Annotated in this window: 112 protein-coding genes (2 of these 112 cut by a window edge); 81 read left to right on the top strand and 31 right to left on the bottom strand. The window is 41.8% G+C overall.

Annotated elements, in window-relative coordinates:
* From scpA to AC4EG4_RS07115, 4 genes are all read left to right on the top strand, one after another.
* Positions 1–1,458: the 3' portion of a methylmalonyl-CoA mutase gene (gene scpA / locus AC4EG4_RS07130; protein ID WP_490987397.1), read on the top strand. It extends 690 nt beyond the left edge of the window; only the last 1,458 of its 2,148 coding nucleotides appear in the window; its start codon lies off the left edge, out of view; it ends in the stop codon at positions 1,456–1,458.
* On the top strand, positions 1,458–2,525 hold the full coding sequence (gene meaB / locus AC4EG4_RS07125) for a methylmalonyl Co-A mutase-associated GTPase MeaB (protein WP_490978583.1): 1,068 nt from the start codon (positions 1,458–1,460) through the stop codon (positions 2,523–2,525). Before scpA ends, meaB begins: the two co-directional genes overlap by 1 nt.
* A 65-nt stretch (positions 2,526–2,590) precedes the next feature.
* Positions 2,591–3,031: a BrxA/BrxB family bacilliredoxin gene (locus tag AC4EG4_RS07120; RefSeq protein ID WP_490978582.1), complete on the top strand. Its 441-nt coding sequence runs from the start codon at positions 2,591–2,593 to the stop codon at positions 3,029–3,031.
* A 54-nt stretch (positions 3,032–3,085) separates the two neighbouring features.
* Positions 3,086–4,078 (top strand): aromatic acid exporter family protein, encoded by a 993-nt coding sequence (locus tag AC4EG4_RS07115; RefSeq protein WP_490978581.1) that lies wholly within the window; start codon positions 3,086–3,088, stop codon positions 4,076–4,078.
* 352 nt (positions 4,079–4,430) lie between these two features.
* Here the strand turns inward: AC4EG4_RS07115 and prli42 are convergent, their stop codons facing one another.
* Entirely contained in the window at positions 4,431–4,526 is a 96-nt protein-coding gene (gene prli42, locus AC4EG4_RS07110) for a stressosome-associated protein Prli42 (protein WP_490978580.1), read from the bottom strand.
* Positions 4,527–4,692: 166 nt separating this feature from the next.
* On the opposite strand from prli42, the gene mce reads away from it, so the two are divergent.
* The 5 genes from mce (at position 4,693) to rnz (ending at position 10,085) form a co-directional block, all read left to right on the top strand.
* Complete coding sequence (mce, locus tag AC4EG4_RS07105) at positions 4,693–5,091, top strand: methylmalonyl-CoA epimerase (RefSeq protein WP_490987396.1); 399 nt, start codon at positions 4,693–4,695, stop codon at positions 5,089–5,091.
* Positions 5,092–5,106: 15 nt separating this feature from the next.
* Positions 5,107–6,648: an acyl-CoA carboxylase subunit beta gene (locus tag AC4EG4_RS07100; RefSeq protein WP_490978578.1), complete on the top strand. Its 1,542-nt coding sequence runs from the start codon at positions 5,107–5,109 to the stop codon at positions 6,646–6,648.
* A gap of 20 nt (positions 6,649–6,668) precedes the next feature.
* A complete protein-coding gene (locus AC4EG4_RS07095; RefSeq protein WP_490978577.1) occupies positions 6,669–7,787 on the top strand; it encodes a M20/M25/M40 family metallo-hydrolase in 1,119 nt (372 codons plus the stop codon).
* Between the two features lie 89 nt (positions 7,788–7,876).
* On the top strand, positions 7,877–9,118 hold the full coding sequence (locus AC4EG4_RS07090; RefSeq protein ID WP_490987395.1) for a DNA polymerase IV: 1,242 nt from the start codon (positions 7,877–7,879) through the stop codon (positions 9,116–9,118).
* Between the two features lie 7 nt (positions 9,119–9,125).
* Positions 9,126–10,085 (top strand): ribonuclease Z, encoded by a 960-nt coding sequence (rnz, locus tag AC4EG4_RS07085; RefSeq protein WP_490987394.1) that lies wholly within the window; start codon positions 9,126–9,128, stop codon positions 10,083–10,085.
* A 388-nt stretch (positions 10,086–10,473) separates the two neighbouring features.
* Here the strand turns inward: rnz and namA are convergent, their stop codons facing one another.
* Both namA and proC read right to left on the bottom strand, forming a co-directional pair.
* Positions 10,474–11,490: an NADPH dehydrogenase NamA gene (gene namA, locus AC4EG4_RS07080; RefSeq protein WP_490987393.1), complete on the bottom strand. Its 1,017-nt coding sequence runs from the start codon at positions 11,488–11,490 to the stop codon at positions 10,474–10,476.
* Positions 11,491–11,537: 47 nt separating this feature from the next.
* The gene (gene proC, locus AC4EG4_RS07075; RefSeq protein WP_490978573.1) at positions 11,538–12,347 is read right to left on the bottom strand and encodes a pyrroline-5-carboxylate reductase; all 810 of its coding nucleotides are present in this window, start codon (positions 12,345–12,347) and stop codon (positions 11,538–11,540) included.
* A 368-nt stretch (positions 12,348–12,715) separates the two neighbouring features.
* Here proC and AC4EG4_RS07070 point away from each other — a divergent pair, with 368 nt between their 5' ends.
* The 9 genes from AC4EG4_RS07070 to AC4EG4_RS07030 all read left to right on the top strand — a co-directional run bounded on the left by AC4EG4_RS07070 (position 12,716) and on the right by AC4EG4_RS07030 (position 22,865).
* Entirely contained in the window at positions 12,716–13,663 is a 948-nt protein-coding gene (locus AC4EG4_RS07070; RefSeq protein WP_490987392.1) for an MBL fold metallo-hydrolase, read from the top strand.
* 99 nt (positions 13,664–13,762) lie between these two features.
* On the top strand, positions 13,763–14,323 hold the full coding sequence (locus AC4EG4_RS07065) for a DUF3221 domain-containing protein (protein WP_490987391.1): 561 nt from the start codon (positions 13,763–13,765) through the stop codon (positions 14,321–14,323).
* A 132-nt stretch (positions 14,324–14,455) separates the two neighbouring features.
* On the top strand, positions 14,456–15,691 hold the full coding sequence (locus tag AC4EG4_RS07060) for an argininosuccinate synthase (RefSeq protein ID WP_490978954.1): 1,236 nt from the start codon (positions 14,456–14,458) through the stop codon (positions 15,689–15,691).
* Positions 15,688–17,061: an argininosuccinate lyase gene (gene argH, locus AC4EG4_RS07055; RefSeq protein WP_490978570.1), complete on the top strand. Its 1,374-nt coding sequence runs from the start codon at positions 15,688–15,690 to the stop codon at positions 17,059–17,061. The genes AC4EG4_RS07060 and argH overlap by 4 nt, the downstream gene beginning before the upstream one ends.
* Positions 17,062–17,441: 380 nt before the next feature.
* Complete coding sequence (locus AC4EG4_RS07050) at positions 17,442–19,196, top strand: ABC transporter ATP-binding protein (RefSeq protein WP_490987390.1); 1,755 nt, start codon at positions 17,442–17,444, stop codon at positions 19,194–19,196.
* A complete protein-coding gene (locus tag AC4EG4_RS07045; RefSeq protein WP_490987389.1) occupies positions 19,196–20,980 on the top strand; it encodes an ABC transporter ATP-binding protein in 1,785 nt (594 codons plus the stop codon). The genes AC4EG4_RS07050 and AC4EG4_RS07045 overlap by 1 nt, the downstream gene beginning before the upstream one ends.
* A 334-nt stretch (positions 20,981–21,314) precedes the next feature.
* Positions 21,315–22,025 carry a cytochrome c biogenesis CcdA family protein gene (locus AC4EG4_RS07040; RefSeq protein ID WP_490978567.1) on the top strand — a complete coding sequence of 237 codons (711 nt, stop codon included), beginning with the start codon at positions 21,315–21,317 and terminating at the stop codon, positions 22,023–22,025.
* A gap of 23 nt (positions 22,026–22,048) precedes the next feature.
* Positions 22,049–22,372, top strand: a complete 324-nt coding sequence (locus tag AC4EG4_RS07035; protein ID WP_490987388.1) for a thioredoxin family protein — start codon at positions 22,049–22,051, stop codon at positions 22,370–22,372.
* Positions 22,365–22,865 (top strand): CcdC family protein, encoded by a 501-nt coding sequence (locus tag AC4EG4_RS07030; RefSeq protein ID WP_490987387.1) that lies wholly within the window; start codon positions 22,365–22,367, stop codon positions 22,863–22,865. The genes AC4EG4_RS07035 and AC4EG4_RS07030 overlap by 8 nt, the downstream gene beginning before the upstream one ends.
* A 14-nt stretch (positions 22,866–22,879) precedes the next feature.
* Here the strand turns inward: AC4EG4_RS07030 and AC4EG4_RS07025 are convergent, their stop codons facing one another.
* Positions 22,880–23,314, bottom strand: coding sequence for a DUF2621 domain-containing protein (locus AC4EG4_RS07025; protein ID WP_142827912.1), 435 nt, complete (start codon positions 23,312–23,314; stop codon positions 22,880–22,882).
* A 119-nt stretch (positions 23,315–23,433) separates the two neighbouring features.
* Between AC4EG4_RS07025 and AC4EG4_RS07020 the strand changes: the two genes are divergently transcribed.
* The 4 genes from AC4EG4_RS07020 to AC4EG4_RS07005 all read left to right on the top strand — a co-directional run bounded on the left by AC4EG4_RS07020 (position 23,434) and on the right by AC4EG4_RS07005 (position 24,731).
* Positions 23,434–23,652 carry a DUF1659 domain-containing protein gene (locus AC4EG4_RS07020; RefSeq protein WP_490978564.1) on the top strand — a complete coding sequence of 73 codons (219 nt, stop codon included), beginning with the start codon at positions 23,434–23,436 and terminating at the stop codon, positions 23,650–23,652.
* A gap of 22 nt (positions 23,653–23,674) precedes the next feature.
* A complete protein-coding gene (locus AC4EG4_RS07015) occupies positions 23,675–23,890 on the top strand; it encodes a DUF2922 domain-containing protein (RefSeq protein WP_490978563.1) in 216 nt (71 codons plus the stop codon).
* A 54-nt stretch (positions 23,891–23,944) separates the two neighbouring features.
* Complete coding sequence (locus tag AC4EG4_RS07010; RefSeq protein ID WP_142827916.1) at positions 23,945–24,073, top strand: YvrJ family protein; 129 nt, start codon at positions 23,945–23,947, stop codon at positions 24,071–24,073.
* 94 nt (positions 24,074–24,167) lie between these two features.
* Positions 24,168–24,731 (top strand): SCO family protein, encoded by a 564-nt coding sequence (locus AC4EG4_RS07005; RefSeq protein WP_490987386.1) that lies wholly within the window; start codon positions 24,168–24,170, stop codon positions 24,729–24,731.
* Positions 24,732–24,739: 8 nt separating this feature from the next.
* Here the strand turns inward: AC4EG4_RS07005 and mscL are convergent, their stop codons facing one another.
* Positions 24,740–25,129 (bottom strand): large conductance mechanosensitive channel protein MscL, encoded by a 390-nt coding sequence (gene mscL / locus AC4EG4_RS07000; protein WP_490978561.1) that lies wholly within the window; start codon positions 25,127–25,129, stop codon positions 24,740–24,742.
* A 158-nt stretch (positions 25,130–25,287) separates the two neighbouring features.
* On the opposite strand from mscL, the gene AC4EG4_RS06995 reads away from it, so the two are divergent.
* Positions 25,288–25,923: a lytic transglycosylase domain-containing protein gene (locus tag AC4EG4_RS06995; RefSeq protein WP_490987385.1), complete on the top strand. Its 636-nt coding sequence runs from the start codon at positions 25,288–25,290 to the stop codon at positions 25,921–25,923.
* Between the two features lie 42 nt (positions 25,924–25,965).
* Here the strand turns inward: AC4EG4_RS06995 and AC4EG4_RS06990 are convergent, their stop codons facing one another.
* The 3 genes from AC4EG4_RS06990 to AC4EG4_RS06980 form a co-directional block, all read right to left on the bottom strand.
* Entirely contained in the window at positions 25,966–26,226 is a 261-nt protein-coding gene (locus AC4EG4_RS06990) for a GlsB/YeaQ/YmgE family stress response membrane protein (protein WP_490978559.1), read from the bottom strand.
* Between the two features lie 89 nt (positions 26,227–26,315).
* Positions 26,316–26,858, bottom strand: coding sequence for a cysteine hydrolase family protein (locus AC4EG4_RS06985; RefSeq protein WP_490987384.1), 543 nt, complete (start codon positions 26,856–26,858; stop codon positions 26,316–26,318).
* Positions 26,859–27,130: 272 nt separating this feature from the next.
* A complete protein-coding gene (locus AC4EG4_RS06980; RefSeq protein WP_490978557.1) occupies positions 27,131–27,991 on the bottom strand; it encodes a tyrosine-type recombinase/integrase in 861 nt (286 codons plus the stop codon).
* Positions 27,992–28,210: 219 nt separating this feature from the next.
* Between AC4EG4_RS06980 and AC4EG4_RS06975 the strand changes: the two genes are divergently transcribed.
* From AC4EG4_RS06975 to AC4EG4_RS06960, 4 genes are all read left to right on the top strand, one after another.
* On the top strand, positions 28,211–28,702 hold the full coding sequence (locus tag AC4EG4_RS06975) for a DinB family protein (protein ID WP_490978556.1): 492 nt from the start codon (positions 28,211–28,213) through the stop codon (positions 28,700–28,702).
* A 141-nt stretch (positions 28,703–28,843) separates the two neighbouring features.
* Positions 28,844–31,558, top strand: coding sequence for an aconitate hydratase AcnA (gene acnA, locus AC4EG4_RS06970; protein WP_490987383.1), 2,715 nt, complete (start codon positions 28,844–28,846; stop codon positions 31,556–31,558).
* A gap of 290 nt (positions 31,559–31,848) precedes the next feature.
* Positions 31,849–32,289: an acyl-CoA thioesterase gene (locus AC4EG4_RS06965; RefSeq protein WP_490978554.1), complete on the top strand. Its 441-nt coding sequence runs from the start codon at positions 31,849–31,851 to the stop codon at positions 32,287–32,289.
* Entirely contained in the window at positions 32,273–32,581 is a 309-nt protein-coding gene (locus AC4EG4_RS06960) for a hypothetical protein (RefSeq protein ID WP_490978553.1), read from the top strand. The genes AC4EG4_RS06965 and AC4EG4_RS06960 overlap by 17 nt, the downstream gene beginning before the upstream one ends.
* Positions 32,582–32,596: 15 nt before the next feature.
* On the opposite strand, the gene AC4EG4_RS06955 is transcribed toward AC4EG4_RS06960, so the two are convergent.
* Together AC4EG4_RS06955 and plsY are read right to left on the bottom strand one after the other, a co-directional pair.
* Positions 32,597–32,887: a HesB/YadR/YfhF family protein gene (locus AC4EG4_RS06955; protein ID WP_490978552.1), complete on the bottom strand. Its 291-nt coding sequence runs from the start codon at positions 32,885–32,887 to the stop codon at positions 32,597–32,599.
* Between the two features lie 22 nt (positions 32,888–32,909).
* Positions 32,910–33,500, bottom strand: a complete 591-nt coding sequence (gene plsY / locus AC4EG4_RS06950; RefSeq protein ID WP_490978551.1) for a glycerol-3-phosphate 1-O-acyltransferase PlsY — start codon at positions 33,498–33,500, stop codon at positions 32,910–32,912.
* A 131-nt stretch (positions 33,501–33,631) separates the two neighbouring features.
* Between plsY and AC4EG4_RS06945 the strand changes: the two genes are divergently transcribed.
* The 5 genes from AC4EG4_RS06945 (at position 33,632) to AC4EG4_RS06925 (ending at position 40,839) form a co-directional block, all read left to right on the top strand.
* On the top strand, positions 33,632–34,045 hold the full coding sequence (locus AC4EG4_RS06945; RefSeq protein WP_490978953.1) for a CoA-binding protein: 414 nt from the start codon (positions 33,632–33,634) through the stop codon (positions 34,043–34,045).
* Positions 34,046–34,163: 118 nt separating this feature from the next.
* Positions 34,164–36,134 (top strand): DNA topoisomerase IV subunit B, encoded by a 1,971-nt coding sequence (gene parE / locus AC4EG4_RS06940; protein WP_490978550.1) that lies wholly within the window; start codon positions 34,164–34,166, stop codon positions 36,132–36,134.
* Entirely contained in the window at positions 36,131–38,557 is a 2,427-nt protein-coding gene (gene parC / locus AC4EG4_RS06935) for a DNA topoisomerase IV subunit A (protein ID WP_490987382.1), read from the top strand. The genes parE and parC overlap by 4 nt, the downstream gene beginning before the upstream one ends.
* Before the next feature lie 277 nt (positions 38,558–38,834).
* Positions 38,835–40,127: a threonine ammonia-lyase IlvA gene (gene ilvA / locus AC4EG4_RS06930; protein WP_490987381.1), complete on the top strand. Its 1,293-nt coding sequence runs from the start codon at positions 38,835–38,837 to the stop codon at positions 40,125–40,127.
* Between the two features lie 148 nt (positions 40,128–40,275).
* Positions 40,276–40,839 carry a DNA-3-methyladenine glycosylase I gene (locus AC4EG4_RS06925; protein ID WP_490987380.1) on the top strand — a complete coding sequence of 188 codons (564 nt, stop codon included), beginning with the start codon at positions 40,276–40,278 and terminating at the stop codon, positions 40,837–40,839.
* Between the two features lie 120 nt (positions 40,840–40,959).
* Here the strand turns inward: AC4EG4_RS06925 and AC4EG4_RS06920 are convergent, their stop codons facing one another.
* A complete protein-coding gene (locus AC4EG4_RS06920; protein WP_490987379.1) occupies positions 40,960–41,388 on the bottom strand; it encodes a hypothetical protein in 429 nt (142 codons plus the stop codon).
* 312 nt (positions 41,389–41,700) lie between these two features.
* On the opposite strand from AC4EG4_RS06920, the gene AC4EG4_RS06915 reads away from it, so the two are divergent.
* Positions 41,701–43,656, top strand: coding sequence for a fructose-1,6-bisphosphatase (locus AC4EG4_RS06915; RefSeq protein ID WP_490987378.1), 1,956 nt, complete (start codon positions 41,701–41,703; stop codon positions 43,654–43,656).
* A 148-nt stretch (positions 43,657–43,804) separates the two neighbouring features.
* Here the strand turns inward: AC4EG4_RS06915 and AC4EG4_RS06910 are convergent, their stop codons facing one another.
* The 4 genes from AC4EG4_RS06910 to AC4EG4_RS06895 all read right to left on the bottom strand — a co-directional run bounded on the left by AC4EG4_RS06910 (position 43,805) and on the right by AC4EG4_RS06895 (position 46,161).
* The gene (locus AC4EG4_RS06910) at positions 43,805–44,236 is read right to left on the bottom strand and encodes a 2'-5' RNA ligase family protein (RefSeq protein ID WP_490987377.1); all 432 of its coding nucleotides are present in this window, start codon (positions 44,234–44,236) and stop codon (positions 43,805–43,807) included.
* A 317-nt stretch (positions 44,237–44,553) separates the two neighbouring features.
* Positions 44,554–45,045, bottom strand: coding sequence for a DMT family transporter (locus AC4EG4_RS06905; protein WP_490987376.1), 492 nt, complete (start codon positions 45,043–45,045; stop codon positions 44,554–44,556).
* A 13-nt stretch (positions 45,046–45,058) separates the two neighbouring features.
* Positions 45,059–45,724 carry a Crp/Fnr family transcriptional regulator gene (locus AC4EG4_RS06900; protein ID WP_490987375.1) on the bottom strand — a complete coding sequence of 222 codons (666 nt, stop codon included), beginning with the start codon at positions 45,722–45,724 and terminating at the stop codon, positions 45,059–45,061.
* Between the two features lie 11 nt (positions 45,725–45,735).
* Positions 45,736–46,161, bottom strand: coding sequence for a DMT family transporter (locus AC4EG4_RS06895; RefSeq protein WP_490987374.1), 426 nt, complete (start codon positions 46,159–46,161; stop codon positions 45,736–45,738).
* Positions 46,162–46,527: 366 nt separating this feature from the next.
* Between AC4EG4_RS06895 and AC4EG4_RS06890 the strand changes: the two genes are divergently transcribed.
* The 3 genes from AC4EG4_RS06890 to AC4EG4_RS06880 all read left to right on the top strand — a co-directional run bounded on the left by AC4EG4_RS06890 (position 46,528) and on the right by AC4EG4_RS06880 (position 49,645).
* Complete coding sequence (locus AC4EG4_RS06890) at positions 46,528–48,582, top strand: GAF domain-containing sensor histidine kinase (RefSeq protein WP_490987373.1); 2,055 nt, start codon at positions 46,528–46,530, stop codon at positions 48,580–48,582.
* Positions 48,583–48,676: 94 nt separating this feature from the next.
* Entirely contained in the window at positions 48,677–49,177 is a 501-nt protein-coding gene (locus AC4EG4_RS06885; protein WP_490987372.1) for an NUDIX hydrolase, read from the top strand.
* 27 nt (positions 49,178–49,204) lie between these two features.
* Positions 49,205–49,645, top strand: coding sequence for an NUDIX hydrolase (locus AC4EG4_RS06880; protein WP_490987371.1), 441 nt, complete (start codon positions 49,205–49,207; stop codon positions 49,643–49,645).
* Between the two features lie 76 nt (positions 49,646–49,721).
* On the opposite strand, the gene AC4EG4_RS06875 is transcribed toward AC4EG4_RS06880, so the two are convergent.
* Positions 49,722–50,171 carry a DUF305 domain-containing protein gene (locus AC4EG4_RS06875; RefSeq protein WP_490987370.1) on the bottom strand — a complete coding sequence of 150 codons (450 nt, stop codon included), beginning with the start codon at positions 50,169–50,171 and terminating at the stop codon, positions 49,722–49,724.
* Between the two features lie 221 nt (positions 50,172–50,392).
* Here AC4EG4_RS06875 and AC4EG4_RS06870 point away from each other — a divergent pair, with 221 nt between their 5' ends.
* From AC4EG4_RS06870 to AC4EG4_RS06860, 3 genes are read left to right on the top strand one after another with little or no spacing between them, the layout of a single operon-like run.
* Positions 50,393–51,253: an aminoglycoside phosphotransferase family protein gene (locus tag AC4EG4_RS06870; protein WP_490978536.1), complete on the top strand. Its 861-nt coding sequence runs from the start codon at positions 50,393–50,395 to the stop codon at positions 51,251–51,253.
* A gap of 45 nt (positions 51,254–51,298) precedes the next feature.
* Positions 51,299–52,174, top strand: a complete 876-nt coding sequence (locus AC4EG4_RS06865) for a DMT family transporter (protein WP_490987369.1) — start codon at positions 51,299–51,301, stop codon at positions 52,172–52,174.
* Positions 52,175–52,213: 39 nt separating this feature from the next.
* Positions 52,214–52,771 (top strand): GNAT family N-acetyltransferase, encoded by a 558-nt coding sequence (locus AC4EG4_RS06860; protein ID WP_490987513.1) that lies wholly within the window; start codon positions 52,214–52,216, stop codon positions 52,769–52,771.
* A 112-nt stretch (positions 52,772–52,883) separates the two neighbouring features.
* Here the strand turns inward: AC4EG4_RS06860 and AC4EG4_RS06855 are convergent, their stop codons facing one another.
* Both AC4EG4_RS06855 and AC4EG4_RS06850 read right to left on the bottom strand, forming a co-directional pair.
* Entirely contained in the window at positions 52,884–53,789 is a 906-nt protein-coding gene (locus AC4EG4_RS06855; protein WP_490978534.1) for an S-layer homology domain-containing protein, read from the bottom strand.
* A 207-nt stretch (positions 53,790–53,996) separates the two neighbouring features.
* A complete protein-coding gene (locus tag AC4EG4_RS06850) occupies positions 53,997–55,034 on the bottom strand; it encodes a YeiH family protein (protein ID WP_490987368.1) in 1,038 nt (345 codons plus the stop codon).
* Between the two features lie 107 nt (positions 55,035–55,141).
* Here AC4EG4_RS06850 and AC4EG4_RS06845 point away from each other — a divergent pair, with 107 nt between their 5' ends.
* On the top strand, positions 55,142–56,041 hold the full coding sequence (locus tag AC4EG4_RS06845; RefSeq protein WP_490987367.1) for a LysR family transcriptional regulator: 900 nt from the start codon (positions 55,142–55,144) through the stop codon (positions 56,039–56,041).
* A gap of 55 nt (positions 56,042–56,096) precedes the next feature.
* Here AC4EG4_RS06845 and AC4EG4_RS06840 read toward each other — a convergent pair whose 3' ends face one another.
* Together AC4EG4_RS06840 and AC4EG4_RS06835 are read right to left on the bottom strand one after the other, a co-directional pair.
* Positions 56,097–57,005, bottom strand: coding sequence for an ABC transporter ATP-binding protein (locus AC4EG4_RS06840; RefSeq protein WP_490987366.1), 909 nt, complete (start codon positions 57,003–57,005; stop codon positions 56,097–56,099).
* The gene (locus AC4EG4_RS06835) at positions 57,005–57,694 is read right to left on the bottom strand and encodes a hypothetical protein (RefSeq protein ID WP_490987365.1); all 690 of its coding nucleotides are present in this window, start codon (positions 57,692–57,694) and stop codon (positions 57,005–57,007) included. Before AC4EG4_RS06835 ends, AC4EG4_RS06840 begins: the two co-directional genes overlap by 1 nt.
* A 175-nt stretch (positions 57,695–57,869) precedes the next feature.
* Here AC4EG4_RS06835 and AC4EG4_RS06830 point away from each other — a divergent pair, with 175 nt between their 5' ends.
* The 5 genes from AC4EG4_RS06830 to AC4EG4_RS06810 all read left to right on the top strand — a co-directional run bounded on the left by AC4EG4_RS06830 (position 57,870) and on the right by AC4EG4_RS06810 (position 62,157).
* Complete coding sequence (locus tag AC4EG4_RS06830) at positions 57,870–58,586, top strand: response regulator transcription factor (RefSeq protein WP_490987364.1); 717 nt, start codon at positions 57,870–57,872, stop codon at positions 58,584–58,586.
* The gene (locus AC4EG4_RS06825) at positions 58,573–60,285 is read left to right on the top strand and encodes a sensor histidine kinase (protein ID WP_490987363.1); all 1,713 of its coding nucleotides are present in this window, start codon (positions 58,573–58,575) and stop codon (positions 60,283–60,285) included. Before AC4EG4_RS06830 ends, AC4EG4_RS06825 begins: the two co-directional genes overlap by 14 nt.
* A gap of 247 nt (positions 60,286–60,532) precedes the next feature.
* Complete coding sequence (locus AC4EG4_RS06820) at positions 60,533–60,814, top strand: hypothetical protein (RefSeq protein WP_490987362.1); 282 nt, start codon at positions 60,533–60,535, stop codon at positions 60,812–60,814.
* Between the two features lie 98 nt (positions 60,815–60,912).
* Positions 60,913–61,380: a hypothetical protein gene (locus tag AC4EG4_RS06815; protein ID WP_490987361.1), complete on the top strand. Its 468-nt coding sequence runs from the start codon at positions 60,913–60,915 to the stop codon at positions 61,378–61,380.
* 363 nt (positions 61,381–61,743) lie between these two features.
* The gene (locus AC4EG4_RS06810) at positions 61,744–62,157 is read left to right on the top strand and encodes a hypothetical protein (protein ID WP_490987360.1); all 414 of its coding nucleotides are present in this window, start codon (positions 61,744–61,746) and stop codon (positions 62,155–62,157) included.
* Between the two features lie 388 nt (positions 62,158–62,545).
* Here AC4EG4_RS06810 and AC4EG4_RS06805 read toward each other — a convergent pair whose 3' ends face one another.
* Positions 62,546–62,839, bottom strand: a complete 294-nt coding sequence (locus AC4EG4_RS06805) for a methyltransferase domain-containing protein (protein ID WP_490987359.1) — start codon at positions 62,837–62,839, stop codon at positions 62,546–62,548.
* A 72-nt stretch (positions 62,840–62,911) separates the two neighbouring features.
* Here AC4EG4_RS06805 and AC4EG4_RS06800 point away from each other — a divergent pair, with 72 nt between their 5' ends.
* From AC4EG4_RS06800 to AC4EG4_RS06780, 5 genes are all read left to right on the top strand, one after another.
* Positions 62,912–63,388 (top strand): CPBP family glutamic-type intramembrane protease, encoded by a 477-nt coding sequence (locus AC4EG4_RS06800; RefSeq protein ID WP_490987358.1) that lies wholly within the window; start codon positions 62,912–62,914, stop codon positions 63,386–63,388.
* Positions 63,389–63,881: 493 nt separating this feature from the next.
* The gene (locus tag AC4EG4_RS06795; RefSeq protein WP_490978522.1) at positions 63,882–64,436 is read left to right on the top strand and encodes a TetR/AcrR family transcriptional regulator; all 555 of its coding nucleotides are present in this window, start codon (positions 63,882–63,884) and stop codon (positions 64,434–64,436) included.
* A 105-nt stretch (positions 64,437–64,541) separates the two neighbouring features.
* Positions 64,542–65,879, top strand: a complete 1,338-nt coding sequence (locus tag AC4EG4_RS06790; protein WP_490987357.1) for an MATE family efflux transporter — start codon at positions 64,542–64,544, stop codon at positions 65,877–65,879.
* A gap of 410 nt (positions 65,880–66,289) precedes the next feature.
* On the top strand, positions 66,290–67,648 hold the full coding sequence (locus AC4EG4_RS06785; RefSeq protein WP_490987356.1) for a right-handed parallel beta-helix repeat-containing protein: 1,359 nt from the start codon (positions 66,290–66,292) through the stop codon (positions 67,646–67,648).
* Between the two features lie 50 nt (positions 67,649–67,698).
* Positions 67,699–68,592 (top strand): alpha/beta hydrolase, encoded by an 894-nt coding sequence (locus AC4EG4_RS06780; RefSeq protein ID WP_490987355.1) that lies wholly within the window; start codon positions 67,699–67,701, stop codon positions 68,590–68,592.
* A 1,068-nt stretch (positions 68,593–69,660) separates the two neighbouring features.
* Here the strand turns inward: AC4EG4_RS06780 and AC4EG4_RS06775 are convergent.
* A complete protein-coding gene (locus tag AC4EG4_RS06775) occupies positions 69,661–70,911 on the bottom strand; it encodes an MFS transporter (RefSeq protein WP_490987354.1) in 1,251 nt (416 codons plus the stop codon).
* Between the two features lie 21 nt (positions 70,912–70,932).
* Positions 70,933–71,523, bottom strand: a complete 591-nt coding sequence (locus AC4EG4_RS06770; protein ID WP_490987353.1) for an ArsR/SmtB family transcription factor — start codon at positions 71,521–71,523, stop codon at positions 70,933–70,935.
* Between the two features lie 380 nt (positions 71,524–71,903).
* Here AC4EG4_RS06770 and AC4EG4_RS06765 point away from each other — a divergent pair, with 380 nt between their 5' ends.
* Positions 71,904–72,353, top strand: a complete 450-nt coding sequence (locus AC4EG4_RS06765) for a PH domain-containing protein (protein WP_490987352.1) — start codon at positions 71,904–71,906, stop codon at positions 72,351–72,353.
* Positions 72,354–72,580: 227 nt separating this feature from the next.
* On the opposite strand, the gene AC4EG4_RS06760 is transcribed toward AC4EG4_RS06765, so the two are convergent.
* On the bottom strand, positions 72,581–72,982 hold the full coding sequence (locus AC4EG4_RS06760; protein ID WP_490978514.1) for a hypothetical protein: 402 nt from the start codon (positions 72,980–72,982) through the stop codon (positions 72,581–72,583).
* 238 nt (positions 72,983–73,220) lie between these two features.
* On the opposite strand from AC4EG4_RS06760, the gene AC4EG4_RS06755 reads away from it, so the two are divergent.
* The 5 genes from AC4EG4_RS06755 (at position 73,221) to AC4EG4_RS06735 (ending at position 79,330) form a co-directional block, all read left to right on the top strand.
* A complete protein-coding gene (locus tag AC4EG4_RS06755) occupies positions 73,221–74,216 on the top strand; it encodes an SMI1/KNR4 family protein (RefSeq protein ID WP_490987351.1) in 996 nt (331 codons plus the stop codon).
* A gap of 12 nt (positions 74,217–74,228) precedes the next feature.
* Complete coding sequence (locus tag AC4EG4_RS06750; protein WP_490978512.1) at positions 74,229–74,696, top strand: hypothetical protein; 468 nt, start codon at positions 74,229–74,231, stop codon at positions 74,694–74,696.
* Between the two features lie 14 nt (positions 74,697–74,710).
* A complete protein-coding gene (locus AC4EG4_RS06745) occupies positions 74,711–75,196 on the top strand; it encodes a hypothetical protein (RefSeq protein WP_490987350.1) in 486 nt (161 codons plus the stop codon).
* A gap of 925 nt (positions 75,197–76,121) precedes the next feature.
* Entirely contained in the window at positions 76,122–77,975 is a 1,854-nt protein-coding gene (locus AC4EG4_RS06740) for an EAL domain-containing protein (RefSeq protein WP_490978510.1), read from the top strand.
* A gap of 98 nt (positions 77,976–78,073) precedes the next feature.
* Complete coding sequence (locus tag AC4EG4_RS06735; RefSeq protein ID WP_490978509.1) at positions 78,074–79,330, top strand: GGDEF domain-containing protein; 1,257 nt, start codon at positions 78,074–78,076, stop codon at positions 79,328–79,330.
* A 293-nt stretch (positions 79,331–79,623) separates the two neighbouring features.
* Here the strand turns inward: AC4EG4_RS06735 and AC4EG4_RS06730 are convergent, their stop codons facing one another.
* From AC4EG4_RS06730 to AC4EG4_RS06720, 3 genes are all read right to left on the bottom strand, one after another.
* Positions 79,624–81,645, bottom strand: coding sequence for a putative bifunctional diguanylate cyclase/phosphodiesterase (locus tag AC4EG4_RS06730; protein ID WP_490987349.1), 2,022 nt, complete (start codon positions 81,643–81,645; stop codon positions 79,624–79,626).
* 152 nt (positions 81,646–81,797) lie between these two features.
* Positions 81,798–83,555: a sensor domain-containing protein gene (locus tag AC4EG4_RS06725; RefSeq protein ID WP_490987348.1), complete on the bottom strand. Its 1,758-nt coding sequence runs from the start codon at positions 83,553–83,555 to the stop codon at positions 81,798–81,800.
* Between the two features lie 426 nt (positions 83,556–83,981).
* Positions 83,982–84,467, bottom strand: coding sequence for a hypothetical protein (locus AC4EG4_RS06720; protein ID WP_490987347.1), 486 nt, complete (start codon positions 84,465–84,467; stop codon positions 83,982–83,984).
* A 582-nt stretch (positions 84,468–85,049) separates the two neighbouring features.
* Between AC4EG4_RS06720 and AC4EG4_RS06715 the strand changes: the two genes are divergently transcribed.
* The 5 genes from AC4EG4_RS06715 (at position 85,050) to AC4EG4_RS06695 (ending at position 91,112) form a co-directional block, all read left to right on the top strand.
* Complete coding sequence (locus tag AC4EG4_RS06715; protein ID WP_490987346.1) at positions 85,050–85,733, top strand: response regulator transcription factor; 684 nt, start codon at positions 85,050–85,052, stop codon at positions 85,731–85,733.
* A 2-nt stretch (positions 85,734–85,735) separates the two neighbouring features.
* On the top strand, positions 85,736–86,740 hold the full coding sequence (locus AC4EG4_RS06710) for a sensor histidine kinase (protein WP_490987345.1): 1,005 nt from the start codon (positions 85,736–85,738) through the stop codon (positions 86,738–86,740).
* Between the two features lie 119 nt (positions 86,741–86,859).
* Entirely contained in the window at positions 86,860–87,543 is a 684-nt protein-coding gene (locus tag AC4EG4_RS06705) for an ABC transporter ATP-binding protein (protein WP_490978503.1), read from the top strand.
* The gene (locus AC4EG4_RS06700) at positions 87,540–90,119 is read left to right on the top strand and encodes an ABC transporter permease (protein ID WP_490987344.1); all 2,580 of its coding nucleotides are present in this window, start codon (positions 87,540–87,542) and stop codon (positions 90,117–90,119) included. Before AC4EG4_RS06705 ends, AC4EG4_RS06700 begins: the two co-directional genes overlap by 4 nt.
* A gap of 492 nt (positions 90,120–90,611) precedes the next feature.
* Entirely contained in the window at positions 90,612–91,112 is a 501-nt protein-coding gene (locus AC4EG4_RS06695; RefSeq protein WP_490987512.1) for a site-2 protease family protein, read from the top strand.
* A 197-nt stretch (positions 91,113–91,309) separates the two neighbouring features.
* Here AC4EG4_RS06695 and AC4EG4_RS06690 read toward each other — a convergent pair whose 3' ends face one another.
* Positions 91,310–91,525, bottom strand: a complete 216-nt coding sequence (locus AC4EG4_RS06690) for a hypothetical protein (RefSeq protein ID WP_490987343.1) — start codon at positions 91,523–91,525, stop codon at positions 91,310–91,312.
* A gap of 508 nt (positions 91,526–92,033) precedes the next feature.
* Here AC4EG4_RS06690 and AC4EG4_RS06685 point away from each other — a divergent pair.
* From AC4EG4_RS06685 to cls, 7 genes are all read left to right on the top strand, one after another.
* Complete coding sequence (locus AC4EG4_RS06685; protein WP_490987342.1) at positions 92,034–93,173, top strand: PstS family phosphate ABC transporter substrate-binding protein; 1,140 nt, start codon at positions 92,034–92,036, stop codon at positions 93,171–93,173.
* A gap of 723 nt (positions 93,174–93,896) precedes the next feature.
* On the top strand, positions 93,897–94,475 hold the full coding sequence (locus AC4EG4_RS06680) for an alpha/beta hydrolase (protein ID WP_490987341.1): 579 nt from the start codon (positions 93,897–93,899) through the stop codon (positions 94,473–94,475).
* 449 nt (positions 94,476–94,924) lie between these two features.
* Positions 94,925–95,392: a DUF4279 domain-containing protein gene (locus AC4EG4_RS06675; RefSeq protein WP_490987340.1), complete on the top strand. Its 468-nt coding sequence runs from the start codon at positions 94,925–94,927 to the stop codon at positions 95,390–95,392.
* Positions 95,393–95,466: 74 nt separating this feature from the next.
* Positions 95,467–95,910 (top strand): hypothetical protein, encoded by a 444-nt coding sequence (locus AC4EG4_RS06670; RefSeq protein ID WP_490987339.1) that lies wholly within the window; start codon positions 95,467–95,469, stop codon positions 95,908–95,910.
* Between the two features lie 599 nt (positions 95,911–96,509).
* Positions 96,510–96,890: a hypothetical protein gene (locus AC4EG4_RS06665; RefSeq protein WP_490987338.1), complete on the top strand. Its 381-nt coding sequence runs from the start codon at positions 96,510–96,512 to the stop codon at positions 96,888–96,890.
* 100 nt (positions 96,891–96,990) lie between these two features.
* Positions 96,991–97,269, top strand: a complete 279-nt coding sequence (locus tag AC4EG4_RS06660; RefSeq protein WP_490987337.1) for a hypothetical protein — start codon at positions 96,991–96,993, stop codon at positions 97,267–97,269.
* A 122-nt stretch (positions 97,270–97,391) separates the two neighbouring features.
* Positions 97,392–98,846: a cardiolipin synthase gene (gene cls, locus AC4EG4_RS06655; protein WP_490987336.1), complete on the top strand. Its 1,455-nt coding sequence runs from the start codon at positions 97,392–97,394 to the stop codon at positions 98,844–98,846.
* Positions 98,847–99,127: 281 nt separating this feature from the next.
* Here the strand turns inward: cls and AC4EG4_RS06650 are convergent, their stop codons facing one another.
* Entirely contained in the window at positions 99,128–99,322 is a 195-nt protein-coding gene (locus AC4EG4_RS06650) for a DUF4177 domain-containing protein (protein WP_490987335.1), read from the bottom strand.
* Positions 99,323–99,465: 143 nt separating this feature from the next.
* On the opposite strand from AC4EG4_RS06650, the gene AC4EG4_RS06645 reads away from it, so the two are divergent.
* The 4 genes from AC4EG4_RS06645 to AC4EG4_RS06630 all read left to right on the top strand — a co-directional run bounded on the left by AC4EG4_RS06645 (position 99,466) and on the right by AC4EG4_RS06630 (position 101,825).
* On the top strand, positions 99,466–100,008 hold the full coding sequence (locus tag AC4EG4_RS06645) for a barstar family protein (protein WP_490987334.1): 543 nt from the start codon (positions 99,466–99,468) through the stop codon (positions 100,006–100,008).
* A 36-nt stretch (positions 100,009–100,044) separates the two neighbouring features.
* Entirely contained in the window at positions 100,045–100,476 is a 432-nt protein-coding gene (locus AC4EG4_RS06640) for a hypothetical protein (RefSeq protein WP_490987333.1), read from the top strand.
* A gap of 56 nt (positions 100,477–100,532) precedes the next feature.
* Complete coding sequence (gene lepB, locus AC4EG4_RS06635; RefSeq protein ID WP_490987332.1) at positions 100,533–101,231, top strand: signal peptidase I; 699 nt, start codon at positions 100,533–100,535, stop codon at positions 101,229–101,231.
* 63 nt (positions 101,232–101,294) lie between these two features.
* Complete coding sequence (locus AC4EG4_RS06630) at positions 101,295–101,825, top strand: GNAT family N-acetyltransferase (RefSeq protein ID WP_490987331.1); 531 nt, start codon at positions 101,295–101,297, stop codon at positions 101,823–101,825.
* A 38-nt stretch (positions 101,826–101,863) separates the two neighbouring features.
* Here the strand turns inward: AC4EG4_RS06630 and AC4EG4_RS06625 are convergent, their stop codons facing one another.
* Complete coding sequence (locus AC4EG4_RS06625) at positions 101,864–102,436, bottom strand: histidine phosphatase family protein (protein WP_490987330.1); 573 nt, start codon at positions 102,434–102,436, stop codon at positions 101,864–101,866.
* A gap of 64 nt (positions 102,437–102,500) precedes the next feature.
* On the opposite strand from AC4EG4_RS06625, the gene AC4EG4_RS06620 reads away from it, so the two are divergent.
* The 5 genes from AC4EG4_RS06620 to sdhB all read left to right on the top strand — a co-directional run bounded on the left by AC4EG4_RS06620 (position 102,501) and on the right by sdhB (position 110,489).
* Positions 102,501–102,920 carry a hypothetical protein gene (locus tag AC4EG4_RS06620; RefSeq protein WP_490987329.1) on the top strand — a complete coding sequence of 140 codons (420 nt, stop codon included), beginning with the start codon at positions 102,501–102,503 and terminating at the stop codon, positions 102,918–102,920.
* A gap of 18 nt (positions 102,921–102,938) precedes the next feature.
* Positions 102,939–107,834, top strand: a complete 4,896-nt coding sequence (locus AC4EG4_RS06615; RefSeq protein ID WP_490987328.1) for a DUF4132 domain-containing protein — start codon at positions 102,939–102,941, stop codon at positions 107,832–107,834.
* Between the two features lie 406 nt (positions 107,835–108,240).
* On the top strand, positions 108,241–108,903 hold the full coding sequence (locus tag AC4EG4_RS06610; RefSeq protein ID WP_490987511.1) for a Crp/Fnr family transcriptional regulator: 663 nt from the start codon (positions 108,241–108,243) through the stop codon (positions 108,901–108,903).
* A gap of 146 nt (positions 108,904–109,049) precedes the next feature.
* Positions 109,050–109,457, top strand: a complete 408-nt coding sequence (locus tag AC4EG4_RS06605; RefSeq protein ID WP_490987327.1) for a hypothetical protein — start codon at positions 109,050–109,052, stop codon at positions 109,455–109,457.
* Positions 109,458–109,718: 261 nt separating this feature from the next.
* Positions 109,719–110,489 (top strand): succinate dehydrogenase iron-sulfur subunit, encoded by a 771-nt coding sequence (gene sdhB, locus AC4EG4_RS06600; RefSeq protein ID WP_490987326.1) that lies wholly within the window; start codon positions 109,719–109,721, stop codon positions 110,487–110,489.
* A gap of 121 nt (positions 110,490–110,610) precedes the next feature.
* Here sdhB and AC4EG4_RS06595 read toward each other — a convergent pair whose 3' ends face one another.
* The gene (locus tag AC4EG4_RS06595) at positions 110,611–110,820 is read right to left on the bottom strand and encodes a heavy-metal-associated domain-containing protein (protein WP_490987325.1); all 210 of its coding nucleotides are present in this window, start codon (positions 110,818–110,820) and stop codon (positions 110,611–110,613) included.
* Between the two features lie 294 nt (positions 110,821–111,114).
* Between AC4EG4_RS06595 and AC4EG4_RS06590 the strand changes: the two genes are divergently transcribed.
* The 4 genes from AC4EG4_RS06590 to AC4EG4_RS06575 all read left to right on the top strand — a co-directional run.
* Complete coding sequence (locus AC4EG4_RS06590; protein ID WP_490987324.1) at positions 111,115–113,010, top strand: heavy metal translocating P-type ATPase; 1,896 nt, start codon at positions 111,115–111,117, stop codon at positions 113,008–113,010.
* Positions 113,011–113,133: 123 nt separating this feature from the next.
* A complete protein-coding gene (locus AC4EG4_RS06585; RefSeq protein WP_490987323.1) occupies positions 113,134–113,625 on the top strand; it encodes a Dps family protein in 492 nt (163 codons plus the stop codon).
* A 248-nt stretch (positions 113,626–113,873) separates the two neighbouring features.
* Positions 113,874–114,923: a 2,3-butanediol dehydrogenase gene (locus tag AC4EG4_RS06580; RefSeq protein WP_490987322.1), complete on the top strand. Its 1,050-nt coding sequence runs from the start codon at positions 113,874–113,876 to the stop codon at positions 114,921–114,923.
* Between the two features lie 324 nt (positions 114,924–115,247).
* A protein-coding gene (locus tag AC4EG4_RS06575) for a cupin domain-containing protein (protein WP_490987321.1) crosses the window boundary here: on the top strand, positions 115,248–115,343 show its 5' end (the start). The gene runs 219 nt beyond the window's last position; only the first 96 of its 315 coding nucleotides appear in the window; the start codon lies at positions 115,248–115,250; its stop codon lies beyond the right edge, outside the window.

Here is a 115,343-nt window from a genome sequence, read left to right as displayed (position 1 = left end):
CACATTCAGGAAGCGGGAGCGACCGCGGATCTTGAATTGGCGTATACGCTTGCTGATGGACTGGAGTATGTTCGCACAGGACTCGCCGCAGGCATTGATATCGACCATTTTGCGCCTCGTTTGTCCTTTTTCTGGGGCATTGGCATGAACTATTTTATGGAAGTGGCAAAAATGCGTGCTGGGCGTGAAATTTGGGCGAAAATGATGAAAAGCTTCGATCCGAAAAATGATAAAGCTTTAGCGCTGCGTACGCATTCTCAAACATCGGGCTGGAGTTTGACCGAACAGGATCCGTTTAACAATGTGACCCGGACTTTGATCGAAGCAAATGCAGCAGCTATGGGCCATACTCAGTCGCTCCATACCAATGCGCTGGATGAAGCAATTGCCTTGCCAACCGATTTTTCTGCACGGATTGCGCGCAATACCCAGTTGTTCCTTCAAGAGGAAACCATGATGACCAATGTGATCGATCCGTGGGGTGGTTCGTATTATGTGGAATCGCTAACCAAGGAATTGATGGAAAAGGCATGGGATTTGATTGAGGAAGTGGAAGAATTGGGGGGCATGGCTAAAGCCATCGAAACCGGCTTGCCGAAAATGCGCATCGAAGAAGCAGCTGCGAAAAAGCAGGCACAAATCGATTCCAACGAAGAAGTAATCATTGGGGTCAACCGCTACCGGCTTGAGCAGGAAGATCCAATCGACATCCTGAATATCGACAATACAATGGTTCGCAAAACGCAAATCGAACGATTGGATCGCATGAAAGCCGATCGCGACAGCGAAAAAGTGGCAGCGGCCCTGGAAGCTTTGGCAGCAGCCGCGAAAACTGGCGAGGACAATATATTGGCTTGTGCAATCGAAGCGGCGCGGCACCGAGCATCACTTGGTGAAATTTCTGACGCAATTGAGCAAGCATCCGGAAGACATAAGGCGGTGATTCGTTCCGTGAGCGGAGTCTACAGTTCAAACTTCTCCAACCAGCAGGAAATGGAAATTGTTAAAGAGATGACGGAAGACTTTATTGAAAATGAAGGACGCCGTCCGCGTATCCTAATCGCCAAAATGGGGCAGGATGGACATGACCGCGGAGCCAAAGTGATTGCTACAGCGTTTGCCGATTTGGGCTTTGACGTTGATATCGGGCCATTGTTCCAAACACCGGCAGAAACGGCTCAGCAGGCTGCTGAAAATGACGTCCATGTAATCGGGGTTAGTTCTCTAGCAGCAGGGCATATGACCTTAGTCCCAGACCTTAAGGCGGAACTTGTAAAAATTGGCCGCGAAGATATTTTGATCGTAGTCGGCGGTGTTATTCCGGCTCAAGATTACGAATTCCTCCGCAACAATGGAGCCAGTGCAATCTTTGGACCAGGAACCGTCATTCCGGTGGCTGCACAAAAAGTGATCGAAGAAATCTATGTGCGCCTCGGGTACGAGGAAGTGGCAGACTGATGAGCCGCGAAAAAAATTCACGGCGCGTCATGGAAGGGGTTCTTGAAACCCATGATGGCATGAAAGCTTTGCCACGGAAACGATTTAAAAAACCGCTAGCCGAAACCTTGGATATTCAAGCCCTCGCAGACGGAGTCCGGAGCGGATCGCGCCTGTACCTTGGAAAAGCAATCACCTTGCTTGAAAGTTCCAATCCGGAACATAAACAAAGCGGCCAAGAATTGCTGAACCATTTGCTTCCCTTTACTGGAAACAGCGTCCGCATCGGCATTACTGGTGTTCCCGGAGCAGGCAAAAGCACCTTTATTGAAACCTTCGGGGAGATGCTGACTGGACTAGGACACCGGGTTGCCGTTCTGGCAATTGATCCGAGTTCGTCACTCACCGGCGGCAGCATTCTCGGGGACAAAACCCGGATGGAAGAGCTCGCCCGCAATCCAAAAGCCTTTATCCGTCCATCGCCCACTGCTGGAACGCTCGGCGGTGTCCACAAAAAGACGCGCGAAACAATGCTGCTGTGTGAAGCGGCAGGATACGATGTAGTCTTAGTGGAAACCGTTGGCGTCGGCCAAAGTGAAACACTGGTGCGGGGCATGGTGGACATGTTCTTGTTGTTGGTCCTAACAGGTGCAGGGGACGAGCTGCAAGGCATGAAAAAAGGGATATTGGAGCTGGCAGATGCTATTCTGGTCCACAAGGCGGATGGAGACAATGCACGGCTGGCGAAAAAGACGGTTGCCGAATACAAGCAAATGCTGCATTTTCTGCAGCCGGCAACAGAAGGCTGGACAACCCGGCCGCTTGCGGTTTCCTCGCTTGAAAATACTGCCATTCCAGCTGTTTGGGAAGTCGTCGAGGAATTTGAAGCTGAGGCAAAAAGCAATGGCTATTGGAAAAAAAGGCGGCAGAAACAAACACAAGACTGGTTTCGTTCGATGATCACAGATGAGCTGCATAGCCGCTTTTTTGATGATGCGGAGCGCCGCCAATTGGTCAAAGAGCTCGAAAAGCAAGTGTTGGAAGATCGATTAACTGTCGCACAGGCAATCACACGCCTTTTTGAGTAAGCTTTTTTGCAAGTCGGTTGAACACCTGCTATGATTAGATGAGCAATGATAAGGAGTGATAGTTGATGAGCATGGATTTTAATTTCCTAATGAATGATATTGCCACACAAGCCCGCCAGGAATTGATTGATGGTGGATATACACAGCTTGAAACAGCTGATGCAGTAAATGAAGCATTTTCACAAAAAGGCACAAGCCTTGTTATGGTCAACTCGGTATGTGGATGTGCAGGCGGCATTGCACGCCCAGCAGCTTTGCATTCGATCCATTACGACAAACGCCCGGATAACTTGTTTACGGTTTTTGCAGGACAGGACAAAGAAGCAACTGCCCAAGCACGCGCAATTTTCGGTGACGACCACTTGCCATCTTCTCCATCGTTCGTCTTTTTAAAAGACGGAAAAATGGTTGATGAAATCGGCCGCCATGAAATTGAAGGCCACGACCCAATGTCTGTAATTACACATATTCAAGCAATCTTTGAACAGCATTGCGACGAAGTATAAGATTGAATGCCTCTTTTGGGGGCATTTTTTTCATGCCAAAATATGGAGGGGACAATGAAGCTGAATTTAAAGCCTTTTTCAATTGGGTATCGAACAATGAAAACCGCGTTGGGGGTATCGATTGCAATTTATCTCGCGCAATTGCTGCAGCTCGACTATTATGTATCTGCTGGTATTTTGACGATCCTTTGTATACAACCAACTAAGAAAAAATCGATTCGGGCTGCTTTTTCCCGGTTTATCGCCAGTTTGATTGCCATCTTATATGCATTGATCTTTTTTGAAGGAATCGCTTATCACCCGATTATCATCGGCGTCCTCATTGTCCTCTTTATTCCATTATTGGTGACGCTGCGGTTCCAAGATGGATTTGTCTCAAGTTCCGTAATCTTGATGCACCTTTACGATGCCAAAAACTTGAATTTTGATTTGTTGGTTAATGAATTGGCGTTAATGCTGATCGGATTTGGTACCGCGCTGGCAGTCAATATGTACATGCCAAGCATTGAAAAAAAACTGGCAAACTATCGCTATGAAATTGAAAATTTATATGCATCCATATTTCGCGAAATCGTTGTCTATTTGCGTGAAGGCGAATCTGCCTGGACCGGCAAAGAACTGATGGAAGCCCGAAAACTGCTGGAGAGTGCCAAAGCATTGGCGTACCAGGACGTTGAAAATCACATTACACGTCACGAAAACAAGTACTATCATTATTTTGAAATGCGTGAGCAGCAACTCGAGATTATCGAGCGGATTTTGCCAAAAATCACTGCGCTGCCTGTAATTGTAGACCAGACAGAACTGGTGGCTGATTTCCTCGAAGATTTGTCAGAGCACGTCCATTCCGGCAATACCGCGTACCGCTATATATCAAAACTGGACAAAGTCAAAGAAAACTTTGCCGCCTTGCCGCTGCCCGATCACCACGAAAAGTTCCTAGCCATGGCCGAACTCTACCAAGTCATTCACGAAATGGAATCCTATTTGGAGATCAAGCAATCGTACAAAGGCTTTAGCACAAGAAAAGCGGAAGCGCCCGTGTAGCTCTGCCGGGCATAAGACAGACCGGCGATGTGGCGTATCTTTGCCACAAAGCTGGGATGGCTTATGACCCAAAGAGCTGGGCGTTGGAGTCTGGACAATAAAGAAAAGCGGAAACGCCCGTGTAGATTCGACGGGCATAAGATGCTCTGGCGAAGCGGCATTTTTTCAGCCGCACAGCCAGAGTGACTTATGACCCTAGAATCTGGGCGTTGGAGCTGGACAATAAAGAAAAGCGGAAGCGGCCGTGTAGCTCTGTTGGGCATAAGACAGACCAGCAATACACTGGTTAGACTAAAAATATCCTGAAACAAAAAACAGCAAGAGCTCTAAGCTCTTGCTGTTTTTAAATTCATTAAATTACAAAGCTCAAGCCCATCATTAAACTTGATAGAAGCATGATGACGATCATCGCGTATACGATAAACTTGCGGAAAGCCGCATTTCTCATTAGTGGTAAACTCCTTTGTCAATCAGATCTTTGTTCAAAGCATATCATATTTCAACGTGGAGTTGAAGAGACACGTTGTCTGTTTTCCAAATATTCGCTAACAGCTAGAGTTTTCGACAGTGAATCTGTACAATAAGAGGGAAGTCAAAAAAGGAAGTGAAAAGGGATGAAGAAAGTAGACCATATCGGAATCGCTGTACGGGATTTGGAGGAGGTCCTTCCTTATTATACGGATACACTCGGGCTCCCGCTGATGCAAATCGAAGAAGTGGCGTCGCAGAAAGTACGCGTCGCATTTATTGATGCTGGTAATGTGAAACTCGAATTGCTGGAACCGATGGATGATGAAAGCGCCATCTTTAAGTTTCTGGAGAAAAAAGGTGAGGGCATTCATCACATTGCGTTTGGAGTGGAAAACATCGAACAGCGAATGGAAGAGCTGCGTAATAATGGTGTGCGTTTGTTAAGCGACAAGCCAAACCCAGGTGCCGGCGGAGCAATGGTGGCATTTTTGCATCCAAAATCTTCAAACGGGGTATTATACGAAATTTGTGAAAAAGAATGATTAGGGAGTGGGAAAATGGATATTTACGAAAGAATCAATGAGCTGTATGACCGGAAGCGTGAGATTGAACTGGGCGGCGGCGAAGAACGCATTGCTAAGCAGCACGACAAAGGCAAACTGACAGCACGTGAACGCATTGATTTATTGCTCGATGAAGGCTCTTTTGTTGAATTGAGTCCTTTCGTCGAACATCGCACGACAGATTTTGGCATGGCAAAAGGTCCTGGGGAAGGAGTCGTAACCGGATATGGCAAAGTAAACGGCAGACCCATTTACTTGTTTTCGCAGGATTTTACCGTTTTTGGCGGAGCTCTCGGTGAAATGCATGCTAAAAAAATTGCCAACGTTATGGACTTGGCGGCGCGAAACGGTGCACCGTTCATCGGTCTGAATGATTCGGGCGGCGCCCGCATCCAAGAAGGCGTTCTGTCACTCGATGGCTATGGCCAAATTTTCTACCGCAATTCCATTTATTCAGGCGTCATTCCACAAATTTCAGTCATTATGGGGCCTTCTGCAGGCGGAGCAGTTTATTCGCCGGCTATAACAGACTTTGTCTTTATGGTCGACAAGACTAGCCAAATGTTTATTACCGGACCAAAAGTGATCGAAACTGTTACAGGTGAAAAAATTTCCTCTGAGGATCTTGGAGGATCGAGAGTACATACAGCCATTAGCGGCAATGCCCATTTCCGCGGCGAGTCAGAGCAAAAAGTACTGGAAATGGTCCGTCAATTAATTAGCTATTTGCCGCAAAACAATACCGAAATGCCGCCGCGTCTTGAAAGCGGCGAAGAAGACGATTACCGTCCGGATTTGGCTGACGTTGTGCCTTATGAAGCAATCCGTCCATATGACGTGCGAAAAGTGGTCGAGCAAGTGGTCGACAGGGCCAGCTTTATGGAAGTGCAGCCGGAGTTTGCCCGCAATATTGTGATTGGACTTGCCCGCATTAAAGGCGAAACAGTGGGTCTTGTCTGCAACCAGCCAAAAGTTATGGCAGGCGGCCTTGATATTGACTCTTCCGATAAAGCAGCGCGTTTTATCCGGTTCTGCGATTCGTTCAATATTCCATTGATCACGTTTGAAGACGTTACCGGCTTTTTCCCTGGGATCAAGCAGGAACACGGCGGCATCATTCGCCACGGTGCGAAAATATTGTATGCCTATTCGGAAGCGACTGTTCCAAAAATGACGGTTATCCTCAGAAAAGCATACGGAGGAGCCTACGTGGCGCTTAATTCCAAATCAATCGGTGCCGACTTGGTGTATTCGTGGCCAAATGCAGAAATTGCGGTAATGGGGCCTAATGGCGCTGCCAATATTATTTTTGCCCGTGAAATCGCAGCAAGCGATAATCCAGAAGAAACCCGTGCAGCGAAAATTGAAGAATACCGCGTGAAATTCGCCAATCCTTATGTTGCAGCTGCACAGGGCATGGTCGATGACGTTATCGATCCGCGCGAAACGCGCATTAAACTGATTCAGGCATTGGACATGATGCGCAATAAAAAAGATACACGGCCAGCCAAAAAACACGGCAATATGCCGCTGTAAGAACAGAAGAGGTGCTTTGAATGAATAATGAAAGACTGATAAACGAATTTCTCGAATTGCTCCAAATTGATTCTGAAACCAAGCACGAAGGCGAAATCGCCGCAATTCTCCAAACTAAACTGGAGGCAATGGGCTTTCATGTCGCAATCGATGAATCCGCGGCAGTTACCGGCCACGGTGCAGGCAATATTATCGCTACGCTTCGCGGCACGCTGAGCGAAGTTCCGGCTATTTATTTTACGGTCCACATGGATACAGTTACGCCAGGCGTCGGCGTCAAGCCTGAAATTCGCGACGGCTATGTCTACTCGGATGGCACGACGATTTTGGGAGCAGATGACAAAGCGGGAATTGCGGCATTGTTTGAAATGATTCGTGTGCTTCAGGAGCAGCAAGTGGAACACGGTGATATTCAATTGGTCATTACAGCCGGAGAAGAAAGTGGTTTGGTTGGCGCGAAGGAGCTGGACTCGTCTCTATTGATTGCCAAATACGGCTATGCGGTCGACAGCGACGGCAAAGTCGGCGGCATTGTCACAGCAGCCCCGAATCAGGCGAAATTGTGGACGACCATTCATGGAAAAACGGCTCATGCAGGTGTAGCGCCGGAAAAAGGCGTTTCCGCCATTACCATAGCGGCGAAAGCCATCGCAAAAATGACGCTTGGACGCATTGACGAAGAAACAACGGCCAATATCGGCCGTTTTGAAGGCGGTCGAGCGACGAATATTGTCTGTGATGAAGTCAATATTTTGTCAGAAGCGCGTTCAATCAGTGAAGATAAACTGGCAGATCAAACCACGCATATGGAGTCAGTGTTTGAACAGATGGCAGAAAAAATGGGTGGCCGTGCCGAGACGGAAGTTAAGCTGATGTACCCGGGATTCCATTTTGATGATATGGATCCAGTGGTGGAAATTGCACAAAAAGCAGCGGCTAAAATTGGTCGGCCGTCACCCATTTTGACAAGCGGGGGCGGCAGCGATGCCAATATTTTCAACGGCTTTGGCATTCCAACTGTCAACCTCTGTGTCGGGTATGAAGAAATTCATACGAAAAACGAACGCATGCCGATTGAAGAACTCGAAAAGCTGACTGAATTGCTGGTTGAAATCGTCAAAGAATCCACACAAAATTAAATAATGAACGTTGCGGGAGAGAGGGAACAGGATGTATGTTCCCTCTTTTTTTGATACACTGAAAGAAAACGGAAAGAAGAGCGATTTTCATGGCCAGCCGAATCATCTTCCATATTGATATGAACAGTTTTTATGCATCTGTCGAGCAATCGCATAATCCAGAGCTCAAAGGCAAAGCCATCGCCATCGCGGGAAATCCCAAAGAGCGTAGGGGCATTATTGTCACTTGCTCTTATGAAGCCCGTGCACATGGCATTTACACCACCATGCAAGTGCATGAAGCCAAGCGGAAATACCCAGATCTTCTGCTCCTGCCGCCAAACTTTGAACGCTACCGGGCAGCCTCAAAAGCAATGTTTGATATTTTGCGTTCCTACACGGAAATGGTCGAACCGGTATCGATTGATGAAGGCTATGTCGATGTCACGGAATTGGCTGAACAGCGGCATGCATTGGAAATTGCGGACGAAATTCAGCAGCGCCTGCTTGCTGAATTGGATCTTCCCTGTTCGATCGGCATTGCGCCCAATAAGTTTTTGGCCAAAACCGCTTCTGATATGAAAAAGCCGCTCGGCATCACCGTTTTGCGAAAACGTGATATTAAAGCCATGCTGTGGCCAAAACCGGTCATCGAAATGCACGGAATTGGCGACAGTACGGCAGCCCGGCTGAAAAGCTTAAAGATTGAAACCATTGGGGAGCTGGCTACAGCGAATGAAGGACTGGTCAAAGAAAAAATGGGGAAAAACGGTATTCGTCTGCAAGCTCGGGCAAACGGTGTTGATAATCGGCCAGTGGATCCGGATTCAATCTACGACACCAAAAGTGTTGGTACATCAACAACATTGCCAGTTGATGAAACGGATGAACAAAAGCTCAAGGCTCTGTTTCGTCAGCTTAGTGAAAAAGTGGCCAATCGTTTGGAAGCAAAAGAACTAGCCGGTCCTACAGTCAGCATCCAGACGCGCAGCTCGGATTGGAAAAACAGGACCCGCAGCATCACGCTGAACAACACCGTCTGGAAAGCAGATGATATTCACCGGAACGCCTGGCAGTTGTTCACTAAGCATTGGAACGGAGAGCCTCTCCGGCTGATTGGTGTCACCGTGTCAAATGTCGCTGATAAAGGCGACATGACAGAACAATTGTCGATCTTTAATTTCCAGGAGCATGTTCGTGAAGAGCCAATCCTCAATTTGATGTCACAACTGGAGAACCGATTTGGCAAAAGCGTTTTGACAAGGGGTACAAAAATCAAAAAAACAAATTATGATTCAAAAACAAGTTTCAGCAAAGATTTCTTGGATGATCATGATCACGAAAGAAAGTAGGGAAAGCATGCAATTATTATTTTTAGGCACCGGTGCCGGAATGCCTTCAAAACAACGCAATACTTCTGCACTGGTGCTGAAGTTGCTTGAAGAACGGGGAACCGTTTGGTTGTTCGATTGCGGGGAAGCGACACAGCATCAAATTCTTCACACGACTGTAAAGCCCCGAAAAATTGAAAAGATTTTTATCACTCACCTGCATGGCGATCATATATTTGGCCTGCCTGGGTTGCTTGGCTCTCGCTCTTTTCAGGGAGGCGATGAGGCATTGGATATCTATGGTCCGGCGGGAATTAAAGAATACATTGAAATGACATTGTCCTTAAGCCGTACCCACCTGACTTATCCGATAGTGTTTCATGAGCTCTCGGAAGGCCTGCTGTTTGAAGACGAATTGATGACGGTGGAAACCCGTTTGCTGAATCATGTCATTCCATCTTACGGCTATCGCATTACCCAAAAGCCATTGCCGCCGAAACTTCTAGTCAATAAGGCGCTGGCACTTGGCGTCCCGAAAGGCCCGCTGCTGGCGAAGTTGAAAAACGGAGAAGATGTGGAAGTCGCTGCTGGGCAGTGGGTTCGAAGCCAGGATGTGACAGAACCTGAAGAACCCGGATTTATCGTCACAATTTTAGGGGACACCCGTTTTTGCGAAGCAGCTGTAGAGCTGGGCCGCGGGGCAGATGTTTTGGTCCACGAAGCAACGTTTGATGGAACTTCTAAAAAAATGGCTGGGGAATACGGCCATTCAACTGTTTACGATGCCGCCGAAACAGCTCGTTTGGCTGGTGCTGATACGTTAATCATGAACCACATCAGCGCTCGTTTTTTGCCGGAAGATGACAAGCTGCTGCTGAAGCAAATGAAGGAAATTCATCCGCGTGGTTGGATTGCACACGATTTTGCCGAATTCGACTGGGTACAGCACGATAAAAAAATCAGGAAAAAACAGGTAAGCCGTCCCTAAAAGATGGCTTTTTTTAGTAAATGCAAAAATTATTTATGGAAATAATAGAACACACGTTCCTTTTGTGATAAAATAAAGTTACAGCTGTATGAGGGCGGTTTGGCCATTCCCCAGGAAAGGGGGTGGTAACATGACCATCACAGAATCTTTCGGTCTCGTTTTTACGAGCATCGGGTTAACGATCAGCGCTTTGACACTCGTCGTTTCCATGATTTTGGTCATAAACAAAAAAAAATAACCGTCCCATGTGGCGTGGAATGACGGTTATTTTTTAAGCCTGTATTCCAGCCAACCGCTCTCGTGGCGGCATACAGCTGGCCGAATGCTCACGCATTCGGTTTTTTACGTTATCTTTAGTATACTAAATCTGAATTATTTTGCAACCGCCTTATACCCAACCGCGCTCATAGGGCACAGGGGCCGTAATGTCGGCCTTTAGCTCTTTGGCAGCAGTGTATGCCCAATAAGGATCGCGAAGCAGTTCACGGGCAAGGAAGACCATATCTGCACGATTGTTTTGAAGAATTTCTTCTGCCTGCAATGCGCTGGTGATCAAACCAACTGCCCCAGTTGCTATGGGAGTGTGCGTTTTGATGGTTTCCGCAAAAGGCACCTGATAGCCAGGATAAACAGAAATTCTTGCAGGTACAACCGCACCAGAACTGACATCAATCAAATCGACGCCTTGCTGCTTCATCCATTGGCACATTTCTACGTAATCTTCAGGCGTCATGCCGCCTTCACTGTAATCGTGTGCGGAAATTCGGACAAACAGCGGGCCATTCCATACTTCATTGACGGCATCAATGACTTGCCCTAAAAGCCGGTAGCGGTTCTGTGCATTGCCGCCGTACTCGTCAGTGCGTTTGTTGGTTAACGGAGAGAGAAATTGATTAATTAAATAGCCGTGAGCTGCATGTAGTTCAATTACATCAAAACCGGCTTTCTTTGAACGGGTAGCCCCGTGTTTAAAAGCTTGGATTGTTTCTTCAATGTCCGCTGCAGACATTTCCTTAGGTGTTTTGTAACTTTCATCAAAGGCAATGGCACTTGCCGAATAGATCTCGCCATCGATTGTTGCCTTTCGTCCAGCATGGGCCAATTGAATCCCTGTTTTGGCTCCATTTTGTTTCATTAAACGGACGATCTCTGCCTGGCCATCAATATGGCTGTCTTCCCAAATGCCGAGATCTCTGGCTGAAATACGGCCCTCTGGCTGGACGGCAGTTGCTTCAGTTATAATTAGGCCGACGCCTCCAACCGCTCGAGTCGGATAATGGATACGGTGCCAGTCCATAACTTGGCCGTCTTCCTGATCACTTTGATACATGCACATCGGTGCCATGACGATGCGGTTTTTAAAACTGGTTTGTTTGATCTCGTAAGGTTCAAATAACTTCGCCATTCAACATCCTCCTTATAGGTATACACTTACAAAGTATACAGAAGAATTTATTTAAATTCTTTTCCAAGCTCTTTTGATCGTTCAGAAGCTCGTGTTACGCATTCGCCAATCGTTTCTTTAAAATGATTGTCTGCTAATGATTTCAGGCCTGCTGCAGTCGTTCCGTTCGGGCTCGTAACTTTCTGGCGCAGTTCAGCAAAATCTTCCTGCTGCAACATTTCAGCTGCTCCAGCAAAGGTTTGGCGGACAAGCTTTTTGGCATCTGCATTGGACAGGCCATTCGCTACGGCTGCTTCGGTCATTGCTTCCGCAAAATAATAAATATATGCCGGACCGCTGCCGGCAACGCCCGTAACAGCATGCAATTGTTCTTCCTCTACGACTGTTACGCTGCCGATTGAAGACAGCAAATCACGCAAATCGTGCTGCTGTTCTTTTGTTACGTGCTTGCTCCAAGCCACGCCTGTTGCGGACTTGCCAATTTTAGCCGATGTGTTTGGCATGGCCCGCGCTACTGGGAAGTTTCCTACATGCTTTTGAATTGTTTCGATAGAAACACCAGCTGCAACAGATAAGATGACGGTATTGCCAGTCAGCTTGTCTTTAATACCGCTTAGTGCAGCCTCCACATCTTTCGGCTTCATTGCCAGCAAGATAAAATGAGCATCTTTCAGCTCTGTTTTTTCTGCGCAAACAATATGAACACCATATTCGTCGCTTAAAAATTCCAAGCGGTCCTGATCAGACCGGTTCATGACCGATATTTCCTCCGGTTTCATAATTCGTTTATTGATCCAGCCATGAATCATGGACTCTGCCATCGATCCCGCACCTACACATACGATTTTCATGTTCATCACTCTCTTTCTTCAAATTAAAAAGCGCAATCATCCCTGTTTTTACAAGGACGAAAACGCTTTGCTTCCGCGGTACCACCTAAGTTTGCCATTAAGACACCACTCGATATCCATAACGCGGACAAACGGCCGTGTTTTCACGGCAGCTAAAAAAGAAGGTTCCACAAAGGAGAGGGGGTGCGCATTTCAGCAATAGCGACACTCTCTAAACACCGTCACTCCGTGTACTGGCCTTTTATCTTCGCTCACATATGTTATTGAATTATAGAGGATATCTCTATCTCTTGTCAAATGCCATTAAGGAGTGACGACATCCTGTTTTACCTGTATGATTGATGAATAGTGATTCAGTTAGAGGAGATGGTAGCTTGACTTTACATAAGATTATTATTCCAACGCCTTTTGCGGTTGGAGACGTCAATTCTTATTTATTAAAAGGGGATGTGCTGACGTTAATTGATGCTGGGCCTAAAACTCCGGAAGCTTGGTTGGCTATACAGGCAGGGCTTAAGGATGCTGGCGTGGAACCGGGAGATATTGAGCAAGTTGTGCTGACCCATCATCACCCGGATCACGCGGGGTGGGTAGATGGTTTTGAACATGCGAAATTGTATGGTCATCCATATAACGATCCATGGCTGCGCCGCGATCAAGCTTTTTTTGAAAATCATGATGCTTTTTATATGGAAAGGCTAAAAGAAGAAGGGGTGCCGGGGGATCTGGAATTTTGGGTCAAAAAAATGAAACGTCCCTTAAACTTGATGGGCAGCCGTCCGTTGGATATGGCCATTAATGAAGGCGACACTTTACCGGGCTATCCGGAATGGCAGGTTCTTGAAACACTTGGACATGCGCAGAGCCATCTGTCTTTTTGGAACAAAGAAACCGGGGAAATGATTGGCGGCGATCATGTGATTGCCAAAGTATCGTCCAACCCATTGATTGAACCCCCGCTTGATCCAGCACAAGGGCGTCCAAAGTCTCTTCTCCAATACAACGCGTCTCTCAGTCGGCTGCTGACCATGCCCATTGATGTCATTTACAGCGGACATGGGGAGGAAGTGCGCAATGTCCATGAACTGATTACTTCCCGTTTGGCCAAACAGCATCAACGTGCAATGAAAGCATATGGAATAATTGGTGAGGGGCAGTATACCGTATATGAACTGACAAAAGAGTTGTTTTCCCATGCCTACGAAAAAGAATTGGGATTGACTTTGTCTGAAACGATTGGCCAGATTGATTACTTGCTGGAAGAAGGTTTAATTACAGAGCGTTTAGGAACTGACGGCGTCTTCTACTATAATAAGGTGTAAACTTTAGGCTGATAATTGCAACTGCTTTGTACAACAGGTAAAATTATCTCGTCAGTGTTTTAACACACCACGAATATACAGGAAAAGGATTGGGTAACTTTGAAAAAATGGAGTTTATTTTTAGCCAGCGTGTTATTGCTTGCCGCATGTTCAAACGAAGAAGCCGAACCGACTGAACCAGAAGAGGCGGAAGAACCAGAATTGGCAGTAGAACAGCAAGGGATGACTGAAGAAGGATTTATTACACAAGTCAGCGGAGAAGATATTTTGGTCAACAGCATTTATTTCAGCATTCCGGAAGATGTCAATGTTCAGTTCAACGACGGTGCAGAAACAACGGATGGGGAAATTCGTGACATCCGAACAGGGATGAAAGTCAGCATGGATTACCAGGGGCCGCTTGCTGAATCTTTCCCTATGCAAGGAGAAGCAGAAACCATTACGATTTTGACAGATGAAGAATCTGTCAAACAGTCGGATGCACTTGAAGCGTTTATCAATCAAGAGCAATTGTCAAGACTGATCATGATGGGGCAGCCTATCGTTCGCGACAATGAAATTGGATTTTTGTTCAGCAATATGGAAACGGGCGACGTGTCTGAAGTTCGGATCGATCTGGATACGCATGAATATACAATTGGTGGAGAACCAAGTGAATAAAAAATGAGAAAGCGGCTCTGGCCGCTTTTTTTCATGAAAATTTCTGATTGTATCTCTTGCACTTGATAAAAATCCATGATATAGTTTGTATATTCATTTCAAACATTGCATAAAAATACATTGGAGGTTTTCATATTGAATAAAAAGATTGTACTCGCATACTCAGGTGGATTAGATACATCGGTGGCCATTCCGTGGCTGAAAGGACAAGGCTACGACGTCGTCGCTGTTTGCCTGGATATCGGGGAAGGCAAAGATTTAGATTTTATTAAACAAAAAGCGCTGCAAGTTGGAGCGGTTGAAAGTTACATGATTGATGCAAGAGACGAATTTGCAGAAGAATACGCGTTGATTTCATTGCAAGCCCATACGCTTTACGAGGGCAAATATCCATTGGTATCTGCTTTATCTCGTCCATTAATTTCAAAAAAATTGGTTGAAATTGCAGAAGCAACGGGTTCTACTGCTGTGGCACACGGCTGCACAGGAAAAGGCAACGATCAGGTCCGTTTTGAAGTTTCCATTAAATCATTAAACCCGAATCTTGAAGTGGTCGCGCCGGTGCGTGCTTGGGCTTGGTCACGTGACGAAGAAATTGCATATGCCAAAGAGCATAACATTCCGATTCCCGTCAATTTGGACAGCCCGTTCTCCATCGACCAAAACTTATGGGGCCGTGCCAACGAGTGTGGCGTATTAGAAGATCCTTGGGCAACGCCGCCTGAAGAAGCGTATGACATCACTTCTTCGTTGGAAAACACACCGAACACACCGGATATTGTTGAAATTGAATTCGTCAACGGTGTTCCGACGCAATTAAATGGTGTATCGTACTCATTCTCTAAACTTATTCTTGAACTCAACGAAATCGCCGGCAAACATGGTGTGGGAAGAATTGACCATATTGAAAACAGACTGGTCGGCATCAAATCCCGTGAAATTTACGAAGCTCCTGCCGCAATGACTTTGATTGCAGCGCACAAAGAGCTGGAAGACATCACGTTAGTAAAAGAAATGGCTCATTTCAAACCGGTTATTGAAAAGAAAATGACCGAATTAATTTATGAAGGTCTTTGGTTTTCTCCATTGCGCATCGCATTGGAAGCATTCCTGAAAGAAACACAAACCTTTGTCAACGGAACAGTTCGTGTCAAACTGTTTAAAGGACATGCGATTATTGAAGGGCGTAAGTCACCAAACTCACTTTACAGTGAGCAATTGGCAACTTATTCTACAGACGATACATTCAATCACGAATCTGCGGTTGGCTTTATCGAACTTTGGGGCCTTCCGACAGTTGTTAATGCCATGGTCAACAAAAAAGAAGTGGCAGTTCCTGAAGATTTGAAAGAGAAGGTGAAATCATGACCAAACTGTGGGGCGGCCGTTTTCAAAAATCGGCCGAGCAGTGGGTCGATGAGTTCGGTGCTTCAATTTCCTACGATCAAAAATTAGTAATGGAGGATCTGGAAGGCAGCACAGCGCATGTAAAAATGCTGGCCGCCTGCCAGATTCTTTCTGAAGAAGATGGCGCATTGATCTTGTCCGGTCTTGAAACGCTGAAACAAAAAGCGCAGAACGGCGATTTGGAATACAGTGTATCGAACGAAGACATCCACTTAAACTTGGAAAAACATTTAATCGATGAAATTGGTCCGGTTGGCGGCAAACTGCACACAGCCAGAAGCCGAAATGACCAAGTGGCTACAGACATGCATTTGTATTTGAAAAACCGCGTCCAAGAAATTATTGAAGCCATTACGGCTTTCCAGGATGCCATCGTGACTCAAGCAGAAGCCCATGTGGAAACGATTGTTCCAGGCTATACGCATCTTCAGCGTGCGCAGCCAATTTCATTCGGGCATCATTTGATGACTTATTTTTGGATGCTTCAACGCGACAAGGAACGGTTGACAGAATCGCTGAAACGCATTGATATTTCTCCGCTTGGCGCGGGGGCAATGTCAGGAACAACTTTCCCAATCGACCGTGAAATGTCCGCTGAGTTATTAGGCTTTTCAAGCGTTTACCAAAACAGTTTGGATGCTGTCAGTGATCGTGACTTTATTCTTGAATTTCTCAGCAATTCCTCCATGCTGATGATGCATCTGTCGCGTTTTGCTGAGGAAATCATCCTTTGGTCGAGCGAAGAGTTCCGTTTTATCGAACTCGATGATACCTTCTCGACAGGATCAAGCATCATGCCACAAAAGAAAAATCCGGATATGGCGGAATTAATCCGCGGCAAAACCGGACGCGTATACGGCAACTTGTTTGGTTTGCTGACGACGCTAAAAGGCCTGCCGCTTGCTTACAACAAAGACATGCAAGAAGACAAGGAAGGCATGTTTGACACTGTCCACACGTTAATGGGCTCATTGCCGATTTTCGAAGGCATGATCCGTACCATGACGGTTCGTACCGATTCCATGGAAAAAGCGGTGCATTCCGATTTCTCCAATGCGACGGAGTTGGCTGATTATTTAGCTGCTAAAGGCATGCCGTTCCGTGAAGCGCATGATGTGACCGGCAAACTGGTGTTTACGTGCATTCAGCGCGGCTATTTCTTAAAAGACTTGCCGCTCACTGATCTCCAGCAAGCGAGTCCACTGATCGATGAAGACATTTACACTACCTTAATGCCGAGAACGGCAGTAGAGCGAAGAAACTCACTGGGCGGCACAGGTTTTGAACAAGTACATCATCAATTGGGACTTGCCAAGCAACTCATCGGGTAAAAAGTCCATATGATAAAGCCGTAGGCGGTTGGTACCCGCGTTCGGTCGATAAAAGCCAATTTTCCTCTTCCCCTATGGAAAATTGGCTTTTATTTTTTTGTCTTTTTCCAGAATAGGACCGCTATTTTTTTCGGAAAAGCACCTGGTCTGTCCGCAAGACTGATTTATTTTGCAAATCGAAATATTCTCTTTCCAATAGTTGACAAGTTTTGCTAAAATAAAGAGAATCTTTCTTCGGTAAGGATTGTGCCTATCCAGTCTTCTGATTGCAAACGGTGCTCCAAGCGCTTGGAGCTGCGAATCGCTTGGATTGATGGCGATTTTTCACCTTGCACGAAAAGCAAAGCATACAAACATCAAACGGCAAGGAGTCAAAGAATATGCGTGTATTTTGGGAGTTGGGTTGGTTTTTTAAAGAACGCAAAAAGCAATACTTGCTTGGAATTTTCATGTTGCTGATTGTCGCATTTTTGGGTGTTTTGCCCCCGCGAATTATTGGATTTGTGGTCGATCGCATCAGCCAGGGAACTTTGACACCGGAATACTTGCTTCAGTGGCTGGGAATTTTGGCGGCGGCAGCAATTGTGATGTATGTGTTGAGGTATGCATGGCGGCTGATGATTTTCGGCTCATCTATTTTGCTGGCACGAAATTTGCGTGAGCGGCTGTTTCAGCATTTTACGCAAATGTCCCACGCCTTTTATCAAAAACGGCGCGTAGGCGATTTGATGGCACACGCCACGAATGATTTGCAGGCAGTCCAGCAAACAGCTGGTGCCGGGGTATTGACACTGGTCGATTCGATTGCGACAGGCGGCTTCGTCATTGCTGCAATGGCTATCACGATTGATTGGAAGTTGACCTTGATTGTCCTGCTGCCCATGCCGTTGATGGCTTATATGACAAATTACTATGGCAAACTAATGCACAAGCGCTTCCACGGAGCGCAACAGGCATTTTCTGGGTTGAACGACAAGACACAGGAAAGCATTTCAGGGATGAAAGTCATTAAAACCTTTGGACAGGAGCAACAAGATATTGAAGATTTCACCAAGATGTCGGAACGGGTTGTCGCTGAAAACATTCGGGTAGCGCGGGTTGATTCCCTATTTGACCCGACGATTTCGGCGATTATCGGTATTTGCTATTTCCTGACCATCAGCTTCGGCTCTTATTTTGTTGTCAACGGAGATATGACCATCGGCGATTTGGTTGCTTTTACGGCCTATCTTGGCTTGTTGGTATGGCCTATGCTGGCATTCGGCTGGCTGTTCAATATTGTGGAGCGTGGACGCGCGTCTTATGACCGTATCCGTTTGCTGCTGGCAGAACCGATTGACATCGACGACCGGAAAGATGCCATCGATGAGGATCCAGCGGGTGATTTGATTGTTTTGCTGAAACGCTTTCAATTTACTGGAGACCAGCGGGCAGCGCTCAAAGATGTTTACTTTACGGTGAAGCGCGGCGAAACGCTCGGGATAGTGGGCAAGACAGGTTCCGGGAAATCCGCGATTCTCCGTTTGCTGCTGCGTGAATTTGATAACTACGAGGGATCCATTTTTTTTGGAAGCTATTCGATAGACCGGTACAAAAAGCAGCGGTTGCGTCAGGCAATTGGCTATGTGCCTCAAGACCATTTCTTGTTTTCCACAAGCATTGCTGGCAATATCGCATTTGCACGTCCAGATGCCGGCTTGGAAGAAGTTCAGCAAGCAGCTGCACTTGCCTATATTCATGAGGACATTGTCAATTTCACAGATGGTTATGCCACCATGGTCGGCGAACGCGGCGTGTCATTGTCAGGGGGACAAAAGCAGCGCATTTCCATTGCCCGGGCATTAATGACCAAGCCCGAATTGCTGATTTTGGATGACTCGTTGTCTGCTGTAGATGCTAAAACAGAAGAAGCGATTCTGAGAGCTTTGAAAAAAACGCGTACCGGAAAAACGACCATCATTACCTCTCATCGGTTGAGCGCTATCCAACATGCCCACCAAATTTTGGTGATGGACAATGGCACGGTGGCTGAAATCGGTTCACACGAAGAATTGATGAAGAAAAAAGGACGCTATTATGAAATGTATGAACTTCAGCAATTGGAAGCGCTCGTCGAACAGGGAGGTGAGGTGTAATGCTGGCAAAAAAAACTGAAAAACAGCAGGAATTGACTGGGCATGATCAATGGATTGTCTTTAAACGATTATTGAAATACTTAATGCCGCATAAAAAGATGCTGGTGTTGGCTATGGCATTGTTGATTTTGACAGTGCTGGGCGATGTGCTTGGTCCGTTGCTTATAAAAATATTCATAGATGACTATTTAACGCCTGGCAGTTTTCCTACAGGTCCGGTGGTCGGTTTAGCATTTGCCTATTTGTTTATCCAAACTTCCAATGTTGTCATCAGTTATTTTCAATTGCTGAAGTTTCAAGAAGCTGCTTTAAAGATTATCCAGCAGCTAAGAATTGATGTTTTCACAAAAGTTCAAGGGCTCGGCATGCGCTATTTTGACCAAACACCAGCAGGCGGCATTGTGTCACGTGTCACCAATGACACAGAAGCCATCAAAGAAATGTTTGTTACCGTACTGATTGGTTTTATTCAAAGTGCATTTCTGGTTGTTGGAGTTTACATCGCCATGTTTTTCTTGAATTTCCGCTTGGCGCTGATTACGTTGATCCTGTTGCCGATTCTTGGCTGGATCATTTATTTGTACCGTAAATACAGCTCGGTCTTTTACCAGGATTTGCGGGAGCGTCTGGGACAATTAAATGCCAAGCTTTCCGAATCTGTCCAAGGGATGGGCATGATCCAGGCATTCGGCCAAGAAACACGCCTGAAAGATGAATTTAACAAGATCAATGACAAGCATTGGCAAGCTGGAAAGCGCAACATCAAAATCGATGGCTTGCTGCTGCGGCCTGCAATCGATCTTGTCTACGCTTTGGCATTGATTATGTTGTTGAGTTATTTTGGCATTACTTCATTTTCGAATACGGTAGAAGTTGGCGTCATTTATGCATTTGTGACGTATATTGATCGATTTTTTGAACCGATCAATCAAGTGATGCAGCGTTTATCTATTTTTCAACAAGCCATTGTCGCTGCATCCCGGGTTTTTCAACTATTGGATGAACCTGAAAAAACGCCACAGCAGTCTAATTCATTGGCGAAGGTTGAAGAAGGAAAAATTGAATTTCGTGATGTCAGTTTTTCATATGATGGCCAAACGGACGTGCTAAAAAATATTTCGTTTACTGCTTGGCCTGGGCAGACGGTCGCATTGGTGGGGCATACGGGAAGCGGTAAAAGTTCCATTATCAATTTGCTGATGCGCTTTTATGAGTTCAACAAAGGAGAAATACTGATCGATGGTGTGTCGGTGAAAGAGTATGAAGCAGCTGAGCTCCGAAGCAAGATGGGGCTTGTACTGCAAGATCCATTCCTGTTTTATGGCACGATTGAAAGCAATATTCGTCTTTTTGATCAAACCATTCCGGAAAAAGTGGTTCGCGAAGCAGCAGAATTTGTGCAAGCTCACCGCTTTATCGAAGCATTGCCGGAAGGCTACAACCAAAAAGTAACTGAGCGTGGATCGACGTTTTCAAGCGGTCAGCGTCAGTTGGTGGCTTTTGCAAGAACCATGGCAACCGATCCAAAGATTCTGGTGTTGGATGAAGCGACGGCCAATATTGATACGGAAACGGAAATAGGCATCCAGTCGAGCCTTGAGCGCATGCGTCTCGGCCGAACGACCATTGCCATCGCGCACAGACTCAGCACCATTCAGGAAGCAGAATTGATTTTGGTACTCCACCACGGAGAAATTGTAGAGCGGGGCTCGCACCAACAATTGCTTCAGCAACAAGGTTTGTACCATAAAATGTACTTGCTGCAAAATGGCATCGTTCAATAAGGAAAAGAACAGCTTAGGCTGTTCTTTTTTATGTGAAAATAGAATCGGATAGATAAAATGCTTGTAAAAAATTTCAATGTAACAAACTACAAAAGGATATATTAAAAAAGTTCAAAACCAGAAACAAGAAGAAATACATCTAAAAAGATAAATAGCAAATAAGAAACACGAAATTCGCTTTTTGAATAGAGAGTGTTGAAGGAGTAGCAGAGACAAATTAATACTGGATGCTTTCATCCCAGTGCATTTGTCCACAAAGATTTCACAGACATAGGGGCGGTGTTTCATGTGAAAATTTGGTAAGATGGGGAGAGTACAGGAAGGAGAATTACCAGTGGCATCAGATATAAATCTATTTTTGGCTTTTGGAGCCGGTTTTTTGAGTTTTATTTCGCCATGTACGCTACCTTTGTATCCCGCATTTTTATCTTATATAACAGGTATGACCATGGATGAAATTAAAAATGATAAAAAAGTTATGCAACGACGTGGCATGTTCCATACACTGTTTTTCTTATTAGGTTTTTCAACCATTTTTATTGCACTCGGATTTAGTACATCTTTTTTCTACGAATGGTTTATTCGCTATGATGAACTGATCCGTCAAGTAGGTGCAATTTTTATTGTCTTGTTCGGTTTGATGATCGTTGGTGTTTTTACGCCGAAGTTCCTCATGCAGGACCGTAAATTTTCGTTTAAAAATCGTCCGTCCGGCTTTTTGGGTACATTTGTTATCGGTTTGGCTTTCGCAGCTGGCTGGACACCTTGTACTGGCCCGATAACTGCAGCAATTTATGCCCTTGCAGCGGCCAATCCAGGTTCGGGCATTTGGTATATGTTGGCGTACGTTCTCGGCTTTGCAATTCCATTTTTTGTCCTGTCATTTTTCGTGGCACGTATGGGTTGGCTGCGCAAGCACAATCAAAAAATTATGAAGGCTGGCGGCTATGTTATGATTGGAGTCGGCATCCTGTTGTTTTTTGATGGCATGACCTATATAATCCGTGTCCTGAGCCCATTCTTTGGTGATTTCCAAGGATTTTAAATTGACTTGAAGCAGGTGACAAAATGGAAACCATTTCTAAGATAGAAGAATACCAATCAAAAATTGGTCAAGAGCAGTCGTTTCTGCTTTTTGTAAAAACCGATAATTGCTCAGTCTGTGAAGGGTTGCGTCCTCAGGTCGAAGCTTTTGAAGCGGATTACAAGCTGCTATTTTACTTAGTAAATGCTGCAGAAATATCGGAGTTGGCAGGGCAGCTGATGCTTTTTACAGCACCTGTTGTCCTGTTGTTCCGGCAAGGCAAAGAAATTCACCGCTTTGCGCGGTTTGTGCCGATCGAAGAATTGCGCCGCAGATTGGATAGTTTGGAGGGGAGTTTACATGTTTGATCAAATTCCCGCTGAAGTTTATCTAGTCGTTTCAACTATCGGTGCGTTCGTGATGGGTTTGTTGGCCATGATTGTCCGATCAAAATCTGCTAAAAAGCCAGCTTCGGTCAAAAAGATTATTTTGCCGCCATTTTTTATGTCGACCGGCGCCTTAATGTTTATTTTTCCTTTTTTTCGAGTTGCCCCTTTGCAGATTTTCGAGGCGCTGGCCGTTGGTATCCTGTTTTCAACAGTATTAATCTGGACTTCCAAATTCGAAGTCCGCAATGGCGACATTTATTTAAAACAATCTAAAGCATTTGTCTTTATCTTATTCGGTCTGTTGCTGGTGCGTGTTCTCGCCAAAGTGGTCTTAAGTTCGAGCATTGACATCGGTGAGTTGGCAGGCATGTTTTGGATCTTAGCATTTGGCATGCTTTGGCCATGGCGTCTTTCCATGTTGTGGCAATACAAAAAAATTGCAGCAAAAGATAAAAGCGCGATTCCCACATAAGGGAATCGCGCTTTTTACTGTTCAAAATACTGTTCGTACGGGCGGACATCGATTTCCATTTCCGCCAATTTCTTTCTCAAAAATTTATGATCGCGTTTTGGCGTTGCTAAAATATACCCTCGAATGATGTGTTCCAGTTTCATCTTTTTGACTTTTTCTTCAAGCATAACCTGGCCAATTCTTCCGGCAATTTTCTGTTTCGCTACCGGACGGAATAAGTCAGGAACCGGCTGCACCAACTCGTTTAACATGGCTTTTTCTTCATCGCCCCATAAATGGATGGTTTTGTCGACATAATATTCTTCCCAGTTTAAATCTGAAAGGCCATCTTCTTTCGGCATAGACTTCAGGAACTTTCTGAACATGAAATATCCCCCAATGGCGAAAAGCCCCACCAGCACGACTACCCAAAATAGGATAAACCATAAAAACCAGCCACTCAGTTCCATATTGTTTCACCTCGTTTTTCCATTACTTCTATTATAGAAGGGTTTGAAAAGAAATTCATTAAAAATGTATCTCTTTTTTCCATCTGTGTCTATATAGCGAATGAAAGGAGGTGAGAAACATGGCCTTTAGTGATTTTAAGAATGCCAGCATTCGGTGCACATACGACAATGGCTTGGATGCCAGCGGCAAAGTAAAGAGAAAAGTTAAATCGTACCAAAACGTCAAAGAAACTGCAGCAGCAGATGAAATCTTCGAAACCGCTGCTATTTTGACGAATCTCGGAACCAAAACATTGATGGATGTTGAAAAACAATCTGCAATGACGATTTACCAATAATTCATTTAAGGAGGAATAACGAATGGCGAAAACATTGGAGCTCATATTCACGACAATCGCAGGGAAAGACGTCACATTAAGCGTGGACGAACCGCGTGACAATGTCACAGAGGCGGAATTGCTGGCAGGAATGCAGTCTATTATTGCGCAGAACGTTTTCGAAGTAGAAGGTTCACCACTTGGTACGGCGAAAGGTGCACGAATTGTCGAGCGAAATATTGTGGAGTACGAAGTATAAGCAAGAAGCTCTCCTGATTCGGGAGAGCTTTTTCTTTAGAAAGAGGTGAAAACAATGGCAGAGTGGATGCAATGGATTCAGGAACTGGGTTTCCCCATTTTTGTGTCTTTTTATTTGATGCATCGTGTGGAAACAAAGTTGGTCGCTATTCATGACGCATTGCTTACGTTAAAGCTGTCCTGACTTCACAAAATCGTGACAATGGCGGTTTATCATGTATTGTGCAGTTTCTTCACTTTCGCTATGATAAGAAGGATGAAAGAGTGGAGGCAATCTCATGCGATTTTTTTATTTATCCGTGCTGCTAAGTCTTGTCCTGTTTTTAGGAGCATGCGGCAGTTCTTCAATAGAAGATTTTTCTTATACCGATCACCGGGGAGAGCCGGTATCTTTAGAAGATTTAAAAGGAACGCCATGGCTCGCAACTTTTGTTTTTACAAATTGCGAAACGGTTTGTCCGCCGATGACATTCAATTTAAGCGGAATCCAGGAAGAGCTCGAAGCTGAGGGCTTAGAAGATTACAAGATTGTGGCCTTCAGTGTGGATCCAACGATCGATACGCCGGAAACCATGCAGGAATATTTAGCGCAATATTCGGTTCCGGATGAATCCAAATGGCATTTGCTTACGGGCTATACGCAGCCGGAGATATCGGAATTTGCGAAAGACAATTTTAATTCTTTTGTACGGGACGATCCGGAGAGTGACCAGGTCATTCATGGAACCGCCTTTTACTTAGTGGATCAAGACGGAGTAGTTGTGAATAATTACGACGGTTTTGAAAATGTGCCGGTTGAAGATATAAAAAACGATTTGCGCGAATTAATTGAAGAAATGTAAAAAACCGGTCATAGACCGGTTTTTTCTTTGCCTAAAAGATCTCTGATTTCGATAAGGATTTCCTGAGTTTTATCCAAAACTTCTGGTTCTTCTTCGGCAGGCACGTCTTTTTTTCGTTTTATATTGGTGAAAATGCGGATAACTAGGAAGATCGAGAAAGCAATGATGAAAAAGTCGATAATCGACTGTATAAATAGTCCGTAATTCAACACCACATTATTGAACGTATAGCTCCAATTTGCGACACTGATTCCTCCGACCAATACTCCGATTAAAGGCATAATAATGTCCTGAACTAACGAAGTTACTATTTTTCCAAAAGCTGTTCCAATCACAACCGCCACCGCAAGGTCAATGACGTTTCCTTTTAAAGCAAATTTTTTAAAATCTTCCCACATATGTTTCACCTCCTGCATTTAAAGCTTAATTTTATCAGAAGCCTCCTGAATAATACAGGTGACTGCAAAATTTTAGCAAAGCGACCGATCTGCGGCGAACCGGCAACGACGAAGAAGATATGCTACACTGAAACAAATGACAATTTAGGTGTGAAAAAATGAAAAAGAAGATACCCAAAAAATACAAGCGCCAATTAGGCTGTCTCGTACTGTTGGTGCCAGCGGCGATTGTCGCTGCAACACTCGGTGCGATTGTTTACATGTTGTTTAATTCGGCAGTGGTTGTAGATACGCTCAAGGAAGCCCCGAGCCGCATCATTGAAATGGATGTGCCGGAAGAAAACATTCCTCTTTATCAAGAAGCAGCAGATGCTTACAGCATTCCGTGGACCTTGCTGGCAGCACACCACCGGATTGAAACCAGGTTTTCCACAATGGATCCGTTGTTGTCGCCAGTCGGGGCAGAAGGGCACCTTCAGTTTATGCCCTGTACCTTTGTCGGTTGGAGCCATCCCACATGTTCAGGAAAAGGGCAAGGCAAAATTAGCGAAGAAGACAAAACCAATCTTGACGTGATTGCTTACTACGGGGGCTATGGAGTGGATGGAAATGGGGACGGCATTGCGGATCCTTATAATCTCACAGATTCCTTGTACAGCGCAGCCAATTACTTGTCGCAGAATGGCGCAGCAGAAGGCGATTTAGAAAACGCCATTTTCCAATACAACCATAGCGAAGAATATGTCGCGGATGTGCTTCATTACTACAATATGTACGAAGAAGAATACAATTAAACGCAAAAAAAGAGAGTGGACAATTGTCCACTCTTCTTTTAATTAAGATCTGCTTTTTTTGCGCATAGATCCCATGATTAAGCTAAGTACGAATACGAAGATTAAGGCACCAATTAATGCTGGGATAATAGCTACGTCCCAAATAACTGGACCTAGATCTCCAAGAATTAATCCACCTAACCAAGCACCAACAATACCTGCGATGATGTTACCGATAATGCCGCCCGGTACGTCTTTACCTAAAATCATTCCAGCGATCCATCCGATGATACCGCCCATGATAAGGAATAAAATAAATCCCATTTTTTCCAGCTCCTTTAGAATAATGTATAATTGCTACACTCTAGGTATAACCGGATTCAGGACATTTGAAACATAAAAAGTAAAAAAGATTATAAAACTTGTGCGCCCAAGGTTGTAGAAAAGTGGCGCAAAGCCCATTCGTGCCCGGCTGGATCGAAGCTGGCGACACCATTTTCATGAACAAAAATTTTATATCCTTTGTTGTAAGCATCCACTGCTGTGTGCAATACACATATGTCTGTACAGACCCCAACCAGATGAATTTCTTCTATATTGCGCTCTTGCAGCAGCAACTCCAGATTGGTGCCGGCAAATGCGCTGTATCTTGTTTTGTCCATCCAGATGATGCGGTCTGCATTGGCTTTATAGACGTCTGCCAAGCGGCCATATAATTCTCGCCCAGCAGTTCCTTCTATATTGTGCGGAGGAAAGAGTTTGGCTTCCGGATGGAATGCATTGGTTTTGTCATGCAAATCAACCGGCATAATGACAAGTTCTTTTTCTGTCAAGAAATCCTCCGTCAGCTGGCATATTGTTTCTTCAATAGCCTGTCCGGGCTTTCCACAGGTTAAAGCACCCTCGTCTGCTACAAAATCCACCGTATAATCGACAACCAATAATGCCTTTTTCATCTTATCCTCTCCAATCTTTTTCATTAATTATAAACCAAAAGCCATCAAAAGAAACAAAGCTTGCCACAAACTTTAGTTTTCAGTATAATCAGACTACAAAGAGGGAAGGGGTGGTCCTGATGCAATACGAAAATGTTGAAAAGCTAAATCGGCAGGCAACAATCTTTGTTGTTGTGCATACTTTGCTTATTTTAAATTTTGCTTTGGATTTCGGTTTCTTCCTATGATCGTATACAAAAATAACCTATCCCAACATCGTGGGATAGGTTATTTTAATGTGTGCCCCGTTTTAAGCGGACCAAGGAATCCTTGAGAATTCGGGATGCAGAGTCAAGTGAAACACCTAATATTTCCTGAATCTCCTCCAGGTTTTTATGTTCTACTGAATAAAGATAATACACATAAGCAAAACGAATATCGCCCGAGCGCATCGGCATGCCGACAAAAGAGGAAAGTGCCTCTGTATAGTCGGATAACGAACCCATCTGAAACATCGTATATTCATTTTTTACTTTAGATGACAAGAGATAAGGCGTTCCACGGAAAACCGCACGTTCGATCCCATCGAGCATAACGGAAATCTCTTTGTCGGTGAATTCGAGAATACACTGGTAGCCATCCTTTTTTTCAACGGCCAACCTCAATTTTCCGCTGCGGTCATCAAAATTGTCAATATCGATTGTTACCATATCGCGGAGGCGAAGTCCGCGCAAGTAAAGAATATAAAGAATCTTGGCATTCAAGGATAACTGATCTGCTTCAAGTACGGCATCCTTTTTCTTTAGCAAATCCTCGTAGTCCAAGTAGATATCGGATGGCGTCAAATCCAGTTTTCTGCTGAATTTAAATTTGGGCATGAAATCATTTGGAATGCGCCCGATCTGCCACATATAATCGAACCATCTTCTAATATAAATCAGCTTACGGTTTAAGGTGCTGTCTTTGATGCCGGACTCATGCTGATCCATCAAAAACTGTTGAATGTCAGAGGGGCGAATATCATGCGGTTCGACCGGTTTTTTATACGTATGCCTAAGAAAAGCGAAAAGCGAGCGGATTAATTGGACTTCATGGACGACCGTATTGGGACTAATGCCGTTGTCCAGCCGAAATTTCTCGTAACCATAAGGCATTCTGCGTCACCTCTTCTTCAGGGATTTCCTTAATTATACCATTCATTCATGCAAATAGAACGTGTTTTCCCTTATGCAGCGCGGCTTCAGCTTGACTGCTGATTTTTTGGTAATAGGCAATATCTATAAAAACAGAGCTGTTCAAATGTATATAATTCATTCAGATTAGGGTATGTTAATAAAGATAGGCAAACAGATGAAACGAAGGTGGAACCCATTATGTTTAAAGAAGACAATGCAAAAATCAGAAACCAGGTTCTTCAGGCAGTGGAGGGGATGACTGATGAAAAACTAAACCAAAAACCATCACCAGAAGAATGGTCACCTATGCAGATTTTAGATCACATGCAACTTATGGAAAACACAGTTGCAAAAGGCGTATCCTACGAGTTAACAAAAGAAACAAGCGAAAAAGCCATGAAAAAGCCAATCGCATTGACTGTCAGCCGTTCGTTCAAAGTAAAAGCGCCAAAGCATGTCAAACCGACCGAAGAATTTGTCACGCTCGAGGAAATGAAAAAACGGTTAAATGCATCGCATAATTTCCTGTATGAAGTATATGCACAGGCAAACTCAGAGCGGCTTCACGAGAAATCAATGGCTCATCCGGTGTTTGGCAAATTGCCGCTGGTCCAGTGGTTTCCATTTGTTGGCCTTCATGAAAAACGGCATTTCAAGCAATTGGAAGAAACCTTAAGCAAACTCGATTGATTTAAAAGAAAGTCATTCGAAAAACTTATCACATTATATAATTTTAATGTAATTTACTTATGCTCATGCTTTCGGTATGATGGAAGAGGAGAAAAGCGCTGTCACGAGCCTTTTCAGAAGATTCAAAGGAGGAACACACACATGGCAAAGAGCAGTTTGCACAACAGCCGCACTTCTTTTGAGCTAAATGGCAAAACGTATAACTATTATCGTTTGGCTGCATTAGAAGAAGCAGGGATCGCTAAAGTATCACGCCTTCCTTATTCAGTAAAAGTTCTATTAGAATCTGTATTGCGTCAGCACGACGGATACGTTATCAAAGACGAGCACGTTGAAGAATTAGCAAAATGGGGCAAAGATGCCAACAAAGAAGCAGAAGTTCCATTCAAGCCTTCACGCGTTATTCTTCAGGATTTCACGGGTGTACCCGTAGTCGTTGATTTGGCTGCACTTCGTTCAGCAATGGCTGAAATGGGTGGAGACCCGAACAAAATCAACCCTGAAATTCCAGTGGATCTTGTAATTGACCACTCGGTTCAAGTTGATAACTACGGCACACAAGATGCACTTCGCATCAACATGGAGCTTGAGTTTGACCGCAATGCGGAGCGTTACCAGTTCCTTAGCTGGGCTCAAAAAGCTTATGACAACTACCGTGCAGTTCCACCAGCAACAGGTATTGTTCACCAAGTCAACCTTGAGTACTTAGCAAATGTTGTCCATGCAGTTGAAAATGCTGATGGCACATTTGAAACATTCCCTGATACATTGGTCGGAACAGATTCACATACGACAATGATCAACGGAATCGGCGTTCTTGGATGGGGTGTTGGCGGCATTGAAGCGGAAGCTGGCATGCTTGGACAGCCTTCTTACTTCCCAATTCCGGAAGTTATCGGCGTGAAAATGACTGGCGAACTTCCAAACGGCGCGACTGCGACTGATTTGGCGTTAAAAGTCACTCAAACTTTGCGTAAAAAAGGCGTAGTTGGCAAATTCGTTGAGTTCTTCGGACCTGGCGTTACCACATTGCCGCTTGCTGACCGTGCAACAATTGCCAACATGGCTCCAGAATACGGCGCAACTTGCGGATTCTTCCCAGTTGATGAAGAAGCGCTTGATTATATGCGTTTAACTGCACGTGATGCAGAACAAATCGCTGTAACGAAAAAGTATTTGCAGGAAAACGACATGTTCTTCAAAGTTGAAAACGAAGATCCAATCTACACAGACCTTGTCGAAATCGATCTTTCTGAGATTGAGCCAAACCTTGCTGGACCAAAACGTCCACAGGATTTGATTCCGTTGTCTCAAATGAAGCCTGAGTTCAACAAAGCTGTAACAGGCGAAGAAGGACCACACGGCTTTGCACTTGATGCAGCTGAAATTGCTAAAACAGCAACAGTCAACTTCAAAAACGGCAAAACGGCCGAAATGAAAACTGGTGCACTGGCAATTGCAGCCATCACATCTTGTACAAACACTTCTAACCCATACGTAATGCTTGGTGCTGGACTAGTAGCGAAAAAAGCAGTTGAAAAAGGATTGACTCCTCCTGCTTACGTGAAAACTTCATTGGCTCCAGGTTCGAAAGTTGTTACAGGCTACTTGAACGATTCAGGCTTGTTAGACTATATGAACCAAATTGGCTTTAACTTGGTCGGCTACGGCTGTACTACATGTATCGGTAACTCAGGTCCATTGCTTCCTGAAATCGAAGAAGCGATTTTGGACAATGATTTGCTGGTTTCATCTGTATTGTCAGGTAACCGTAACTTTGAGGGACGCATCCATCCGCTTGTAAAAGCGAACTACTTGGCTTCTCCAATGCTGGTTGTTGCTTATGCACTTGCTGGAACAGTGGACATCGACTTCGCAGTTGAACCAATCGGTACAGACAAAGAAGGCAAAGACGTATTCTTTAAAGACATCTGGCCTTCAACTGAAGAAATCAAAAAAGTAGTTAAAGACACGGTTACTCCAGAATTGTTCCGTAAAGAGTACGAGCATGTATTCAACGAGAACGAAGCTTGGAATGCAATCGAAACTAACGACGATTCATTGTATGAGTTTGATGCGTCATCAACTTATATTCAAAACCCGCCGTTCTTTGAAGGTCTTTCAAAAGAACCGGCTCCAATCCAGCCATTAGCTGGCCTTCGTGTCGTTGCAAAATTTGCAGATTCGATCACGACTGACCACATTTCACCAGCTGGTGCGATCGGCAAAGATACACCAGCAGGCTTGTACCTTCGTGCAAACGGCGTCGAGCCGCGTAATTTCAACTCTTACGGATCTCGTCGTGGTAACCACGAAGTCATGATGCGCGGAACATTCGCCAACATTCGTATCCGTAACCAAGTAGCTCCAGGAACAACTGGCGGTTACACCACTTACTGGCCAACGGGCGAAACAATGGCAATTTACGATGCAGCCATGAAATATCAGGAACAGGGCACAGGACTTGTGGTCTTAACTGGTAAAGATTACGGCATGGGCTCTTCACGCGACTGGGCGGCTAAAGGGACATTCCTTCTTGGCATCAAAACAGTCATCGCTGAAAGCTATGAGCGTATTCACCGCTCAAACCTTGTGATGATGGGCGTTCTGCCATTGCAGTTCGTGAACGGCGAAAGTGCAGATTCACTTGGCTTGACTGGACACGAAACCATCAGCGTCAACTTGTCTGACGACGTGAAACCACGCGACGTCTTGACGGTTACAGCAACTGCTGAAGACGGTAAAGTGACTGAGTTTAAAGTATTGGCACGTTTCGATTCCGAAGTGGAAGTGGATTATTTCCGCCACGGAGGCATCCTGCAAATGGTGCTCCGCAACAAATTGCTGGAAGTATAAGAAAAGCGAAAGCGCCCAAAAGCAGAAGCTAACCTAAGAGCGCGACTTCCTGTCGCAACGGTTAGCTGACCCGCATCCTGCAGCCCCTCGACGGGTATAAGACACACTGGCGAAGTGGCGTTTCTTCAGCCACACAGTCAGGGTGGCTTATGACCCTAGAATCTGGGCGCTGGAGTCTGGACAATAAGTTTTAGCTGAAAGTTAAAAAGGCTGCCGGGAAATTTCCCGGCAGCCTTTTCTACTATATTAAGAAGAAATTTCTTGTATACTGGTAAAGAGGTGAAATGGACATGTACATCAGTGAAAAAGAAATTGAAATCCGTTACGCAGAAACCGATCAAATGGGTGTTGTTTATCATGCCAACTACATCATTTGGCTGGAAATCGGGCGCACCAAGCTGATTGAAGACTTAGGATTCACCTATGCGGGCATGGAAAAGGATGGTTACTTGTCACCTGTAACCGATATTTCCATTCAATATAAAGCCGTTCTTCGGTACGGGCAAAAAGCTTTTGTCCGGACTTGGGTGGAAGAGCATGGACGATTGCGGACCAAGTATGGCTATGAGGTTGTTCATGAAGACGGCACCATTGCCGCAACTGCGATTTCCGAACACGTTGTGGTCAAAAAAGATACATTCCGTCCGGTTTCCATCAAGAAAATTTACCCGGAATGGCATGACAAATACGAAGAAATCAAAAAGCAGGCACCCGATGGCGTTCGGAATTAAGCGAGACGAGCTGGAACGCTGGAAACAAGGAGTCACTGATGGCCAGATATCTTTTTTAACCCATTATTGGGTGGACGATCGATTTCCGGGATGCAGCACGGTCACAAAAGTGGGCTGCTGTGACCTCGACAAACTTGAAAGTTGGGGCAAGCAATACGGATTGCAACGCGAATGGATGGATTTGCGGGGGAATTATCCGCATTATGACTTGTTCGGTGATCGCCAGCAGTCGATTTTACAGCGTGAAGGACATTTAGAACAACTGAATAAATTACAAAATAAAAAAGCATGAATAGCTCATGCTTTTTTATTTTGCGTATGAATAATCAAGTTCGTGCAATTCATCGTTGACGCTGACTTGAAGATTATGCCCATCAAAATACCAGACGTCGCTTTGTTCAATAAAATAAGTGACTTGATCTTGTTGAACTTGGACAGCCATTTCATGCGGCTGATCTTTGGTTACGCCGAGTGAAAATCCCGGCTGAAGCTTGCTGGAGCCACCGTAGCGGACGAAAAAACGTACAGCTTCTCCGGGCGCCACTTCCATTTCTTTCTTAAACCAATTGAGTGCGTCGTCACTGATGGTGATCTTCATATCACACGTCCCTCCACTGGAATTACCAGTTGATTTTAGGCTCTGTTCCTGCGCGTATGCGTGCAATATTGGCACGGTGGCGGAAAATGATGAACAATGCCAAAATGTAGATGACAATCATAAACAGGTAGTCGCCGGTGAAAATTGCGTAAATGGTCGTATAAATGATCGCCACAATCGATAAGATGATTGATGATAACGATACCATTTTAGTGATCTTCAATGCAATCAACAGCACTATGACCGCCATGACAAATAATGGCCATTGGTAGCCGAGCAAGATGCCGCCAGAAGTGGCAACGGCTTTCCCGCCTTTGAATTTGGCAAAGACCGGATAAATGTGTCCGATCACTGCGATGACACCAAACACCAGTGGGTGGATATCTGTTGCCATGTAAAGTGGAATCAGTGTTGCAGCTGTTCCTTTAAGAATGTCTAGCAAAGTAACCGCAATCCCGGCTTTTTTGCCGAGCGTCCGAAAAGTATTGGTAGCACCAAGATTGCCACTGCCTTTTGTGCGGATATCGGTGTTGTAAAAAAGTTTCCCAACCCAAAGGGCAGACGGAATCGAGCCAAGCAGGTATGCGAGTAAAATGGGAAGCAGTATAGTCATCATGGACTCCTTTAAAACAAGCTTATTTTTGTAGTATCAGTTTACCATGACTGAAGTTCTTTAAACAATAGCTGCCGGATTATTCAACAGGCAGGACAAAATCGTGTATGATAGAATAAAAAGGACAGGTGATCCTCTTGAACAATCCAAGCCGCAAAGAAATTAAAAACATACTTGATCATGCAAAAACGATTGCTGTGATCGGCCTCAGCCCGAACCCAAGCCGCACTTCCTATATGGTATCCGAAGCGATGCAACGGGCCGGCTACCGCATCATTCCGGTCAATCCTCAGGCAGAAACTGTTTTGGGTGAAAAAAGTTATGGTTCTTTGAGCGACATTCCAGAAAAAGTGGATATCGTCAACGTCTTCAGACGCAGTGAGTTTTTAGAGGATATAGCCGATGAGTTCACAAAAATCGAATGTCCTGTATTTTGGACACAATTAAATGTAGTTGATGAAAACGTATTTAATCGGCTGACTGATGCTGGATATACAGTCATCATGGACCGTTGCATCAAAGTGGAACACGCCATCCTGAAATAAGGCATTATCGCTAAGGGCGCCCAGCGCTCTTTTTCTATGAAGTTTGACAGATGGCAAGGAAATAGAATACGATAAAGAGAGATTAATATGCGAACGAATGTTCGTTGGAGGGAATTAGATGGCTAAAATTCAAAATACGGCATACAACGAAGAAGCGATCCAAGTACTCGAAGGCTTAGATGCTGTCAGAAAACGGCCAGGGATGTATATCGGTTCAACGGATACACGCGGTCTTCATCATTTGGTGTATGAGATTGTCGACAACTCGGTCGATGAAGCGCTTGCAGGACACGGAGACAAAATCACGGTTACCATTCATGACGACAACAGCATCAGTGTCCGGGATTACGGACGCGGCATGCCTACAGGAATGCATCGCAGTGGAAAACCAACACCGGAAGTTATTTTAACGGTCTTGCATGCCGGCGGGAAATTCGGACAGGGCGGTTACAAAACAAGTGGAGGTCTTCACGGTGTCGGTGCGTCTGTTGTAAATGCACTGTCTAAATTTTTGGAAGTGACGATCTACCGCGATGGTAAGAAATACCGCCAACGCTTTGAAAATGGCGGCAAGCCGGTGACGACATTGGAAGAAATTGGTTCGACTAAAGAAACGGGCACCTTGCTGCACTTTTTGCCGGACGAATCCATTTTCTCCGTATCGAAATACAATTACGAAACCCTTTCAGAACGTCTGCGCGAATCGGCTTTTCTGTTGAAAGGACTGAAAATTGAGCTGTTTGACCAGCGTACGGAAACGAAAGATATTTTCCATTACGAAACGGGCATTGAAGCTTTTGTTGCTTACCTCAACGAGGAAAAAGATGTGCTGCACCCCGTTGCGTATATCGAAGGTCAGCAGGACGAAATGGAAATTGAGTTTTCATTCCAGTTTAACGACGGCTATTCTGAGACGATCCTGTCGTTTGTCAACAACGTCCGGACACGTGACGGCGGAACGCATGAAACTGGCGCTAAAGCTGCAATGACACGAGTGTTCAATGACTATGCGAGAAAAATCAACTTGCTGAAAGACAAAGACAAAAACCTGGAAGGCTCCGACATCCGTGAAGGGTTAGCGGCCATTGTGTCTGTCCGCATCCCGGAAGCGCTGCTGCAGTTTGAAGGGCAAACCAAAAGCAAATTAGGAACGAGTGAAGCACGAAGCATCGTGGACTCGGTCGTTTCCCAGAAATTAATGTACTTCCTGGAAGAAAATGCAGATCTCAGCGCGTCTCTTGTACGAAAAGCCATTCGGGCATCACAGGCTCGATTGGCGGCTCGAAAAGCCCGGGAAGATGCGCGAAATGGCAAAAAACGCAAAAAATCGGATGCGTTGCTGTCCGGCAAATTGACGCCTGCGCAATCACGCAACGCCTCGAAAAACGAATTGTATTTGGTAGAGGGAGATTCGGCCGGCGGTTCAGCAAAACAAGGACGCGACCGGACATTCCAGGCAATCCTGCCGCTGCGCGGGAAAGTCGTTAATACCGAAAAAGCGAAGCTTGAAGAAATCATGAAAAATGAAGAGATTTCCACTATCATCCATGCCATTGGCGGGGGTGTGTCATCTGATTTTTCGATTGACGACATCGCCTACAACAAAATCATCATCATGACGGATGCGGATACGGACGGTGCACACATTCAAGTGTTGCTATTGACGTTCTTTTTCCGTTACATGAAGCCTTTGATCGAGGCCGGTAAAGTGTTTATTGCGCTGCCGCCGCTGTACAAAGTATCTAAAGGTGTTGGCAAAAAAGAAGTGATCGATTATGCATGGACCGAAGCGGATTTGGATGAGTCCATCAAAAAAGTCGGCAAAGGCTACACCTTGCAACGCTACAAAGGGTTAGGTGAGATGAACGCTGACCAGTTATGGGAAACGACCATGAACCCGGAAACCCGTACGCTGATTCGTGTAACCATTGAAGACAGTGCGCGCGCAGAACGCGGCATCACGACCTTGATGGGCGATAAAGTGGAACCGAGACGCCGCTGGATAGAAAATAATGTCGATTTTGGACTGGAAGATGACAGCAACATTCTAGAAAATGATTTGATTCACGCTGAGGAGGAACTTGTATGACACAAACCGAAAAATATCAAGATTTGCCGCTGGAAGAAGTCATCGGCGATCGGTTTGGCCGTTACAGCAAATACATTATCCAAGACCGGGCGTTGCCGGATGCCCGTGATGGATTAAAGCCTGTTCAGCGCCGAATTTTATATGCGATGTACCACGAAGGAAATACCAACGATAAAGCATTCCGGAAGTCTGCCAAAACGGTTGGTAACGTTATTGGCAACTACCATCCGCACGGAGACAGTTCCGTTTATGAAGCGATGGTTCGTTTGAGCCAAGACTGGAAAATCCGCCACATGCTCGTTGAAATGCACGGCAATAACGGTTCGATGGACGGGGATTCGCCAGCTGCCATGCGTTACACGGAAGCCCGTTTGTCCGCTATTTCTTCCGAATTGCTGCGCGATATCGACAAGCGTACCGTGGATTTTATTCCAAACTTTGACGATTCAGATATGGAACCGACCGTTTTGCCTGCCCGATTCCCGAACCTGTTAGTCAACGGTTCAACAGGCATTTCTGCCGGTTACGCGACTGACATTCCGCCGCATGCGCTTCATGAAGTACTGGATGCAGTATTGATGCGCATGGACAATCCGCAAGTAACTGTTGCCGAACTGATGACCGTCATTAAAGGCCCAGATTTTCCAACAGGCGGCATTATCCAAGGGGTGGATGGAATCCGCAAAGCGTACGAAACCGGAAAAGGCAAGATCATTGTCCGTTCAAAAGCTCAAATTGAACCGTTAAAAGGCGGAAAAGAACAAATTGTCATCACGGAAATCCCGTTTGAAGTCAATAAAGCCAATATGATCAAGAAAATCGATGACCACCGATTTGACCGCAAGCTTGAGGGCATCTCTGAAGTACGGGATGAATCGGATCGAAGCGGATTGCGCATCGTCATCGAACTGAAAAAAGATGTACAGGCAATGGGAATTTTAAGCTATCTCTACAAAAATACCGATCTGCAAGTCAGCTACAACTTCAACATGGTGGCTATCTACAAGCGCCGCCCAACAATGATGACCTTGCAAACCATGCTGGATGCATACATTGAACATCAAAAAGAAGTCATCACCAAACGCTCGGAATTTGATCTTCAAAAAGCGAGCGACCGCATGCACATTGTGGAAGGTTTGATGAAGGCCTTGTCGATTTTGGACAAAGTAATCAAAACGATCCGCTCTTCAAAAGACAAACGCGATGCGAAGAACAATTTGATATCGTCGTTTGATTTCTCAGAAGCCCAATCGGAAGCGATTGTTTCGCTGCAACTTTACCGATTGACGAATACTGACATTACCGATTTGCAAAAAGAAGAAAGCGATTTGAAAAAACTGATCGCTGAATTGACGGGGATCTTGACCAGCCCGACCAAATTAAAAAATGTCATCAAAAAAGAACTGGCCAGCATCCGAAAGCAATTCGCGGAACCGCGCCGTTCGGTCATTGAAGACAAGATTGAAGAAATCACTATTACCCGCGAAATCATGATTCCAAGTGAAGAGGTAGTGGTGACGGTAACAAAAGAAGGCTATGTCAAGCGGACCAGTACACGTTCGTATGCGGCTTCAAACGGCAAGGATTTTGCGATGAAAGAATCGGATTACCTGTTGTTCGAAGACAACTTGAACACGCAGCACACCATTCTGATTTTCACCACTGCCGGAAACTTTGTATTCCAGCCGATCAACGAGCTGCCGGATATCAAATGGAAAGACTTAGGCCAGCATTTATCAAGCATCGTGCAATTAGATGCCAATGAATCGGTTCTTGCAGTCTTTCCATTCGAGAACTTTGAGGCAGATGCCAGTATTTTAACTGTTTCGAAACTGGGCCAAGTCAAACGGTCGGCTTTGAAAGATTACCAGATTCAGCGCTATTCACGCGCCATCAAAACCATGAACTTGAAATCAGATGACGCGATGATTTATGCCGCATTGGTGACGAAGGAAACCGAATTGTTTATCGGCACAAAACAAGCTTACGGCGTTCGTTTTCCGATGGATGAAGTGCCGCTTACCGGACTTCGTACCGGAGGCGTCAAAGGCGTCAACTTAAAAGACGGGGACGAAGCCGTTTCTGCGGTCATGATTGATCCGGAAGTAAAACAGGAACTCGTACTGATCACCCACCGCGGTGCAGCGAAAAAAATGAAGCTCCAAGAGTTTGAGAGCGGCAGCCGGGCCAAGCGAGGCGTTGTTATGCTCCGGGAGTTAAAATCAAATCCTCACCGTGTAGTCGCAGTGATTGGTGCAACGGGCAAAGAAGAAATTATTCTGGAAACCGATAAAGGTATCCGCATGCCGCTGGTAGCAAATTCGTTGAAGAATGTGGACCGCTATTCTAATGGTTCCTTCATTGCAGATGAAGCAAGTGATGGCAAAGTAACAGCAGCTTATCGATTCGATAAAAAGGAATAAATGCAAAATAACCCTGAACTCTCATTCAAGAGTTCAAGGTTATTTTTTATGAATAAATATATTTCCATTCAAATGAATATCACTTTCTTTTTATTCAACTGAAATTTAGTGAATAAAAATGACTGAATCTTAAAGTGTGGATAAAAGTCAACAGTTGCATGTTCATATAAAATAGAGGAAATAAAAAGTTTTCGAACAATTGTCGCAATTTTCTCTCCAATTCAGCGAGTTGATGTGTTAGAGTAGTGAGATAAATAAAAATAAGAGGGTGACATCTATGACGAAAACCACCACCATCACAGAGCTTGACAGGGAAGTGGCATTTTCAAAAGTATCCGTGGAAGAAATCATGGTGGCTAACCAAGCCCTAAAGGATGTCGTCATCAAGACGCCATTGCAAAAAAACGAACTGCTGTCGGCACGATATGGCTGCAATGTGTACTTAAAACGGGAAGATCAGCAGGTCGTCCGGTCGTTCAAGCTGCGCGGTGCCTATAATTTCATTCGCAGCTTGAATGCAGCTGAACGTGCTAAGGGGATCGTCTGTGCCAGCGCAGGAAACCATGCACAAGGTGTAGCCTACTCATGTTTTGCATTAGGAATTGAAGGAAAGATTTTCATGCCGCTGACAACACCTCGCCAAAAAGTGTCGCAAGTCAAACGGTTTGGTGGGGACAAGGTGTCCGTTGTGTTGACGGGGGACACCTTTGATGATTCGTTCACAACGGCTATGGACTATTGTACGGCAGAAGAAAAAGTCTTTGTTCACCCATTTAACGACAGCCGCATCATCGCAGGACAGGGAACAGTTGCGGTGGAAATTTTGAACGATATGCAGGAGCCGGTCGACTTTCTGTTTTGCGCTATCGGTGGAGGCGGATTGGCATCGGGCGTCGGCTCTTACTTAAAAGGCATTAGCCCTGCGACTAAACTAATCGGTGTGGAACCGGCGGGTGCTGCCGGCATGAAAACGTCGCTGGCTAATGGCAAAGTCACGCGTCTTGATACCATCGACACGTTTGTAGACGGTGCTGCAGTCAAGCAAGTGGGGGACCTCTCCATGGCCATTTGTTCCAAGGTACTGGATGACATTGCCCTGGTCCCAGAAGGCAAGGTCTGTACCACTATTTTGCAGCTGTATAACGAGAATGCCATTGTTGCGGAACCGGCAGGCGCATTGTCTGTTGCGGCTCTTGATTTTTATAAAGATGACATCGAAGGAAAAAATGTGGTTTGCGTGATCAGCGGTGGCAATAATGACATTGAACGGATGCAGGAAATTAAAGAAAAATCCTTGATCTATGAAGGACTCAAGCATTATTTTATCGTTACGTTTCCACAGCGTGCCGGTGCACTCCGCAAATTTATGGAGCAGGTGCTAAGTGAGACTGATGACATCACTCATTTTGAATACACAAAACGAACAAATCGCGAAGAAGGACCGGTGCTGGTCGGCATTGAATTAAAGTTCCGGGAAGACTATGAGCCGCTGATTGCACGGATGGCAGAAAACGGCTTTCCTTACAAAGAAATCAACAACGATTCCTTGTTGTTCAATTTATTGATTTGAGAATTTTCTATAGTCCTAATTCTATTCAAAATGGCGTTCGCTTTGTGCATAGGCACTGAGTGAACGCCCTTTTGATGTAGCTGCAATCGCTACTAAAAGGCTCATCTAGTGGTATAGTGAAGGCAATAACAAGAACGGGGTGAAACAAGTGGAGAAACGGTGTTTATGGGCACAAAGCAACCAGCTTATGCAAAACTATCACGACGAAGAATGGTGCAGGCCCAGCTGGGACGATCGGTACATTTTCGAATTGCTGACGCTTGAAGGCGCGCAAGCGGGTTTATCGTGGAACATTGTGTTATCGAAACGTGAAGCTTATTTAGAAGCTTTCCATCACTTTGATGTGGCGCAATGTGCCGAGCTTACAGATGCCGATTTGGCAGCCATCAAAGAAAATTACACAGTCATTAAACATGCCGCTAAAATTCAATCCGTCCGTACCAATGCTCAAGCGGTCCAACATGTTTTAGAAGAATGGGACAGTTTTGCTGCGTTTTTGTGGAGTTATACAGACGGCAAGCCAATTCACAACCAGTGGAAAACCGACGCAGAAATCCCGGCCCAGTCCCCGTTATCGGTTCAACTGAGCAAAGACTTGAAAAAGCGAGGATTTAAGTTTGTAGGACCTGTGACCACTTACTCATTTATGCAAGCCATTGGAATGGTCAATGACCACATCGAAAGCTGCGCTTATCGAACACCGAAAAAATGAACGATTTTTAAAGCGCGAAAATGGAGGACAGAGAAGCTGAGTTATTTCTTCGCTGTTCTTCTTTCTTCATCAGAGAGTTTTAATTCTGAATAAAATTAGTTCGAATATAAGCAATTCACCCTAATCATCCCGCCATTCGATCTCCAATTTATCAAGACTGCCGGTCAATACGGTATCCAGATTCATTAAACAAACATTGAAATCCTGGACATTCAGCAATTCAATACCGTTTCGGTACAGGCTGTAATGCCAAAGGTAGCTGAAGTCTTTGTCCGGATCTTGACGGTTAAATTCCATCATTAACGTTCGGACAAAATCGTCCAAACTGCCAAAGTAAATCAAGCTGTCTTGCATATTTGGCCAGCGCCCCACTTTTAAACCCGGCAAAGCTTCAACTACAGGTTTTCCGTTCTCTAACGGATTTTCTGGATTGTATTTTCCATTTGGTAGTACCACACTAAACTCGTCAGCCAATTCTAATGCGACGGCCAGAATTTCTTCCCAGCGCGGGAAAGAATCAATATTACAAATCATTGAATACTTAATCACGGCAACTACCTCTTTTTCTTTAAACGGGGGAAATGCTTCTGTCTTCGAAAGCTTTTTATCGTCTTGTTTTTTTGCACTAGAGCTTAGGGCGTTTCTGCTGTAAACTGAGAAATAAGAGAGACTTCTTTTTACGAATTGTTTCAGGCGACTTATATAACTAATGATACGATTCTTTCTATCCAAATAAAACTAGTTTATTAAACGCCTGAACCATGAGTTTGGCCAGCTGTTGATCCTTAATTACAATTTTTAGTATATCCGTTTCTGTTTTGGTTGAAAAAATAGAAACGAGACACAAAGGGGGATTATGCGATGTTAAACTTAAAATACTTGGATTTGTTAGCACAAAAATATGATAGCGAAGAAAAAGTCGCCACTGAAATCATCAACCTGGAAGCCATTTTGGATCTGCCCAAAGGAACGGAACATTTTGTGAGCGATTTGCACGGAGAATTTCAGGCGTTTCAACACGTATTACGAAACGGTTCCGGCAATGTCAAAGTAAAAATTAGAGACTTGTTTGAAAACGAATTGAGCGAAAAAGAGCTTAATGAGTTTGCCACATTGGTTTATTATCCGGAAGAAAAAATGCAATTGATCAAAAGCAATTTCACCACCAAAAAAGAATTGCACGACTGGTACATAGAAGTGATTGAGCGGATGCTGAAGCTGATTTCCTATGCAGCTTCCAAATACACGCGCTCAAAGCTGCGAAAAGCTTTGCCGAAGCAGTTTGTTTATATTATCGAAGAACTGTTGTACAAAACAGATGAGTTTAAAAACAAAAAAGAATATTACGCTAAAATGGTTGAGCAAATCATTGGATTGGGACAAGCGGATAAATTGATTATTGGCTTGGCGTACACCACCCAGCGTTTAACGGTGGACCACCTGCATGTTGTAGGAGACATTTACGACCGTGGACCGGATCCGCATAAAATTGTCGATACACTTATTGATTATCATTCGGTGGATATTCAATGGGGAAATCATGACGTTCTGTGGATCGGCGCATATGCGGGATCAAAAGTATGCCTGGCGAACATTCTGCGCATTTGTGCGCGCTACAACAACCTGGATATTATTGAGGATGTCTATGGCATTAATTTGCGGCCGCTGCTGAACCTGGCGGAGAAGTATTACGACGACAATCCTGCGTTTCACCCTAAGCGGATTTCAGATGAAAAACTGACAGAGCAGGAGCAGCTGCAAATCACCAAGATCCATCAAGCGATTTCAGTCATTCAGTTTAAATTGGAAAGTCCGATTATCAAGAGGCGCCCGTGCTTTGCAATGGAAGACCGCCTATTATTGGAGAAGGTCGACTATGAAAAAATGGAAGCCACCATCCATGGCAAAACCTATCCATTGGAAAATACGTGTTTTGCAACAATCAATCCGGACCAGCCCGATGAATTGCTGGAAGAAGAACAACTGGTCATGGACAAACTGTTGTTTTCGATTCAGCATTCAGAAAAAATGACGCGCCATATGAATTTCCTGATGAAAAAAGGGAGCCTTTACCTGAAGTACAATGGCAACCTGCTTATTCATGGCTGTATTCCACTTGATGAAGAAGGCAATATGGAAACAATGGAGATTGAAGGAAAGAGTTACGCTGGACGTGAGTTGTTGGATCTTTTTGAATATTATTTGCAGTATTCATTTGCACATCCAGAAGAAACCGACGATTTTGCGACCGATATGGTTTGGTATTTGTGGACTGGTGAGTACTCCTCACTTTTTGGGAAGCGTGAAATGACTACTTTTGAACGCTACTTTATAAAAGACAAAGAGACCCATAAAGAACGCAAAAACCCTTATTATTATTTACGTGAGGACGAAGAAATGTGCCGCAAAATGCTTGAAGAGTTTGAATTAAATCCAGATCTCGGCCGCATTATCAATGGGCACACACCGGTCAAAGAGCGGGACGGGGAAAACCCGATCAAAGCGAATGGCAAAATGCTGGTCATCGATGGCGGATTCTCAAAAGCTTATCAGTCAACCACAGGAATCGCCGGATATACATTGTTATACAATTCTTACGGCATGCAGCTGGTTGCCCATCAACTGTTCAATTCAAAAGAAGAGGTACTGCAAAATGGAACCGATGTATTGTCCATTAAGCGGCTGGTGGACGAAGAACTGGAACGCAAAAAAGTGCGGGAAACGAACATCGGTGAAGGACTGTTGCAAGAAATTTTCAATTTAAACAGCTTGAGAGAATATCGGTATACGAAGAGAGCTTCATTCAAAGTGAAATAGCAAAAGGAAGAGCCTCAGCGGCTGCGCTGGCTCTTCCTTTTTTTCAATGGGAATTAAGATTAATGTCTAAATACGGTTTATATGTGCCACCATCTGTTTCTTCATAGATTCTAATAAAAGTAACTCTAAAAACAGGGTACGATTGCAGCTATTCTTCCGCTAAACGTTTCATGGTCTTTAATTCTCCTTGTGTGATTCCATTAAAAGTCTTAGCTAAGGTTATATGTGGTGTGAAATCTTCCAACTCAAAATCCTTTTTTATGAATTCTTGAGTTGGAGAAATGGTTCTGACCAGCACGTTATGGAGTTCGACTAGTTCAGGAGATTGTGCACTTAAATATAAGATGTCTCTACCAAAGATATGGGGGTCACCAACAGTTAATTCAAATGAAGAAAAATTGGCACATATCTTTCTGACTCCATCAATCCATGTTTTGTCCTCAGTCAATCCACCTTGCGCTTTCAACGTCAAATGTGGTTCAACTGCCGCAGTCATTCCTTGAAAATTATATTTTTTCTGGAAGTTTGTGATTTTGGATTTTAATTCCTCCGGCGGCACAATGCCAATGAAGTACTGCAAGGAAATCCTCCTAACTAAACACTATATGTTGAGATGACGATTTTGACTTGCTGGTATTTCGCACATCAGCAATGTCTCCTGTAATTTGTTCCAACTCTTTTAGGAATCCAGCGGAAAACATCGGCTTGCTTTGAATTTTCTTTCTTAGCGCCGGCGCGTCCAAGGGTGAGGCGAAGCAAGGAGACAGGCGCACTTTCCCTGGCTTCTTGCGGGAGCCCTGCCCCGAGCGGCCAAAGCGGTGGGTAACAGTTGGTTTCTGTAGTTCAACTTATATAGAAGTTCTGAATTGTTCTACTTAGGAAGCATACTTTAAAAATTTACCCCTTCACCGATTCACGAACGTTTAGTGATTTTCTGTTCTGTTCAGGCTGTTCTAACTTAGGGCCAAGCTGGAACAGCAAAACGCCTCCGCTGATCAACAGCACACCGAGCAGAGACTGCCAAGTGAAAGGGACTTTGTCGAGGCCGAACCAGCCGAGGGTATCCCACATCAGGCCAAAGAAGATTTGGGATACCATGATGAGTGAAATGGCGCGGCTGGGTCCAAGTATCTGGACGCCTTGGGTCACACAGGCGACGACGCCAACACCGAGTATGCCGCTGAACCAAAACCAGGGCTCTGCCTGGAAGTTAAACAGGGAGCTGCCTTCAAACGCCAATCCTGCAGCCAGAGAAGCCAAAAAACCAAGCAGCAACACCAGCGCTGTAGTGGACCAAACACTAACCTGTTTTTTTACATTGGCATTGAATGTGTTTTGAAGGCAGACAAATGCGCCGCCAAGCAATGCCAGTAAGATGCCGATTGCCATATCCTGTTTGCTCCTATTCGTATATATTTTGACCTGCTTGTGCAAGCAGGGATGCGCGGTCGACGATGGTAATCTTGCCCCGCTTTTTCGTGATCCAACCGGCCTGTTGAAATTGCAGCAAGACCCGGTTCAAATGCCGGTAACTCGTACCTATCAAATCTGCCATGTCGACAAGGGAGGTCGCATCAAGCTTGGGTTGTGTAGGAGTCATTGACAGCAGGTAGCTGGCCAAGCGAACATCCACCGGGTACAGCAAGTTGAAGTTCATGGCGTACGATTTGAGTTCAAATTTCTGTGTAATGGTTTTTAAGAGAAACGCCAGCCACGCGGCATTGTCGTTCAGCACTTTTCGCAGCACGGCATAAGGAATTCGGATTACGCGCGTGTCGGAGACGGCTTCTACTGTGTTAATAAGCGGGCAGTGCTGGACATATTCGATATCTCCCACGACATCGAATGGACTTTTAAATGCCAAAATCAGGCGTTTGCCTTCCGGGGACAGCATGGAGATCTTCAGTTTTCCTTCGACCAGCAAGTAAAGCGCTTCAGCATCGTCGCCTTGAGACAGCAGCCGCTCTCCGGCGGTTAAATTGTCGATTTGCATGGTTTGCTGGATCTGTTCCGGAAATAAATGCTCCAGTTCGTATTGGCGAAGGTAAGTAGTGATGGGTTTTTCCATTGTTACCCTCCTTACCACTTTAATACAACAACGCCAGCGATCATTAAGACGAGTCCTGCAACTTGTGTGCGGCCGATTTTTTGCTTGGTCATGTCAAACCAGCCTTTGCCGTCAATCAGGACAGCCGTCATAAGCTGTGCAATCAGGAAAATGCCGATTGTCAGCGTAACACCCATTCGGTGGACAGCGGTCATATTGCTGTAAAGGACAACAGCTGCCAGCATTCCGCCAGAGGCATATAGCAGAGGCACTTGTGTTAAGTTTTGATATGTTCGATCCCGCAGCGATAAGACAATCAAAAATGCCAGGACAAATCCTGTGAACTGGGTCATCGTCGCTGCCTGCCACGTGCCGATGCTGTCGCTGATTGTGGCATTGGCAACACTTTGAAATGTCAAAAAGAAGCCGCCGGCCAGGGCAAAAAGTGTGCCTTTCATTCTATCCACTCACCTTTCTTTCCGTTCACTTTACGAAACTGACAAAGGGTTGAAAAGGACATATGTCCCTTTTATCATTGTAGCGAATACTGGGTAACATTACAGAAGTATATTCAGGCGATCGATCCTGCAGCTTTACTTTTCGAGTTTTAAAAGGGCAATGAGAACTAACTTGAAAAAAGCGGACAGATAAAGAAAAAATAGATGCCGTATCGCTTTTTTAGTACAGGTGGATAAAATTTATCAGCCCAGGCAAATATATTTGTGGTAAGCTACTGACATAATATCTTGATGAGATAGAACGCTTTTTTACTAAAAAAGTTGGAACATTTTATTTCATGATGATCAAGAGCGGAGCGAATAGCCATGTTAAAAGAACAAAGTAGGTACTCAAGACTGGCAGAGTTAACAAAAGTCATCAACACAAAACTGGAGCTGCACGAGGTGCTGAATCATGTCACTGCAGCTATCTCGGAAGAAATTGTCCAGTGCGATTCTGTTGGAATTTACTTGCCGAATGGTCCTGGCAGCTTTAAAGCAGTGGCTGGAAAACCGGAATCCATCAACGGCCACTCCATTCTGTCGCAAAAAATCAATTTGGAAACAGATCCGTTTGCGAAAGATGTGGTCACCGCAAAACAAACCATTTACATTCCAGACACTTCCAAAGACAGCCGGCCCAATCCAGGAGCGGTCGCTGCTTTCAATATCCATTCTCTGTTGGGTTTGCCCATTGTTTACGAAGACCATTTATTTGGCCTTGTTTTTTTGTTTGATTGCGGCAAGCCTATGAATATTTCGGGGCTTCAAATTCAAAGCGTTGAAGCTTACGTCAACATGGCTGCAGTTGCCATTCAAAATGCCAATAATTTAAAGCAAAAAGAACAATTAATCGCAGAGAAGCAATTGTTGCTTGATGCCAACCGTGAACTTTCTAGGTGTTCAACTGTAGAACAAAGCTTGGATATTTGCTTTCATTACTTAAGCAAAACGGTCGACTGTAAAAATGTAGCGGTTTATTTAAGAAATCCAAACAACTTGGATCGCCTGGACTTCAAAGGAATGAGCAAAGAAGCCGAATGGACAAAAAGCGAATGGGAACGCGCATTGGTGGATATTCAAACAAACATGAAGCACGAAAATACGATTTATGAAGTAATCGGCGAGCAAAAGATCAAGTTTATACCTAGTGAGGAAAGATGCCGTTTGCTGCTTATTCCGTTGATCTCCAAAGGAGAGTCGTTTGGACTCGTTGCGATCGCCTGCTTGATGGAAACGCTGCAGTCTGATGAGAAATCACAGGTGCATTTGGCGCAGTCGATTGTTGACGCAACAGCTTTAACGTATTCCAACTTAACGTATATGGACCAACTCGAGCTGCGCGTCAAAAACCGGACAAGTGAGCTGGCCACGGCAAATGAAAAAGTTACCAATGTGATTGACAGCATCACGGATGGTTTTTTTGCATTAAACAAAGACTGGGAAGTGATTTACATCAATCGCCACCAGGCGTTGCCGATTGGAAAAACTGCTGAGAATGTGCTAGGTGAGACCATTTGGTCGATTTTCCCTGAAAAGTTCCACGATATTATATACCGTGAACTTTCCCGTGCTATGACTGGACGGCTGCCGGTTCATTTTGAAATATCTTCTACAGCAGAATCGTATTGGTATGATGTGGTTGCCTATCCATTTGATGACGGCATCTGCTGTTTGTGCAAAAATACTACCGAGAAAAAAATCTATGAAAACGAACTAAAGCGCCTGTCCAATCTGGAATTGATTGGACAGATGGCTGCAGGAATCAGCCACGAAATAAGAAATCCGATGACGACAGTTAGAGGATTTTTGCAATTGCTGACAGACAATAAGGAATTACAGCATTTCAATACATATTTTGAACTGATGATTGAAGAACTGGACCGAGCCAATTCCATCATTTCAGAATTTTTGTCGATGGGAAATACCCAGTCATCAGATTTAGTAAAGCAAGATTTGAATGCTATTATTTGTGAAATTTCTCCGTTACTAGACATTGATACGTTCAATCAAAATAAGTTTATTCAATATGAAACCGGGCCTATTCCTGAGATGTTCTTAAACCGGAATGAGATTCGCCAATTGCTGATCAATCTTTGCCGAAATGGTCTTGAAGCTATGGAACCAGGGAAAATGTTGACAATTCGGACGTACATGGAAAATGACAAAACGGTGGTTCTTGAAATTCAAGACCAAGGAGAAGGCATTGAAGAAGCGGTATTGAAAAAGATCGGCACACCGTTTTATACGACAAAAGACAATGGCACTGGCTTAGGGCTAGGTGTTTCCTACGCCATTGCTGCGCGCCACAATGCAAAAATTGAAGTGCAATCGAGCAGCGAGGGCACCATTTTTGCAGTGAAATTTCATTATGAATGTTGATAGCTGTTGACTTGAAACAAAGAAGAACGAGATGCAGCTGCATCTCGTTCTTTGATCTATGGAATTATTCATGGAAAGAAAGAGAGTGAACGCCATGGTGGAAATCTGGGATTTATTTAACGAAAAAAGAAAATTGCTGGACAAACAACACATGCGTGGCCAAGCATTACAGCCGGGAGAATACCACATTGTAGTGGAAATCTTTACGTTTAATAAGGACGGCAAGCTGCTGATTACTCAAAGAGATGCGGCGAAGACATATCCTTTATTGTGGGAATGCACAGGCGGATCGGTAACAGCTGGTGAAACAAGTTTAATGGGAGCGGTTCGGGAGTTGAAAGAAGAGACGGGGCTTAGAGCTAATCCAAAAGACCTGCAACTTGTCGGCAGCCTGAAAAAAGATGTCTATTTCTTAGATAGCTACATTTGGAAAAGCCCGACGCAAATTGACTCAATCGATTTCAAGTTGCAACCTGGGGAAGTGTGCGATGCCAAATTTGTTACGTTGCATGAATGGGAAGCAATGAATGAGCATCAATTGGTTGTTCCGAAAGTATGGAAGCGTTACCGGCATTACAAAAGCAGAATTGAATAATTATGAATGGTATGGGAGGAGGATTTAATGGTTTTGGAAAAACAGAATAACAATTCAGCATTTTCAGTGCCCAAGCATATCTTGTCGGCAGCAGCCATCGTGCTCAACGATAAAGGTGAGTTGTTGTTAATCAGAGGGCCGCGAAGAGGATGGGAAATGCCAGGTGGACAGGTTGAGGAAGGTGAATCGATTAAAGAAGCAGCGATCCGAGAAGTAAAAGAAGAAACAGGCATCGACATTAAAATAGAGAAATTTTGCGGTGTCTTTCAAAATGTGGAAGACTCTATTTGCAATATGCTCTTTTTGGCGAAACCGATTGGCGGCAAAGAAACCATCTCTGCCGAGAGCTTGGAAGTGGCATTTTACCCAATAGCAGATGCACTGCAGATGGTTACTTGGAAAAACTTTAGAGAACGAATTGAGTATTGCCTCGATGACAGCAGTCATCCGTTTTGCATAGAATTTTAGGTGCAGTTAACAGGACGTAAGGAAAAGGCCGGGAGCAATGGTATTTGCTTCCGGCCTTTTTTGGTTTGAAAAGATTTTATTCGTCTTCCAGCTCTTCAATCAGCCTTTTCATTTCAGCAATTTCTTCCCGCTGCGCTTGAATAATTTCATCAGCCAACTCGCGAACTCGGGGATCGGAAATATTGGCTCTTTCACTCGTCAAAATGGCGATTGAATGATGAGGAATCATCGCTTTCATCCCTCCACTGTCTTCAACCAGTACTTGACTGCGTGCCAGCCACAGTGAAAGTGCAAATACAACCGCACTTCCTGCCAAAATTAGCGTATTGGCCTTTTTATTCTGGTACATGGGCCGCATGAACAGCAGCATAACAATCGCCATAACGGAGCCCATTATCAAAGCCATGTATATACGGGTTTCACTGAAAAGAATGTGGTCCAATTGGAACACGTTCAAAAACATCAACCAATACATTATAAATGTTGATGTGAAAATCATGATTCCAAACTTCAAATAAGCATTCATAAGACATCCTCCTTTATCAATAGATTCTATTTGATGCTTCTTTATAGTGTTTACCATTTTATAGCCACAATAAACTCCATAAAAACTGCATAAATAGGTTGAGCATCTTTAATACTTAAGGAGAGTCCTATTTCTAAATCCAGTTCCTAAAAAATAACAATGGTTAATCTGGAAAATGGTATGATTATTTTAATGAAATGACAATAGTTAGGAGGTATTAGGTGGATGTTTCAACAATAATTTCCAAATTGAAAAAGGAAAACATACTGCCAGCGGTTAGTTGGCAATCCAAGCCTTTGACGGGTGGAACAATGAGTCGAGTGTTCCTCCTTCATGAAAAAAACAACAAGTCCTATATCCTCAAGCTAAACAATGCAAGTGTCACCAAATTAGAAGCTGATTTTCTTGTAATGTATCAAGAGATAACGTTGTTGCCAAACGTTGTAGCGGTAGATTCTTGCCATCGATATATCGTCTATGCACACATTCCCGGATCTACTGTCAAAACCATCAGCAGCAAGAAAGAGATTCTCCAAACTCTTGCTGTCCGTTTAATCAATCAGTACCAGGCTGTTTCTTCAAATGCAGGGTGGGGGCGGCAAGATGCGCCAGCAAGTTCGTGGCAACAATTTTTATCGCAAGAAGTGCAGGCAGCACGAGAATTAGTAGAGCCATTTCTAAAAAAAGAAGATATACCTATCACAGTCCCATTGCCGATTGAACAAAATTGGGACAGGGTTCAAAAAGAGCCCTATTTGATCCATGGCGATTGTGGATTCCATAATTTTATTGTGTGTGAAGAAAGGTTGATGGGTGTAATCGATCCCACGCCTATTTTAGGATTTCCACACTACGATTTGATTTATGCGTTCTTTTCATCACCAGAAGACTTGTCAAAAGACACATTGGATTCCGCTATTGCAGAGCTTACAGCGGAACTGCCGGAACAGAAGTTGCTTTATGAAGAAGTGCGGATTGGCTTGTACGTCCGGATCGCTATTTGCATTAAGCATCATCCAGCAGACTTGCCGGCATATTTAAAGGCTTGGGATTATTGGAGCCAGATAGCGGATAATTCTTAACGGCTAACGCAAACTTGGCTTTATGAGTGAAAGGAGAGTGGCAGAGTGAAAGAAAAACTCATTTTTTCATTTCTGGTCATCCTGACGACCGGATTGATGGGATCTTCCTTTGTGGTAGCCAAAATTGGATTGCTCTATGTATCCCCCTTGTTATTGGCAGGAACACGATTTACAATCGCCGGCAGCATCATGATCCTTTTTGTGTTGCTGTTCAAACGGAAACACCCGGAAACGGCTGTAGAGTGGGGGAAAGTCGTGCTGATTGGTGCTGTTCAAACCGCCGGCGTCATGGGGGCTATTTTTTTGAGCTTGAGAAGCATTACTTCTGGTGAATCCGCCATTCTCACTTTCATGAATCCTTTATTGGTGGTGATATTCGCAACATTGGCTCTCGGCATGCGCTACCGAATCGTTCAGTGGCTCGGCGTAGTTATCGGATTTCTGGGTGTTTTCGTCACGATGGGAAGTCAGTTGGGCATTGGAATTGGGACATTTTTCGGCTTTTCGAGTGCGGTATTTTGGGCAGTGGGAACACTGCTAATTAAGAGGTGGGGAGTCGCCATTGATATGTGGGTGTTGACCGCTTACCAGATGCTGTTTGGCGGACTCATTTTGCTATTGGGTTCTGTCGTGTTGGAAGATGCTTATTTTGTTCTCAATAAAATAAGCATCTCTATTCTGCTATGGCTTTCCATTCCAGCATCCATTGTTCAATTTACAATTTGGTTCCATCTTTTGCAAAAAGGAGATTCCGGAAAAGTAAGTGCCTTTCTCTTTTTGGCACCTTTTTTCGGCATCCTGTCCGGATGGCTGGTGTTGGGAGAAGAAATTGGATTGCCTCTGTTGATCGGCGGAAGTTTGATCTTCACGGGAATTTTCCTTGTAAATTGGCCGGAGAAACGGATAGGAGTGACAGTTTAAAAAGTAATTAACCATGAGTAAGAAGGGAAGCGGATTATGTTGATTACGATTACAGGAGAAAAGATTAGACTTATTAGTGCAACAGCATCCCTTTTGGATGCGCTTTATTACTGGCGTTTTGAGGACATGCATCAGGAAGCCAAAAAATGGAACGGCCCTTACATTCCAGAAGCATGGCTGAGCAAAGAGCAACACCGAAAACAGTGGCTGGAACAAACAGTGATTGCCAAAGATGTACCTGCCTCTCTCGTCATTATTGCCGATAACAAAGCGATTGGCTATGTAGGAGCTTATTGGGTAGACATAAATACAAACTGGCTGGAAACAGGCGTCGTTATTTATGATACCGATTATTGGAACGGCGGATACGGTTCGGAGGCCTACCGACTGTGGATAGACTTCTTGTTTACATCCACCGATTTGCACCGATTGGGCATGTCGACTTGGTCAGGCAATGAACGGATGATGAAAGTCGCTGAAAGGCTCGGAATGCGAGAAGAAGCACGCATCCGAAAAGCACGAATCGCAGAAGGAAAATATTTTGATGCCATTAAAATGGGGATGCTGCGCGAGGAGTGGGAAAGTGGAGTGATGTAACACTGATTCTGAAGTTTTTCCAGAAAGGAACAGGGAAAGTAGAAAGCCTTGGAGGCTATCACTAGTGTGTGATAGTCATCCAAGGCTTTTTAATGTATTGGTAATGGCTTATTTATTGTTTAAAGTTAAAATTTGCTTTAACAGTTGATTCAAAATCATCGACAATAAACTGGCCTGCTTTTCCGCTCAGGTTTTGTTTAGCGTGCTCAATTGTCAATAATTGGCGATCTGGCGATAATTTAAAAGAAGTCGGTTTTACAGGAATTTCAGTTCCATCTTCTAAAATAATCGTGAAGTAAAAGAAGTCAGCTATTTCGATAGCACTATAATCAGCTATTGCCGGCTCTGTCAAGGTAATGACAGTAGTAGTAGCAGAGTCTACTTTAGCACTTGAAGCTTCTGGATAATAGAGCCAATCTGTTGTTGTTTCGATTGTTTTGTATAGCAGATTCGCATATTCCCCACGTGTAATGTTGCTATGTGTTCCATAAGAAGTCGGTGTCTTACCTGAAGTGATTTCTGCACCATACAATGCTTCGATATACGGTTTGAATACTCCACCTGCATCAGAAAAAGGGGTTGGTTGCTGATATTCTTCCAACTCAAATGCGACAGACAAGAATTTAGCCATTGCTCCACGGCTTAATGGAGCAGATGGTTGGAATTCAGTTTTAGTTACTCCAGATACAATTCCTTCTTCTGCAAGTGCGTTTACTGAATTACGAACGCGATTGTTCAAGTCTTTAAAACCAGCATCTGTCGGGCTTTCAGTATCCAAGAACAGTAATTCCGCTAAAATTACCGCTGCATCTCCACGAGTTAATGGGTTTTGTGTACCAAACTTCGTTGAGCTTATGCCATCAGTAAGGTCTAGTGTGTATAAGAAATCCACTGCTTCATCATAATTCTCTCCAACGTCTGTGAATGGGTGTAAAGAAGAAGCGGAAGCAGGTGCTGAAATCGTAACGGTTGCTAATACTACAGCAGCAGCTGTATAAATAAATTTTTTGATAGTCAATGATGTATCCCCAATCTAAAAATAATAAGTTCAATTGTAAAAAATGAATACGAAAACAAGTTGCTCCTTCCATTCAATTCGTTAAACTTAGATTATTATAGCTGGTAATACTCTTCTTTGTATAGTAATTTTTTATAATAATTTCTAGTTATTAGTAAATATATATAGTCTAAATAAAATAGGTTTGTTCATGAGCTTAAAAACACTTTAGCGAACCATGAAATACGCAAAGACCGACAGCAAAATGGACGTAATGGTCATGGCGGCAAGCGGCAGCATGGCGCGTTCCCGCAGATCCCGCAGGCTGACCGTCAAACCTAGCCCTACCATCGCCGCTGTCAGCAACCACGTTGTCGTTGTCGACACAAAATCACGCAATGCTTCTGGGAAAGGGACAGAATGTCCGAGAACGTAGCTTCCCAGAACACTCAACAGGATAAAGCCCAGAAGAAACCATGGAAATTGAATTGAAGCGTCCGTTTCCTCGTCTTTATTTTTGCGTTTCATTAGGAAAATAAAGATTAAGCACAGAGGGACAAGTAGAAAGACCCGACCCAATTTTCCCAATAAGGCAATGGCCAGCCCATCTTCTCCGGCTGGGGCCCCCGCTAAAGCCACATGGGCAATTTCGTGCAGGCTGATGCCGACCCACATGCCGTATTCGATGTCATCAAGCGGCAGGAATGGGCGAAGAAGGGTGTAGGAAATGGCAAAGACCGTACCCATAAGCGCAATGATGCCGACACTGATTGCCGTATCTTCGTCTTTTGCTTTGATGATCGGGGCAATGGCGGCAATGGCGGCTGCGCCGCAAACCGCGGTCCCAACACCGAGCAAGAGAGAAATGGTCTTGTCGGCCTTAAAGCGTTTCGCCAGCCATACAGTAAGCAGGATAGCGAAAGCGATCACAAGCATGTCGCGCAGCAATAAACCGAACCCATCGCTGAGGACCGTATCAATGTTCAATTTTAATCCGTACAAAATAATGGCAACGCGCAACAGGCGCTTTGAAGAAAAGGTGATCCCGGACCGGATGGCATTCGGGTAGCCGAAAAGTTGTCGGTAGAAAACCGCGATGATGATGGCACAAGCCAGTTGGCCGATTTGATCAAAGCCTGGCACTTGAGCCAAACCATAGCCGAGAAACGCAATTAGAAATGTAAATAGGACACCGCCAACCCAAGCGGTTTTAGGTGACAACGGATTTGCATTAGGTTGGATAGAGTTCGTGTTGTTAGTATTCATGGTGAAAACCTCCTGCAGGTAAGTATAGAAAAGGGCTATACATTAGTAAAATAACTATTTAAAATAATGATAATAAGTATTCCGATATACGAGAGTGAGGGCTAAGGATGGAGCAGCGTTTGGAAGTATTTCTCAAAGTGATTGAAATGAAGAACTTTTCTAAAGCGGCAGAGGCCCTGCATATGACGCAGCCTGCTGTCAGCCAGTATATTCGGTCACTGGAAGAAAGCATGGGCGTCAAGTTGCTGGAGCGAACCAATAAATATGTGCGCTTGAACAAAGCAGGTGAAATCGTCTATCACCACGCCGTTGAAATCAAAGAACTTTATGCAAAAATGGATCATCTTCTTGATGATTTAACCAATAAAGCGAGCGGATCAATCGCCATTGGTGCGAGCTACACATTCGGCGAATACTTGCTTCCGCGCATTATTGCAGAAGCAAAAGCACAATATCCGGGCATCAAGCCGACCGTCACCATCGGCAACACGACCACAATTGCCGGACTTGTGCTAAGCCATCAGTTGGATGTCGGCATCGTAGAAGGGCATTTCAAAGATGTTCAGGAATTAAAGACTGAACCGTTTGCAAAAGATCGGATGGTCATTGTGGCATCAGCCGATCACCCCATGGCAAGCCGGCCGGTAACGATGGAAGAGTTGATCGAAGAAACCTGGATTTTACGAGAGCTTGGCTCCGGGACAAGAGAAGCATCCGAAAACGTCTTCAAGCAGTTTTCAATCGCACCCCAGTCCATCATGCATTTCAGCAGCACCCAGCCAATCAAAGCCATGGTCGAAGCGGGCATGGGCATTAGTTTGTTGTCGGAATGGGCCATTCAAAAAGAACTGCGCTATGGGGACATTAAAGTACTAAATGTTAAAGAACTTCCCTATACACGCGATTTTTCCATTGTAACCCGCTCGCCCTTTCAAACGAAGGCGCTTTCTGCATTTTTGGACTTGTTGAAAAGCCATAAAGAGCTGACTGACTTTAAGATTCAGTAAACACAAAAACCGATTCTGCAATTGCAGCAGAATCGGTTTTCTCATGATTTTTTTACTATTTTTCAGCCAAAAACATTTCTTCCAATGAAGGTTCATTGACCTCCACCCGGTAAATATTCACCTGGCAGTTTGTGAATGCGCGGATGATGTCGGCAATTTTTTGTTCACTGCCAACTGTAACGGTGGTATATGCTGGCGTTTTTTGCAGTTCAGTACCAGCCGTTTCCAGCCAGGCATATAGCTTCTGGGCTTCAGCAGCTGGTATTGGATCATGCTTTAGCTGAACGGTGATGGCGGAGCGGTAATAGGAACGCAGTTCGTCCATGGTGCCGCTTTTAACGATGCCACCGTTTTTCATGATGGCGATGGTGGTGCAAATTTTTTCGACTTCATCAAGATTGTGCGACGTCATAAATATAGTTTTTCCTTGCTGCTGCAATGAACCAATCAGCTTATGGATGTGCAATGCAGATTCAGCATCCAGTCCGGAAGTGGGTTCGTCTAGAAAAATCAGGCTTGGGTTGTGGATGATGGCTTGTGCAATGCCAAGTTTTTTCTTCATGCCAAACGAAAACTTGCTGACCTTTTTCTTTTCCACCTCTTCTAGTCCAACAAGCTTTAAGACATGTTGGCATTCTGCATCAGAAACCGGTCTGCCAGATAGGGAAGAAAGAAACTTCAAATGTTTCATTGCCGACATTGAATGAAAAAGTGTAGAATAATCCGGCATTACGCCAATGTGCTTTTTCATGCGTTCGTCTGGACCATTTACGCCTAGAAGAGAGAAGCTGCCGCTCGTTGGAAAAGTAATGCCCGTCAGCATATTGATAAAAGTGGACTTTCCAGCGCCGTTGCGGCCGAGGAAACCAAAGATTTCGCCTTCTTCCACAACGAGGTTAATCCCATTCACTACAGAGGTAGAGCCATATGTCTTATGTAATTGCTTGGTTTCAATCGCTCTCATCAAAATTCCCTCCTATTGAAAAATATAGCTGCAGCTGCAAATAACACCCCAGCAAGGCCAAAAACAACCAGAAACAAGTAGTTGTCTTCAATAAGGTAATAATAGGGGCTGGCAAACTTCAGCCAGCTAACCCAAGCATTATTTGTCAGCGCAACCCACGTGCCAAGAATTGGTGCCAGCAATCCAATAAAGATACCTAAGAACATGGTAATCGATGGTTTGGAAATTACGGCGGACAATAATATAGCCAAAGCGATTTGGAACGTCGACAAAGCGATTACTTGCGAAAAAATGAAGAAGTTGAATTTCGATGAAAACAGGCCGATTACTATAAAGGATACGAGAATGCAAAAAAACCAGAACAGCCAGGCACCCACAAATTTGCCAAGCAAAATACGGAAACGTGAAGTTCGTGTCACTAGAAAGCGCATCGTGCGTTCGTGGCTTTCTTTATTAATGCTGTTGTGCGACAGGCTCATAACAAACAGTTGACCGAAAAACATCAACACAAACAGCAGTCCCACCGTATGGATATTTGCCATTTCGTTTTCTGTCAGCGCAACGGCCGTACCCAAAATTTCCGAGTATTTTGCTGAAAAATAAGAAGTGATGAGCAACACCGCGATGATGATGATCGATTTAATACTTTTAAACATACCGATAAATTCTCTTTTCCCAATCACAACCATGGTAAATCTCCTCCAAAATTCTTTTCGATGTCCTCTAAGCAAGGCATGCTTTTATTATAGAACCTTTTTCTTAAGGCAGAACAAACGTTACCTTAATTTTTCCTTAATTCTCCTTTTATCCCTTAAGAAAGTGATAGTATAGTTTACAGAATACTCATGGAAAGGAACGGTCGGAATGAAAGAACCGCAATTATTGATTGTTGAAGACGAACAAGCCATTTTACAGATGCTAATGACCATCTTAAAAAGAGAAAATTTTCTTCATATTGATGCAGCAGGGTCAGCCGAAGAAGCTTTGGCTTTGTGTCGAACGAAATCCTATGACTTGATCTTGCTTGACGTAACACTGCCTGGTCGGAGCGGTCTTGAAATTTGTCCGCTTATCCGGGAAATCTCGGACGCATCGATTTTTTTCCTGACCGCTCGTTCAACGGACTTGGATAAACTTTCGGGGTTTGCAGTGGGGGCGGATGACTACATCACTAAACCATTCAATCCACTGGAAGTTGCAGCACGTATCAAAGCGCATCTCAGACGTCGCTCTGGAAGCGTACCAAAAATTGACTCTTATCTATTTGAATACGGACCGCTTACTGTCAATACCAGTGCTGGCGAAGTGAAGTTACACGGACAGAACATTGAACTTCCAGCACAAGTTTATCAACTGCTGCTGTTTTTCTGCAGGCACCCCAATCAATTGTTCAGCAAAAGTCAGATTTATGAAAAAGTGTGGGGAGAAGAGTTTTTTGGAGAAGACAATACAGTGATGGTTCACATCCGTAAGTTGCGGGAAAAAATTGAAGCAAGTCCAAGCAGTCCTAAGTTTATCATCACAGTCAGAGGATTGGGCTATAAGTTCGTTCCGGATGGGGGCAGCCATGAATCTGCATAAGCGCTTTATGGTGCAATTTTTCATCCAGCTGTTCCTGCTTTCGCTGATTTTCTTAGTGTTGATGCTCACGGTGTGGGGAGTGATTGGTTTCACCATTTCAGAAGAAGAGATTCAAAACGATTTGGCCGAATCGGATGCCAGCTATTTCACCAATCGAATTGAGGAAGCTAATAATCAGTATTCCCTAAAAAAAGAACTGGAGGAATTAGCCGAGAGCCAAAATGGCTGGTTGGTTCTTTTGAATGAAAGTGGAGCGGTGGTTGATTCTTTCGATTCGCCTGAAGAACTACCGGCGAAATTCACTGCGAGTGATTTTACAGATCGGCTATGGGGAAGTACTGAAAACAACCAACAGTTTCAGTATTGGGAAATCGAATTTTGGGATGAGGAATCGCTGATGCTGTTGTATGGCAAACGAAACGTAGCCCAAGACTTAGTCACTTCCGCTATACCAGCCATTGATTGGCAAGAGGCAAAATTGAACTTAATCGCAGAAAGGAAAGAGCAGCTGACAAGTGAGCAGGCTTGGATGCAGCTTATTAGTCCCGAAGGCAAGGTTTTGGATAGCTATGGAGAGGTTGGTGATACCAGTCAGTATGCAATTCAGCAGTTGGGAGAGCTCGAAGGTAACAATCGGTCGCTTGCATCTTTAACAAATACGGAAACTGGACTCACAGTAATCGCAGGACTTCAAAACGTCCCGTCGACAGCTTGGGAGACGACCTTCTCAAATCGAAATTTCTTATTGTTTGGTTTAATATCACTTATTCTATTGGCTGCTGGAACGTTTTGGTATGCCCGAAAGTTTGGTATGCCGCTCCTTGTGCTAATGCAGTGGATCCAAAACTTAGGAGAAGGGCGCTATGAACAGCCAGCGCATGAGAAAACCGGCTCTGTGATTACCAATAAAAAAGGGAAGGTCAAAAAAAAATACCGGCTTTATAAAGAGTTGGTCGCTACGCTTGATCAGTTGACTGCCACTTTAAAACTTCATCAGCACCAGCAGAAAACCTTGGAACGTACACGTGAGGACTGGATCAGTGGACTGTCGCATGATTTGAAAACGCCGCTGTCATCCATTTCAGGCTATGCCCAGATGCTCGAGTCACCCAGTTACGACTGGTCAGCAGTAGAAACCCGAGAATTTGCTTCCATCATGAATGAGAAATCTTCTTACATGATGGACTTGTTGGAAGAGTTGACCTTGACTTTCCGGCTGAAAAATCAAGCACTGCCTTTGGTTAAAGAGCAAACGGACATCAATGAATTTATCCGCCGTATTGTCATCCACTTTATCAACGATCCGTCAAACACAGCAATGAAGTTTGCATTTATGCCGGCTCCTCAAACTATTCAAGCTCATATTGATCCCATGTGGTTTCAGCGCATCATTGATAACTTAATTTCGAATGCTGTAAAATACAATCCAACAGGTACGGAAATCAAAATTTCTGTCTCAGTTATTGAACAGCATTTGTTTGTGGTGGTTATTGAAGATAACGGAATAGGGATGGAAACGGCAACACTCGATAAGCTGTTCGACCGCTATTATCGTGGGACCAATACCCATGACTCTACTACAGGAACAGGACTTGGCCTGGCAATTACCAAACAGCTTGTCCAGCTTCACGACGGCTCGATCCATGTAGACAGTATGCCGGAAAAGGGTACTTTGGTGCGAATTATAGTTCCAGTTTAAAGGAACGAAGTATCAAAAAGTAGTTCGGAAAAGTGTTTTTAGTTTGCGAACGTTCTTTGTTTTGGTTTTGAGATGTTATTAGAGTGTTCATAAAAGTGTACTTTTACGAACGGTTTGAACCAGAAAAATCTAAGAAAATATGAAAGGCAGTTTTATCAAATAAAGGGTTAAGGTAGAATCTATATTCCATATACGAATCAATGGTGCATTGATATACTAAAATCTAGAAGAGAAGGAGGGAATTGGAATGAGAATATTTTCGAAAGCTTTACTAGGATCAACGGCTATCCATGGCATTTATTTCGTAACTACTTTTGCAGTAGGATACGTAAAAACAATGACTTATAAACCAGATTGGGAAGCAGCTTGGTCAAATGTAGAAAATCTGCAAAGCGATGTTGCTTTCGGTTATGTACCTTCTCCTATTCTTTATGTAGGTTCGTTTTTAGTAACGGCATTAGTATGTAGCATTATTTTAAGAAGGTATGAAAAATTTTCTTCCACTTCTTCTGAAACAGGGGTGTCATAAACCTTTGATTATTAGCGAATCTGAATGTAACTTATGTGCAGTTAAGTTACATTCGATAAAATATAGAATGGCTGAATTTTAAAAAGGGAGAGTAGAAAATGAAAGATATCATTGGTGTTATTTTTGTTCTCCTGTCATTTCTTGGTTTCTATCTAATAGAAAATGTGTTTACGATTGAGCCACAAGTAACTTCTGGTAATGGAAATCTTGGTATGTTAATTATCTTGCTTCTGTCCCCCATTTTCTTTGTGAGCTATTTTTATACCTTTAAAAAGACCAGAGAAGTATTTTACAAGGTACAGAAAAAGATAATAAAAGCACTAATATTATCTTTATTACTTTTATTGGTCGTAGTATTGGTGTTTTCAAATATTGAATATACAAATGAATTGATAATTGCACTGGGAGGAACGCCTTCTGATCCCGACTCTCGAATTTTTCGTTTTGGTTGGTTTAATCAGTATACAAATAGTATTTATTTTAATCTCTACACCTTTTTATTGACCCATATACTAGCTGTAATCATTGGCATTCTATCTGCTATTCGAAATAAAGAAAAAAGATAATAGTCTACTTTAAATTACAGAGTTGTTAAAGACCTCCGTCACTTCTTTTGATTTTGAATGTAACTTAATGTGAATTAAGTTACATTCAGTTTCCTCGCTCCGTTGACTTGGTCAGAATGCGAAGCGAAAGTGAACTTGCCATAAAAAATGATACATACACAAGACTGTTCTATACGGTTTTAGAGTCGGAATTGCGAAGTACATATTTTACATATAAGTAGAAGGAGCTTCATTTGAAGTTTCTTCTGTTTTTGTTCGTAGAAGTGGACTTTTACGAACGGTTTTGTTTCCATAATTATCTAGCTAATTACCCAACGACCAAGTATATTAGTGTAAAGATAAATTTATAGGGAGAGAAACCTTATGACAAAAAACTTAACTTTAGTATTTTTTTCTTTTGCTCTAATTTTGTTGGTTGCATGTCAAAATGAAAATCTTTCAGACGAAAAAACCGTTAGCAGTGCTAGCGAGATGCAATTATCCGATGTGTGCCCTTTCTCATTAGATGAAATTATTGAAATTGATGTAGTGGATGGTACTTCAGGAGAAACTACAAGTATTTCTAACGAAAATGAGATAAAAAACTTCATTTCTGAATTAGAAAGGATGAAACTGAAGGAAATTCATTTAGAGGATAAAATTGAAGGTTATTTATGGATGGTCAGATTAAAGTCGAATGAAGAAGAGTTTCAACTTACTAGTTACAGCATGGGTGATCGATATTTTGAAGAAAATCCAGAATTTGATAACATTGCCTCGAATCACTTTAAAAATTAATCTTTATTTAAGTAATAAGACATTTTTCCAACCATAATAGTTTAGTTAGTTAAAAACTACGTGAGCGAAACCGGAGCCTGTTTAGTTAAGTTTTAATGCTTGAATTTCGAATGGACACAGGTTTACATATCATTAATTTATCAGAAGTAGTACTATTCAAAAATAAAATACAAATAGGGAAAGTAGTGGAAATCATCACTACTTTTCCTTTCTTATCTATTGGAGTGTATTTATCTTCTGGCTTTAATGATCATTGTGGTGGAAAACTTTTGCGCTTTGTAAAGTGAATAGTAGTGGTCGGATACTTCCCGTTCCATATTCTTCAGTTGGATCGGAACATCCGACTCGACGACTTCTTCAATCGTAAGACCGGATTGAATCAATGAATTTAAATATGTACTGAATTCCGCTGTGGAATGACAACAGGTGCATCTTCCCCTTTAAAGTTCTCGTAACGTCTCAAGCCTTCTTCTTGATAGAATCCTTTCAGCGAAAGAAGTCCATTTTCAGTTTGCAGATGAGCATACAGCGGATGGTCGCAACTAAACAGGAAATAGCCACCCAGTTTTAAATAGGAATAGATCAAGTTGAAGGTACTTTCCACGTCGGTCATCCATCCTATGGCGTAAATGGAGTAGACAATGTCAAAATAATCTTTGGGAAGACTGATATCTTCTTCCAAGGCTGCACAATGTAAGTGAATGGGAGCTATTTCTTCGTAGTCTTTTTCATTTGCCTTCCCGGGATACTATATATGTATCGCTCAGAAAAAATTCACATAAAAGAAAATGATGTAACCGATGGCCAAGGATTAACAGCCCATTTTTTAACAGCCTTTCTTTTCTCGCTGATTGGGGCATATGTTGTTCCAAGAATTTCTATAGGAAATCAGCTAGATATCAGCCGAATTCTCTTGTTTGGTGTCGGTCTTGGTGTCATTTGTTCGATTGGCCACTTAGCTTTGTACTATACATATTTGGTGCCGAGGATAACAAAATCAGACTATATAGAGATTGAAACCCATTATGTGAATACCAGCATTCTGAGCCGGTTGTTTTATGGCGGAATTTTAGAAGAAGTAATATTCCGATGGGGGTTACTTAGTTTGTTTATTTGGTTATTCCAATTGCTGAGCATAGGGAAGGTTATCAGCGTTCTCGCTGCAACTTTTGTTTCCAGCATTCTATTTGCCCTGGTCCATTTGCCAGCCATTAAACTGATTGCTTCATAGCCAAAACCGGCTATGTACGTCTATATGATTATCGGAAACATTTGGGTTGGTTTATTTGCTGGAGTAGCTTTTATTCAAGGAGGGCTATTAGCAGCTATACTTGTGCATATGCTGTTCCATTTGATGTGGTGGCCAATCCAGAGCGGGAAATCCAAAAAGTTCAGTCAAACACTACATACAACAAACTAAATTTGATACCCATAATCTTGCTTTTCATTTTCAAATGGGTAAGTTTCTTCTGTACTAGATTACTTAAGATAGGAACAGAGAAAAGGGAAACTCAAATTCTAATATCAGTTCACACTCAAAAGGGTGATCGAAGATACACATTGAGGAAACCAGAAAATAAGCTAATTGATGCTTACCTTGTCGCCTTCGTGTGAAAGCTTTTTTACGAAAGGTTTAAAAGAGTTAAAAACAAGAACTAAAGATTATTTAAATTGAACTTATAAAACTATTAATGTATTATTAGTTTTATGAATGGGGTGTTTAAATGAAATCTCGAATCATCCAGGCTTTTATAGAAGAAACTCGAGCTAATGGAATCAAATTTACAATGGATGATTTAACTAAGCGATTGGGAATCAGTAAACGGACACTCTATGAGCATTTTTCATCCAAATTAGAGATCTTGGAATCCATCATTGACTTAACTTTATCTGAAATTGATGAACGTTCTCGTGAAATTATTGAAAATAAAACACTTAGTTTACAAGAGAAAATCCGTCAAACCATCAATATAATGCCTGAACACAACGACTTTTATGATTTGCGGATTTTGGAACAGTTGAAACGTTACTATCCAGAACAATGGGAACGAATCAATCGAGAAATAAATCAATGGGATGATTTAAAACAACTTCTGGAAGAAGGAATGGAAAAAGGCCTGATCAAGAAACAAAATATAGATTTGTTGATGAAATTAATTATAGATGCAATCAATATTACACTTGATCAAAAGTTCTTCTCCGATCACAGCATTTCCGTTAAAGAGGCAGTGGAAGCAATCACTGAATTGCTGCTACATGGATTGATAAAAGAAAAGTAGGAGAAAAAGCTGGCTTTGGATAGCCAGCATTTTTTCGAACTCAAAAAACTATTTAAACAAAAAAAGTTTTATTGTTCTCAAAGAAGTGAGAAAGGTGAATTTATTATGAAACAACACGATTCAATAAATCGTTTAGATGTAGACTCAGTCAGAAAATCTTTTGCTCGCTACTTGATTCCTTCAACTATTGGGATGCTGCTCATGGCTGTCAATATTGTGGCTGATGGAATTATGGTCGGAAACCGGCTGGGGTCGGTGGCATTGGGAGGCATCGGAATCGCTTCTCCTATATATACGCTCTTTGTGGCTGTGTCGCTATGGATTGGGGTTGGTGCAGCAACCCGTTTTTCCACATTAATGGGGGCGAAGCGGGAAGATGAGGCACGTACAGTATTTTCACACGCAATCGTATCGATTTTCATCGTCACAATGCTTATCGGACTCGTGGCGTTTCCACTACGAACAGAGCTGGCATATCTTCTCGGTGCGAATCCAGATACGTATCCATATGTCGCTGATTATCTGTATTTGATTTTATTGTTTGGATTTATTTTTACGATTGAAAACACCCTTAGTATTATGGTCCGAAACGATGGCAGTCCAAACTTATCAATGATTGCATTAATTGTAACGGCAGTATTAAATATCATCTTAAATTATGTATTTCTGTTTGTACTGGATTACGGAGTAATGGGCGCAGCAGCAGCTACGTTGATAGCTGGATTTATAGGAATTCTCGTGTTAATCACCCATTTCTTTAAGAAATCCAATAACTTGCGGTTCGTCCGCTTTAAGTTTAACCGAAAGCTATTATTTCTGATTATCATAATCGGGTTCCCAAGCTTCTTATCTGAAGTGGGAATTTCTGTCTTCACTATATCGCATAATGTTGTATTCGAACGTTTGGCTGGTACAGCAGGTGTCTCAGCCTTTGCGATTCTCAATTATGTGCACAGCGTCATGCTTTTGGCTTTTCTAGGAATGGGATCAGCAATTCAGCCACTTGTTAGTTATTACAATGGTTCTGGAGAAAAAGAAAAAATGAAAAAGACACTTCAATTGGCTATCAGTACGGTACTTATTGCTGGCATTGGCTTTTTTATGATAGGTCAGTTTTTTTCTGCTTCCATTGTCAGTGTCTTCGGCGATTTTCCAGTAGCGGTCATAGGCTTGGCGATACCAGGTATTCGACTGTTTTTCATCGCTTATTTATTCATGGGCATCAATTTTGTGATGATGACTTGCTATCAATGCACCGGGCATATCCGGATGGCCGTTTGGATTACTGCAGCTAGAGAAATAATTTTGTTGTTGATTTTACTCAGTATTCTTCCAGTTGTTTTTGGTGTAACAGGTGCATGGCTTGCTATCCCTGTTTCTGAATTTTTGGTTCTTCTGACAATCTTTTTTTATCAGAGAAAACGAACCAAACCTATTTTATAAAGAAAGCATATAAAAGTTAGCCTATTACTAATCTACAAGGTGGAAAAAAGCATCATCACCGAATAGTAAGCTTGAAATTGAGAAAGACCGGAGGAGACAAAGGCTGGAGCAAGGATTTCAATATTTAGAAGCGCTTCATTTCTAGCAGACAATTGGTGCTTAATAGTCTACTGCCACTAATCTGCCAAAAAGAGTTTCGTTTTGCAGAAAATCAACTTTGTGGGAAAAAGCTGGTTTCGAGCGATGAATTAAACAATTAAAGAAATTAAGCCGATAAACATGCTTGAAGAATGGTTAAAAGCTAGACGAGTATATTAGAGTGAATAGTCAAAAATCAAATTATACAGATTTAATAGAATATAATTTCTTAATAACAAGTGACAAAAAGTATGAACAAAATGGAGATGAACATGAAAAAAATACTGATGGTTTGCAGCATGACATTATTTATTCTATTTTTTGGTATGCTCTACATAAATGGGGAAGAGCATGCGGAAATTTATGTAGCGACAAATGGCAGTGACGTAAACACGGGATCAAAAACAGAACCATTTCGTACACTAAAAAAAGCAGCCTCTGTTGCTAGAGCAGGAACAACTGTCTATATCCGTGAAGGTATATACAAGGAACAACTTGTCATCCAACACAATGGAAAATTTTTTAAAGAAGTTATTTTTAAACCGTATAATCATGAAACGGTTGTACTAAGCGGAGAAAATACAAAAAGAGAAGAAGGCGATACGTCAATTGTTACTATTGAAAGTAAAAGCCACATTAGTATTGAAGGATTGCTAATAAAAGATTTAAAAACCGATTTGGCAAATGAAACAGTAATGGGGATTTTGGTAACCGGCTCCAGCAATCACATTACATTGAAGAATAATCATGTTCAGCAGATTGAAACTCACTCAAAAGATGGAAATGGCCATGGCATTGCAGTATACGGAACTGGTCCGATCGAACATATTGCAATTACAAACAATATCGTAGAAAATTTAAAGCTTGGAGCCAGTGAAGCGCTCGTTTTAAATGGTAATGTGAGCGAATTTAATGTGAGCCAAAATATCGTGCGCAGTAATGATAACATCGGAATTGATTTGATCGGGTATGAAGGTGTTTCTTCTGATGAAAGAGTGGATTTTGTACGCAATGGAGTAGTTTCCAAAAATACGGTCCATGACATCTCCACTTATGAAAATCCAGCATACGGCAAAGAGTATAATGCTGGAGGGATTTATGTAGATGGCGGAAAAAATATTAAAATTGAAGAAAATAGTGTCTATCACAGTGATATAGGCATTGAAGCGACTTCCGAACACAAAGGAAAGTATGCGGACAATATCGAGATTGTAAATAACAAAATTTATGAAAACCGTTTTACAGGAATATCAATTGGCGGTTACGATGAGGAACGTGGAGGAACTCGAAATTCAATTGTTTCTCAAAATGTGATGTATCAGAATGACACGAAGGAGATGGGTGGAGGACAGCTCTTGATTCAGCATGATGCAAATGGAAATACAATTGAGAAGAACACCTTAATTGCTGGTCCATCACGCATATTTATTGCAAATTACTTTTTAACCAGTAAGAATAACAAAATGAAACAGAATATTTTTCATAAAGAGGCAGGAAAAGAAGGCATCTGGATTTGGGAAGATAAGGAATTTACTTCTTTTGCTGATTTCAAATCCGTCTCTGAGAGTGATGGAAAGTCGAGTTACCAAGATTCGAACTATATCCCTCCCGAAAATTTTGAACTTAACTAAAAACAGTCAGACACTATTGTATTTGCATGACTTACTAAGGAGCGAAAACTATGAACCAGTTTATCACCATCAATGAGCGAAAAATGGAAGTCGTTCAAAAAGGAAAGAATGGAGTACCTATCATTATTTTACCGGGAATGGGTTGTTCGTATGATGAATGGTTTAGAGTGGTAGAAAAGCTGAGTAAGACGAATAAAATGATCATGTTTCACCGTCCAGGATCAGGTGAAAGTGACATAGGAGAAGAAGAACGTACCACAATGGCGAATGCTAAAGAGGTGAAGCAGCTTTTAGAGAAGTTGGAAATAAAAGAACCGGTCATTCTGGTTGGACATTCCTATGGGGGATTATGCGCACAGCATTTTTCGAAACTACATCCTAAAAAAGTAAGAGCATTATTTTTAATTGATTCTACATCTGAGGACTTGGAAAGACTGGATGAGCTTGAACTTCCTGGATTAAGAGGGAATTCATCTAGCAACAATTGGCTGGAAGATTATCAAAACTATGCAAATACGAAAGAGGAAGAACTTAAAGAAATTATTCATCCCCAATTGACTGAAAGCCAGAAAAAGCTGCCTTTACCTATACAAGAGCAATTAATTCGGTTTCGGCAAAAGCCGAATTTGTACAAAGCCATGATATCCGAATTCGCAAACTTTAAACTGGATGCAAAAACGATTAAAAACCTGGGTACGCTTCATGATATTCCACTTATCGCCATCGGCCGCGACAAAGACTATGTAATTCAAGAAGGTGTCAGCAGAGGTTTGCCTGAGTTGGAACTGTTGATGTTGGAAAATATGTGGCAGCAATTGATACTCGAACAAGGAAAACTTTCGAAAAAGAGCACAGTTAAGTTTGCAAAAAACGCAGGACATTCAATCCATTTGGATCGGCCGGATTTTGTCGTAGCGGCTTTAATAGAATTAACAGAAGGCTAAAATTAAAATCGCTTATGAATAAAGCCTATAGTTCAAAAGCTGTTTTCCGTTCCAAATGGCCATAAATTTGAATTTCATATAAGGAACTTTATTGACCGATTGACCTGGTACAAAGATGAAAAAAGACATTTGGCGTTCTTCGAATAAAAAATGGATTGAGGGAGAAGTAAGTTGTGAAAGATAGGTAACTTAAGGAACTTCTTAAGAAGGCGGGAAAAGTAATAAGTGAACATGAACTGCAGCCGTGCAACGATTTAACCCGAGACATTTTAAAAGAATACTCGCAAACAGAAGGGGCGGGATACAAACCACATCGGCTTAAATTCCAGCATGAGATTCGAGATGGAATTCAGGAAACAATCGACCAAACAGGCAGGTGTTTTGAACACTCTACAGGTCTTCTATTTGAACGCTCTATTTGATGTTACTCCTGGTACAAGTAGTAATCCTGTGCGTGGATGACTCTAAAACCAATTGACTCGTATAACCCTAAGGAATGAACATTCTTCGTCTCCACGTCAATATGGACCGAATAGTTAGCTTCGCTTTGCTGTTTGACGATGTTTCGTAGTACGTTTCTTCATATACCTTTATCCTGGTGTGCAAGAAGAATAAAATCCATGCTTGGCGATCTTCTCGTTGTATGCGAATTTTTCCGACGGTTTCATTGTTTACATCAATCATCAGTGTCTCCCTATCCGGCTCTACGTTGAGCCTGTTTACCATTTCCCGTGCATCTTCCAATGATAGATTGAAGGTTTCCACATCAAGTCGAATTCTCATTTTCAAATTAAAATAGTTTTGCATATTACCTAGATAGAAGCAAGCAGTGATCTTCATGTTATTGAGTGATGAGTAAGATTAGCCGCGCCAACTAAAAAATATCATTTCATGACCTATTTCGGAGTGCGAAAACACATCATACAGGATTACCTATCAGGACATATTAGAAACGGCCAAAATATAGAAACTATAAATGCAGAAAGGGAAGAAGGTGCATTGAAAAGTCCTTTCTTTCTATTGGTGTGGGTTGTCTAAGTGTGAAGAATTTGGCTATCTTGCTTACTTCTAATCTACATTTCTGACAACTTTAGAGTGTAAGAGATAGATGGAAGAAATCACGAGAATCAGCATACCGCACAGCAGCATCACGTTTGATATCGTGAACTGCATCACAAGAGCCAACGACACGAATGCATAAGATAAGGGAACAAGCCCATTTGAAGAGGCATTGACCAAGCTCATGACACGCCCGATTTTATTCGGGTCGGATTGTGCCTGGATCGTAGAAATCAGTGTGACATTGATAAAAGAAGAAAGAATACCCATGAGCGAAAGCAATAGAATTCCTTGCCACAGGAACCCAATTTGACCTAGGAAGGTTAAGCAAACGCCCAAAATGCCAATCATCACCAACATGGTCAAACCTCGTTTTTTCCGCAGATTCAGAATACCTACCAGAATGGCTCCGGCCAGCATCCCGCCTTGATACGAACTTTGCAGAAAACTTAAATCCAACACTTCCCCTTTAAGGACACTATCCACCAGCAAAGGAATCCCCATTAGCAGCGGACCGAAAAAGAAAAAGTTGATGAAGATTAAAATCACCAACATGTTTTTTAGGAAGGGCATTCCCCATACATACGAAAATCCTTCCTTCAGCTCCGATTTCGTGGAGGACCGGTCAGCAACTACTTGCCTTTTTTCTTCTTTAATGAGCGATGAAAACAGAAACGTCAGCAGTAAGAAGCCAGCAATTACTCCGAATAACAGACTGAACGACCCGAGAGAAAGCACCCATCCGCCCAACATCGGACCGGAAAAAAGAGCAATTTGATTGGAACTTTGAATGAAGGAATTCGACCTAGGAAGTGCCTCTTTCGGCACGACCGATGGCAGGAGCGACGTATTTGCAGGTGAAAAAAAAGCATCGACAATGCCAAAACATAAAGCAAAAAGAAGAAGTGCCCACAATTCCAACAAACTGAGTTGCAGCAGTAAAATCATGCCTAGTACCAACAGGCAGCGTACGAAACTGGAGATCAACATGATACGCGACCGACGGAATCGGTCAGCCCAGACACCGCCCAGCGTCATGAAAAAGATCCGCGGCACCATGGTCGCCATCATGACGATTCCCAGCAGGCTCTCTTTTTCCAGAACAGTGATGATGTACCACTGTTCTGCAAACAGATACGTTGACAAGGCCAGGAAAGACGCGGTACTGGAAAGCCAGAGGAAAATAAACGAACGATTGCTGAACAGATTTGGAACCGATTTTTCCTGTACGGTCGCTTCGGTTACTTGGTCAATTGTCATGGGAGTTCTCCTTTCAACCGCTTACTTCTCTTTCCTAAACAATAACTCTTCAATCTGGAAAGCCGTGGTCATCAGGTAGTAATGCTGTTTGTCGGATTCCTCGTCCTCTTCGTTCAACGTCTCCAAGAGTTCTCGGTATTTTTGGGTAAATTCCACAAATTTTTTCTGACTTACCGTAAATTCGGTTTGAAGCGATAGGTTATTCCATTCTTCGACGTTGGAGGAATGCAGTTCGAATGATTGATCAGGTGCCGTCAGCACCCTGGTTTTAGCTCGGTCGATAACTTCCAGGTATGACTGACGTGTGGCTTCCTTGGATTCCACATACGTAAGCAGATGATCCGCTGGAATAAACCCTCTGGCGACCGCCTGATAGAATTTCAGGATATTTCCCCCTCGCTCTTCTTTCCGGACCAACCGAATGATTCCATACTTTTCTAATTCCCGAAGGTGATAGAGAACTTTAGCACGCGAAAGGTTGAGTTCTTGTGCGAGCATCTGTCCCGTATGAGGCTGTTCCACTAAATGAATGAGCATTTTGGTTCGCAGTGGATCACTGATGACTTTCAATTGTTCGTACGTTTCCAGAATAAAAATCGATTGTTGCTCCATTTATTAAACTCCTTTCTTAACCGGTTAACTTTTATTAACATGATTATATACATAGACGATTTAAAAGTGCAACTTTTCTAAAAAAAATTTAAAAACATATAAACTTCTAGTCAGCTTCATTTTACATACAAGAATTTATTAGAAGCTAATTAACCAGAGAAGGCAGAGCAGCGGCTATTCAAAACGCATCACCTGCCTTTATATTTATGAAAGTGTAGTTTTGAGAAAGGTTTTGGTTTTAATGCAAAATAAAACGGAGTAAACGATATTGGAGTATTTTGGTATAATGAAAAAGATTTTTGGTGAATCTTTTAACCATCGAAACTCGTATATTCATCACGGTTTTATTCGACCTTAGAACAAGGGAGGGACGTACTCTAATGGAATTTCGTTCAAAGATTGACCGATTCTTTCTCATAATGAATGGACTTGCCTTGTTGGTCGTGGCCGTTAGTATTTTTTGGCCTTTCTTTATTGAAGATAATATACCTCTGATGGCGGCAGTTTTTCTCATTGGAACTTTTGTTTTAACTTTCATTTTTATGCTGTGGATTATGTTCGACATCAAATATATTTTCCACTCGGATTATTTATTCGTCAAAGGTGGCCCGATTAGAAGCCTGATTCCATATAATGAGATCACTCGCGTCTCACCTACTTCTGATATTTTCACAGGTTACCGGATTTTGTCTTCGAAGGAAGGGATCGAAATTTTCTACAGCTCCGCCATAATGGGTAGCGTAAAAATCTCACCAAAAGAACCAGAGCTTTTCTTGGCAGAACTGAAGAAGCATGTTGCAAAGGGGCATTTTCGAACTAACCCGTATTAAAAGAATACTCCTGAAGCAGACACGATTTCGGATTTCTTACTTATTTATATTCACAAAGTCACTTAAGTTAATAACATCCGAAGTCGTCAGTTTTTTTTCTGATGACGTTTGAATGCAACTTACTTCACCTTAAATTGTATTTACAATAAAGGTAGACACTAAATGGCTCGAAAAAGAATCATTTCATGAGGTTGAAGCGCGAATTTATGAAATTAACACTTCAGTCATTAACCTTCAGCAATTATTACATACAATCTTTTTTCATTATTAACTACAGCTATATACCCTTGGTTTGGGCTAGCTGCTTCATAGATTGCTGTTCCTACAGCCAGCTTGGAAGCTGTCCCATTTTCAAAATCGTCAGCGTCATCAGTTTGAGTTTTAATTTCAAGAGCTTTTTTTCCTAATTTTAATTCTCGGTAAAATTCTCTACCGATATCTTCGACATTTATATAAGTAAGATCATCAACCATAATAATGTCCGCATCTGGATTTTTTGTTAATCGTTCCTTAGGATTTGGGTTTCCAATGTTTTCATCGTTAGTGGGCTGATCTACTGAATCATCATTACAGCTAATAAGTACCAAGGAAACAAAAAATAACAGAAGCAACAGTAAGGGCTTTTGCATAAAAATTCTCCTTTTTAATTGATTTTCAAGTGTATTTCCTTAATATCACATCATTCATTGTCAAACACATCGCGCATTCTCAAAGTTAGGTGATATTAGTTTAGCATTAATGATAATCAGATATTTAAGTTTATCTGCCTAATAAATTATTTTGAATTAAAGGAGCTTATTAAATTTTCGCGAAATCTGATTTTTTTAATAAGATTATTATATCGAGTGAGAAAGAGGTGTTTCACTAATGATGCACAAAGGTTGGAGGCTACACTATTATTACAAATCCACTGAAATGTTTGCAGATAGAAATGGTATTCTTCTCACAGCTGATATGCCGCATCCGTTTTCGGATAAGTTCGTTAATATTGCCAGCAAAGCTGAAATGGAACATATACATCCGAAAACAAAGGAGTCCATTCAGTATCGGCTGTCTGAATATGCACATGGCAATTATTTGGTTCGTTATTTGCTAGTGGATTTAGAAGAAGAACATGTAGCAGTGTGGCGGAAAGTCGAGCCGCTTGAACGAAGTGTTTCGGACTACAGGAACGAACCATCTTCTTCTGACGATACGTATGGAGTTTATATCGATGTTCCAGGATTAAAAGTCTTTATTGATGGCTACCAAAGTCAGAGTTTTCAATCGATCTGGAAAGAATACGATGACTTTTTAAATGACATATGCCAGCAATATTTGATTCCATTGAATCCCGGCAATGCCAAAGAAACGTGTTTACAGGTACTGGAATTATTGAGAAAAGAATCAGCGGATGAGTTTGTAACCTTATATCAGCTTTGCAATGGGCAAGATGAAGGGCAATGGCTAGACTTTATTGAAGCAGTGGGAGTTGCTTATGGGCATCTCAATGGGTACCCTTTGATGACACTGGAAGAAATACTGGTTGAAGTGAAAGAATCCGTAAAACATGAAGGTGTTAGAGCACCTGTAAAATCTATACCCGCAGGATATGTGAAAGATACCTTTATGTTAGGGAATAAGATACCCTTCCATCATGATGGAGGAGGCAATTTTACTGCCATTGACCTTGACCCGGATATTAACGGATCGTATGGCCAAATTATTTCTGTCGACCATGAGTACGACGAGAGGGTTGTACTGGCCCAAAGTTTAAAGGAATATATCCTGATTTTGTATTATTTCGTGAAGGAACTGGGTGTCATTGACAATGGCGAAGGATTTGATGGTGAACGGCCTATGGGCAGCTATATCCGAAAGTGAGGAGTGAATTTTATGGAGTTGAAGCTAACGAAATGGGAAGAAGACTATGCTAAATGGCCAAAATCCGATGTGTTTATTGCCCATACAGAAAAAGATGCATCGCTTATTTCTGAGATCAAAACTTTTTTTAAAGAAAACAATATTTCCTTCGCAACGCCAGAAGATGCGCGAGTCGCGAAAGAGTATGTTTTAACAATGGTTGGACCTTCACCGGTCCGGGATAGTTACTTTTTTCTATTGATTGGCACCGAAGAAAATCTACATGATGAAGAGATTCAAGATTGGTTGTGGCATGCAGCACAATTGAACAAATCATTAATCAATCTAAAATTTTCTGAAGAAGTACAGCCGTCTGTAACTAATTGTTATTATTACAATGAAAAGACTAAGCAAGTGCAATTCAATGAGATTATGAACCGTGTCCGAACGGAAATACGCGATCCAAATTGGGTTTTTCCCCAGAAAAGGACACTCGAATAAAGAGGTGGCAAATATTGAAAAAAGCACTTATTACTTTATTAATATTATATGCGATTTCCTTTTTTGTTTTTATGCTAATTAATCAAATGACAGTTAGTCCAGGAACTTCATCTGGAAATGGTAATCCCGCTTTGCTGCTTGCGGTACCTCTGATTCCAATTCTAATTGTTGTGATTGTTTTATGGAAACAAATATTTCGTGCTTATTCAGTTACCACTCGTTTTTCTATAGTGGGTCTCTTTGGCACCTTAACTTATTTAATAACGGCTCTTGTTTACCAAAAGAAAAGAGTTGAAGATTATAAAGAAGTGATAAGAAGCGTACTAAACGAACAAACAGGTTTAGTCGATATAGATTATCTAAATAGCATCACTTCGCCTTTTTCTATCTTTGTAAACAACCAATATTTTAACACTCATACTTTCTTAATTTTTATAGTAGCGTCTATTTTTCTTGCTTTGGTTGACGATTTATTAACCCTTTCTGATACTTCTTCTTAGACGGTATTCCTAAAAAGATTCAGTAGTTTATCAACTCAGGAACACTACATAATTGGTATTCTCCAACGTGTCCATTGATAAAGAAGTACTAATAATGGCGGAGTTTCATTAGTTGAGGCGATCCGGAAAGTAAAAACCACGAATATTATGAATCGGGAAACTTTCAGGCAAAAAAACTGTAAAACGGAAGAAGTTTTGATGTTTCTGTTTTATAAACAGCTTTTTAGAAAAAACTTGTGTGGTGTTGTCAAAGGGGAAGGAACTTAACAATAAGTTCCTTCCCTTTTTTGGTTTTCAGAAATTTCCTTTTGTAAAAGGCGCACCGGCAATATGTATGTAAAAGTAAATAAATCTTTTCGTGTATGTTGGCATTCCTTCAGTTTCTCTAAACTTTAGACTTGTTTCTATACGAACTTAATCAAATCCAAATTCATAAAACTCCCCTATAGCTTGTCATACTTTTTGTTTCTTGTTGGAGAACTTAACTGATGCTCCATTAATTTCCTTTTTAATGCTGGATAATGGAATGACATAATCTAACTGGCTTCGTCCCCATCAGATAAGGATTTTTCTTATAGCATAGGGAGTAAGTGACACAGAAAAACAAATTTTTTTAAAATTTTCATAAAATATAACTTTATAGGTCTTTATTAGTGGTATTATAATTTTTACATACTATATTATTTATAAAAATGTTAAATAATACAATTTTAATAAATAGTTTTACTATGTAAATAATGTTACTAGAGGAGTTTAATAACATGCTAGAACACATATTAGTTCTACATTGGTAGGTTTCACCATTTTTATTGTCACTCATCATGGTATTACTTACTTCATTTGCTAAAACAAAACTGTTCTTTGCAAATAAATTAAAAAAAGCATCAGGGCCTATTCTCAGAGAATTAATAACGGATGGAAGGAATTGAAAACCATACAACACCTAAATTATACAGACTACTTAACTGGATTACCGAATAGCAATTTCCTAAATAAACGATTAAAAGAGTTGGTAGATGACAAAAATGAAACTGCTATTTTGTTGTTGGAATTAGAAAGAATGAACAATATTAGAGACTCTATGGGACAAGAATCGAGTAATGCGATTATTCTTCTTGCCAGCGAACGAATAAAAACGGTTTTGGGTGAAGATAGTATTTTAATGCGGTGGCAAGAAGACAAATTCGTTATTCTCTTGACGAATACAAATTTTAAACGAACCACAACTATAGCAAAAATAATTTTAGAAATCATAGCTCAACCTTTAAAAAATATTCACCACGATATGTATGTCAATCCAAGTATAGGCATCAGCATGTATTCCAAAACCAGCAACACTATTGAGATATTGTTAGAAATGGCGAATTCTGCTCTTCATTATGCAAAAAAACACGGAAATAACAGTTACCACTTTTATACGTCTGACTTGGACGAGAAAACCCGAGAAAGTTTAGAGCTTGAAATGGAACTCTATAGAGCCATTGAACTTGACCAACTGACACTTCATTACCAACCACAACTTCATTTAAGTACGGGAGAGTATATTGGAAATGAAGCTTTAATTCGATGGAATCATCCAACAAAAGGAATGATTTCTCCTCTCCAATTTATTCCCATTGCTGAAGAAACGGGGCTTATTATTCCAATTGGGGAATGGGTATTGAAAACAGCTTGTGCACAAAATAAAAAATGGCAGTTAGCTGGATTTCCTCCAATGGCGATATCAGTCAATCTTTCCTCTCGGCAATTTTCACAAACAAATATCGTTGAAGTTGTGGAAAGAGTATTAGCTAAAACAGATTTAGAACCCAAATATCTTGATCTTGAAATTACAGAGAGTATGACAATGGATGTTGAAAGTTCCATTAAAAAATTACATGCCTTAAAGAAAGTCGGTATAACAATTAGTATCGATGATTTTGGCACAGGCTACAGTTCGTTGTCTTATTTGAAAGAATTTCCCATAGACCGGCTGAAAATAGATCAGTCTTTTATTCGTGACTGCCATCTTGATCCAAATAATGGGACCATCGTGAAAACAATTATTTCGATGGCCCATCATTTGAGCATTCAAGTAATTGCAGAAGGTGTGGAGACGAAAGAACATTTGGATTTTCTTCAAGAAAATTTATGTGATGAAGTTCAAGGTTATTTGTTAAGTAAACCACTGCCTGCGAAAAGTTTAGAACAAAATTTTTCTGATTTACACGAGAGCATTAGAAATCATGGACTTACGCCTGGAATAAGTCAAAGTTTATGGTTGGAAAGAGAATTAACACTGACTAAGCAAGAATTGCAAGACACCATTCGACAACAGGACGGCATCATTTTTAAGTTTAAATACAAAGATGGGAAATTCATTCATACCCTTTGCGATGGAGAACTACTTTATCGAATCGGATTGACTCCTAAACTGGTGATCGGCAAAGAACTCTCGCAGATTTTTTCTAATGAAAAAGCAAAAGATATCGAGCGGAACTATAGAAGGGCCTGGAAAGGGGAACAAAATATTTCTTACGAAGGTGAGAAAAATGGAGTTTACTATCTTGTGATTTTACGCCCGATAAAAAGAATGAAAAAGGTTGTGGAGGTCATCGCAACCTGCATCGATATCACACAACGGAAGCACGCAGAGATAGCCCTGCAGCACAGCGAAAACAATTACCGGTTAATGGTGGAAAATATTAGCAACGCCATTAATGTGGTTGATAAAAATGGTCTAGTTCTTTATGCATCTCCATCTCGTGAAATTTTAAAAGGAATCTATCAAAACAACTAATTGTTTTATTCTAAGCAATAAAAATTAATAAGTAGACAAGTATTGTACAAAATACTTATCAACCAGGAGAACCCTGTAAAATTGGAGCGAAATACTAAATGACAAATGATTTTTATTTTCAAGTACAAGAAAGAAATGACCACGCAGCAGCGTTAATCACTGCAACTAAAGAACTTGCTTTTCAAACCGAAGAAAAAGCTGAACTTGCAGCAGCGTTAATCATCATGAACAAAGAGCTTATCTTTCTAAATGAAGAAAAAGATAAGCGCGCAGCAGAGTTAATTATCGCGAACAAGGAACTGGTTTTTCAAAATGAAGAAAAAGATAAGCGTGCAGCAGAATTAGTCATTGCGAACAAAGAACTTGCCTATCAAACGAAAGAAAAAGCTGACCGCGCAGCGGAGTTGGTGATCGCAAATAAGGAACTTATCTTCCAAAATGAAGAAAAAGATAAACGCGCAACAGAGTTAGTCATTGCGAACAAAGAACTGGTTTTTCAAAATGAAGAAAAAGACAAGCGTGCAGCAGAGTTGGTCATTGCAAATAAAGAGCTTGTCTTTCAAACCAGAGAAAAAGTAGATCGTGCAGCAGAGTTAATCATTGCAAACAAAGAGCTGATCTTTCAAACGGAGGAAAAAGCTGATCGTGCCGCAGAACTAATCATTGCAAATAAAGAGCTTGCTTACCAAACAGAAGAAAAAGCTGACCGCGCAGCAGAGTTAATTGTCGCAAATAAAAAACTTATCTTTCAAACGGAAGAAAAGGCTGACCGTGCTGCCGAATTAATTATTGCGAACAAAGAGTTGGTTTTTCAGAATAAAGAGAAGGATAAACGTGCGATAGAGTTAACAAATGCAAACAAAGAACTTGTTTTTCAAAACGAAGAAATTCTCTATCTTAGCTACCATGATCAATTAACAGGTTTATATAATAGAAGATTTTATGAAGAAGAGTTAAAAAGACTTGATACGATCAAAAATTTGCCTTTGACGATACTTGTTGGAGATGTAAATGGCTTAAAGGTAATCAATGATTCTTTTGGACATTCCATGGGTGATGTATTGCTGAAAAAATCTGCAGAAGTAATTAAAAGAGGCTGCCGGATCGATGACATTATCTGCAGAATCGGGGGAGATGAGTTTGTTATTTTATTGCCTAACACAGATTCTTCGGAAGCAAAAAAAATCAGCAAACGCATCAATGAAATTTCATTGCTGGAAAAAGTCGGCTCTATTAGTATTTCGGTTTCTTTTGGTTATGACACTAAATATGATGAGCAATGTGATATTGAAGAAGTTTTTAAAAAAGCAGATAAAAACATGTATACCAACAAGCTCTTAAGAGTTGGAAAGTAAAGAATAGCAATGCTTTGATTTGAATTAGTCCACATACATTCCGCTTTCTTGACTCACTAATATGCAATTCGAAATTGAAGAAGGAACCTGTGTTTAAATGAATGGCAATTTATAAAAAGAAAAACAGCCTTCGATGAACTGCACCTCCATTGTTAGACACCAATCTAACAATGGAGGTGCAGTTTTTTTATGGAAATAGATAAGAATACCAACCCTTGTGAGCTGTAGAATCGGAAAACTTAAGTATGACGAACTCTATTCCATCATCGGGTACTTTATTCAAGGAGCTGGTCTTATGGTGTAAATAGGTGTTTATTCTTCAAGTATTTCGTTTCAAAGTCGGTAACTTTCATTGGCTTGTCGTACAAGTAGCCTTGAAAAATACTGCAGTCGTTAGTCAGAAGAAAGTCTGCTTCTTCAATATTTTCAACGCCTTCAGCCACTAGGTCACATTCAATGCTTCTAGCCAGATAAATCAGAGATTTTAAAACGGATTCCGATTTCACATCCTGGCCAATTTTTTGCACAAAAAACCGGTCGATTTTGATTTTGCTGATGGGGAAGTGTGTCAAATAGGAAATCATCGAAAAGCCGGTGCCAAAATCATCAATGGCGATGGACATTCCCTTCGACTTGCATAGATATAAATTCTCCAATATCTTAGGTGAATAGGTCAATTCTGCCTGTTCGGTAATCTCGATTTCAATCATCTTTGGATTAATTTTATACTCGGACATTAATTCAACGAAATGTTCGAAGAAGTTCGAATTGCTTAGAAGTGACGCAGTCATATTGATCGCTACCGGTGAATTCCATCTGTATAGCCTTTCCCATTCCTTCATCTGTGTAAAAACTTCGTTGAGCAGATGAGAGGTCATTAACACAATTTTTCCAGATTCTTCGGCTACTTTGATAAATTCAAGCGGGGAGATTTCACCGAGCGTCGGGTGAGACCAGCGCGATAGAATCTCTGCACCCACAATTTTGCCAGTGTGCCCGTCGATTTGCGGCTGGAGGGTATAATAAAATCCGTTTGTTTTCAAGTCGCCGTCGAGCCCATCTTCAATCAATACCCGGCGATTCCGCAGAGTGATCATTTCCAGACTGAAAAAGATATGGGAATTACCAGGGGAAAGCTTCGCTTCGCTCATGGCGATCTCTGCATTGGAAAGCAAGGCATCTACTGTAATGGCATCAACTGGGTGGCTGACTATGCCAACGCTGGTACTAACGTTAACCTTTTGAGCATGATCTAAAGAGAAGGGATTGGCGAATATAAGTTCAATTTTTTTTATAAGCTCCTCATATAATTCGTCAGGATGCTGCTTCCAAACGATCAAAAATTCATTCCTATCAGAGCGTCCAATGTGGCAGGATTCGCTGACGAGCTCTTTCAGTTCATCAGCCACTTTTTTCATGATGGTATCACCTGCGTCATAGGTGTAAATGGAATTAATGAAGTTCAAGTTATCAACCATCAAATGGACAATAGAAAAATCGATTCCTTGTTCCAGTAAAGACTGTATCTTTTGGATAATTAGCTTACGATTTGGCAAGCGGGTCAAGTAATCGTAATACGCAAATTCTGTTAATTGAGCTTCTGTTTTTTTCTTTTCGCTTACATCCTGAAAATAGACGGACAAACCTCCTTTTTCTAGAGGACAGGCTTTCACCAGGAACCATTTATCCAGCGGTTTGTAATAATCGACAAACTCGATGATGGTCTGTTCGGTCAAAGCACGGTTGTAGTGATGTGAAAAGGAGTCCAAAGCTTCCGGAAAGAGTGTAAAAATCCCTCTCCCGGCTGCGACTCCTCTTTTAACCTTAAGCAGCTCTTCTGCAATTTCATTCATGTAAATGACATTCAGATGGTCGTCCAACAAATAGAAACCATCTGTCATGCTTTCTAAAACAATTTCAGCAGTAATTTTCTCTTCAGAATGGAAGGTTATTGGTTTGAGATAGATGACAGCTCCTCTAGCGTGTTCGGAATCTAACTGAATCCCGCGGACAGTCACCTGCAGCCATTGAGTTTCTCCATTGCCCAAAAGAAAGGGATGCATCTGCCTATGTTCAGGTAGGTCATTTGCCATTACTTGTTTAATGAGGTTTTGTTCATCTGTTTTGCCCCGGCGCTCCAATTGTTCAAAATAATCCGTTCCAGTTTTCCAAAGGCCATCTTTTATTTCGTGTTCGATGCAAAAATTAACCCATGCTTGATTTACCTTAATAATTTTTCCATTTTCATCAATGGCAATAAGGAATTGATCTAGGGTGTTAATCCACTCCTGAATTTGTCCATAATTCTTTTTCATTAAGACACCCTCATTCCTATCAAATTACTATATCTGTTTGAGCGTGTTCAATTTTATTGGAGTGCCTGTTTTTTGTCCTCCAGTAGTTCAAAATAAAACACCTTTTTCTTACGTGAAATTTGTTTTATCGTTCCGCTCATTTTCTAACTTCGTCAAAGGTTTGATTCATAAGAGTTAGCAGTTTCTTTAGTCGGTTGTCCAACAAATGGACTGTTATCACCAGTGCTCAGGTTGACTCCTTCAAGACTTTGAAGGCGATAGGTGCCTCTGCCGGCTTTTTTGGCTTCGTACATCGCCAAATCGGCCTTTTTCAGTATGGAGGACACCGTGGCGCCCTCTAAAGAAACCAATGCAATGCCCATGCTGGCTGAAACATTTGCTGGGCCCTTCTCAAGCGTCCACGGGGCTTCCATGGCCAATTGGATGTCGTGTGCGAGTTCTTTCGCTGCTTCGCCTGTCGTGACGCTTGGCAGCAGCAATACAAATTCATCGCCACCGAGGCGGGCAGCCATATCACCTTCTTCAAGTGATTGAGTGAGACGTTTGCCAAATTCCTCGATTACCTCATCGCCAACTTCATGGCCCAGTTGGTCGTTGATTTGTTTGAAATGGTCAATGTCCAGCAAGATGACCGCTAAAGTTTTGCCGGATGGCTGTTGAGCAGCAATTTCTTCGGTTAGCCGCTGCTTGAAAAAGCGCCGATTGGGCAGCCCCGTCAGCGAATCGTGATAGGCGTAATAATGAAGTTTCGTTTCGTATTCTTTTTGGAGCGTAATGTCCCGTGTCATAGTCAGCATATGGACAAAGGCACCCTGCTCATTAAAAATCGGGGTTCCCTGAAGTTCCGACCAACGCCATCCCTTGGTTTTGTGTTCCATTCGGATTTCAATCACATAGCTTTTCGCTTCTTGGAGCGCTTGCGCATAGATTTTCCTTACCTGTGAAATATCTTCTGGATGAACGGTATGAAAAGAGGGTTTGTCCATGTATTCTTCCGGCTGAAATCCGTAGACATCTTTGATGGAAGGGGAGACGTACAAAATCTCTCCTTTGTCATCCCGTAAGACAATGACATCATGGGCATTTTCGGCAATGATGCGGAAGCGATTTTCACTTTCGGCGTATTGGCTGATGAGGTGATCAATTTCCGTCATATCCCGCAGGACGGCATAAACGCCGACGATGGCGTTTTCTTCTTCAATGGGCGCAAACTGGATGGACACGCTTATCAAATGCCTCATTTTTCCGCGAAACTTAGTTCGACACCCTTCGACATGTCCGTTCACTGCCTGACTGTAGTAATCTTTCAGTAATGCAGCGTCAGATTCGTAAAAAAAATTCTGGAATTCTACGCCAGTAATTTCCTCAGGCAAAAAGCCGGTCAGCTGCTCGACAGTTGAATTGCCTGCCTGAATCTTGCCGGCCAGGTCAAGAGACAGGATGGCATCTGCGTTGTTGTTATATAAGGACCTGTAGCGGGAACGGCTCTCCAGAATGCGTCTCCATGCTTCCTGGCTCTCGAGTTTTGCCAGACGTTCGCCGGTGGTATCTCTGACCACGCCGATAATGTACCGGCAGTTTCCATCGCCTTCAACGAAAGGAGTTAAGGTAGACTCGGAAAAGGAAGAATTGCCCTCCGGCGACATATAGGAGTCTGAATACATGACAATTTCGTGAGTGGCGAGCACCTTTCGATACTGCATCGTCAGTACATGTGCCAATTCGTCGTCATGTACTTCTTGAAAGGTTTTGCCGATGGCTGCTTGAGTTAAGCTGGTGCGGTCAAAAACGGCTTGATTCAGAAAGACATAAGTGAAAGCGTCATCATTTCCAATCTGGACGATAAATACCATATCTTGTATCGCTGTCATCAATGCTTGATAAAAAGGAAGAGCGCGACCTTTTTTCATGTTGTAAACTTCCTTTCTATAAACAAATTTAGGTTAATTTTCTGTGCAACGGTTCTCATTCAAGTGTGGTTTATCTTTTATTTGGACTATAAATTATTTTATTAAGGTAAATTTTTAAAATTAAAATAAATATAAAGTAATAATATGGAAAATTAAGAATAGACTGTCTCTCTATACTACAGGAAAAGTAGTAGAAATATACTAAATTAAAATATATATATTTAATTCTATGTATCTAATTAATTTAATGAGTATAAAGTTTTACTTGTCCCTTCTTATAGTGGAATGATTTTTTCGAAGGAATAGATCGGATTCATTGTTGCTTTTAGCAGGCAATTGTTCTAGCTCTTGATAAAGTCATGTGATGACAAAGTGAACATTCAATCGATTTTGAATGGGGTGAGGGATCTTGGTATTACTTGTTGCTTAATCATCGTTTAATGTGATCTGCAACGTGTCCCATTCGGTATCTTTTTTATAGCGAAGAACGGAAATCACGTAGTCCTTCAAAACAAACTCATAATAGGTCTTACTGTTGTCTAGATCCGAATTCACTTCGATCGGTTCGCCGAACACTGTTTTAAGTTCATCAATGGTTTTATAATCTGCAAATACTTCTGCCGAAACTTCCAAGTGTTGAACCTTATCGCTGTCATGAGCGGTTGAATACGTTATATCTATCCCAAAATACCAGGTCTTGTTATCAAAATTTTTAACAAAGTAGGGCTTTGGTGCAGCTTTTTCTGGTTCTTCTTGCGGCATCTCCAAGCGCAAATCCGAAAATGGGAAATACCCATTGTTTATAGCAGCAAGGGTTTCAGCATCCAGAGAAGTGAGGGCTTCGGTCACATAAAACTCATCGTGCATGTTGAAATCACTGAAAATGTCTGCTGCTTTTCGCGGGTAGGTCACAAGGCCACCATTATTAAAAGTTTTTTCGCCGACTTTTTTAGGCGCTGCTTCGCCAGAAATAAACTCCCAGGTGGTGTATGCTGTTTAAAGCAACCCGAATAAAATACTTAATATGTTTATAAATTCTTCTTGATTATTTTGAACTAGTTTCATGTTTCCCATTATCAAATCTTTATAATAATTCGTAAATAAGTAATTGAGATCATTTTTAGGTACATCGATTTATTATAAATTCTTTTTCAACACTATAAATGACTTGTTGACCTTGTTAAAAGTTTTAATTTTATCAAAAAAACATTTTTTTATTTTTCTATTAGTGAAAATGTTCCTTGTTTAATGTAGGTTAAAAGTAACTACACTATTTTTAAAGTCTTTTCACTTTTCTGGAGAACGTAAACTATCTTATTGGAAATAGATAATTGTTCAGGATTCCGAGTATCAGTGAAATTTAAATGAATTGCTTCAAAACAAAAATAGCCCTCTAGTCATGGAAAGCAAAAGCATGTATCGTAGATTCGTCAGGAATTTACGATACATGCTTTTTAATTTGCGAATTTCAAGTGAAATGATAGGGGGATACACATGAATATCCTAGTTGTCGAAGACGATCGCACCATTGCTTCCGGATTAACATATTCGCTTCAACAAGAAGGTTTCCATACAATTTTGTGTCATACAGCAGCTTCAGCAAAAACGGCAATCGAACAACAGCTTAGCGACATTGATTTATGTTTGCTTGATTTGTCTTTGCCGGATGGAAGTGGCTATGATTTATGCAAGCTGGCTAAGGCAAAGCGGGACATTCCCGTCATTTTTTTGACAGCATTTGATGATGAAGTGAACGTGGTTATGGGTTTAGACATGGGAGCCGATGATTACATTACGAAGCCATTTCGCATACGCGAACTTCAATCCCGTATCAATTCGGTATTGCGCCGCTACCAGCATAAAAGTCCGTCCAAATCCGTCATGCAACTGGGAGATGTCCAAGTGGACACAGTGAATGGGAAAGTACGAAAAGGCGGCAACGAAATTTTTTTAACGGCTTTAGAATATCGGTTGTTATTGATTTTTGCTAACAACGCCGGACAGATCATTACAAGAGCTCAATTGCTCGATCAGATCTGGGATGTCGGCGGAGATTTTGTCAATGACAATACGTTGACGGTTTATATCAAGCGGCTGCGTGAAAAACTTGAGGCCGATCCCGGACAGCCTACCCTCATCAAGACCATCCGAGGTATGGGCTACAAGGCAGGTGATTGAGCTTGTTGCGAAATCGCGAAATTCAGCTATTCTTTACTGTACTAGTTTTTTTTAGCTTTGTTGGGGTGTTGCTTGCAGCTGTATGGGGTTCAGTTGCAGCCGCTCGGAGTGTGTTTGCCATCTCCATCGTATTGATTGCAACTACTGGGGCGTTCACATGGTGGCGCTACAGGGAAATTGACAGGCTGTCAGGTTATCTGCTAAAGATCAGCAATGGCGATTACCAGTTGGATGTTCGAGACAATACTGAAGGAGAATTGAGCTTGCTCAAAAGCCAAATCTACAAAGTAACGACAAGGTTATCAGAGCAAAGTAACACACTCCACAAAGACAAAGATAAACTGACGAATGCCATCTCTGATATCTCCCATCAATTAAAAACGCCGCTTACCTCTATGATGATCATGGCAGATTTGTTAAGTGACAATCGAATTGATGATGAAAAACGTACTGAATTCACTCAGAATTTGAACATTCAGTTGAAGCGGATGGACTGGCTTGTTTCGTCGCTTCTCAAGTTATCAAAAATTGATGCCGGTACGATTGCTTTCAAAAAAGAACCAATACTAGTTGCCGAGCTCATCGAAAAATCATTCGCGCCCTTAATGGTGCCGATGGATATTAAAATGCAGCAAGTAGATATCCAAGGAGACAAGCTTGCTGCATTTTCAGGAGATCTGAATTGGACTGCTGAAGCACTGATCAATATCTTGAAAAACTGCGTTGAACATACCGCACCTGGTGGGAAGCTGTCTGTTCGTTACAAGGAGAATGTTCTTTTTACTGAAATCATCATAACGGATAATGGAAGCGGCATATCAAAACAGGACTTGCCACATATCTTCAAACGTTTCTACAAAGGCAGCAATGCAAACGATGACAGCGTCGGCATTGGCCTTGCGATGGCCTATAGCATCATCACGAGCCAACAAGGAGATATTGAAGTGAAGAGCGAACCGGAGACAGGTACGGTTTTTCATATTAAATTCTACAAGCAGGTAGTTTAAATGACCCTGCTTTTTTGTGTATGTTGCAAAGTGACAAAACTGTCACTCCCCGAGTCATCTCACAGTCATAAAGTCTCTTTATACTGAAACTAGAGATAGACATAAATGGAGGTATTCTAATGACAATTGTAGAAGTGAAAAACTTATCAAAAGTATATGGTGAAGGCGAAACTGCTGTGGCAGCGCTTGATGACGTATCGTTTTCTGTGAACAAAGGCGAGTTTATTTGCATCATCGGGCCATCGGGTTCAGGGAAATCGACCTTGCTCCATTTGCTCGGAGGGGTCGATCAGCCAACGAGTGGCAATGTATCAATCGATCAAACGGACATTTATGCATTGGACGAAACCCAACTCGCCATTTTCAGGCGCCGGCAAATCGGATTGATTTATCAATTTTACAACTTGATTCCGATTTTGACCGTCGAAGAAAACATTACCTTGCCGATGTTGTTGGACGAGCAAAAAGTAGATCCGCTGCAATTCAACAAAGTTTCAAATGCATTAGGGCTTGAAAATCGGTTGTCCCACTTGCCCAATCAGCTTTCCGGCGGCCAACAACAACGGGTGTCAATCGGGCGGGCACTGATCAGCAATCCAGCAATTATGCTGGCCGATGAACCGACTGGCAACCTGGACAGTAAAAACAGCGAAGAAATAATGAATTTGCTGAAAATGTTCAATAAGACATACAATCAAACTTTGATCGTGATCACTCACGATGAGCGCATCGCTCTGCAGGCCGACCGTATCATTTCCATTGAAGACGGTAAAGTAGCAAAAGATGAGGTTATCCGCCCATGAACATCATCAATAAAGTCACCATCCGTCATTTAAAGGAGAACAAACGCCGCTCGCTTGTGACGATAATTGGGGTCATCATTTCTGTTGCAATGATCACAGCAGTAGCCACACTGGGCGTATCGTTTCTTGATATGATGGTTCGCCAGGAAATCGAGAAAAATGGCGAGTGGCATGTCCAATACCAAAATGTAACGGAAGAACAGGTAGAGGCAATTGAACAGGACAGCGCAACACAAAATATGGTTGTCTCAAGCGATGGCTACGCAATTCTGGAAGGTTCTGAAAACGAGTACAAGCCGTATTTGTATTTCAAAAACTATGATAAAGAGGGGATGACGCAGTTTCCTCTTGCTGTCGCTGAAGGGCGTTTGCCGAATACGGAAGAAGAAGTCGCTATTTCAGAGACGGTTCAAGATAATGTTGATATGCCTTTTGAAATCGGAGATGAACTGACTGTGGACGTCGGTGAGCGAGTTCAGATAAACGACAACAAGCTGTTATCACAAGTGGACTCGCTTCAAATCACTGAAGGCGAAACCATGGAAAAGCTGGAAAATTTAGAAACTAAAACTGTAACAATTGTTGGAGTCATCAACCGCCCTGATTGGGAACCAGCCTGGTCACCCGGCTATACGGTAATTGGGTATGTGAATAAAGCAAGCGCTGCAGAGGGGCAGGAATTGGACGTATTTGTGACTGTTGCCAAGCTGGAATCGGAGCTTTTTGACCATGCCGATGAATTGGCCGAACAGAATGGGATTGGTGGCGTTGAGTTTAATTCCGAGCTGCTTCGCTATCATGGCTTGACAGACAACGACAATCTCTGGAGTACACTATTTTCTTTAGCCGGTATTGTTATGGCGGTTATCCTGATTGGTTCGGTAGCACTGATTTACAATTCATTTGCGATTAGTGTGTCTGAGCGGGCCAGGCATTTGGGTATGCTATCGAGCGTTGGGGCGACGAAAAAACAAAAACGCAATTCTGTATTTTTTGAAGGCGCTGTGATCGGAATCATCAGTATTCCAATTGGCCTCTTAGCAGGAATCGGAGGAATCGGGCTAACATTTATCTTTATCAATCCACTAATCGAAGATGCACTCTATATTACGGAAAAGCTGGAATTGGTAGTTACACCGGCTTCTGTGATCCTGGCATGTGGTATTTCAATTTTAACCATTTTCATCTCTACTTATATACCGGCAAGGAGGGCGTCCAAAATATCAGCGATTGATGCCATGCGCCAAACTCAGGATATCAAGCTGACTGGAAAAAGCGTCAAAACGTCCAAATGGGTCCGTAAAGTGTTCGGTCTTGAGGCGGAGATTGGATTGAAAAACGTTAAGCGAAACCGCAAACGCTATTTAGCAACTGTATTCTCACTTGTTATCAGCATTGTGTTATTTTTATCCGTGACTTATTTTACGGACGGGTTGAAAAAATCATTGGAAATGTCGCAAAGCGCCAGTCAATATGATCTGCAAATAAGCGGAGATGAATTGGACGATGTTGACTTGGCGAGTTATGCCCAGTTGGAGCAAGTCACAAAGACAACATTGATCAAAAATGCCCAAGCAGAAGCATTAATCGAAAGGGATCAGCTTCCTGGGCAACTAACAGAACAACTGGAAAACGGCGAAATGTTCCTTGAAGATGAGAAATTCCGTTACTATGTTGATCTTCAAGGCATAGACGACGCAAGTTTTGCAGCCTATGCTAAAGAGATGGGGATGGAAGCTGATGGGTTTGCAGGCAATGGGAAAGCGATTGTCATTGACCAGACATCTTATGAAAATGCAGATTCCGGTAAATTCGTTGAAACTAATACCATCAACACGGAGGTTGGAGAAGAGATTGAACTGAATAAAATCCTATACAGTGAGTCAGGTGAACAGCTCGAAGGCGAAATATTGACTACAGTTGAAATTGCAGCTTTGACTGATCAACTGCCCATGGGTGTCCAAGCGGCGGGGCTTGGTGGTCTGACCATCGTCGTTCCAAAAACGGCATTTGATCAATTGGATTTCACTGAAGAGGAAGCATCGACTTCCATCTATGCGACCAGCTCTGATCCGATGGCAACTCAAGAAGTGATTGAAGAACAAAATGATACGGATATTCAAGTGTATAATATTTTTCAACAGCGTCAGCAGCAAGAGCAGATGATTATATTGATGTCCATATTTACTTACGGTTTTATAACACTTATTTCACTCATTTCCATTGCGAATATCTTTAACACAATATCCACAAGCATTTCGCTTCGGAAAAGGGAGTTTGCAATGCTGAGATCGGTCGGCATGACCCCAAGTGGATTCAACAAAATGATTCGTTACGAAAGCCTTTTTTACGGAGCAAAAGCATTGGCTTATGGTTTGCCAATCAGTATAGTAGTGATGCTAGTGATGCACCGTTCGCTCGGCTACACGTTCCAGTATGAATTTTCTCTTCCTTGGATGAGTATTCTTTTTACGATCGTAGTAATTTTCCTGATTGTTGGAGCAGCCATGCTGTATTCAATTATCAAAATAAAGAACGCGAACATTATTGAAAGTCTCAAACAGGAAAACGCGTAAGACACGACAATAAAGAAGAGCAGTAGTTTACAAGTGAGAAGTTGTCAAAAGCTATTTAAGCAAAAAGGGAGAGAAGGTGTGTATTGAATAGCATCATCTCTCTCATTTGTATGCAAAAGTTACTTTTGTGAACGGTTTTATTTCCCATATTAAATGTATTTCCCTTTCTTGAGTATATTCGAGTAAAAGGTCATTCTGGTTCTTGGATTACTATCAGTATCATTTCATTAAAAAAATTCTATCGATCAACTTCAAAAATCAGCCAAGCACTATGAACTTTATAGCGCTTGGCTGATCTTTTTCGATATTCGAGTTAAGTTAGTTTGAAAAAATTTCGGAAATAAACTTATATGATCTAAATTGGGAAATTTGTTCAAAAATGAATCTTTTAGTATTTTCCATCGTAGTAAAGAATAGGAAGTGACAGATAACTTAGTTTTCAAAAAATATGTCGACGACGATCACCCAAAGAAAATGGAGGTTAGTACATTGATGGTTTTAGAAATTTTTACTGTTCTGCTGATTATCAATATAGTTCTCTTAATTCATGAAATGGGCCATGCCATCGCAACAATTATGCAGAATCAAAAAGCGAAGGCAGAAATTTATTTTGGTTCATCCAGCAAAGAGAAAAAACTGAAACTCAAGCTTGGGAGAATTACCTGCTATTTGACAATTGCGATTTCAGCGTTCTGCCGTACTTCGAACCCTGAGGAACTGCCGCGAATTACTCCAAAACAAAGATTTTGGGAACTGGCGGGTGGACCAATTGCTTCATTAGTAGGTTTCCTAATACTTTACTTTACCTCCCAGTTTTTTTCTGGTGTGGCAGGAAACATTTTCATCAACCTTGCAGGTGCTAGTCTATTTCTATTTATAACGCCATTAATTCCGTTTACTTACCCAGCATTTTTAGGGGGACTTCCAAGTGATGGGTTGCAGATTTTAAACCTGTTCAAGCAAAATAGAAAACAAAGTAAAGCTGTTTTATAAAAAGAGGCAAATGTAAAATGAGAGGCGAACCTGTGAAGTTCAGTCCGATGATTTTAGTATTGGATTTTACTCTTTTTAAATGAACTTATAATCAGGTACGAGAATGGCCAGGTTTAGGGAAATCCTTTACCTGGCCATTGTTAGTAGTTTACAAGATTTATTAAAAACAGCTACTAGTCTTCAATTAAATTGGGAAACTATTTCCGTTTTTTTCTTTCACGCATACAAACAATTTTAATCTTTGTTGTTCCAGCTTCATAGTTGTACTCACGACTACTAACTATGTAACCCCATCCATTGTGAAATAGGGTATCTCCATTGTTTGGAATAAATATAAAACCATCTGATGCAATTGCTTCTGGAAAAAGATATTCGTTGTCAGCAATATCAAAATACCTTAATTCAGTTTTCATCCTCTCACCTCCATTATTATTACGTTCTCATGCTAGTTAAAGTTTCACTGATTGCGAACAAGTAAAACCAATTTAATGTGCATCTCCGTTGTTAAGCACAATTAACACCAGCCTCAAATACTAAAGAGTGCTTGGAATTTAATTTTAAAAAGACATAGAAAAACAAGTAGAGAAGAAGTATGATTAAGCAAACTTCTTTTCCTAATTGTCTGTAAAATCCTCCAATTATAACCTTTTTTTAATTAATTATTTTGAATAAAAAAGGAAAAGAATGCTTTCACTCACGTTAGTAAGGTTGGAAGCGAAACCATCATCATGGTTCTGGTAGAGAAGGGAAGGTTGGGCATAAACATGCAGATCAAAGAAACTGATTAAAAGGCAATTCAATATAGAAAATCTATTTTATTTACTGTAAAAATAAGAACATGCTTTTAGAACAGATATCCTGCAAAAGAGTCATGATTTTAAAACGAAACTCGATTGAATACATAATTATTGGAGGCGTAAGATGAATATATTTGCAAAAGCTATAGCAGGAATTATGATAATAATTGGAATTCTTTTTGTATTTTTTGGTGGATTACTTCATATTTTAAACACAGGGGATACCCAGTTAGTTGGCCTCTTTGGCGCAATCATTATTTCACTAATTATTTTCTTTATTTTTCTCATGGAAAAGAGAAACGGAAAAAAAACAGTGATTTGGATTTCATTAGTTTTAGCGGGTGGAGCGGCCTTCGCAATTCCTCATTATTACAAAGAAAGTTTTGAAAAAGTGAGTGATGCAGAAGTAGATCTCTATGCCTATGAACCGTTTAAAGAAAATGAAAAACTGGCGAGATTGAATCAGAAATCCTCATTCCAAATAGAAGGAGAAGTCCCGATTTTGGACGGGGCAACGGCGCTATATCCATTGTTTGCAGCATTTGCTGAGGCTACATATCCAAAGAAGACTTATGATCCGTATAGAGGCCCTGTCGCTACCACAACAACGCCTTCAGCCTATAGTCGGCTTATCGAGGGGAATGTTGATGTAATTTTTGCGGCAGAACCATCTAGTGGCCAGAAACAGGCGGCAAAAGAAGCGGGCATTGAATTGAATTTAACACCGATTGGCCGAGAAGCCTTTGTGTTTTTCATTAATTCTCGAAATCTCATAGATGATTTATCCAGTGAGGAGATCCAAGGAATTTACTCAGGGGAATTTGAAAATTGGGAAGAACTTGGTGGAAGAAACGACGAAATCCGTCCTTTTCAACGACCAGAGGATAGCGGAAGCCAAACTATGTTTATTAAATTTATGGAAGAGCAGGAAATTCAGGAACCTGAAACGGAAGAAATTGCTGGAGGAATGGAGGGAATGATAGAGGAAGTAGCAAGCTATCGCAACTATAAAAATGCCATTGGCTATACTTTCCGATTCTATTCTGTCGAGATGGTTCAAAATGACAAAATTAAGTTACTATCAATTGATGGCAGTGAGCCAAGCCTCGAAAATATTCGCACAGGCGAATATCCATTGACTTCTGAATTTTATGCAATAACCGCAGGAACTAAAAATCCAAACGTGCAGCCATTTATTGAATGGATGCTTTCTGAAGAAGGGCAACAATTAGTGGAGGACACGGGATTTGTGCCGGTCAAGTAAACGTTGGAAGAATGTTAAAAAATAGTAAAAATAAGAACAAGCAAAAGTGCATCTCTTTAATCTTAGCCGGACCGAAATTTGTTTCGCTAGATTAGTTTTAACCAGAATTCCATTTTTAAATTGGACAATAAGGCAACATGTTCTCAAACAACAAGAGCAACAGAGAACTAAAACAAGCCAGTAGGGTGATGCATTCCGAAAGTTAGAGTTTAAATCTAACTTTAAAGGGCATTCCCAAGTCGGCTTGTTTTTTTATAAAATCCATTTTAGAAATTATTGAAAGTATTTAAGTTACTGGCCGAATGCATCTCATTAGTTAAGATTTTAGTCTTTAACCAACTACTCACTCTAACTATTATTCTCCTCCACTCGTATAATTATTGTCTCCCATTTTATAATTTGAACTTTCTCCGGGCTTATTGTGAATGCTGTTTCCGGTGTAGGAATATTCATTTCTTTTTTTGCGCTTCCATTCTATTAATACTCCAAAAGCTACAAGTGCGGCTATAGGAATTGAAAACATCCACATCTTTCATTCACGTCCTTTCGCTGAATTAAAATAGAGGTATAAGTTATAATCTACTTAAAACTAGAATGTTTGTAAAAAACTGATTTATTTGAATTTTAACATAAGAATGATTCTATTTCATCAAAATCAAATAGATAATCAGATGTTTGAAGAGTGAATACAGGCCATTGGAATAAAGTTTGGAGGAGAAGCCAGTGTGCTCAAGTATTAAAAATATAACTTATAATAAAAACGAAAAATACTGGGAAAAATATCAGCAATTCTTTCCAGAAGAAATGCAAATAACTGTCAACAACATGCCTGTCGAAAGATGGTGGCATTGGAACGATTATCACATCCATTTGGATAGAATGCCGGTTTCAAGTTCAAAAATCAAGGTTGTATTACTTCATGGAGCAGGCGGGAACGGCAGACTTTTGGCACCTTATGCCCACATGCTACAACGGCTAGGGTATGATACAGTCTCCCCAGATCTTCCACCTTTTGGACTCAGCTATACTGAACCTTCCCAATCCATGGAGTACCGGGATTGGGTAAAGATAGTAACGGAATTCGTCGAACAGGAGTTCAGGAGAGACTGTAAACCCATTGTTGTACTGGGAGCCAGTATCGGAGGCATGCTTGGATACCAGGCAGCGTGTATGAGCAATCGAGTCAAAGGGTTGATTGTAACGACGTTTGTGGACACTAGCGATCCAAAAGTTCGTGACCAAATAGCTCCTAACAAGATAATAAGCCGCGCTGGCAAAATTGCGATGGATGGCTTTCCATAGGCGTTAGATGGGTTTCACATACCAGTTAAAAAAGTATCAAAAATGGAGTTCATTACAAATAATAAAGAACTGACAACATTAATTATGAACGATCCTCTAGCTGCTGGAACAAAAGTGACTCTGCGATTCTAAGAACTTTTTTAAATACAAAGCCATTGATTGAGCCCGAACTCTTTGATGTCTGCCCCATATTACTTGCACATCCTGAAATAGACCCGATGACGCCATTTAACTTAAGCAAGCCTTTTTATGACAGATTAAAGTGTAAAAAAAGATATGTGATGTTAGAAGGAGCAGGTCACTTTCCAATTGAGCAACCAGGTGTAGAGCAATTAAAACAGGCCATGCTGCAGTTTTTAATCGAAATTGAAAATAGCGTCGCCGGCTACTAGTTTTGCTAACTGATAAGTAAGATGCAAGTCAATTGAATAATTATAGAGGGGTGCACAATGGAAGAAACCAACAGCTACACGTACTTTGCAATTGAGAGCAATGGAGAAATTGCACAAGGTGGTTTAACTTCTTATCCTAAAGGCATGTTTAATCCAGAAGATATCTCAAATCTGCTGGGTATCCATGCTTTCAGCAGTTGGGCTTATGGAGATAAAAGAAAGGATGGATCCAAGTTTCTTTTTTCTTCATGGAGTGCAGAAAAATCTGCTATTGAAAGATTGGATGCAGAAGCTCAATGCGGGGATACCATCAAACATTTAAAAAACAAAATTCCACTGCTCAAACAAATCAAAGAACAATACGATGTGAATTTTATACTGGTGGTTGTCCCCAGTGTATATGGTGAAGAAGCTCCTTATATAGGATTTGAAGAAGAGATCATTAGATTTTGTTATTTAACGGGAACAACAATTACAGTGGATATGTACATTTATCCAGCAGAAGATGAAAAGAGCGAGTTTTAAATTCTTGAGTTCAGAAACCTATGTACAAGTAAGATAAATCTACCAAGATCACTGGTTTTAAGGAGATGCAAGGAATGTCGAAAAACAAAAAGAACAAGAAAGCAAAAAAGGAACAGAATATTTCATTTGATCCCTATTTTTCTGAGAAAGCAAAAATGGAAGTGAAAGTCGATAAACACGGCGTTTCTTTTGTTGGTAATGCGGAAGGGTACTTGTCAATTTCCAGGTTTTTTACCTATTTGGCAGAGGTTCACTTGTCTATAAGAGAAGAGCCGCACAGATCCGAGACAAATACAGTACAAGGATATGGAGCCTACCACTTTAAAGACTACGTGGCTGAAGAAAAAATTCAACAAGGCGATTATTTATTTAGACCGGGTCCCATTCGCGAATTAGAAACTGACAATCACGAACAAGATGTATTATTTTGGTTATCCGATGTTATAGGTCCGGAATTTTGGTTGGAAAAAGAAAACAAGGGTACAAAAGAAAAAAAGGAAAAGAAGGGTTCAAAATGATGAAGGCAGTAGAGGAAGTGATTGCGAAATCATTCTTTGATAGGAAGGTGCAGGAAAGAGTGCTGCATGAATTGGTTTCACCTAATGTTTCATGTGTTCCAGGTGGCATATTTTGAAGCGGAACAAGCCTTTGGATCGCCGCCAAGGTATTTGTTAAAGAGACCCCAGATGAACTGATGAAGAACTAAATCAAATTGTCTAGTTAATATAAGCTGCATAACATTTTAAGCGATTGGAGAAAGGAATTTTAGTTATGAAACTAGCATGGACAACATATTTAATTGGATTGGTTCTTGTAATCGTATATTTCAATACTGGTTCCACCATTGCATTTATAATAGGGATTGGGCTTCAGCTAGCAAGGTTTGTCATTCAAACGATTACCAAAAGAAAAGCAGTAAAGCCATACATAATTAGTAGAAAAACTGTTTGAGTTCTCAAATGGTTTTTCTTTTTCAATAGTATATATTTCAAATAGTTTTGAAATTTTCTAAAAAGAAGAACCAAAAGAGAGTCTTTTCGTTCTATAGAGTGAAAGCGATTTATTTTTTCTTATGAAGAAGGATACATCCCATTTACCGATATTGGAGGCTTCCAAAGTGAAAAAACTGATCAAAATTGTTTTAGTGATTTTAAGTGTGATTGCTTTCGGTATTGGGGTGTTTGTCATCATGTTCTACCTAAGTATGCAGCCAGATGCAGACCGAGAAGCACAGATTAGAGAAGAAGCGGAGCTCTACTTGGCCGAGAATTTTAACAACGATTTTGAGATATACGATGCTTTGTATGACAACATGGGAAACTTCGAATTTGAATATGCGGCAAAGGCTCGGGATGTTCCCAACAATTCAATCCCGGAAGTTACAAAAACAATAACCTGTCTCCCGTTATTCGTCTTACTTTACCATGAGAAAGAAAGAGCGAAGATAAAATGCTTTTCACCGAGTTTATTTCTTTATTACAAACTGAAGGAGTGTTAGAGCATGGAAAGTTGAATGTTTCTTATATTGCCGAAACAGGAGAAATGCTGGAGGATTACGAATGGAGCCAGGAATTTTAATAAATTAGAAGGGGGAGATTTTGCTGAAAAAATTCTACTCTACACTATCTGCAATTTGTTTTGCTTTAATGATCTTGCCATTTGCACTCCCTGCATCTCCTGGCGGCTTTGACCTTTTGGTTTTTATTTTCGGTATTAACTTTTATTTGCCGCTTGTTTTTGGTGTCGCTGGAATCGTTTTGGGGCTGCTCGGCGTTAAAGGAAATGCCAGACTTTATTTAGTTTCGTTTAATGCATGTGGATTGGGAATTTATATTTTTATTGTATTTACAGCTTTTTTTGGTTTTAAAGAACCTTGAGGATTTTCTAACTAAAAAGCGATAGAGGATATAAATTTCTTCTATCGCTTTTTCCTTTTTATAAAGAGGACTATTTGGATATTTAGAGAATAGGAATGGGACATAGCGAAAGGGGTGGAGAGATGGATTGGTCGATCATTTTTAGCTGGACGCTGACTGGTATAATCCTATTGAATATTGCATTGGCGATTGTCGTTATTTTTAGTGAACGGCGTGATGCCGGTGCTGCCTGGGCATGGCTGCTGGTTTTGTTTTTCTTGCCGGTTCTTGGCTTTATTGTCTACTTGTTTTTCGGGCGACTGTTAAAAGATAGGAATTTCTATAAGTTAAGTGAAGAAGAACAGTCCTATCACTCTCGGCAAATTAACTCTCAAATCGAACGCATTCAAAGCGGCGCAGTGGAATACGATAATGAACTGCTGAAAAAACACAAGCAGCTGTTGATCATGAACTTGGAATCTTCCCGCTCAATGATCAGTTTTTACAATGACATGGATGTGCTTTCTGAAGGTGTACAAAAGTTCGATACAATGATTGCAGACATTGCAAGTGCACAGGAAGAGGTCAATATTCAGTATTATATCATCAAGCGGGATGCCCTCGGCAGGCGGCTGCTGGATGCATTGTTGGAGCGGGCAAAAGCAGGGGTCAAAGTTCGCCTTCTTTACGATGGATTTGGTTCAAGGAGTTTAAAAGAGGCCGACTTTAAAGAATTGATTGCGAATGGCGGCGAAGTGCAGATTTTCTTCCCTTCGACTCTCGGCTTGATTAATTTCCGGGTTAATAACCGCAACCACCGCAAAGTTTGTATCATTGATGGAAAAGTTGGTTATATCGGCGGCTTTAATGTTGGCACAGAGTATTTAGGCGAGGTTAAGAAGTTTGGCTATTGGCGCGATGTTCATTTGCGTATACAAGGAGATGTTGTCCATCATATCCAGGAACGCTTTATTTTGGACTGGAACTACTCCAACCAGCACAAAAAAAGAGAGGACTTATTTTGCTTTCCCCAGCACCAGGTTAAGAGCTTGTCTCCCATGCAAATCGTTACAAGTGGCCCGAACTCCCATACAGAACACTTAAAAAATATGATGATCAAAATGATTCTAACGGCCGAACGGGAAGTTTACATCCAGACTCCGTATTTCATACCGGATAAAAGCTTCATGGACGCCTGCAAAATGGCGTTGCTGAGCGGTGTGAAAATGCACATTATGATCCCAGGAAAGCCGGACCATCCATTTGTCATGTGGGGATCGTGGTCATTTCTTGGGGAACTGCTCGATTACGGCGCGGATGTGTATTTGTATGACCGTGGATTTCTCCACTCCAAAACAATGTCCATAGACAGTGAGATTTCTACCATTGGGACGACTAATTTGGACGCCCGAAGCTTCCGCCTGAATTTTGAAATGAATGCATTGGTGTTCAATCGCCAAGTTGCGCTAGAATTGGAGTCGTTGTTCGAAACAGATGCAGCAGACTGCCGAAAACTGACGAAAGAGCTATATGCCAAGCGCAACTTGACAATTAAATTCCGTGAAGGGATATCACGCTTGTTGAGTCCGATTTTATGAGGAGATTTACCAAACACGCCAATATGGGCTTACTTAAAAGCTAAATTCAAACAGCAGCAAATCAAGCTGGCTGCAAGCCTCAATGACTGGAGTTGCAATATAAAATTTGCGAGGCGATTGACCAACTCGCAGTCGAGGAGAACTAACGACTTCGGGTGAACTACAGGTTTTTTGTATCATTTTTGAATCCTTTAAAGTTTAATAAATAGACAAAAAGTGAGGAGAGGCAATTGGCCAATCTTCTCACTTTTTGTCTGCATATTCTTGTATAGAAAAGGAAACTAAGGCATGTCTTTGGAGAATATAATTTCGATATAGGCAGCTCCGCCGTAAAGGGATGTAGGTGGGGAGAATACTTGCACCAACTCCCATCCTTCCTTAGCATGTCTGTGAATAACTTCTTGGTAACCGTCTATTTTTTGATAAATGCCGGCTACGCCTTTTACTTTAATTCTTTCAAATTTGTATTCTTTCATTCCTCTTCCTCCTCTATAAACTCCAGATCGTTTCCGAATCGTTTGTATTTAGTTTAAAACTAAAAGTAAAAAACGACTACTTTTAAAATAAAATCTTTATTTTTTATTCTTCAGGAAGAATGTGTAAATGAAAAGGAGAAATCATGAGAAAAGGAGAATTTAAACAAAGCAGATTAATTATTTCCTTTATAAATAGAAGAGAGTGGAGACACATGAGCTTGCAAACGGAAAATTGGAAACGACTAATGATCAATGGCAGCCTGATCCTTTATAATAAGCAAAGCATTTTAGAAAAAGAGATTAGTAAAATGGAAGCTGAAGGATTCGAGACGATCCGATTTGATTGTGCCGGCTGGAATGAAGCAGTTTTTCACGAAGAAGTTGCAAGAAAGTTGAATTTCCCCGCTTATTACGGTGGAAATCTGGATTCTTTTAATGATTGCTTGTCAGATGTTGAGCCAAAGGATACCGGCATTCTGCTGGTCTTTTATCATTATCAAACATTTTTGTCTAAATACCCTGCATTAGCAATAAAGATGCTGGGTATTATTCACATAAATTCATGGAGATATTTACTTGATGGGAAAGCGTTAGTAAGCTTTATTCATTCAGATGATCGTAAGATCGCCATTCCACCCATAGGCGCAATGGATCTGCAATGGAATGCGGAAGAATGGTTTGATTAAAATAGTCGTTCCTGCTAAAGAGAAGGATGTGAAGTTGTGGACTGGAATGAGCTTCAGAATCAAACAGATATTGAAAATTTCATGGAACTTTTTGGTGGATTTCATGACAGCTGTCTTAAGGAACTGTTTATGTGGACGGAGGCTTCTGTCAGTGAGGATTTCTCTATGAGTATGTCAACTAACACCTGTGTTCTGTTCCAACGGCAAGTACCAGAACCTTCAGCGATTGAATTGTATTTTAAAGCTGTTACACAGTTTCATGTAATTCCCCAGATTGAAGAAGCAGACTCGGTTATTTATGGAGCAAAACTATTTGTTAATGGCGGCATCTTTTATTGGGCAGAGGATGAAGAGTGGCAGTTGGACCAACCGTTTATTCATCCAATAAGCTGGTTGGCTGCAAGAGAACTTTATTGGCGTGATGCAAGTTCTTGGACGTGCAAAGAGCATCGATATGGTACCAGATAAAGAAGAGGGTGAGCAGTAGAAGTTCAGACGTAACAAGCCGGAAAGGGGAATGCGGTATGAAAAAGCGACCAAACAAGGAAGTTTCAAAGCTGCCAAATGCTTTACGAAAACACAAAAAGTGGCGTCCAACGAAATTTATCGTCAGTGTCTTGGGAATTGGAGTCATCACGCTTTCTTCTTTTTTGGTGTTCAATAGTCCAGAAATGTTTTCACATACAAGTGAAATGAAGGATGATCCAGCTCCAGAGAGACTCTCCCAAGTTCCGGAAACCGATAATACTTTCACAATCGAATGGTCGTTTGATTCGATGGACAGGGGAGAGCACGACTTGCTCACCGCTTTTCATGGTGAGCTTGTTGTTTCAGAAGAAATCGAACCACTGAAGCGTGGAGATATCCTCTATTACCAATATCATGGAGAACAACAATTGGGACGCCTTGTTGGCTTGCCTGGTGAGACTGTAGAAATACAAAACGGGCAAGTGTATGTTGATGGCAACGAGCTAAATACTTTTTACGGTGAAGCAGCAAGTCTCGGTATGACAAAAGAAGAGTATTTTAAGAGTGTCCACTCGGAAAATGTAGATTTGGATGCAATGGAAGAGTATTTTAATACTTCAATGGAGTCGGTCACTGTTGAAGAAAATGCGGTCTTTGTTTTGGTGGATATGTGGTGGAGAGGCAGGGACAGCAGAGAATACGGGCCCATCCCCTATGAACAGATACAGGGGATAGTTTTGGGTTATAAGCAATAGCTACGACTTGTAAATGATTGCAGAAGCTAAAATAGTAAATGGACAGATTCAGGGGGAACCAATATGAACTTCAAAAGCGACCGGGTGTACTTGCGCCCCTTAAATGAAACAGATGCACCGACCCTGTTGGCCAATACAGAGAATGAAGAAATACGCTACCTGACTGGAACGACACACTCATTTACGTTGGAACAAGTCCAGCAGCATATTCAAAACGTGGCGAAAGATGCAACCCGCTATGATTTTGCCATTTGCCTAACGGAAACTGATCAAATGATTGGAGAGCTATCAATTACAGATATTGACAAAAATAACCGAAAAGCAGGATTTAGAATTTCAATGAATGCTATGGAACTGACTGGTCAAGGTTATGGCACGGAGGCCATTCGCCTTGTCTTAAAACTTGTTTTCGAGGAACTTCGATTGAATCGTCTGCAGTTGGAAGTGTTCAGCCACAACCTACAAGGAATCCGAGCTTATGAAAAATCAGGTTTCAAAAAAGAAGGATTTCTGCGAGACTCTCTTTATTATAATGGGAAGTTCTCAGATGAAATTATTATGTCAATTATTCAAACAGATTACGATAAAATTTAAATATAGGTTTTATTTCAAAACACCAAAATAAAAACTTTTTATTGGTCAATCCATAATCGTTGAACATTCACTAATTCCTCCCCATCAAACTCCATCTTATAAATATCAGGTTTCGAGATGCGATTTAAAAACTGCAAATCGTAATTTTCCTCATAAAAACCCATCAACAACGTCATCACAACACCATGGGTTCCCAGTGCAATACTACTGCCGGGATGGGAAGCTAGCAATTTTTTAAAAGCGCCTACTGCCCTTTTTTGGCATTCGGCATTGGATTCGCCCGAGTCAAACGCATAGTTCGGATCTGAAAATGATTTTTCCACTAATGGATCCAACTCGTTGTCGGCCATGCGCTCAGAAGCTGTTGAAAATACTCTTTCTTTTAAGTCTTCAACCACTAAAATTTCTTTTCCTAACCGCTGCGCTAAGGGTTCAACCGTGGCAATTGACCGTGCATAGGGGCTGGAAACAACAATATCAATTTCTTCATTTTCCAAAATGGCAGTTACTATCTTTGCATCGAGTTGCCCTTTTTCTGTTAATCCTCTAGTCTGTTCATTTTCTTCTTTTGGCGAGTCGCCGTGCCTTATCATATATACAAATGTTGCCATAACTTTGTCCCCCTTTATATTATAAAAAGACTACCATATTGACGGAACAGGAGAAATGAAAAGCATGAAAATATTTATTACCGTAAAAAATGCAAGTGCCAAAAAAAAATATGTGGACCAGCTGGAAGTAAAATTGCCCGAATCAGTTACTAAGCTGCAATTGCTGGTTGAAGAAATCGTCAGGCAGAACGTCATGCATTACAATGCGTCTCTCGAACAAGGCAAGCTTGCTGCATTTCTCACTGCAAATGAAATGAGAGATCTGGAACCTACAGGAAAAATAGGATTTGGGGAAACGTATGACAATCGCCAAGCGGATATGGGAAAAGCATTGCAAGAAGCCGAAGCAGCATTTGAAGATGGATTGTACCGTGTGTTCATTAACGAACTGGAAATAATGGAATACAAACAAACCATTGCAATGAAACAGCACGATACAGTGGTATTTCTTCGATTGACAATGTTGGCTGGAAGAATGTGGTGACCCCAAGGAGGAAGCTAGATGAATGGCAAAATTGATTACGAGTATTTGAAAGAACTTCAAGAAAAAGTCGACAGTTTACCAGAAACAGACAAAGAGTTAGGACGCAGACTGGAGAGATTCTGCACATTGGAAGAGTATAAATACGATGCGCACATTCGCCGATTTGAAAGACAACTGGGGCGAAATGCGCCAAACTTTCAACTGAAAATTGAAAAGCTGCAGGACCTGACAAAACTGCTGCTGCCTCCCTATTATTCGGACGTAATGGCATATATCATCCAACATGCAACAGACCATGCCTATACAACAGGCTATAACAGAAAGCCATTTAGAACGAACGAGTTATCGGCCCATTGGGACACCATTCTTTGGAAATATTTTGCGCTTTATGCACATGCAGCTTCTGGACTCCATTCTACGGAGCTGTTGACACAAAGAACAGAACTTGCCGAGTACAGCATCAAAAGCGACATCATCGCCTATGAAATCGATCAGCAAAACCCTGAAATATTGGATCAGATACAACTTGCTGTATTTGGCGACAACAATATTGCCCTTGTCTCCAGAAATCTGATCAAAGGCATCGTCATGAGCCATGACAAAAAAATGCATACCCTGCTTGGCCAGCTGCTGGTGGCTGCTCGATTGCAGGAGGGACTTCGGCAGAGTATTGTCGAAACGATGGATGAAGGCTGCTTGGAAGCCACAACCTGCTTGATGAACGTTATTTTAGAGCACGATCTTATCCGCTTCAGTTCGGTCGTGCGTGCAATGAGTGTATGGACAGGCATAGCTTTTGATGTAGAAAACAAGCGAGTATTGAAACAAACGATTCATTTCATGCATGAGGCATTGACTGATGAGTCACGCAGAGTAGAGGGGTTAACCAGTAAAAATGCAAACGAATTGTATATCAGTTTATGGGCAACTGCGGTTCAAGAGGAAAAGCTGTTGCCCGCTGCAGCAGCTGATGTTTTGAAAAACGGCGAGTCTTACCAGAAAGTTGCTGCTCTTTATTTAATGCACGAAAGCGAAAACCTGTCCGCAAAGTACAGTGTTGCCGCGGCAAACTTAGGTGTCTCCAACACTGAGGTAGAAGCAATGGTAATCGCTAATTACCCGGATACATATGATTACAAAACGATTTTCAACATACAGCGGAATGTAAAATCCATAACCGACGGTGTAAATTACATTCCTGAATTGAGGGATAACGGTGAACGCAATCATCAATTTTTAACATTAATGGATATGTTTTTGGCGGCTCCTAAGAAAGAAATTACGCTCACTTTTAACCTGGGCACCGGTGTTGAAATCTCTTACTCTGCAGACTCAGTCGCGCGAAAAATTCTTTACTTGATCGCCTATGATCGTGATGTACAAAAACTCAATAAACTTTTAGCGCACAAGGAGATTTTAAGTTCCGAAACAAAAGGCGTGATCCTGGAGAACTTTTTGCACAATCCTGAAGATCCAACTCAAAGAAACTTTATTTTTTCAAGTTTATCGGACCGAAGCAGCCAAAATCGGTGGCTCGCACTGAAAAAAGTTGAGCGTTTGTCATTGGATGCCAACGAAATAGTCCGAGTAGAGGCATTGTTAAAGCTAAAAACCGGAACTATAAGGCAAAGTGCAATCAACATATTGATGAAGTTGGAGAAAAACGCATTGCAGCAGTCCATTAATCGTCTTGTCTCGAGCAATCAAGAATTGCTGCGCCTTGGCGGATTGGAAATCCTCACGGAAATCCATGATAAAAAGAGAGATCAATTTTCTTTTTTTCAAAATGAGCATTTAGCTATTTCGCAGCCTACGCAGAAAGAACAGCTTCTGCTCGATAAGCTGAAAGCGGAAGAACCTGATGATGCCCAAATAGGATTTGGGTTGTATAATCCCCAAAGTACGTTTCACTTTTTTGTAGAGCAAGCTCCAATCAAAGCGCTTCTGCTGCATGATTTCTTAAGCATCGAGAAAGATCGTTTTGCAGAACTGCTAAGGGGACTGGATGGGTTGGTGCTCGAGCACAAAGATACATCGTATGAACTGGAATGGTACGGTTCAATGGAGGTTTATTTGATTGGAGCGGAAATAAACAGAGGCAACCTTTATCACAGAGAAGAACACGGAAAAGGCATCACTTCGCTGCCGCTGGCAGAAGTATGGAAATCTTATATGAAAGAACAGAAAGCAACGGCTTCTGAACTGTTTCAACTGGAAGCGATTTTTTCACTGCAAGAAGTTTACGATTATTACGTAAAGCTTTGTCAAATTGAAGCCAACCGGTCCACAGCCTCCAGCAAATGGAGAAAAGAGCTGCTTGAGTCGCTTTACCCAATGGAAAAAATAGCTGATTTCATTGGGATCCAGCAACAAATGGTATACATGCAGCAAATCAAAGAAATCATCACCGCCTTTTTTGAAGACCGGGACAGCCAGGCTTTTTTTGATGCGACCAGCCGGATTTTAAACACCTTAATTCGAGCCGTTCCTGAAGAAATCCGGAAAGATCAGAGTGGTTTGTATGAATACATGGCTCACCCTTGGCTAGAGTGGATGACTGAAGATTCCCTGGATGATGCTTCTTTTGCACGCTATTTTACTAGTAAATATGTACTTTACACCAGCAAGAAATTCCGCAGTTACCAGCCGAGTCTTGAGGAAATCAATCGAGCCTTTTCCCTTGCTCTGATCGATAGAAATGAATGCTTCCGGGAATTACTGGAGCGAGACGGCGGAGAGTATGGGCATCATCTCTATCATCTCACACAAGATAATCGTTCCAAGAAGTTCAAAGCGCTGAAAGAGCTAAAACATACACTGGTGGAACGCCTGCTTGAAATTGAGTTGAAAAGAGGAGAATTGCCAACACCGGCTTCCAGTTTGGCGGAAAAGATCGTCTATTTTGAAGGAGTAGAGTATTTCTTCTCTATCCTCAAAGCGCTGGAGGGAAATACCTTAGCGCGCGGTTATTTTTATTCTTTTGATGAGCATTACGCCAAAAAAGATATGATGAGCCAGTTGCTGAAAAGTTGTCATCCGCGACAAGGAGACACTTCAGACCATTTGGCTCGGATGTGCAAAGAATTTCCCATTTCAGAAAAGCGTTTGTTGGAAGCTGCTATGTACGCTCCCCAATGGACTGACCTTATAGCTGACTATTTAGGATGGAGTGGATTGAAAAAAGCAATCTGGTATTTTCATGCGCATACAAACGAAGTGTTATCTGCAGAAAAAGAAACGATTATTGCCCAGTTTTCCCCGATTTCCCCTGAGCAGTTTAATGATGGAGCGTTTGACCTTAAGTGGTTCAAAGAAGCGCATGATGAACTGGGTGAAGAACGTTTTGAACTTTTATACCAATGCGCCAAGTATATTTCAATGGGTGCCTTGCATAGAAGAGCGCAATTGTTCGCAGATGCTGCAATGGGAAAATTAGATCCAGAAGAATTAAAAACAAGTGCTCAAATCAAACGCAATAAGGAGCATTTGCTTTCTTATAGTTTGCTGCCAATCGTTAGTGATGTGGAAGAAACAATTCTGGAACGCTACGAATTTATCCAACAATTTCTCACCGAAAGCAAAAGCTTTGGAGCTCAAAGGCGGACAAGCGAGGCAAAGGTTGTGGAAATCGCTTTGGAAAACTTAGCGGAAATGGGCGGCTACCAAGACACCATAAGAATGCGCTGGGTTATGGAAGCAAAGAAAATAGAGTCTCTCAAACCGTATACCATCCCTGTAGAAGTGGAAGGCTATCAAGTTTATATTGTGATTGACAAAAATGGCAAGAGCCGTCTTCAACTTGCCAAAAACGGAAAAGAGCTTGCTTCTTTACCCGCAAAACTTAAAAAGAATGACTATGTACAAAAGCTAAAAGAAATCCACACAGAGTTGAAAAATCAAACTCGCCGTAACCGCACCGAACTGGAAAAATCAATGGTTAGGCAAAGCAAATTCAGCAAAAACGAATTGGAACGGATGATCCAAAATCCAACCGTTGAACCTATGGTTAAAAACTTGATCTTTCAAGTAGGAAATCGCTTTGGTTTTCTTGGAAACAGTCAGCTCGTTCAAGAAAATGGAGAGATTCATGTTCTGCAAGAAACGGATCAAGTCAGGATTGCCCATTGTGTTGATTTGCATATGCACGGGGTGTGGGAGAAGTACCAACGGATTCTGTTTGACCGCCAGATTGTACAGCCGTTCAAGCAAGTGTTCCGGGAGTTGTATATTCTGAATGCTGATGAAAAAGCAGCCAGGTTCCGTTCAGCAAGGTATGCAGGGCACCAGCTCCAGCCTGCAAAAGCACTTGCTTTGTTTAGAGGACGTTCGTGGACAGTCCATTACGAAGAAGGGCTGCAAAAAGTAGATTACCAAGAAAACATTATCGCAACAGTGGATGCAATGGCTGATTGGTTTTCACCAGCAGATATTGAAAGCCCTACGATTGAACATGTGGCGTTTTTTGAACGAAAAACAGCCAAAGCTTTGGAACTGGCAGACGTTCCGCCCATTCTCTTTTCAGAAACAATGCGCGATGTGGAATTGGCCATCAGCATTGCTCATGTCGGCGGCGTGGATCCACAAGCAAGCTTGACCACAATCGAAATGAGGAAAGCAATCATACGGGAATCCATTCGACTGACGCAAACGGCAAACGTTCACCTCAAAGAAAATTTTGCTTATATCGAAGGCACCCTCGGTTCTTACGGAGTCCATCTAGGCAGTGGATCTGTCCAAAAGCAGGCAACAGGCTCGCTTTATCTTATTCCGGTCCATAGCCAGCACAGGGGCAAGCTATTCCTTCCATTTTTAGACGAAGACCCAAAAACAGCGGAAATTCTGGCAAAAATTCTTTTGTTGGCGAATGACAAGAAGATAAAAGATCCGCATATCTTGGCGCAGATTAATGGCTAGACGATATATAGTTTACCTTTAATTACTAGGATTCATAGAGATAAAAAAGGCAGCTGCAAAGCTGTCTTTTTTATCTTTTCTCGTTAATACGCTAGACTTCGTATTTTCTCTATAGGTGTGATGGCTGTTTAATAGATAAGCTTCTGCAAGATTTTTGAATAACCTTTACATTTACTGGTCATGGGTATAGGCTTTCAGTGAGTTCGAAACTTAAAACAACTATAGTCTTCAAGAGCAGGTGTAAAATTCTCATTCTGATCTGTCTAATTTTTTATATTAAAACACAATAACCGAAAAGCACAAACCTATCCATTTTTATCGAGAAAGCAATAAGTGACTATTTATAGTTAAAGTGGAAGGGTTGGTTTAAGTGGCGATTACAGAAAGAGTAGAAACATCGACAGAAATGGAAGAATTGCTGGCGATACGCCATCAAGTCAAAGAAGTAAAAAAAAATCAATATTTATTTCATGAAGGAGACTCCATTGGCGGCGTTTTTCTAATTCGTTCCGGCAAAATCCAAATCGAAAAAGTGACGCCAAATGGCCGTGAACTTACGTTAAAGATTTGTGGAGCGGGACAAATGGTCGGGGAAGTGACAATTTTCTCTCACGCCCCAAAATACATGCTCGATGCACGTGCGATTGAGGATACCACCTTTGCACACATATCAATCAGTGATTTAGAAGAAGCGCTGCTGTCTAATGGGCAATTAGCGATAGCTTTTATGAAATGGATGGGCATTGATCAGCAAAAAACGCAAACGAAGTTCCGTGATTTACTGCTGCACGGCAAAAAAGGAGCGCTATATTCAACCTTAATACGGCTTTCAAATAGTTACGGAATCAAAACCGAAAAGGGCATTCTGATAGACATGGTCCTTACAAATCAAGAACTCGCAAAGTTTTGTGGAATGACGAGAGAAGTCGTCAATCGGATGCTGAATGACTTGAAAAAACGTAACTTACTATCATTAGACGAAGGGAAAATACTGCTGCACGAGATCGAACACCTGAAAGTAGAAACGAATTGTGAAAACTGTCCAATCTATTTATGCAAAATTGATTGATAAGACTCCATTTTTTGTATGAAAGGTTACAGCTGCATAAGTGGGAATTCGATAGAGTGGGAGAATAAGCAATTTAGCTAAATTTTCTACAAAGTTGACTGATCTGATATAGAGTTTTAGGTATTAGTGAAAGGTGATTGCAAATAATGTCCTCCCACCAATTGATTGCCGAGAAATCCGTCTCATATTTTTTTCTGAAGTCCAAAGATGAATACATTGAGGATGATTTGGTTTCCATTACGTTATTTGCTAGATTGACCCGCGAAACCACTTCTTTCACGGGAAAAAAACTAGAGACCCAAGTTGAAACATTTTGGGTTCATATCAGTGATATCCGAATGGAAAATTTAACAGAAAAAGTGAAAGCATTACCTAATTGTATGGAAAATTACGAAGTATCCGAAACTGTTTTTCAACATTTGCTCAAGCTATCAAAAATATGTCCTGACGAACTTCAGGTTCTCATTCCTTATTACCTAAAGGCTAATCGGAAGATGTACCTTACATGTCAAGAGATGGACAAGGGCTGGAGAAAAGCTGAGCAAAGACCGTAATAAAATTCAACCGGCAGCGAAGGTTTATTATAAAAGAAAATTAAAAATCAATTGATTTATAATCTTCTTCATTTTTTCTTACCACCATTGCTCACTCCTTATTGTTTGGAATTATGAATCCTTGACCGACATCAAAGTTATTTTTACGAAGAGCTTATAGGCTAAAGCAGGAAGATCAAAAAATTGGATAGGATAAGAAGAACTTCTGACATTATTTCGTTTTAAAAATAAAATCATTTCAAAAGAAGGAGTTGATTTTTGATGGGAGAAGCAGCAAAAACAGTGTTATTTGAAATTGAACGAAGAAATTCTACGGATGAAGATTCTTATTGGGAGAAATTCGAACTACCCTATGTCATGAATATGAATGTCATATCTGCTTTGATGGAAATTCGGCGCAATCCAGTCAATATGGAAGGTCAAAAAACCACACCTGTGACTTGGGACATGAATTGTTTGGAAGAAGTTTGCGGTGCCTGCTCAATGATCATTAATGGCAAGGCTCGCCAATCGTGTACGGCTTTAGTTGATCAACTGGAACAGCCAATACGGCTGCAGCCGATGAAGACATTCCCGGTCGTCAGAGACTTGATTGTTGACCGCAATACCATGTTCGATACCTTGAAGAGACTCAAAGCATGGATTCCAATCGACGGCACTCACGATCTTGGCGATGGCCCGCGTATGCCGGAGCGCAAACGCCAATGGGCTTACGAATTGTCTAAATGTATGACGTGCGGTGTCTGTTTAGAAGCATGCCCGAATGTTAATGACAAATCTGACTTTATCGGAGCTGCTCCCATATCACAAGTTCGTTTGATGAATGCTCATCCCACCGGCGCAATGAATAAAGATGTTCGACTGAACTTATTAATGGGACCCGGAGGAATTCAGTTATGCGGCATGGCTCAAAATTGTGTGGAGTCGTGTCCGAAAGGGATTCCTTTAACAACCTCAATCTCATCGATGAACAGAGACACGACCGTTCAAATGTTTCGTAACTTTTTTGGAAGTGACAACATGGTTAAGTAATGATACAGATATAAAAATCTTTCTGAGATTGCATAGTTGAATCAATCTTTGCATACAAAAACACGAGCTCCTTATTATTTAAGGAAGCTCGTGTTTTTATTTGATATGAGGATAACCTTGATTAAGCAACTACGGGATAACCCAGGTTCTCGATGACTTTTTTCAATTCATCAGGTGCTACCTTTTCCTCATTATAGGTTGCTTTTACTTTACTGGAGTTAAAAAGAACTTTTACTTCTTCAACGCCGTCCATTTTTCCTAGTTTCCCTTCAATTTTTTTGATGCAAGAAGGACAAGTAAGTGGTTCTAATTGGAATTTAACTGTGGTCATGTTAATCTCTCCTTTGTTTTTTCTATCTTTAGTATAAGATGTTTAACCATTCAACTCCTTGACGCCAATCAATTTTTTTGTCATATGCCTTTTTGAATTTTTAAGTAAAGAGAAATAGGAAAAAAAAAAGCTGAGCGATAGGGAAAGTTTCACTTCTTGATAAGGGTCAAGTTATCTTTATTCAAAACGATTTATGATAAATCTGTAGAGAAAAAGCAGAGGTAAAGAAGAAGGGAGAAAAAATGAAGAAAACAAAAATGACTGTAGAAATATAGAGAAAGAGGAGGTACAAAAATGGTTGGATTTATTCATAAACACAAAAAAAATCTTGCCTTTGTCGCTGGTTTCTTATTAATACTCGCTCTCATTTTGCATTACATGGGTTATGAGAACTTGCGGCAAATGACATTAATTGCGGCTTCGGTAATCGCAGGAATCCCAATAGCGATAAAAGCACTTCAAGCGCTTCGAATGAAAGCGTTCAGTATTGAGATGCTTGTAACCATCGCTGTGATTGGTGCTCTGTTTATTGGAGAATACGTGGAATCGGCGGTCGTGACATTCCTATTCCTTTTTGGAGATTATTTGGAAGCACGAACACTGGAGAAAACACGCTCTTCTCTAAAGAACTTGGTGGACATGGCACCCCAGGAAGCAACCATCATACGCGGTGGCAAGGATCTGGTAGTTCCGGTGGAAGAAGTAAACGAAGGGGACCGGGTCATTATTCGCACTGGCGGAAAAGTACCGGTGGACGGCAAAATTGTCACAGGGCATGCCTCATTAAATGAAGCAGCCATTACAGGCGAATCGGTTCCAGCATCGAAAAAATCAGGTGATAAAGTTTTTAGCAGCACCGTCATAGATGCAGGCTATATTGAAATTATTGCTGAAAAAGTCGGAAACGATACAACGTTTGCAAAAATTATTGAACTTGTGGAAGAGGCACAGGAATCCAAATCAAAAACCGAAAAATTCCTCAACAAGTTCGCCAATATTTATACACCTGCGGTAGTTGTGCTTTCTATTCTCGTTTATGTTTTGACAAGAGATTTTCATCTTGCAATTACCTTTCTTGTCATTGCCTGTCCAGGTGCCTTAGTTATCGGCGCACCGGTTTCCAGTGTTGCGGGAATAGGCAATGGAGCGAAAAATGGGGTACTGGTTAAAGGTGGTGAAGTGATGGACCGCTTTTCGAAAGTTGATACCCTCGTGTTTGACAAAACGGGGACACTGACCAAAGGAAAACCCGAAGTGACCGATATTAAAGTCTTTCATTCTTATGAAGAACAAAATTTGCTTCGGCTTGCAGCACAAGCTGAAACAGTTTCTGAACACCATCTCGGACAGACGATTGTCAAAGAAGCGAAAGCCCGGAACATGGATCTCGATCATGAGCCTAAAAAAGTTGAAGTCATTAAAGGCAATGGCCTAGTGGCTACAGTAGAAGAACAAGTTTTGACAATTGGGAACCGAAAACTGATGAAAGCCAAAAGCATTCTCATCACACCAGAAGTTGAAGCCTACGCAGTGAAACGTGAAAAAGCTGGCAACACTGCAATCTTAGCAGCGGTAAACGGGAAAATAGCCGGCATCTTTTCGATTGCGGACCAAATTCGTGAAGATGCAGCCCCTGCCCTTGCTCAAATGAGAAAAAATGGAATCAAGAAAATTATTATGTTGACTGGCGACAACCAGCATACTGCTAAACTCGTTGCTGCTCAATTGGGATTGGATGAATTTCATGCCGAATTATTGCCGGAAGATAAAGTGGCTTTTATCAAGAAGTTAAAAGAAAAAAGAAGTATTGTCGCAATGGCAGGTGATGGTGTTAATGACGCACCCGCTATTGCTACAGCGGATATCGGCATCGCCATGGGAGAAGGCGGAACAGACATCTCCATGGAAACTGCCGATGTCGTGTTAATGGCTGATAAACTGATGCAATTCTCGCATGCCTATTCGCTATCTAAAGCAACTATCCGCAACATGAAACAAAATACATTTTTTGCAATCGGAATCGTTGCTGTCTTGTTGATTGGCGTGCTGGTTGGCTCAGTGCATCTGGCATCCGGCATGTTCATTCATGAAGCGAGCGTGTTAATTGTGATCTTGAACGCCATGAGATTGATGAGATTCAATCGTAAAAACATGCATCTGAAAGAAAAGATGGAACCTGTACATGCTTAACTTTATGAAAAAGTTGTAGCTTATAGCTAGTTTAATTTAGCGTGATAATGGAGAAAAAATCACAACTCTCTTTTTTCTTTTTATCAATATGCATTCAAGCAAACTACTGGGAGGAATTTTATCATGTCTGAACACACCGAACACCACCAGGCTACTGGTGCTTTTATGGTCAATCATTTAATCGCAAATCAAAACGTACTTTTTGTAAAACTTCACCAATTCCATTGGTATTTAAAAGGTCCGGAATTCTTTACACTGCACGGAAAATTCAATGAACTTTACAACGAAGCAAACAATTATTACGATGCTTTTGGTGAGCGCTTGATAGCTATGGGTGAGAAACCTTATTCAACTTTAGCGGAATATCTGGAACATGCCTTTATTAATGAAACACCCTATGAGGAATCTCTTTCTTCTCAAGCGATGGTCAGCATATTGGTGGACGATTACCGGGTTGTCCGGGATGTCACAGTAAAAGCAATCCATCTTGCTGTGACAGAAGAAGACGACGTAACTGTGGATATGTTAATTGGCTACAAAGCCAGCTTAAATAAAAATATCTGGATGCTGCAAGCTTATTTGGGAAATGATGCTTTGGAAGGAGAAGAAGAATAGGATGTAATTAGAAACAAAGAATCGAAGTCTTTCAAGCTATGCAGACTTAGGTTCGTATTTATTCTGCTAATTAGTTTTCTCAACTCCTGCAACAAGTTTTACAAGAAAAACTGCACATTTTGTGAGAAAAGTCACAGATCGTAAAATAGAACTGCAATAGAATAGAAGAGAGCCGAACAGAGCAGATGTGCTGACTCTTATCACTAATAAACAGCATTCAAGATTAAAAACTCAGGAGGAATTATATTATGAAAGCAGCCGTATGGTATGGAGAAAAAGACATTCGCATCGAAGAACGGGAGTTAAAAACATTAAAAGACAATGAAGTAACGGTCCGTGTCGCATGGGCGGGTATTTGCGGCAGTGATTTGCATGAGTACCAGGAAGGGCCGGTTTTTGTTCCTACGGAAAAAGAAGACCAGCTAACGGGTCAAGTCGCACCCCTGATCATGGGTCACGAATTTGCTGGTGTCATCGAAAAAGTGGGATCACAAGTAACCAAGTTTAACGTGGGAGATCGTGTCGCGATTAATCCTACGTTAACTTTTGGCAACAAACCGGAAGACATTGACCAATACGATGGCTTTAGCTTTATCGGTCTTCACGGAGATGGGGGCTTCACGAAGTTTGCCAATGCCCCCGAATCGAATGTCTACCTGCTTCCGGAAACTTTAAGCCTGCAAGAAGGCGCGCTCGTTGAACCCACTGCCGTGGCGGTTCAAGCGATCAAAGAAGGCGGCCTTCAATTTGGAGACACGACCGCGATATTTGGAGCCGGCCCTATTGGCTTGGTAACGGTAATTGCGGCAAAAGCGGCAGGAGCCAGCAAAATCATTGTCTTGGATTTATCCGAAACGCGTCTGGAAAAAGCAAAAGAATTAGGGGCTACACATATCGTCAACTCCGGAACTGAAAATGCTGTCGAAGCCATTCGTGCTATTGTTCCAGACGGGGTCGATGTATCGTTTGAAGTGGCCGGTGTCGCACCCACATTCACACAGGCAATCGCAGCAACAAAAGCGCGTGGAACAATGGTGATTGTGTCTATTTTCGCGAGACCCATCGAATGGAATCCGCTTCAATTGACCAATACCGGTGTGAAAATCACATCTTCGATTGCGTACACACCGACGTCATTCCAACAAACGGTAGACTTGATGGGGACGGGCCAATTAAATCCAAAGAGCATTGTCACCTCTCAAATTCAATTGGATGACATTGTGGAAAAAGGCTTCGAGGCGTTAACAAAAGATAAAACACAAGTGAAAATTCTTGTTGAATTAAGCGGCGAAAAGTAAGTAGTAAGTAGTAAGTATTCTAAACGCTAATTTAATCTAAACTGCACCTCCTATTGCAAAGCAGGTATTCTGCGATAGGAGGTGCAGTTTTATTTTGTCCATCCTCTCCAATTCTAAGAGAAAACGCTCCACATTTTCATTGAGTTTCTTGACGATGATCAAGTTTTTTTATTTGTAGAACTTGTATGATAGAACAGTAAGAAGGACACAAAAGGTGAAATGCAGAAGAATAGCTGAATATCAATGATCAGTCTTGCTTTATCGGCAGCCCTATTTACTTAGCAAAAAAGCTTGAAAAAACCAAACCAGAATGGAGCAAAAATCATGACTATCAAAAAATTGTTGGATCTTCAAATATACGATGAAAAGAAAATGTCAAAGCAAGTGGTTATAGAAGAAGAAAAAAGTAAAGTAATCGTA

It is taken from the genome of Planococcus sp. TJ-201, from assembly GCF_058268495.1.
This window is presented reverse-complemented; position numbering and strand designations above follow the sequence as displayed.

What these genes read in the sequence shown, in the direction of transcription:
- meaB (WP_490978583.1), top strand. Translation starts at nt 1,458, where the DNA reads ATGAGCCGCGAAAAAAATTCACGGCGCGTCATGGAAGGGGTTCTTGAA.
- AC4EG4_RS07120 (WP_490978582.1), top strand. Translation starts at nt 2,591, where the DNA reads ATGAGCATGGATTTTAATTTCCTAATGAATGATATTGCCACACAAGCC.
- AC4EG4_RS07115 (WP_490978581.1), top strand. Translation starts at nt 3,086, where the DNA reads ATGAAGCTGAATTTAAAGCCTTTTTCAATTGGGTATCGAACAATGAAA.
- prli42 (WP_490978580.1), bottom strand. Translation starts at nt 4,526, where the DNA reads ATGAGAAATGCGGCTTTCCGCAAGTTTATCGTATACGCGATGATCGTC.
- mce (WP_490987396.1), top strand. Translation starts at nt 4,693, where the DNA reads ATGAAGAAAGTAGACCATATCGGAATCGCTGTACGGGATTTGGAGGAG.
- AC4EG4_RS07100 (WP_490978578.1), top strand. Translation starts at nt 5,107, where the DNA reads ATGGATATTTACGAAAGAATCAATGAGCTGTATGACCGGAAGCGTGAG.
- AC4EG4_RS07095 (WP_490978577.1), top strand. Translation starts at nt 6,669, where the DNA reads ATGAATAATGAAAGACTGATAAACGAATTTCTCGAATTGCTCCAAATT.
- AC4EG4_RS07090 (WP_490987395.1), top strand. Translation starts at nt 7,877, where the DNA reads ATGGCCAGCCGAATCATCTTCCATATTGATATGAACAGTTTTTATGCA.
- rnz (WP_490987394.1), top strand. Translation starts at nt 9,126, where the DNA reads ATGCAATTATTATTTTTAGGCACCGGTGCCGGAATGCCTTCAAAACAA.
- namA (WP_490987393.1), bottom strand. Translation starts at nt 11,490, where the DNA reads ATGGCGAAGTTATTTGAACCTTACGAGATCAAACAAACCAGTTTTAAA.
- proC (WP_490978573.1), bottom strand. Translation starts at nt 12,347, where the DNA reads ATGAACATGAAAATCGTATGTGTAGGTGCGGGATCGATGGCAGAGTCC.
- argH (WP_490978570.1), top strand. Translation starts at nt 15,688, where the DNA reads ATGACCAAACTGTGGGGCGGCCGTTTTCAAAAATCGGCCGAGCAGTGG.
- AC4EG4_RS07050 (WP_490987390.1), top strand. Translation starts at nt 17,442, where the DNA reads ATGCGTGTATTTTGGGAGTTGGGTTGGTTTTTTAAAGAACGCAAAAAG.
- AC4EG4_RS07045 (WP_490987389.1), top strand. Translation starts at nt 19,196, where the DNA reads ATGCTGGCAAAAAAAACTGAAAAACAGCAGGAATTGACTGGGCATGAT.
- AC4EG4_RS07035 (WP_490987388.1), top strand. Translation starts at nt 22,049, where the DNA reads ATGGAAACCATTTCTAAGATAGAAGAATACCAATCAAAAATTGGTCAA.
- AC4EG4_RS07030 (WP_490987387.1), top strand. Translation starts at nt 22,365, where the DNA reads ATGTTTGATCAAATTCCCGCTGAAGTTTATCTAGTCGTTTCAACTATC.
- AC4EG4_RS07025 (WP_142827912.1), bottom strand. Translation starts at nt 23,314, where the DNA reads ATGGAACTGAGTGGCTGGTTTTTATGGTTTATCCTATTTTGGGTAGTC.
- AC4EG4_RS07020 (WP_490978564.1), top strand. Translation starts at nt 23,434, where the DNA reads ATGGCCTTTAGTGATTTTAAGAATGCCAGCATTCGGTGCACATACGAC.
- AC4EG4_RS07015 (WP_490978563.1), top strand. Translation starts at nt 23,675, where the DNA reads ATGGCGAAAACATTGGAGCTCATATTCACGACAATCGCAGGGAAAGAC.
- AC4EG4_RS07010 (WP_142827916.1), top strand. Translation starts at nt 23,945, where the DNA reads ATGGCAGAGTGGATGCAATGGATTCAGGAACTGGGTTTCCCCATTTTT.
- AC4EG4_RS07005 (WP_490987386.1), top strand. Translation starts at nt 24,168, where the DNA reads ATGCGATTTTTTTATTTATCCGTGCTGCTAAGTCTTGTCCTGTTTTTA.
- mscL (WP_490978561.1), bottom strand. Translation starts at nt 25,129, where the DNA reads ATGTGGGAAGATTTTAAAAAATTTGCTTTAAAAGGAAACGTCATTGAC.
- AC4EG4_RS06995 (WP_490987385.1), top strand. Translation starts at nt 25,288, where the DNA reads ATGAAAAAGAAGATACCCAAAAAATACAAGCGCCAATTAGGCTGTCTC.
- AC4EG4_RS06990 (WP_490978559.1), bottom strand. Translation starts at nt 26,226, where the DNA reads ATGGGATTTATTTTATTCCTTATCATGGGCGGTATCATCGGATGGATC.
- AC4EG4_RS06985 (WP_490987384.1), bottom strand. Translation starts at nt 26,858, where the DNA reads ATGAAAAAGGCATTATTGGTTGTCGATTATACGGTGGATTTTGTAGCA.
- AC4EG4_RS06980 (WP_490978557.1), bottom strand. Translation starts at nt 27,991, where the DNA reads ATGCCTTATGGTTACGAGAAATTTCGGCTGGACAACGGCATTAGTCCC.
- AC4EG4_RS06975 (WP_490978556.1), top strand. Translation starts at nt 28,211, where the DNA reads ATGTTTAAAGAAGACAATGCAAAAATCAGAAACCAGGTTCTTCAGGCA.
- acnA (WP_490987383.1), top strand. Translation starts at nt 28,844, where the DNA reads ATGGCAAAGAGCAGTTTGCACAACAGCCGCACTTCTTTTGAGCTAAAT.
- AC4EG4_RS06965 (WP_490978554.1), top strand. Translation starts at nt 31,849, where the DNA reads ATGTACATCAGTGAAAAAGAAATTGAAATCCGTTACGCAGAAACCGAT.
- AC4EG4_RS06960 (WP_490978553.1), top strand. Translation starts at nt 32,273, where the DNA reads ATGGCGTTCGGAATTAAGCGAGACGAGCTGGAACGCTGGAAACAAGGA.
- AC4EG4_RS06955 (WP_490978552.1), bottom strand. Translation starts at nt 32,887, where the DNA reads ATGAAGATCACCATCAGTGACGACGCACTCAATTGGTTTAAGAAAGAA.
- plsY (WP_490978551.1), bottom strand. Translation starts at nt 33,500, where the DNA reads ATGACTATACTGCTTCCCATTTTACTCGCATACCTGCTTGGCTCGATT.
- parE (WP_490978550.1), top strand. Translation starts at nt 34,164, where the DNA reads ATGGCTAAAATTCAAAATACGGCATACAACGAAGAAGCGATCCAAGTA.
- parC (WP_490987382.1), top strand. Translation starts at nt 36,131, where the DNA reads ATGACACAAACCGAAAAATATCAAGATTTGCCGCTGGAAGAAGTCATC.
- ilvA (WP_490987381.1), top strand. Translation starts at nt 38,835, where the DNA reads ATGACGAAAACCACCACCATCACAGAGCTTGACAGGGAAGTGGCATTT.
- AC4EG4_RS06915 (WP_490987378.1), top strand. Translation starts at nt 41,701, where the DNA reads ATGTTAAACTTAAAATACTTGGATTTGTTAGCACAAAAATATGATAGC.
- AC4EG4_RS06905 (WP_490987376.1), bottom strand. Translation starts at nt 45,045, where the DNA reads ATGGCAATCGGCATCTTACTGGCATTGCTTGGCGGCGCATTTGTCTGC.
- AC4EG4_RS06900 (WP_490987375.1), bottom strand. Translation starts at nt 45,724, where the DNA reads ATGGAAAAACCCATCACTACTTACCTTCGCCAATACGAACTGGAGCAT.
- AC4EG4_RS06895 (WP_490987374.1), bottom strand. Translation starts at nt 46,161, where the DNA reads ATGAAAGGCACACTTTTTGCCCTGGCCGGCGGCTTCTTTTTGACATTT.
- AC4EG4_RS06890 (WP_490987373.1), top strand. Translation starts at nt 46,528, where the DNA reads ATGTTAAAAGAACAAAGTAGGTACTCAAGACTGGCAGAGTTAACAAAA.
- AC4EG4_RS06885 (WP_490987372.1), top strand. Translation starts at nt 48,677, where the DNA reads ATGGTGGAAATCTGGGATTTATTTAACGAAAAAAGAAAATTGCTGGAC.
- AC4EG4_RS06880 (WP_490987371.1), top strand. Translation starts at nt 49,205, where the DNA reads ATGGTTTTGGAAAAACAGAATAACAATTCAGCATTTTCAGTGCCCAAG.
- AC4EG4_RS06875 (WP_490987370.1), bottom strand. Translation starts at nt 50,171, where the DNA reads ATGAATGCTTATTTGAAGTTTGGAATCATGATTTTCACATCAACATTT.
- AC4EG4_RS06850 (WP_490987368.1), bottom strand. Translation starts at nt 55,034, where the DNA reads ATGAATACTAACAACACGAACTCTATCCAACCTAATGCAAATCCGTTG.
- AC4EG4_RS06845 (WP_490987367.1), top strand. Translation starts at nt 55,142, where the DNA reads ATGGAGCAGCGTTTGGAAGTATTTCTCAAAGTGATTGAAATGAAGAAC.
- AC4EG4_RS06840 (WP_490987366.1), bottom strand. Translation starts at nt 57,005, where the DNA reads ATGAGAGCGATTGAAACCAAGCAATTACATAAGACATATGGCTCTACC.
- AC4EG4_RS06835 (WP_490987365.1), bottom strand. Translation starts at nt 57,694, where the DNA reads ATGGTTGTGATTGGGAAAAGAGAATTTATCGGTATGTTTAAAAGTATT.
- AC4EG4_RS06830 (WP_490987364.1), top strand. Translation starts at nt 57,870, where the DNA reads ATGAAAGAACCGCAATTATTGATTGTTGAAGACGAACAAGCCATTTTA.
- AC4EG4_RS06825 (WP_490987363.1), top strand. Translation starts at nt 58,573, where the DNA reads ATGAATCTGCATAAGCGCTTTATGGTGCAATTTTTCATCCAGCTGTTC.
- AC4EG4_RS06820 (WP_490987362.1), top strand. Translation starts at nt 60,533, where the DNA reads ATGAGAATATTTTCGAAAGCTTTACTAGGATCAACGGCTATCCATGGC.
- AC4EG4_RS06815 (WP_490987361.1), top strand. Translation starts at nt 60,913, where the DNA reads ATGAAAGATATCATTGGTGTTATTTTTGTTCTCCTGTCATTTCTTGGT.
- AC4EG4_RS06810 (WP_490987360.1), top strand. Translation starts at nt 61,744, where the DNA reads ATGACAAAAAACTTAACTTTAGTATTTTTTTCTTTTGCTCTAATTTTG.
- AC4EG4_RS06800 (WP_490987358.1), top strand. Translation starts at nt 62,912, where the DNA reads ATGTATCGCTCAGAAAAAATTCACATAAAAGAAAATGATGTAACCGAT.
- AC4EG4_RS06795 (WP_490978522.1), top strand. Translation starts at nt 63,882, where the DNA reads ATGAAATCTCGAATCATCCAGGCTTTTATAGAAGAAACTCGAGCTAAT.
- AC4EG4_RS06790 (WP_490987357.1), top strand. Translation starts at nt 64,542, where the DNA reads ATGAAACAACACGATTCAATAAATCGTTTAGATGTAGACTCAGTCAGA.
- AC4EG4_RS06785 (WP_490987356.1), top strand. Translation starts at nt 66,290, where the DNA reads ATGAAAAAAATACTGATGGTTTGCAGCATGACATTATTTATTCTATTT.
- AC4EG4_RS06780 (WP_490987355.1), top strand. Translation starts at nt 67,699, where the DNA reads ATGAACCAGTTTATCACCATCAATGAGCGAAAAATGGAAGTCGTTCAA.
- AC4EG4_RS06775 (WP_490987354.1), bottom strand. Translation starts at nt 70,911, where the DNA reads ATGACAATTGACCAAGTAACCGAAGCGACCGTACAGGAAAAATCGGTT.
- AC4EG4_RS06770 (WP_490987353.1), bottom strand. Translation starts at nt 71,523, where the DNA reads ATGGAGCAACAATCGATTTTTATTCTGGAAACGTACGAACAATTGAAA.
- AC4EG4_RS06765 (WP_490987352.1), top strand. Translation starts at nt 71,904, where the DNA reads ATGGAATTTCGTTCAAAGATTGACCGATTCTTTCTCATAATGAATGGA.
- AC4EG4_RS06760 (WP_490978514.1), bottom strand. Translation starts at nt 72,982, where the DNA reads ATGCAAAAGCCCTTACTGTTGCTTCTGTTATTTTTTGTTTCCTTGGTA.
- AC4EG4_RS06755 (WP_490987351.1), top strand. Translation starts at nt 73,221, where the DNA reads ATGATGCACAAAGGTTGGAGGCTACACTATTATTACAAATCCACTGAA.
- AC4EG4_RS06750 (WP_490978512.1), top strand. Translation starts at nt 74,229, where the DNA reads ATGGAGTTGAAGCTAACGAAATGGGAAGAAGACTATGCTAAATGGCCA.
- AC4EG4_RS06735 (WP_490978509.1), top strand. Translation starts at nt 78,074, where the DNA reads ATGACAAATGATTTTTATTTTCAAGTACAAGAAAGAAATGACCACGCA.
- AC4EG4_RS06730 (WP_490987349.1), bottom strand. Translation starts at nt 81,645, where the DNA reads ATGAAAAAGAATTATGGACAAATTCAGGAGTGGATTAACACCCTAGAT.
- AC4EG4_RS06725 (WP_490987348.1), bottom strand. Translation starts at nt 83,555, where the DNA reads ATGAAAAAAGGTCGCGCTCTTCCTTTTTATCAAGCATTGATGACAGCG.
- AC4EG4_RS06715 (WP_490987346.1), top strand. Translation starts at nt 85,050, where the DNA reads ATGAATATCCTAGTTGTCGAAGACGATCGCACCATTGCTTCCGGATTA.
- AC4EG4_RS06705 (WP_490978503.1), top strand. Translation starts at nt 86,860, where the DNA reads ATGACAATTGTAGAAGTGAAAAACTTATCAAAAGTATATGGTGAAGGC.
- AC4EG4_RS06700 (WP_490987344.1), top strand. Translation starts at nt 87,540, where the DNA reads ATGAACATCATCAATAAAGTCACCATCCGTCATTTAAAGGAGAACAAA.
- AC4EG4_RS06695 (WP_490987512.1), top strand. Translation starts at nt 90,612, where the DNA reads ATGGTTTTAGAAATTTTTACTGTTCTGCTGATTATCAATATAGTTCTC.
- AC4EG4_RS06690 (WP_490987343.1), bottom strand. Translation starts at nt 91,525, where the DNA reads ATGAAAACTGAATTAAGGTATTTTGATATTGCTGACAACGAATATCTT.
- AC4EG4_RS06685 (WP_490987342.1), top strand. Translation starts at nt 92,034, where the DNA reads ATGAATATATTTGCAAAAGCTATAGCAGGAATTATGATAATAATTGGA.
- AC4EG4_RS06675 (WP_490987340.1), top strand. Translation starts at nt 94,925, where the DNA reads ATGGAAGAAACCAACAGCTACACGTACTTTGCAATTGAGAGCAATGGA.
- AC4EG4_RS06670 (WP_490987339.1), top strand. Translation starts at nt 95,467, where the DNA reads ATGTCGAAAAACAAAAAGAACAAGAAAGCAAAAAAGGAACAGAATATT.
- cls (WP_490987336.1), top strand. Translation starts at nt 97,392, where the DNA reads ATGGATTGGTCGATCATTTTTAGCTGGACGCTGACTGGTATAATCCTA.
- AC4EG4_RS06650 (WP_490987335.1), bottom strand. Translation starts at nt 99,322, where the DNA reads ATGAAAGAATACAAATTTGAAAGAATTAAAGTAAAAGGCGTAGCCGGC.
- AC4EG4_RS06645 (WP_490987334.1), top strand. Translation starts at nt 99,466, where the DNA reads ATGAGAAAAGGAGAATTTAAACAAAGCAGATTAATTATTTCCTTTATA.
- lepB (WP_490987332.1), top strand. Translation starts at nt 100,533, where the DNA reads ATGAAAAAGCGACCAAACAAGGAAGTTTCAAAGCTGCCAAATGCTTTA.
- AC4EG4_RS06630 (WP_490987331.1), top strand. Translation starts at nt 101,295, where the DNA reads ATGAACTTCAAAAGCGACCGGGTGTACTTGCGCCCCTTAAATGAAACA.
- AC4EG4_RS06625 (WP_490987330.1), bottom strand. Translation starts at nt 102,436, where the DNA reads ATGGCAACATTTGTATATATGATAAGGCACGGCGACTCGCCAAAAGAA.
- AC4EG4_RS06620 (WP_490987329.1), top strand. Translation starts at nt 102,501, where the DNA reads ATGAAAATATTTATTACCGTAAAAAATGCAAGTGCCAAAAAAAAATAT.
- AC4EG4_RS06615 (WP_490987328.1), top strand. Translation starts at nt 102,939, where the DNA reads ATGAATGGCAAAATTGATTACGAGTATTTGAAAGAACTTCAAGAAAAA.
- AC4EG4_RS06610 (WP_490987511.1), top strand. Translation starts at nt 108,241, where the DNA reads ATGGAAGAATTGCTGGCGATACGCCATCAAGTCAAAGAAGTAAAAAAA.
- AC4EG4_RS06605 (WP_490987327.1), top strand. Translation starts at nt 109,050, where the DNA reads ATGTCCTCCCACCAATTGATTGCCGAGAAATCCGTCTCATATTTTTTT.
- sdhB (WP_490987326.1), top strand. Translation starts at nt 109,719, where the DNA reads ATGGGAGAAGCAGCAAAAACAGTGTTATTTGAAATTGAACGAAGAAAT.
- AC4EG4_RS06595 (WP_490987325.1), bottom strand. Translation starts at nt 110,820, where the DNA reads ATGACCACAGTTAAATTCCAATTAGAACCACTTACTTGTCCTTCTTGC.
- AC4EG4_RS06590 (WP_490987324.1), top strand. Translation starts at nt 111,115, where the DNA reads ATGGTTGGATTTATTCATAAACACAAAAAAAATCTTGCCTTTGTCGCT.
- AC4EG4_RS06585 (WP_490987323.1), top strand. Translation starts at nt 113,134, where the DNA reads ATGTCTGAACACACCGAACACCACCAGGCTACTGGTGCTTTTATGGTC.
- AC4EG4_RS06580 (WP_490987322.1), top strand. Translation starts at nt 113,874, where the DNA reads ATGAAAGCAGCCGTATGGTATGGAGAAAAAGACATTCGCATCGAAGAA.